The following is a 114669-nucleotide window of genomic DNA, read 5'->3' on the forward strand; positions in this document are numbered from 1 at the left end:
ATCATGTTTTTAACGTAGTCAGCGTGACCCGGGCAATCTACGTGCGCGTAGTGACGGATGGCGGTGTCGTATTCTACGTGGGAGGTGTTGATGGTGATACCACGCTCACGCTCTTCCGGCGCCTTGTCGATCTGGTCGAAGGCGAAAGCTTTACCACCGAAGTGCTTGGCCAGCACGTTGGTGATGGCGGCGGTCAGGGTGGTTTTACCGTGGTCAACGTGGCCGATGGTACCCACGTTAACGTGCGGTTTATTACGCTCAAATTTTTCTTTAGACATGATCGTCCCTCTAAACTAACGCTGAGTACGCGGTGGCAAGCTAACCACAGAACAGTTTATATGATGGATTTGAATCTGGTGGGGAAGAGAGGTTGGTGCTGACAGCCAGGTTCGATTGCCGAACTCACCCGAAGGTGTGACTCTTGGTATCGCCTGAGCCATATCAGCATCTTGGAGCGGGCAGCGGGAATCGAACCCGCATCATCAGCTTGGAAGGCTGAGGTAATAGCCATTATACGATGCCCGCATTTCTCTAACCCAAAGAACTCAAACCGCAGAGAAATATGGTGGAGGGAGAAGGATTCGAACCTTCGAAGGCAGAGCCGTCAGATTTACAGTCTGATCCCTTTGGCCGCTCGGGAACCCCTCCAATGCATAAATGCCACAACGGTAATTCTGCTTGCACCCGTTGTTTCGTCGCTTTTGCCGGGCAAATAGGCGACAGACATCCAAGCGTCGCGCATTTTATTGTAAGGATTTTGGGGATGCAACCATTGCTCCTTGCAAAATGTGCATTATTGCCGGGAAGCATGCAAAAAAGGACTCAGTCTCTGCTCGAATCCGCTGCGTCTCTTGTCGCTCCCCACCCCTTGGTGTATGGTCGCCCTGCCCAAGAAACAGTGATGACACCATGACGACAGAGCATAACCCCTATCTGCAATTCACCCGCGAACAATGGGCGTTATTGCGCGATGCTGTCCCCCTGACCCTGACCGAACACGATTTGCAGACCCTGCGCGGGATCAACGAGAAGGTGTCATTGCAGGAGGTGGAAGAGATCTATCTGCCCCTCTCCCGCCTGCTCAATCTCTACGTCAAGGCCAAGCAGCGCCGCAGCCGGGTACTGGAGCAGTTCCTCGGCCAGTCCCGTGGCAAGGGCACCTACATCATCAGCATCGCCGGCAGCGTGGCGGGGGGAAAGAGCACCACGGCCCGCATCATGCAGGCACTGCTGGAGCGCTGGCCCGAGCACCCAAGGGTGGAGCTGGTCACCACGGATGGCTTCCTCTATCCCAACAAGGTGCTGGAAGAGCGCGGCCTGATGCGTCGCAAGGGCTTTCCGGAATCCTACGATATCCGCCATCTGGTGGAGTTTGTCGCCAATATCCGGGCCGGCCACGAGAAGGTCGAGGCCCCCGTCTACTCCCACCTCATCTACGACATCATCCCCGATGAGAAGAAGGTGGTGGAGCAGCCTGACATATTGATCCTGGAAGGGCTCAATGTGCTGCAAAGCGGCATGGATTACCCGCAGGAACCCCATCGCGTCTTCGTGTCGGATTTTGTCGATTTCTCCATTTATGTAGATGCCGATGCCGAGTTGCTGCGTACCTGGTATGTCGAGCGCTTCCTCAAGTTCCGCAGCGGCGCCTTCTCGGATCCGGACTCCTACTTCCATCACTACGCCAAACTGGCGGAGAGTGAAGCCAGCAAGATTGCCAACACCATATGGCAAGATATCAACTATCTGAATCTGCAAGAAAACATCCTGCCGACCCGGGAACGGGCCAACCTGATCCTGACCAAGGGTCACGAGCATGCCATCGAGCAGATCAAGCTGCGCAAGTGATGACCGAGGCACACAGTACCTGAACGAAGAGGGGGCCCGCAGGCCCCCTCTTTCATTGCATTCGCAGTGACAAGGACTCAGTCGCCCCGGCGCAGGGAGATTTCGCCCCCCAGATAGAACTTTATCCCCTCACTTGTCTCCAGGCGCAGGGCGCCGCGATCATCTATGCCGCGAGCTACCCCACGAATTTCCTGATCCCCCATCAGGAGGCGCACCGGCCGGCCGGCGAAGTGATCGAGCCGGTTCCAGTTGTCGACAAAGCTGGCCAGGCCACTCTGCTCGAAGGTCAGCAGGGCCTGTTGCAGGTGCTCGAGCATGCGGGCGGCCAGCAGATTGCGATCCACCAGTTCAGGCTGTATGTGGCGCAGCTCGGACCAGGCCTGATCGATCCGTTCGCCCTCCCGGGCCGGCATCGCCAGATTGAGGCCCACCCCGATCACCAGGTTGCAGCTGGCGCCGGCGCTACCGCTCATTTCCACCAGAATGCCGGCCAGCTTGCGGCCCTGATAATAGAGATCGTTCGGCCACTTCAGCTCGACCCCCGGATAACCCAGCGACTCCAGCGCCTGCACCACGGCCACACCGACCGCCAGACTCAGACCCATGGCCGCCGCCATACCCTGCTCGAGCCGCCAGTACATGCTCAGGATCAGCTGGCAGCCGAAGGGAGAGACCCAGGGCTTGCCACGGCGACCGCGCCCCGCTGTCTGGCACTCGGCCAGACAGCTCTCGCCGGACTGCAGCTGGTTGACCCGCTCCAGCAGGTACTGGTTGGTGGAGTCGATCACCGGGAAGCAGTGCACCGGCGCCATGGGGGCCAGCGCCTGCAACTGCACCTGATCGTACAGTGCCATGGGCACCGCCAGCCGATAGCCCTTGCCGGTCAGACTGAACAGATCCAGCCCCAGCTCCTTGAGCGCAGCCATGTGCTTGCTCACGGCCGCACGGCTGATGCCGAGCTGCTCACCGAGCTGCTCGCCTGAGTGGAACTGGCCATCGCTGAGCAGGGTGATCAGCGTCTGTCTGGTGGGAGTAAGTGTCATGCCAGTACCTCATCGAGCCAGGTCTCACCGGTCAGGCCCATGAAGCGCACCTCGTGCTCCAGCACCACCCCGAATTTCTGCTCCACACTGTCGCGCACATGGGCCGCCAGGGCGATGAGCTCCATGGCGCTGGCGCCCCCCAGGTTGACCAGCACCAGCGCCTGCTCCTGATGAACCGCGGCGCGGCCGATGGCAAAGCCCTTGAGGCCGCACTGATCTATCAGCCAGCCCGCGGCCAGCTTGGCCTGCCCTTCCCCGGCCGGGTAGCAGGGCATGTGCGGATATTGCTGCTTGAGCGTATCGGCCAGCGCCATCGTCACCACGGGGTTCTTGAAGAAGCTGCCCGCGTTACCGAGCACGGCGGGATCCGGCAGCTTGGCACGGCGGGTGGCACAGACGGTATCGAAAATCGCCTGCGCGGTGGGCGCATCCCCGAGCGCCGCCAGCGGGCCGTAACCCAGCACCGGCGCCCAGGCCTTGGGCAGGCGCAGGCCGACGGCTGTGATGAAATGGGAATCCTGACAGGCGTGCTTGAAGATGCTGTCGCGGTAGCCGAAGTGACAATCGGCGGCATCGATGCGCTCCAGCTGGCCACTCTGCCAGTTGAACGCCTCGACATAGGCACAGAAGCTGGCCAGCTCGACCCCATAGGCACCTATGTTCTGTACAGGCGCGGCGCCGACCGTGCCCGGGATCAGCGCCAGATTCTCCAGGCCGTACCATCCCTGTTGCAGGGCGTGGCACACCAGCTGATGCCACTCTTCCCCGGCCGCCACGTGCAGCAACCAGTGCCCCCCCTCATCCTGCAGCTGAATGCCCTTCAAACGGTTGAGTACCACCAGACCGGAAAAATCATTGCAAAACAGCACATTGCTGCCGCCACCCAGCACCAGGCGAGGCAGGTCGGTCAGTTCAGGGTTAGTCACTAGTTGCTGCAGGTCGTCGACCTGTTCCACCTCCGCCAGCCAGAGGCAATGGGCATCTAGGGCGAGGGTGTTGAGCGTCAACAAGGAGGCGTGAGGGGTGAGTTTCATCTGCGTGTCCCGACAATGGCAAGCGGGCAGTCTACCTTATATTCCCGCAGGACGAAAAATCCGGCCCTCTTTTCGGACTCAATCCGCTGGAGTACAGTATGCGGCTTCGACTGTTGAGGAAGTACTCATGAACAACCAATTTGCCGTCATCGGCCTGGGGCTGTTTGGCAGCGCCCTGTGCGAAGAGCTGCAACGGCAGGATGCCGAGGTGCTGGCGATTGATATCGACGAGAGCAAGACTCGTCAGATCGCCACCCTGTGCAACCATGTCGTCGTCGCCGATGCGACCGATGAGGCCACGGTGGCCGAACTGGGGCTGGCCAATTTTGACATCGTCTTCGTCGCCATAGGTGACAACCTCGAGACCAGCATACTCACCACGCTGGTACTGAAAGAAGCAGGAGTGAAGAAGGTCTGGGTCAAGGCACGCGACAAGTTCCACGCCAAGATCCTGCAAAAGGTCGGCGCAGACAAGGTGATCAACCCCGAGTGGGACATGGGTCGCCGGGTCGCCCAGAGCATGCTGGACAACCGGCTGTTCGACTACCTGGAGCTGGGTCACGACATGGTGCTGACCGAGTTCGTCATAGGTCTGCCGCAAAATGGCCGCACCCTGGCCGAGTTGCACCTGCTGCAACAGACCGAGCTGCAACTGCTGGCCATCAAGCGTGGCCAGGTGCTGCACAACGTGCTGACCGGCAAGATGGAGCTACAACTGGGTGACATCCTGATCCTGGCGGGCAACAAGCATGCCATCGACCACTGGCTGGAAACCTTATGACACGTTGGCGTAGCAGCTACGCCTTCGCCCTGCACCGGGATGATGAGTCCCGCTGGAGCGAAGCCAAGCTGATCCTCGGCAGTTTCCTGATCATACTGCTGGTCGGTACCCTGTTTCTGGTGCAGCCCTCCAGTCACAACGGCGAGGTCACCTTCGTCAACGCCCTGTTCACCGCCACCTCGGCCATCAGCGTGACCGGCCTCGGGGTGGTGGATACCGGCACAGTATTCACCCTGCAGGGGCAGATCTTCCTGATCATGCTGATGGAGATTGGCGGCCTGGGCCAGATGACCATGACGCTGCTGCTGATCGCCATGTTCAGCAAGCGGGTCGGCCTGCGCCAGCAGGTACTGGCCAAGGAGGCGCTGGGCCAGGAGGGATCGGTCAACATCATTCAGCTGGTGAAGCGCATAGTGCTGTTTGCCTTCATCGCCCAGCTGATCGGCACCGGCCTCATGGCGATACGCTGGGTGCCCGAGATGGGCTGGGAGCGTGGCCTCTATGTCAGCTTCTTCCACGCGGTATCGGCCTTCAACAACGCCGGCTTCTCGCTGTTTGCCAACAATCTCATGGACTACAGAGACGACCCCGTCATCATCCTGACCATAGCCGCGCTGATCATCCTGGGGGGGATTGGCTTCACCGTCATCGTCGATCTGGTACGCAACCGCCGCTGGCGCAAGTTGAAGCTGCACAGCAAGCTGATGCTGATCATGACGCCAGCCCTGTTGCTGGCCGGCACCCTGATGTTCTGGCTGCTGGAGCACAACAACCCGGGCACTCTCGGCAAGGCCTCCCTCGGGGGCCAGTGGCTGGCGGCCTTCTTCCAGTCCACCAGTACGCGGACCGCGGGTTTCAACTCCATCGACGTAGGTCAGATGGTACCCGCCTCCCTGCTGTTCATGATGATGCTGATGTTTATCGGTGCCGGTGCCACCTCTACCGGTGGTGGTATCAAGGTAACCACCTTTGCGGTGGTGCTGCTGGCCACCAAGGCATTCCTGACCAAGCGCCCCCACGTCACCGCCTTTGGCCGGACCCTGTCGCCCCAGATAGTGACCCGTTCGCTGGCCATTATCATCGTCAGCACCATGGTGCTGATGTTGGCCATGTTCCTGCTGATGATCACTGAGCAGCAATCCTTCGACAAGATCATGTTCGAGACCATATCGGCGTTTGCCACCGTGGGCCTATCCACCGGCATCACCGCGGGCCTGAGCGACCCGGGCAAGCTCATTCTGGTGCTGGTGATGATCTGCGGCCGTCTCGGCCCGCTGACCCTGGCCTTCATGCTGGCGCGCCCGAGCGAGACCCGCATCAAGTACCCGGAAGAGGGTGTCTATACGGGCTGAGCCCGCATCTATAAGAACAAGGGGCCATCATGGCCCCTTCTCTTTCTCCGCATTAACGCCCGGTTCAACGGCTCAGGCCACCTTGGCCTTGACCGGTCGCTTGCCCGCACTCTTGCGAGCCGTGCCAGCCGTCCCCGCACTGCTCTTGCGGCGGGTGAAGCGCTGCTTGCTGGCCCCCGGTGCGGCCTTGGGCAAGGCGCTGAAGCTGGCGCCGGAATCCTGCCTGGCCCCCTCGATCAAGGTGTTCAACTGCTCCGTCAGCGGCCCCATAAATTGCTGGTAGCTGGCGTGCCGTTCGGCGATCTGGCCCAGGCTCTGCTCCCACAGGGCCGTCATGTCCGGTGTGGTGGCGGTGGCCGGCAGCGCCAGGATCAGTGCCCGTCCAGTGGGCGTGCCCTTGATGCTCTTGCCCTGGCGCACCAGAAAACGGCGCTTGAACAGCAGGTCTATGATGCCGGCCCGGGTCGCCTCTGTGCCCAGGCCATCGGTCTCGCGCAGTGTCTTGCGGATCTCGGGATCCTGCACGTAGCGGGCTATGCCGGTCATGGCGGCCAGCAGGGTGGCGTCGGTGAACGACTTGGGCGCCTGGGTCATCTTCTCCAGCAGCTCGCCGCGCTCGCACAGCAGTTGCTCCCCCTCTTTCAGGGCGGGCAGGGTACCGGCTTTCTCTTCGTCGTCATCTTCTTCGACCCCCAGCAGCGCCTTCCAGCCCGCCTTGAGGATGCGGCGAGCCTTGGCTTGGAACAGGCCACCCGCGATACGCAGCAGCACCTTGCTGTCGTTGTACTCGAACGGGGGATAGAACTGCAGCAGGTACTGGCGCGCCACCAGACCGTAAATTTTGGCCTCATCGCCGCTGAGGCTGGCCTCGTTGCCGCGTTTCTCGGTGGGAATGATGGCGTGGTGGGCATCCACCTTGCTGTCATTCCACGCCTTGCTGCGGATCTTGCCGTCCGCCTCGCTCACCGCCCTGGCCAGCACCGGCGCGGTCGCGGCTATGGCCTCCCGTATCTGGGCAGCCCGGTTGAAATGATCGCTCGGCAGGTGGCGACTGTCGGATCTCGGGTAGGTGATGAGCTTGTGGCGCTCGTAGAGCCCCTGACACACATCCAGCACCCGCTTGGCATCCATGCCAAAACGTTTGGCGGCATCGATCTGCAGGCTGGAGAGGTTGTAGGGCAGCGGCGCCGCCTGTTTGCGGGCCTGCTCCTCCACCCCTTCCACCGATGCGGGTTGACCCTGGATCCGCTCCACCACCTTGGCGGCCAGCGCCCGGTTGAGCACTCGCCCCTCCTCGTCCTGCCAGGGCAGGCAAGCCTCGGAAGGCAGCCACTTGGCGCTGAAGCGCTCGTTGCCCTCGGTCACCACATGGGCCAGCACCTCGTAGAAGGGCTTGGGTACGAAGGCCTCTATTTCCAGATCCCGCCGCACCACCAGCCCCAGCAACGGGGTCTGCACCCGGCCGACCGACAGCAGCTCGCTGCAACCGCCCTTGCGACCGAGCAGGGTGTAGGCCCGGGTCATGTTGATGCCATAGAGCCAATCGGCGCGGCTGCGGGCCAGCGCCGATACCGCCAGCGGCACGAACTCCTTGTTGTCCCTGAGCTTGTCGAGGGCACGGCGCACTGCCGGCGGGTTGAGATCGCTGATGAGACAGCGCTGCACCGGCCTGGTCTTGGGGTAGCCGAGAAAATCGATCACCTCATCCACCAGCAGTTGCCCTTCCCTGTCCGGATCGCCGGCATTCACCACGCAGTCGGCCTGCTTGATCAACCGCTTGATGACGGTGAGCTGGGTTTTGGTCTTGGGCTTGGCCACCAGTTGCCACTGGGCGGGGATGATGGGCAGTTGCTCCATGCGCCACTGCTTGAAGGCGGCGTCGTAGGCATCGGGCTCGGCCTGCTCCAGCAGGTGGCCGATGCACCAGGTCACCACGTCCCCCTCGGCAGTCTCGATGAAGCCCTCCCCCTTCTTGTGGGGCTTGGGCAACACATCGGCAATGGCGCGGCCCAGACTGGGCTTCTCGGCGATAAAGAGTCGCATGGCAAACATACCTGAATACTGTATATGCGAACAGTATATACCGAGCCTTTTGCAAAGCCCAAGCCCGGCCACCCGCGGGTTCGGTGATCACGAGCACACAGTCGGTCAGCGACGCGACTCGGGGTCAAGGATGCAACTACCCTTGAGGATGCTCATGCGAGCCAGATGATGAAACTTGGCCCGAACGAGTGCGAACGGGATGATAAAGGAGCCGAAGTTAAATTAAATTCAATTAAATGATAAAATACGAAATAATAAATGCATTTAAAATAACAATACAAAATAAAAATCATGATGGAGGTCAAGCCCCTACCTCTCCCTAGCTACTACTATATTGGTAATATTTGATCGTAGGAAAACGCCGCCATGCTTGGAAAATTATTGAGAAAGACCTGGTTCTGGCTCCTGCTGCTCGGGGCCCTGCTGGGCGTCGCGGCATTGGGTGTCACAGTGACAGTGATGCATAAAACCAGTTCTACCGAGTTCTGCGTCTCCTGCCACTCCATGCAAACCCCGCTGGCCGAGTATCAGGGCAGCGTCCACTTCCAGAACGTGAAGGGCATCCGGGCCGAGTGTGCAGACTGCCACATCCCCAATGAACCCAGCGCCTATCTGTGGACCAAGATCCGCGCCGTGAAGGATATCTATCATGAGGCTATCGGCACCCTCGATACCCCAGAGAAATACGAATCACACAAGCTGCGCATGGCCCAGTCGGTGTGGGACGAGCTCAAGGCCAATGACTCTGCTACCTGCCGCAGCTGCCACAGCTACGCCGCCATGGACATTCTGGCCCAGCGCCCCAATGCCCGGGCCGAGCACCCGGTCGCCATCAAGGAAGGCCAGACCTGCATCGACTGCCACCGCGGTGTCGCCCACATCATGCCTGACATGAGCGAGCTGGCTGCCGCCGGTGCGAGCGAGCTGGCCCAGGCTGCCGCCCAGACCCCGGCCAACGTCACCACCCGTTACGCCATCGCCACGGCACCGCTGTTCCTCGATGCCGCCGCCAAGACAGACGAAGGCACCCTGATGCCCTCCACCAAGGTGGAAGTGCTGGCCAACGAAAATGGCCGCGCCCAGGTGCAGATCGAAGGCTGGCAGCAGGACGGCGTGAGCGAAGTCTTCTACGCCGCCCCCGGCAAGCGGATCCTCAGCGTACTGGTCGGCGATAACGCCAAAAAATCCCTGGTCACCGGCCAGAGCGAAACCGACAGCGCCACCAACCTCACCTGGCATCAGGTCAAGCTGACCGCCTGGGTGGATCAGAGCCAGCTCATCGGCGATCAGGGCAAGCTGTGGCAATACGCCTCCACCCTGATGTCCAACAACTGTACCGGCTGCCACGGCCTCACGGCGCTGGATCACTTCAATGCCAACCAGTGGATCGGCGTCATCAAGGGGATGGAATCCCGTACCTCCCTGACCCCGGAACAGGCTCGCATGTTGACCCAATACGTCCAGAAACATGCCAGTGACATGAGCGCGGCGCACTAAGGCTGGCACAGAGGAAATCGTCATGACTTTTTTTACCGATAAGAAAACCAATCTGTCCCGCCGCAACCTGCTCAAGGGGCTCGGCGCCTGCGCGGCCTTGCCGCTGCTCGCCGGCATCTTCCCGAAGAGTGCCCTGGCCCAGGCCATCAGCACGGCGCTGGAACAGTTCCCGACCCTGGTCCCGGCCCAGAAAGGCATACTGACCGGCGCCCACTGGGGTGCCTTCGAGGCCATAGTCGAAGAGGGCCGCATGGTGCGCGTCCAGCCGGTGGCCGATGATCCGGCGCCGAACGATCTCATCGACATGGCCCCGTTCCAGGTTCACGCCAAGAACCGCATCAAGTACCCCATGGTGCGCAAGAGCTGGCTGGAGCACGGCCCGGGTGCCAGACCCGAGCTACGCGGCGCCGACGAATGGGTCCGGGTGAGCTGGGACAAGGCCATCGAGCTGGTAGCCGGCGAGATTGGCCGGGTGCAGAGCGACTTCGGCCCGCAGGCGATCCACGCCGGTTCCTACGGCTGGAAGAGCGTCGGCATGTTCCACAACAGCCGTACCCTGCTGCACCGCCTGATGAACCTGGCCGGTGGCTTCACCGGTTATGCCGGTGACTACTCCGCTGGCGCCGCCCAGGTGATCATGTCCCACGTCATGGGCTCCATCGAGGTGTATGAGCAGCAGACCGCCTGGCCGAACGTGATCGAACACGCCGAACTGGTGGTGCTGTGGGGCGTCAACGCCCAGGTGACTCTGAAGAACAGCTGGAACATGCCGGACCACGAAGGTCAGGCCGGCTTCCAGGCGCTCAAGGAGAAGGGCACTCGCATCATCAGCATCGATCCGGTCTACAACGAGACCGCCAAACTGGCCGGGGCCGAGTGGATTGCGCCGAACGCCTATACCGACGTGGCCATGATGCTGGGGGTGGCCCACACCCTTTATACCGAGCAGAAGCACGATCAGGCCTTCCTCGATCGCTACACCAGCGGTTTCGACAAGTTCCTCTCCTACCTGCTGGGCAAGGAAGATGGCCAGTCGAAGAGCGCCGAGTGGGCGAGCACAGTCTGCGGCGTCGATGCCGCCGTGATCCGTCAGCTGGCCCTCGACATGGCGTCCAAGCGCACCATGATCATGGCGGGCTGGGGCATGCAGCGTCAGCATCACGGCGAGCAGCCCAACTGGATGCTGGTGACCCTGGCCGCCATGCTGGGCCAGATCGGCCTGCCCGGTGGCGGTTACGGCTTCAGCTACCACTACTCCTCCGGTGGCAGCCCCACCGCCAAGGGCGGCATCCTGGCGGGTATCTCGGCCGGCAATGCACCCAAGAACAGCCCGGCGCCGATCCCGGTGGCCCGCATCGCCGACTGTCTCGCCAATCCGGGCAAGACCATCGACTTCAACGGCCGTCAGCTCAGCTATCCGGACATCAAGCTGGTCTATGTGGCGGGTGGCAACCCCTTCCACCACCATCAGGACACCAACAACCTGCTCAAGGCGTGGCGCAAGCCGCAGACTGTGATAGTCCACGAGCCCTACTGGACCGCCACCGCCAAGCACGCCGATATAGTGCTGCCGGCCACCACCAGCTATGAGCGCAACGATCTGGAGATGGGGGGCGATTACTCCCAGCGCTACGTGTTCCCCATGCACCAGTGCGTGCCGCCCCAGCACGAGTCACGCAACGACTTCGACATCTTCAGCGCCATCGCCGCCAAGCTGGGCCTGCTGGAGGCTTATACCGAAGGCAAGGACGAGATGCTGTGGCTCAAGCAGATGTATGACGGCATGGCCGCCCAGGCCCGTGGCGCCCGGGTGGCACTGCCGCCGTTCACCATGTTCTGGGAGTCCAACAACTACATCCGCTTCCCTATTCCGGAGGCGAATCGCCAGTGGATCCGTCACGCCGATTTTCGCGAGAACCCCTTGCTCAACCCGCTCGGCACCCCGTCCGGCAAGATCGAGATCTTCTCCAACACCATCGCCGGTATGGGATATGCCGACTGCGCCGGCCATCCCAAGTGGTATGAGCCCAAGGAGTGGGTGAAGAGCGAAACGGCCAGCCGTTATCCGCTGTCGCTCAACACCTCGCACCCGACCCAGCGCCTGCACTCCCAGCTGGACAACACGCCGCTGCGAGACAAGTTCGCCATCGCCGATCGCGAGGCCATCCTGATCCACCCGGATGATGCCAAGGCCCGTGGCATTCAGGATGGGGACCTGGTGCGCGCCTTCAACGATCGCGGCCAGATCCTGGTGGGCGCCCTGGTGTCGAAAGACATTCGTCCGGGCGTGGTGCGCATCTGTGAAGGGGCCTGGTTCGACCCGGCCAAACCGGGCGAGGTGGGGGCCATCTGCAAGAACGGCAACGTCAACTGCCTGACCTTCGACGAGGGCACCTCCAGCCTGGCGCAGGGCAACTGCGGTCACATGGCCCAGCTGCAGATCGAGAAATACAGGGGCCCGGCACTGGCCAATACCGCTCACGCGGTCCCGGCCAACGGCTGAGTCCGCACTCGACCAACAAAAACGGCGCCATCAGGCGCCGTTTTTTATTGCTGTCAATTTACTGTGGCAGTGAAGACTCAGAAGCTCTTTTACTGCATGCGCTCTTCCGCACACGCCACCCGCTCTGCAGCCGGAGCATGGGCAAGGTGACTCAGAAGTCGCCTTCCTGCATGTACTCTTCCGCGCACTCCACCAGCTGGGGCCAGAGCTCTTCCGGCACCCAGGCATCCGGGTCATCTTCATCGCCATCGTACTGGGTCCAGAAATAGCGGCGCAGGCCGGCGGCGAAGTCGTCGCTGACCTCGGCCAGCTCGGAGAGCGGCCCCAGCCAGGCGATGCGGCGCAGGCCGGAGGCGAGATCGTTGAGCGCATCCACCAGACCGCGATCGTCTCTGATCTGCTCCACCAGCAGGGTGAAGCGCTCGCGGGCGCTGGCGATTTCGTCTTCGTCCAGCTCACCCACATCGGCCAGCAGATCGATGAAATCTTCCAGCAGAAATGCGATCAGGCTCTCTCTGTCCTCGAACCACTGGAGCTGAGCCCCCTTGATCCCCAGTACAGAGGAATCGAACGAGTCATCAAGATGACATAGTGCCCATGGATCGTCTGTCATTGCTACCCTTCCTCAGGCTTGAACAAGTGTCTTATCTTATGCTTGGCCCGCTCCCCGTGCCACCTTGAGCGATAGCAGGAAACGGACCACCCCAATTTCATTCGCCCCATAATGGGCTTGATCCCTAGCTCTCTACCCTTGCCACCTTGGGCAGTGACAGAGACGCCGCCAGGCCACCCAATTCCGCCCGGCCCATGATGAGATTGCCTCTGTAGGCCTCGGCCAGATCGGAGACTATGTTGAGGCCGAGCCCGGAGCCCGGCACCTTCTCGTCGAGCCGTACCCCGCGCAGCACCGCCTTGGCAATCTGATCCTCGCTCATGCCGGGGCCGTCATCCTCGATGCGCAGGGTGATCCAGCCCCCCAGCTCGGCGCTGGAGATGCGCAGCTGGCCGGCCGACCACTTGAAGGCGTTCTCCAGCAGGTTGCCCACCATCTCGTCGAAGTCCTGCTCTTCCACCCCGACCGCCAGATTGGCCGGCACCTGCAGATCCACCTCCCTGCCCGGATAGAGCCGGGCAAAGGCGCGGCAGATGTACTCCACCCGTGCCCGCACCGGGGTCGACACCCCGAGGATCTTGGCGGCGCCCGTCACCCGGGCCTTGCCAAGGTGATAGTCGATGTGGCGCTGGATCTGGTCGAGCTGCTCGCCGATGGCGGCCTGATCCTCGGGTGACAACTGAGCCACCTGATTGCGCATTATGCTGAGCGGCGTCTTGAGGGCGTGGGCCAAATTGCCGGTGTGGGAACGGGCCCGTTGCAGCAGCTCGCCGTAGTGGTGGAGCAGGCGGTTGATGTCCTCCACCAGTGGCTGGATCTCCAGTGGATAACGCAGCCGAAACCCCTCCTGATGACCCTGATGGACCCGCCCCAGCTCGCGGCGCAGCAGATGCAGCGGGCGCAGACCATAGACGATCTGGAACATGAAGCCCAGCACCAGACCGGTGGCGGCAAAGCCGAGGCCGAGGAACAGGCTGAGCCGGGTCTTCTTCAGGGTCTGGGTCAGAGCACTGCTGTCCTTGGCCATCACCAGGGTAAACACCCGATCCGAACCCGGCAGCAGCACGGCGCGGGTCATGATCAGCAGCGGCTCCTTGTTGGGCCCCTTGCCGACGAACAGATCGGGATCGCCAAACGCCGACTTCAGGCCGTGCACGTCGAGGTGTACATCCCACAGGGAGCGGGAACGGCTGACCACGGCATCTCCCAGCTCCAGCTGCCAGTAGTAGCCGGAGTAAGGTTGACGGAAACGGGGATCGGCCATGGGCTCGGTGACGATGGGCAGACCATCTGGCTGGATTTCGAGCCGGGAGAGCAGATCATAGAGCTGCAGGCGCAGTCCGTCGGCTTCCGCCTCCTGCCAGTAGTTGCGCATCATGGTCTGCAGGCTGAAACCTGTGGCGAACAGGAAGAGGCCGCACCAGACTAGGGCGATAACCACCAGCCGCCCCCGCAGGGTCCGTACCAGCCTCATTCACCGCCCCCTTGCGGCGATTGCATCAAGGCCTGACTCATTCGTTGATCCGGTATCCGAGGCCACGCACAGTCTCAATCAGATCGGCGTGGGTCTTCTTGCGGATCCGGCCGATGAACACCTCGACGGTATTGGAGTCGCGGTCAAAATCCTGGGCATAGATGTGGTCGATCAGCTCGCTGCGCGACACCACCTTGCCCCTGTGCTGCATCAGGTAACCCAGCACCCGGAACTCGTGGGCGGTGAGCTTGATGGGGGTGCCTTCGTACCACACCTGGGAGGCCGCCATGTCGAGCCGCACTCCGCCTATCTCCAGGATCGAGCTGGCATTGCCCGCCGCCCGCCGCACCAGCGCCTGCACCCGCGCCACCAGCTCGGCCACCTGGAACGGCTTGGTGAGGTAGTCGTCGGCACCGGCATTGAGCCCTTCAATCTTCTCGTGCAGCTGGCCGCGGGCGGTCAGCACCAGCACAGGGGTATCTATCCCCTTGCTGCGCCACTCTTTCAGCACGCTCAGGCCATCGCGACCCGGCAGGCCGAGATCCAGGATGATGGCGTCATAGGGCTCGGTCTCGCCAAGAAAGCCGGCCTCGTTGCCATCATGACAAAGGTCGGTCACGAAACCGGACAGACGCAGCTGTTCCGCCAGCTGGCCCGCCAGTGTCTTCTCATCTTCAACTATCAGAATGCGCATAAATGGGTATCCAAAGCAGGGTTACACTTGCGTCAGCGGAGAGGGGGTCGGGCAGCCATTTCTGCCCGAGCGCCCAGCCGGGTCACTCTTCTTCCGGTGGAGGGCGAGGCTCGAACAGCCGCTCCAGATGATGGCCCTTGAGCCACACCATCTCCAGGTTGTCGGCGCGATAGCCCACCTTGATGACGCTGTTCTCGCTGTCGATGAGCTTGAGCTCATACAACCAGATGCCATCCTCTTCCCCCAGATCGACGCGCAGCACGCGCACCGGCAGGTGAGAGGCCACCTCCATCACCTCATGAAAGGGCCTGATCCGACCCTCGCTGACAGCTTGTTGCAGCAAGGCCTCGTTCGGCGTGGTTGCCTGCGCCATCACGGGCAGCAGCAACCCAAGCAGAGACAGGGCTCTATTCATGGATGATTCATCTCCAAAAACCTAACATAATGCCGTTTATAGTCTGCCAGCCATGAATCCGGAATGAATATGATCCCACGCAGTATCCTGCTGATCCTTTGCCTCTTTTCCACCCTTGGCTGGGCGGCCCAGGCGCGTCTCGACATGCCGGCGCTGGTCAAGTTGCTGTTGGCCCAAGGGTACCACGACATTCGGGAAGTGGAGCTGGAAGGGGATAAATTCGAGGTAGAAACCCTGGATGTCCGGGAGCAACGCGTGCAGCTGCTGGTCGATGCCTACAACGGGGAGATCACCAAAAAAGAGGCCGACTAGGCCTCTTTTGCTATGTGCGCTACGCGCGCCGGATGAACGCGCAACGTGTCACGCCTCTTTCAGTTTTTGTTGCTGACGCTGGCGCCAGGGGCGCAGCAGCTTGTCCCGCCGTGGCCACAGCAGGGCACAGGCCAGCAGCAAATAGATGAGCGGCTCCTGCCAGCCACTCTTCACCGACCACCAGTAGTGCACAGGCACCAGCAGGGCGACGACGTAGATCCAGTTGTGCAGCTTCTGCCAGGCCGGCCCCATGGTCCGCAGCAGGGCCGGGATCGAGGTGATGCTCAGCGCCACCAGCAGCAAGAGCGCCAGCGCCCCCACCAGTATGTAGCTGCGCTTCACCAGCTCGCCGCCAATCAAGCCCCAGTCGAACTGCAAATCCAGTCCCAGCCAGACCATAAAGTGCAAACCGGCCCAGGCCGCGCACCAGAGCCCGAGGGGGCGTCGCAGCTTGATGAGCTGCCCCTGCCGCCAGCGTTTTGCCAGCGGTGACACCAGCAGAGTGAGCAACAGCAGATGCAGCGCCCCCTTGCCGAGATAGTGGGTCAGCCCCTGTACCGGATCTCCCCCCAGCAATCCGGCTGGCAGGGCGTACCCCAGCCAGAGCAGAAAGCCGAGGGAGCCCAGATGCACCAGAGCCCGCAGGCCCTTGATATGCGTCGACGTCAATCTCAGTACCATTTTCTCAGATCCATCCCCTGATAGAGCGAGGCCACCTCGTCGGCATAGCCGTTGAACATCAGGGTCGGCTGACGCTTGGCGCCGAAGATGCCCCCTTCGCCGATGAAGCGCTCGCTGGCCTGGCTCCAGCGCGGATGATCCACCTGTGGATTGACGTTGGCATAGAAGCCATATTCGTTCGATGCCAGCAGATTCCAGGTAGTGGGTGGCATCTCCTCCACCAGCCGGATGGAAACTATGCTCTTGATGCTCTTGAAGCCGTACTTCCAGGGCACCACCAGCCGGATCGGTGCCCCGTTCTGGGCGGGCAGCGTCTTGCCGTAGAGGCCCATCGCCAGGAAGGAGAGCGGATTCATCGCCTCGTCGATGCGCAGCCCCTCCACGTAGGGATAATCGATGCCGCCACCGAGGGAGCGGGACGCCTGTCCCGGCAGCTGCTCGGGGTCATAGAGGGTCTCGAAGGCCACGAACCTGGCGCGACTGTTGGGCTCGGCACGGCGAATGAGGTCTGCCAGCGAGATGCCGCTCCAGGGCAGCACCATGGACCAGGCCTCCACACAGCGCAGCCGGTAGATGCGCTCTTCGAGCGTGCTCTTGTTGATGAGATCCCACACGTCCAGCGTAAACGGCTTGGCCACCTCCCCCTCCACCTTGAGGGTCCAGGGTTCGGGTTTGAGGTAATGGGCATTGCGGGCCGGGTCCCCCTTGTCGGTGCCCAGCTCATAGAAGTTGTTGTGGGTGGTGGCCTTCTCCTCCGGGGTGATGATCACACCCTCGGGCCGGGCGGCGGCATGGATGTTGAGCGGCCTGGTCGCGGCGGCAGGAATCGGCTTGTCGGCGGAGAAGAGATCGAGCACGCCCGCCTGAGCGGGAAACGCCAGGGTCGCGGCCCCCAGCCCCAGCCCCTTCAGGATGAGGCGGCGATCCTGATAGACGGCTTCCGGGGTGACATCCTGCTCGGTGGGATGGTGGGAAGAGCGGCGCTTGATCAACATGAAAAACTCCCGGGGCTATGAGGGTGATAACCATAAGACCCGCCCCGGCCGAGTTTTATTTCACACAAATTTACATGAGTTGGTGCAGGGGCAGGGCCTTGGCCATGGTTCCGACCAGGAACAGCACTACGAACACCAGCAGAGGAACGATCACATTTGGCACCATCAGACTCACTCCATGAGCAGGACAGGGCCTCTAACTATGGTGCAGGGCCAAAGACGCCACCAATGAATTTTTTTCGCGAGCGCAAGCGTATTCCTGAGTTGAAATGAGTGATGAAGATCACACACAATTCCGCCCCTGCTTGCCGCCCCCCCTGCGAGGGGTAGGCTCCCCCTTTTTCCAGATGTCACTACTTTGAAGAGTCACACCATGAGCCCATTGATCGCCATCGCCATCACGACCGGGATCCTCTCCGCCATCTGGGGCTGGGTCGCCGTCGCCCTCGGCCTCATCTCCTGGGTCGGCTTCCTCGGCTGTACCAGCTACTTCGCCTCCAGCGGTGGCTACAAGGCGCTGCTGCAAACCATGTTGTGCAATGTGAGCGGCATGCTGTGGGCCCTGCTGCTGATCCACGGGGATGCCTGGTGGGGAGCCGGTGTGGCGGGTTACATGATGACGGGGGTGGTCGCGACTTTGATGTGCGTGCAGGCCAAGCAGCAGTGGCTCGGCTACATTCCCGGCACCTTCGCCGGTTGCTGCGCCACCTTCGGGGCCGCAGGAGAGTGGCGACTGATACTGCCCTCCCTGGTGATAGGCGCGCTGTTCGGTTACCTGATGAAGGCGAGCGGCCTCTGGCTCTCCCAGAAAACTCAGAAAGCCCAGGCCGCTACCGCCGTGGTCGATCCGGCCTGAATGGCGTTCACCGGCGGATAATGGTCGGAATGCAGGCCTGCCCGGCTTATCCCTTCGACTTGAAGTTTGCAGCCTCTATACCGTGCCGATTCAATAGCTTGTAAAAATCGGTACGGTTTCTTCCCGCCATGTTGGCCGCCAGGGTCACATTGCCCTCTGTGGTACGCAGCAGGCGGATTAGATACTCCTTCTCGAACTCGGCACGCGCTTCGTTGAACGAGGGGATGCCGCCACTGCCACCGCTCAGGGCGGACTCCACCATGGCGGCGCCGATCACCGGGCTGCAGCAGAGGCTGGCCAGCTGCTCCACCACGCTGTAGAGCTGGCGTACGTTGCCGGGCCAGCCCGCCGCGGCCAGCAGTGCCAGCGCCTCCGGGGAGAAGCCGAGGGCGGCGCAGTCACCGTGACGGCTGCGATATTCGTCCAGCGCCTGTCTGGCCAGCAGCGGAATGTCTTCACTGCGGGCACTGAGGGGCGGCAAGGTGATGTTGGCCACGTTTAGGCGGTAGAAGAGATCCTCCCGAAAGCGCCCCTCCTCCATCGCCGCCACCAGATCCTGATGGCTGGAGCTGATGACCCGCACCTCGGGGATGCCCTGACCGTACTCCTGCAGCACCTGCAGCAGCTTGGCCTGCAATGACTCCGACAGATCCCCTATCTCGTCGAGAAACAGGGTCGCCCCCTTGGCCTGCTCGAACAGGCCGGACTGACCGTCCTCGCCAAACAGTTGCAGATCCAGCGCGGCCCACGGCAAGGCGGCGCAGTTGATGGCGTGCAGCGGCTTGTCACGGCGACTGCTGGCCTGATGCAGTGCCTGGGTCATCACCCCTTTACCGGAACCGGACGGTCCCATGATCAGCACGGGCACTTCCATGCCGGCTATGCTGTTGGCCTGGATCAGCAACTGCTCCATCTGTGGGTTGCGGGTCAGGATCAGCGATTGCCAATCCTGCCGCTGCTTTGGGCGAGTCAGGCTCAGCGCATGCTCTATGGTGGCGAACAGCTCATCCTTGTCGATGGGCTTGGTGAGAAAGCTGAATACCCCGGAACGGGTGGCTTGAATGGCGTCCGGTATGGTGCCGTGGGCTGTCATGATAATGACCGGCAGCCCCAGCCACTGGGACTGGATACGCTCGAACAGCGCCAATCCGTCCATGCCGGTCATGCGCAGATCGCTCAGCACCAAATCGGCCCGCTGCTGGCGCAGTCTGTCCAGCGCCCCTTCGGCGCTGTCGGCGGTATCCACCTCGTAGCCTTGGCTGCGCAGGCGCATGCTCATCAGTTTGAGCAGGCTGACATCGTCGTCGACCAGCAGGATGCGACTCATTTTAGCGCCTCGCCATTGCCGTTCAGCTTGCGCTGATTGAGCTGTTCATCGATGGCGGAGAGCTGTTCGATCTGGCGGCGCAGACGCTGCACCTCCTGACTCTGATCGTCGCGCCGGCTGTCACGGGCCAGCAGCTCCTCACCGAGGGCAATCCAGCTGCGCAGGAAGGCCTGGGCATCCAGCCCCAGATCAGGCAGCAGGCTCTTGAGTTTGTCCAGTCCGGCCCGCCGATTTGCCACCGACTCGGACGGATGGGTATTGACCATGGCAAGGCTGACCCGGCTCTCGATATCGGTCGCCCCCTTGAGGCGCTGACGCTCCTGCACCCGCTGCTGGGCATGGCTGGCCAGCAGCCAGTCCGAGTACTGCAGGCGCACCTGCATCTCCTTGTTGGCAAACTCCATCCGCTTGGCGAGGGCGAGATCCGACGACGCCACCGGTTCATGCGCTGGCAACAGGGAACAGCCTGTGAGCAGGCCCATCATCAATACCGGAACAACACATTGTTTCATCTTAGGCTTCACTTCAACGTCAACCGGAAACAGACATCCGCCTGTTCATCTTCAACCAATACCAACTCGCCGCCCAGGCTCATCGCCGACTCGCGAGCGATGGAGAGCCCCATGCCGGAGCCCTTCAACAAACCTTGCCGCACTATGCTGCCCTGCTCGAACGGCTCGAAGATCCGTTCCCGCTCGGCAACCGGAATGGAGGGCCCCTCGTTGGCTACCTCCAACCAGCCACCATCGGCATCCTGCCCGGCGCGGATCCAGATCTGGCCGCCCCTGGCGCCATAACTGACGGCGTTGGAAAACAGATTATCGAGGATCAGCCGCAAGCGATACGGCTCGGCCTGCAGCATGATCGGATCGGTCGGCAAGTGTACACTGATTTGTTTGGATTCCAGCGCCAGCCGGTATTCGGCAGACAATTCTGACAACAGGGGCGCCAGCGCCACCGGGGTCAAGCTGAACACCTCCTGCTGGCTGAGGCGGTTGAAATCGAGCAGGCGTTCGATCAGGGTCTGCAACCTGCGGCTGTTCTCCTCCAGCATCTGGCAGATCTCCTGCTGATCCGGGGTCAAGGGCCCTACAAGCTGCTCTGAGAGCAGATCTGCCCCCTCCCGCAGCACCGCCAGCGGGGTCTTCAACTCGTGGGAAACGTGGCGCAGAAACTGGTATTTCTGCTGCTCCAGCTCCTTCAATTTGTCGTGCAACCAGCCGATCCGCTCCCCCAGCAACACCAGCTCGGCCGGCCCGTCCACCGGGCGCTTGTCCGGTTCCACACCAGCACCCAGGCTCAAGATCCGCGACTCAATCTGACGTACCGGGTGGATGATCAGATAGGTAAACAGCAATACCAGCAGCAGGCTGAGCACGGCCACGAAACCGCTGACCCACCAGATCTCCGTCATCAGGTCGGCGATGGTGGCCCGCACCCGGCTCACATGCTCGTCTACCTGGCTGCGGGTAATAATCTCAAGCTGCTGATTAACATGATTAAATTCATCAAACTTCGGACTGGTCGACTCGGCCTTGGCGCGGGCCAGATCCTGCAGGCTGTCGAGCCAGGTCAGTGCCTGCTCGAGGCCCGTGTAGGCCTCCGCATCCGGTATCGAACTCTGATGGACGGCGAGCAGGCCGCGATAGCTCGCCAGCTGCTGCTGATAGCTGGCCAGGATGCGATCATCCCCCAGCACGGCATAACGACGAAGAGTACGTTCAAGATCAATGGCTTGAGTGGTGAGCAGCGTCGCCCGTCGGGTATCGCGCACCGCCCGTTCCAGCTCGTCGCTGGTCAACTGGCTGAGGTGTTCGAGGGCCTGACTGTCGTGCCAGATCATGCCGCCCAACGGCATCAATACCAGGACGAAGCCCATCAATACCACTTGCAACAGGGAGCGTGGGCGTACCTTGGTCATCTTGGGCTGTCTCGATTCATCATGGGTGGGTCAGCATATCCGCACTCCCCCAAAAAGCAAAACCGGCCAGGAGGCCGGTTCATACTGCAAAATGAGGGATGGGGTTCACGCCAGACCGACGGATGCCACACAGATAATCAGGATCATCGCCAACGCGCCAGACGCGGTCAACAGTGCCCACTTCAGTTCCACACTCATGCAAACCTCCTTTCTTGCCAACATAGAGCCTGATCACAACAGACAAGTTGATGTTAATGCATAGTTAATCCGATTACCGTGAGCCGTGTATACATTTCAGATGAGCCCTACTCAAGGACCGATGAAGATGTTCTATCTGTGCAGCATTGGATCGAATCTGGATCCCCATCAGCATGTCAGCCAGGCGGTCGGCGAACTGCTCGAGCGTTTCGGTCGTCTGCAACTGAGCTCGGTGATCCAGACCAAGCCGGTGGGGATGCACTCCCGCCACGACTTCCTCAACTGCCTGTTCGTCACCGAAAGCACGCTGACACCCCAGCAGCTGAAAACCGTCTTCATCGCCATGGAGCTGGCGCACGGCCGGGATCGCAGCGATCCGAACTGCAAGGTGCTCGACCGGCCGCTGGACATCGACATTCTGGCCAGCAACCCGACCGATGACTTCGCCGCCACCCGGGTCGATGCCTACCTCAACGAACTGCTGGCCGAGCTGTATGGACAGGGGGAGGTGCACGACCGCAAGGTGACGCTGCCACTGCACACCCGGCTGATGGCAGGCAAGGTGATCGAGGAGCAACAGGTCGGCCTCACCCCCCTCGCCCTGCATCAGCCAGCAGAGGCCTCGGTCGCCAGGAGCTGAGCGCGGGTCAGGGCTCAGATGACGGCCAGGCTGCGGCCGCCATCGACCCGGATGCTGGCGCCCGTCATGTAGTCGTTCCCCATCAGCAGCTGCACCGCCTGCCAGATGGGCTCAAGCCCCCCCTCCCGCGCCAGCGGCGTTTTCGCCAGCACCTGCTGGCGCCACGCGTCGCCATGTTCGTCGAGAAACAGTATGGGGCCCGGCTCTATGGTGTTGACCCGGATGGCGGGTGCCAGTTCGCGGGCAAAGCTCATGGCAAGGGAGTGAGCCCCCGCCTTGGTGGCCACATAGCAGGCAAACTGGGGGGCCGGGGCGTGAATGTAGATATCGGTGATGTGAATGATGCTGGCGTTTGGATTGCTTGCCAGCTGGGGTGCCAGCGCCCGATTGAGCTGGAAGGGGGCCGCCATGTGCACCCGGTAGAACTGCTCGAACTGGGCCAGTTGCACCGCCGGATCCGCCGCCTGGGGCTCGAAGGCAGAGGCGTTGTGGATCACCAGCCCCAGATCCTGATGGGCGGCCAGCGCCTCGATCAGCCTGCCGACCTCCTCCTCACGAGCGAAATCCGCCTGCACCAGCTCGACCCCGAGCGCCGCCAGTCTGGCCAGCTCGGGCCGCTCGCTGCGATAACTGCCCGTCACCTGCCAGCCGGCCGCCACCAGTTGCTCGCACAGATAGAAGCCGAGCCGGCGGCCACACCCTGTCACCAATGCACGCATAACCTCTCCTTTTGTCATTGCTTGCCGGCCCGTGGCAGGGCTGTGCCTATCAATCTCCACGGCACAAGCCATTGGCCCCGTCAGCCGCCCAGCGGCCATAGTGACACTACTTTACCCCTTTTGGAGCTACCCACATGCTGCAGATCCGCGATCACATGAGCCGCCTGACCCACTCCCTCACCCCGCAACTCGGCCTGGCCGAGGCGCTGGACAAACTGCACCACTCCGGACTGAGCGGCCTGCCGGTGCTGGACGAGCAGCTGCGGTTGATCGGTTTTCTCTCCGAACAGGATTGCATACCCAGCCTGCTCACCGGCAGCTACCACTGCGACACCCGCACCCGGGTGGAAGATCTGATGAGCCACACGCCGCTCTCGGTCGGCCCGGACGACAGCATACTGGACCTGGCGCGCCAGATGAGCGAGGCCAGACCCAAGATCTATCCGGTGCTGCAAGGGGGCAAGGTGATCGGCATCATCAGCCGCCATCAGGTGATGCAGGCCCTCAACCGGCAGATGAAGGGCTGCCAGCAGACCTAGCTCTGGTAGCGCCCCTTGTCACCGATATCAAAGTGCAGGGGCATGCGCCACTTGGCCAGACTGAGCAGGCAGAGCAGCAAGCCGCACGCCAAGGCAACCAGGGCAGCGGCCCAGCCGAGCTGGGCCCACTCCAGCCCCCATAACAGCGGCAGCAACAGCGGCACCGCCTTGATGCCAGGAATGGCGAAACAGAACTGCTCCTTGAACGCCAGGCCGGAGAGCGTGGCCAGCACAGCTCCCAGCACCAGTACGTCCGGCGCCCCGCAGGCGCTCAGCATCAGGCCGCCCCAGGCCGTTGCCTGCAGGATGAAGCGAATACGCTTGTCGTAGATATGCAGACAGAGCCCGCACACCCCGCTCGCTACCGCCAGCGCAGTCAACCAGACTGAGGGCGCTAAAAAATCCTGCCCAATCAGCAGGCTGGCCCCTCGACACACAAGCAATAAAGCTGCCAGACTCAGGCCAAGGCGATAGAGGCAGACCGACAAGCTGTCGATACCGTCCAGTTCACTTTCGATTTCAGGATTTGCCATCCGGGGTCGCCTCTGTTGAATATCCGGGCCAATATACTTGAATTATGCCTGTGGGCGATTCCCTATTCAGTGCAGGAGATGTGGTTTGCGAAGGTTCATTCTGCTCTGCCTGCTGCTTCCCCTCTGGCTCCAGGCCAAAGAACTGGTCATAGGTGGTACGCTGGAGCCGCCACTGAAATTTCTGGACGACCAGGCCCGCCCCTGCGGGCTGGATGTGGACGTGGTCACCGCCATCTTCGGCAAGCTCAAGGTCCCCGTCAGGATCGAGCTGACCGACTCGGGCGCCCGCCTCACCCGCAATGCCGAAACCGGCGCGTATGACCTGGTGATGACCCACTCCTACAAGCTGGAGCGAGAGCGCTATCTGCTCTACCCGCAGCAGGCCCATCTGCGCCACAGCTGGCACTTCTTCGTGCGCAAGGCCGACATGCTGAGGATCCGCTACGACACCCTGAGCGATCTCAAACCCTGGCGCATCGGCGTCACCAAAGATTTCTCCTACACCCCTGAGCTGACGGCGGCCCTGGCCGATCCGGCCTATCACTTCCAGGAGATCCCCATCAACCAGCTGCAACTGCGCAAGCTGATCGCCGGACGCATCGATGCCGTGCCCATGCCGCTGGTCACCGCCTTCGCCCAGATCAAGGAGGAGGGGCTGGAGGGCAAGCTCGACTACCTGCCCAAACCGCTCAAGGCCAGTCCCTACTACACCGTCTGGACCAAGGCCAGGGCCGATGCCGGCACCCCGGCCCTGATGGCGGCCTACGATGCCGAGCTGTTGCACATGAAGCGCGACGGCAGGCTCAAGGCCATCTACGACAAGTACGGCATCCCCTATATCGAACCCTGATCCCGGCGATCAGGGCTTCACATCTCGCAATATCGGGTTCTGCAGCGAAATCAGGGTTTCACATGTGAAATGGATCTCGCGCTTCACTCCCCACGCAACAGGCCTCGGGGCTTCACGTCTAGCAATATCGGGTTCTGCAGCGAGATCAGGGTTTCGCATGTGAAATGGATCTCGCGCTTCACTCCAAGCTCAACAGGCCTCAGGGCTTCACGTCTCGCAATATCGGGTTCTGCAGCGAGATCAGGGTTTCGCATGTGAAATGGATCTCGCGCTTCACTCCACGCTCAACAGGCCTCAGGGCTTCACATCTCGCAATATCGGGTTCTGCAGCGAGATCAGGGTTTCAGTGGACTGGATCTCGTCTATGGTCTGGATCTTGTGGATCAGCACAGTCTGCAGCTCGTCGATGGAGCGGGTCATCACCTTCATGAAGATGCTGTAGTGGCCCGTGGTGTAGTAGGCCTCCACCACCTCGTCCAGCGCCTGCAGCTTGGCCAGCGCCGAGGGGTAATCTTTCGCACTTTTAAGATTGATGCCGATAAAGCAGCAGACGTCATAGCCCAGCTTCTTCGCGTTCACCTGCACCCGCGTCCCCTCGATGATCCCCGCCTGCTTCATCTTCTCCACCCGCACATGGATGGTGCCCGGGCTGACCGCCAGCTGTTTGGCCAACTCGGCGTAAGGGATCCGCGCATTGTCCATCAGGGCGGTGAGGATGGCCTGATCGAGATTATCGATCCGATAATTTTCCGGCACTTTTTTGCGCTCCCGTTGACGATACCTCATTAATAATGGGTTTATTTTGAAGAAAAAAACACGATAAGCCTATTTCTATTATCGAATATTGAATTTACTTGGCAATTTGTTGAAGAATCGTCACATCCAACGGATTTGAGACAGGTATTCAGCATGAAACAGCACTACATTCGCAGCCAGCAACAGATCAGCTTCGTCAAAGAGATGTTCTCCCGCCAACTCGCCCAGCAACTGGGCCTGATGGAGGTGCAAGCCCCCATTCTGAGCCGGGTCGGTGATGGCACTCAAGACAACCTCTCTGGCCACGAGAATGCGGTGCAGGTCAAGGTGAAGACACTCCCCGAACACAGCTACGAGGTGGTGCACTCCCTGGCCAAGTGGAAGCGCCAAACCCTGGGTCGCTTCGGCTTCGGCCCGGGTGAAGGCATCTACACCCACATGAAGGCACTGCGTCCGGACGAAGACAGGCTGACCCCCATCCACTCCGTCTACGTGGATCAGTGGGACTGGGAGAAGGTGATGCCGAGCGAGCGCCGCGATCTGGCCTATCTGCAGGAGACGGTGCGCGGCATCTGGGCCGCCATCAAGGCCACCGAGCACGCCGTCTGTGCCGAACACGAGCTGACCCCCTTCCTGCCAAGCGAGATCCAGTTCCTGCACAGCGAAGCGCTGCTGACCCGTTACCCGGACCTCGATGCCAAGGGGCGCGAGCGCGCTATCGCCAAGGAGCTGGGGGCCGTGTTCCTCATCGGCATCGGCGGAGCCCTCTCCCACGGCGAGCGCCACGATGTGCGCGCCCCTGACTATGACGACTGGAGCAGCCACAGCGAGCTCGGTCTGGCGGGTCTGAACGGTGACATTCTGGTGTGGAACCCGGTGCTGGAAGACAGTTTCGAGATCTCTTCCATGGGCATCCGGGTCGATGCCGAGGCCCTGCGCCGCCAGCTCGCCATCACAGGTGATGAAGATCGCCTGCAATACGACTGGCACCAGGATCTGCTGGCCGCGCGCATGCCGCAGACCATAGGCGGCGGCATAGGCCAATCCCGTCTGGCCATGCTGTTGCTGCAAAAGGAGCATATCGGTCAGGTCCAGGTCGGCGTCTGGTCCTCCGAGATGAAGGCCGCCGTGCCGGGCATGCTGTAAGCAGGATAATTCAATGGGCCTGGCCTGCGAGCGGTGGCACGCAGGTCAGGCCTGACAGGTGTGTGGCCGCCCGGGATGAAAGAGCGCATCACGGGCATGCTGTAAGGAGAGAGTCACCTTGGCCCTCTGCGAAACCGGGGCTTGCCCCTGCGACCCGCTCAACCCACGTCAGGTCGCGTCACTACATTCCTCTCGGCAATCTTCGGATTGCCGCTTTTTTATGGCGGGAATACATATGCGAACCCCGCACCTATGTTGGTCTGCCGTGGCAGTCCCACTTTCCGCTTGCCGGTGCAATGGCAGGCAAAGAGGCTCTCCACGCCCTCCTGTTGCAGATACATGCCCAGCGCCGCCGCCCGCTGCGGGCCGGAAAACTTCAGGTGCAGACCACCGATGACGGCATGCACTCGCTCATCGCCGCACACCTCCTTGGCCCGTTGCACTATGTTCTCGACCCCGGAGTGGCCGCAGCCGATGAAGACGCTCAGACCCTGCTCGCCCTTGTAGGCCAACGCCGAATCATCGCTGATAAGATCCTTCTCAACTCGACCGCCTCGCAATATGTAGCCAAGCAGGGAAGGGGCTGCCTTGTTGCGTCGCACGATGCTGCCGAGAAACACCAGACGCTCCGAAAGCCATATCGGCTCGACGGAGCAGTGGGGAAGCAAGCCCTTGGCCAGCAACGACTCCCGCTCCAACTCCCCCGAGAGGCGATAAAGGTTACGACGCAAGAAGGGGAGTGGCAGAAAATAACCCCGTTCACAAAACACATCCGGGCAGGCGATCAGTGGGATGGGAGTTGGATAGAGAGGAAGTGAGCCGATGCCACCCACATGGTCGTAATGGCCGTGAGAGAGCACCACATGAGTGAGCGACGCGAGATCGATCCCCATCACAGCAGCATTGTGCTGCAACGCCTGACCACGGCCGCTGTCAAACAGCACCTTGAGGCCATCGCACTCCAGCACCAGCGCCAACCCCCTCTCCGGCAAACAGCCGGGTAGATGCACATCATCATCCACCAAGACGGAAAACTTCAGCATCTCAATCCCCCAGAAAACAAAACGCAGGCACAGAGCCTGCGTTTTTCATCGACAATCCCATTACTGGGTCATGGTCAGGCCGTTGCTGTCGGCCCCCAGCAGCAACTTCTTGCCGGGGACGATGCGACCGGAGAGCAGCGCCTGGGCCAGCGGGTTCTCCACCTTGTGCTGGATCGCCCGCTTGAGGGGCCGTGCGCCGTAGACGGGGTCGAACCCGGCGTGCACCAGCTTCTCGAGCAACGCCTCGCTCACCTCCACCTCGTAACCCTGAGCCTCCAGGCGGCCCATCAGGCTCTTGAGCTGGATGCGGGCGATGGACTTGATGTGAGCCTCGTCGAGGGGGTGGAACACCACTGTCTCGTCGATCCGGTTGATGAACTCGGGCCGGAAGCTGCGGGTCAGCACCTCCATCAACATGGCCTTCATCTCGTCGTAATCCTTCTCGGAGTGGTGCTCCTGGATCAGATCCGACCCCAGATTGGAGGTCATGATGACGACCGAGTTGCGGAAATCGACAGTACGACCCTGACCGTCGGTCAGGCGGCCATCGTCCAGCACCTGCAACAGGATGTTGAACACATCCGGGTGCGCCTTCTCCACTTCATCGAGCAGGATCACCGAGTAGGGGCGACGGCGTACCGCCTCGGTCAGATAACCCCCCTCCTCATAACCCACGTATCCCGGGGGTGCACCCACCAGACGGGCCACGCTGTGTTTCTCCATGAACTCGGACATATCGATCCGCACCATGGCGTCCTGGGTATCGAACAGGAACTCGGCCAGCGCCTTGCACAACTCCGTCTTACCCACCCCGGTAGGACCGAGGAACAGGAAGGAGCCGATGGGGCGATTCGGATCCGAGAGCCCGGCACGGGAGCGGCGAATGGCGTTGGAGACGGCTTCAACCGCTTCCTCCTGACCTATCACCCGGCTGTGCAACTGCTCTTCCATCCGCAGCAGCTTGTCGCGCTCCCCTTCCAGCATGCGTGCCACCGGAATGCCGGTTGCACGGGCCAGCACGTCGGCTATCTCCACGTCTGTGACCCGGTTGCGCAGCAGGCTGGTCTCCTGCATCTCGGCCTGGGTGGCGAGATCCAGCTGTTTCTCCAGCTCGGGAATGCGACCGTATTGCAGCTCTGACATGCGACCGAGATCGCCGGCGCGGCGTGCCACGTCGAGATCCTGACGGGCCTGCTCCAGTGCCGCCTTGATGTGCTGGGTACCGGCGAGGGCGGCCTTCTCGGCCTTCCACACCTCATCCAGCTCGTTGTATTCCCGATCCTTTTCGCCAATCTCCTGATTGATGAGATCCAGCCGCTTGCGGCTGGCGTCGTCATCCTCTTTCATCAGCGCCTGCTGCTCGAGTTTCAGCTGTATGATGCGCCGCTCCAGCCGGTCGAGGGACTCGGGTTTAGAGTCGATCTGCAGCCGGATGCTGGCGGCAGCCTCGTCGATCAGGTCGATGGCCTTGTCCGGCAACTGGCGATCGGCGATGTAACGGTGCGACAGCTGGGCCGCCGCCACGATCGCCGGATCCGTGATCTGCACATGGTGGTGCAGCTCGTAACGCTCCTTCAGGCCGCGCAGGATGGCGATGGTGTCTTCCACGCTCGGCTCCTCCACCAGCACCTTCTGGAAGCGGCGCTCCAGCGCGGCATCCTTCTCTATGTACTGGCGGTACTCGTCCAGGGTGGTGGCACCGACGCAGTGCAGATCGCCACGGGCCAGCGCAGGTTTCAGCATGTTGCCCGCGTCCATGGCCCCTTCGCCCTTGCCGGCGCCGACCATGGTGTGCAGTTCGTCGATGAAGAGGATGACGTTGCCCTCCTCCTTGGCGAGATCGCTCAGCACGGCTTTCAGCCGCTCTTCAAACTCGCCGCGGTACTTGGCACCGGCCACCAGGGCGCCCATGTCCAGGGAGAGCACCCGCTTGTTCTTGAGCCCCTCCGGCACTTCGCCGTTGATGATGCGCTGGGCCAGCCCTTCGACGATGGCGGTCTTGCCGACGCCGGGGGCACCGATCAGCACAGGGTTGTTCTTGGTACGGCGTTGCAGCACCTGGATGGTACGGCGGATCTCTTCATCGCGACCTATCACGGGATCCAGCTTGCCGATCTCGGCCCGCTCGGTGAGGTCTATGGTGTACTTCTCCAGCGCCTGGCGATTCTCCTCGGCGTTGGCATCTTCGATCTTTCTGCCACCGCGCACCTTGTCGATGGCGGCTTCGAGTTTCTCCTTGCTCAAGCCCTGGGCACGCAGCAGCTCGCCCAGGTTGCCCTTCTCGTCGAGAGCGGCCAGCACGAACAGCTCGGACGAGATGAACTGATCCTTGCGCTGCTGAGCCAGCTTGTCGCAGACGTTGAGCAGGCGACCCAGGCCATTGGAGAGCTGCACATCGCCCTCCACGCCGCTCACCTTGGGCAGGCGATCAAGCTCCTCGCCGAGACGGGAGCGCAGGGCATTGATGTCCATCCCGGTCAGAGTAAGCAGTGGACGAATGGAGCCGCCGTCCTGATTGACCAGGGCGGTCATCAGATGGACGGGTTCGATAAATTGGTGGTCACGACCCAGTGCCAAAGACTGGGCATCGGAAATAGCGATTTGGAATTTGCTGGTCAGGCGATCGAGGCGCATTGCACTCCCCCTTTCAAGACGGACGCCGCTTGCGCGGCAAACAACATAACTTTCTGAGATGAAAGATGAGGCCCGTACGGGCTATTTCAAGGGCTGGGTCTGGTTATTTTTTCTGCAAAGCGGGGCGAAGGCAGGATACCCGCTCCTCTCACGCTGATTTGATAGTGAGAGGAGCGAGGTTATTGCGTACCGGGGGCTTAACCGGCGCTTAGCGGGCCAACCAGATGAGGGAGGCCATCCGGCCGGTCTGGCCGTCACGGCGATAAGAGTAGAACCGCTCGCTATCGCCGAAGGTGCAGAACTCGCCACTATAAATGGCGCTCACACCGGCCCGGCCCAGCCGCAGCCTGGCCAGCAAGTAGATATCCGCCAGCCATTTCCCCTCGTTGGATGAAGGTACGAATGCAGCTTCTGCTTCGGCCTGCTGCGCCATAAAGGCGTCGCGCACCTCGCCCCCCACTTCGAACGCCGTGGGGCCTATGGCCGGGCCAAGCCAGGCCAGGATCTCGCCCGGTTCGCAGCCCATGGCCGCGATGCTGGCTTCCAATACACCTCCTTGCAGCCCGCGCCAACCGGCATGGGCGGCAGCCACCACAGTACCTGCCCGATCGCAAAACAGCACGGGCAGGCAGTCGGCGGTCATCACTATGCAGGTCTGCCCCGTCTCATGGGCGCAAGCCGCATCGGCATCCGGCACAACATCATACTGGTTGCTGACCGGATACACTGCGGTGCCATGCACCTGATTGAGCCAGTTGAGTGGGCCGGGAATATCCGCAACCTGCTGCAGGCGGGTACGATTGGCCTCGACCCGTGCCGGTACGTCCCCCACATGGGCGCCCAGATTGAGACCGGCGAAGACCCCTTCACTCTCGCCGCCATCCCGGGTGGTCGACAGGGCTCTGACACGAGCCGGTGCCGGCCAGTCGGGTTCGATCCATTTCATCTGTGGCTCCTTTCATTTATTCATATAAAAACGGGGCTCCTTCGCTGTTGCCAGTCAAGGAGCCCCGTTTCAGGCCTGTTTCAAGGGCAGGGCTACGGCAGGATCCGTCGCAGTCCCACCTTGCACATCAGTTCCAGACCCGCTCGTCCAGATTGACGAGGGTGATCTTGGTGTGCAGCACTTCCATCAGCTCATCAATTCCAGACTAAATCGTCCGGATTGGCCAGGGTATCGGCGCGCAGCACTTCCATCAGATCCACCATGTCCTGCGGCGTCTCTGAGTGCCACTGCATCACTTCACCCGTGATAGGGTGCGCCAGTTGCAGCATGGTCGCATGCAGTGCCTGACGATTGAAGCTGCGCAGCATCTGGGTCAGCTCAGGGGTCGCATTGCGCAGCAGGCGCAGACGGCCACCGTAGGCGGGATCCCCCACCAGCGGATGCTTGATGTGTGCCATGTGCACACGGATCTGGTGGGTACGACCGGTTTCCAGACGCAGACGCAGACGGGTGTGGCCACGGAATTTCTCGTGTACCCGGTAGTGGGTCACGGAAGGACGGCCATTGGGCACCACAGCCATGTGGGTACGCTGGGTCGGGTGACGGCCGATTGGAGCATCCACAGTGCCGCCTGCGGTCATGTGACCGATGGCGATGGCTTCGTACTCACGGGTGATCTGGCGCGCCTGCAACGCTTCCACCAGATGGGTCTGGGCGGGCACGGTTTTGGCAACCACCATCAGGCCTGTGGTGTCTTTATCGAGACGGTGCACGATACCGGCGCGGGGCACCTCGGCGATGCCCGGATAGCGGTGCAGCAGGGCATTGAGTATGGTGCCATCCGGCGTACCTGCACCCGGGTGAACCACCAGACCGGCCGGTTTGTCGATCACCAGAATGTGTTCATCTTCGTAGACGATGTTGAGTGCTATGTCCTGAGCATCCCAGCGGGTGTCATCTTCCAGCTCGACATCTACATGTACCTGTTGCCCGGCCATTACCTTCTCGCGCGGGGTGTTCGCAACCTGACCATCCAGGGTCACTCTGTCCTGTAAAATCCACTCCTTGATGCGTGTTCGGGAGTAGTCTGGAAACAATTCGGCCAGGGCCTGGTCGAGTCGCTGCCCGAATTGGTGATCCTGAAATTCGCCTGTCAGTTCAATATGCTGGCTCATGTATGGTCTCTTGAGCGGGGGGTATCAATTCGAAATAATCCGGGTATTCTAGCTTTTCTTTTAGCCAAGCATAACGGATACTTTGCCAATTTCGTGGAAATGGACCGGATGTTGTTGATGGGAAAGAAGTCTCACCTGCTGATGTCGCTCGCCTTGGTTGCTACCTTGATCACGGGCTGTTCCAGCACCAAACCCAAGGTCCCCGACGAACCGCCGGAGACCCTGTACCAGAAAGCACGCCTCAAGCTTGATGCCGGTAACTACCTGAATGCTATCGAATTATTGGAAGCATTGGACTCGCGCTATCCTTTCGGCGCCTACTCCAACCAGGTTCAGCTTGATCTCATTTACGCCTACTACAAACAGGACGATACCGCCCAGGCGATCGCCAATATCGACCGTTTTATCCGCCTCAATCCGGCGCATAAAAATATCGATTATGTGTTCTACATGCGCGGCCTGACCAACATGGCCGGCGATTACAACTTCTTCCAGGACTTCCTGGGCATCAATCGGGACGATAAAGACCCCTCTTATGCCCGTCAGGCCTTCCAGGACTTCAAGACCCTGTTGCAGAACTATCCCAACAGCGTCTATGCCGCCGATGCCCGTGCTCGCATGATCGGCCTGAAGAACCGTCTTGCCCGCTACGACCTGAGCGTGGCCGAGTACTACGTGAAACGCGATGCACTGATCGCCGCAGCCAACCGGGCCAAGCTGATTGTCGAGACCTATCCCGACACGGCCGAAACCGAGAAGGCGCTGGAGATCATGGTCGAGTCTTACGACACGCTGAAGATGCCGCAGTTGGCCAAGCATGCCCGCGAAGTGCTGGCCAAGAACTACCCGGACAACCGTCTCGGCCGCGGCTGAGTTCAACGGCTAAACCGGTCGCAACAAGAAACCGATGCCCAGGCATCGGTTTTTTTATGTCTGCAATTTACCTGCAGAGTGCAACTGGCATGACGGCGCCGTGTATGCGCCGCCATCTTCAGTCAGCTATTTGGCCACATTGCCCGCCACATTGAGTACATCCCAGGTGCGGGAGAAGGGAGGGGCATAGGCAAAGTCCAGCATGCCGAGCTGCTCGGTAGTCACCCCCATGGTGATGGCGACCGCCAGCGCATCTATGCGGTGGACCGCCCCCTTGCGACCCAGGATCTGGCCACCCAGCAGCCGCTTGCTGCTCGCCTCATAGACCAGCTTGACGTGGATATCGGACTGGCCTGGGCAGTAGTTGGTGTGGCACTTGTCCTTGATGACGACGGTGCGGTAATCGATGCCCAGTGCCTTGGCTTCTTGCTCAGAGAGACCGGTGCGACCCGCCTCCAGCCCCAGCACCTTGAGCGCCGCAGAGCCCAGCGTGCCGGGGAACACCTGTTCGGCTCCGGCCAGGTTTTCGCCCACCATGCGCCCCAGCTTGTTGGCTATGGTGGCGAGCGGCACATAGACCTGCTGCTGCTTGACGCTGTGCCAGACGCTGGCGCAGTCACCGGCAGACCAGACGTTGGCCAGCGAGGTGCGGCCCTGCCTGTCCACCTCGATGGCACCATTGGCCAGCAGTTTGATGCCGGTGTCGGCCAGGAACTCGGTGTTGGGCTTGACCCCGGTGCAGACCACCACGATATCGGCCTCGTACTCGCCCTGGCTGGTTCGCACGCCTGTGACCCTGCCATCCCCTAGCAAAGCCTCGACTCGCTCACCCAGATGGACACAGACCCCCTGCTCGCGCAGTTCGGTTTCTATGTGCTGGGTGATTTCGCTGTCGAAGGCATCCGGAATGACCCGATCCGCCAGCTCGATGAGCCGCACCTCTTTACCCTGATGCACCAGGGCCTCAACCACCTCCAATCCGATAAAGCCGGAGCCGATCACCAGGGCGCGGGTATTGCGCTTGTCCTGCACCGCCTCTTTCAGCGCCAGCCCGTCGGCCATGCGCCGCAGGCCGAACACCCCCTGTTGCTGCAAGCCGGGGATGGGGGGCATCACTTCACGGGCACCGGTGGCTATCATCAGCCGATCGTAGTGATCGGTGAAGGTGTCGCCCTTGTGCTCCACCTGCAGGGTCTGCGCACTCACATCCAGACTCAGCACCCGGTGGCCGGTCTTGACCTCGATCCCCTTGGCGGCGAACTGCTCGGGGGTGAACTCGGCCATGTAGCCCGGCTCCTGAAACTCGTCACCGACGAAGTAGGGCAGGCCACAGGCACCGAAGGAGATCACCTCGGAGGCCTCATACACCACGATGTCGGCATCCTTGGCCAGACGACGGGCCTTGGCCGCCGTACTCATACCGGCGGCTTCGCCACCTATGATCAGGATTCTCATACTCTCTCCTTTCAATGGCAGAGGGAGGGCATGCCCTCCCTCTGGTCTATCAATGGGCAAGGGCTGACCCCTCCCCTGGCAAGCGGGTCAGATGGTGGACTCTTCGCCGTCCAGACACACTTCGTGCTCGCTGTTGAACACCGCCATGTCGGTCTCGCCGAGCAAGCGGCTGGTAACAGTGCCGGCAGTGATGGAGCCGGAGACGTTCAGGGCGGTACGGCCCATGTCGATCAGCGGCTCGATGGAGATGAGCAGGCCCGCCAGTGCCACCGGGAAGTCCAGGGCGGAGAGCACGATCAGCGCGGCGAAGGTGGCGCCGCCACCGATCCCGGCCACCCCGAACGAGCTCACCGTTATGATGGCGATCAGCGTCATGATGAAGCCGGGATCCATGGGGTTGACCCCCACGGTCGGGGCTATCATCACCGCCAGCATGGCAGGATAGATGCCGGCGCAGCCATTCTGGCCGATGGTCGAGCCAAACGAGGCGGCGAAGTTGGCGATCCCCTCCGGGATGCCGAGCGCCTTGGTCTGGGTCTGCACGTTCATCGGAATCGAGCCCGCGCTGGTGCGGGAGGTGAAGGCAAAGGCCAGCACCGGCATGATCTTCTTCAGGTAACGGGCCGGGTTGATCCCTACCAGACTCACCAGCAGCAGATGGACCGCAAACATGATGGCAATGGCACCGTAAGAAGCCATGACGAAGCTGAGCAGGTTGAGGATGTCGGCGTAGTTGGAACCTGACACCACCTTGGTCATCAGCGCCAGCACGCCATAGGGGGTGAGACGCAGCACCAGGGTCACCATCCGCATCACTATGACGTGCGCCACCTGCATGAAGCGGCCGAAGCTTTCGAAGATCTCGGGTTTCTTGCGGGCTATGCCGGTAGCCGACAGGCCGATGAAGATGGAGAAGATCACCACGGCGATGGTGGAGGTCTTGCGCGCGCCAGTCATGTCGAGGAAGGGGTTGGCCGGGATGAACTCCAGCACCATCTTGGCAAAAGACATGCTCTCGACGCTGCCGAGGGTAGTCTGCAGCGCGGCGCCCCTGGCGGTCTCGGCGGCGCCGGCAGTGAGGCCTTCGGCGGTCAGGCCAAACAGGTTGGACATCAGGATGCCCGCCCCGGCGGCGATCATGGTGGTGAAGATCAGCACGCCTATGGTCATGGCGCTGATCTTGCCAAGGGCGGTGCCGCCGTTGAGCTTGAGGATGGCACCTATGATGGAGACCATGATGAGCGGGGTGATGATCATCTGCAGCAGCTTCACATAGCCGCTGCCGACGATATCCAGGTAGTCACCGGTCTGCACCAGCACGCTGGAGCCGGCACCATACAGCAGTTGCAAGGCGGCGCCGAACAAGATGCCCAGCCCCAGCCCCGAGAAGACCCGGCGGGTGAAGCTGACGTGGGTTTGCTGCAACCGATAGAGAAACAGCAGCAACATGACCAGGATGGCCAGATTACCTATAACGCTAAGAGTCATGACGATATTCCCCAAAATAATCGGGCCGGGCCCGAGGTATACGGACGAGTGTCCTGTATGCACACTCCTCCCTGAAACTTGCCGCATCGTGGCGACTTGCCCCCCGGTGCAACCGGGGTGACACAAAACCGGGCCACGCCTGGCTGGCGCAACCCTGACATCAACCGCATCGGACACCCCGTGGCCGAGGCGGCGTCAGCAGACAGAAAAACAGAGGGTGGCTTGCGCCACCCCTTGCATCACTGGGCCTTGCCCTGTTGCTTGGCCCGCATGATGTTGATGATCTCGATATCCGTATCCAGCATCCCCAGTTTGGAGAGGCGGCCCAGGTTGGCTATGGTCTCGTCCACGTCGTCGGAGACTATGCCTTCGCTCTGGGGCACGTGCAGATTGTTGATGGCCATCAGCGACGATTTGACCGCCGCCGAGGTGGAGGTAGAGACCTTCATGGAACAGGCACTGCCTGCGCCGTCGCAAATGATACCGGAAACGTCACCGATCATGTTGTTGATGCAGTGACTAATTTGCTCGAACTGGCCGCCCAGCAGCCAGGTAATGGCGGCTCCCGACCCCATGGCGGCGGTACTGGCGGCGCACAGAGCCGACAGCTTGTTCTGATGGGTCTTGATGTAGATGGCCACCAGATGGCTCATCACCAGCGCCCGGGTCAGCTGCTCGTCGCTCGCCTTGAGGAAGCGGGCGGCGGCGACCACCGGCATGGTGGCGGCTATGCCCTGATTGCCGGAGCCGGAGTTGGACATGGCGGGCAGCATGGCGCCGTCCATCCGTGCATCGGAGGCCGCCGAGGAGAGCCGCATGGCCAGCGTCATCAGATCGTCGGAGAGCAGCTTGCGCTCCACCTGCTCGGTCAGGATCTTGCCGATCTGCAGGCCATAGCCATGCAGCCCTTCATCCGCCAGCGCCTGGTTCATGGTGGCCGCAGCGCGAATGAAGTCGATCTCAGCCAGCGGCACCTCCAGCGCAAATGCGACTATCTCGCGCAGCGTCATGGCGGGCTTGCCGGATTTGGCGGGCTGGATCTGCACGCCGGGGGCGCTGGCCTGCTCCATCAGCACCTGACCGTCCAGCTCCATCAAGACGATGCGGGTGTGGTCGGTACAGATCACCACCCGGGCACTGTGGCCCTCTACCTCGGCCAGCACCTCGGCGTAGAGCACGTCAGGCACATCCTTCACGTCCACCTTGATGATGGGCAGCAGCGCCTTCGCGGCCTCCACCTGGGCCGGGGTCAGGGTATTGAGCACCTCCAGCCCCGCATCCGGGTTGCCCCCCGTGAAACCGACCGCCGCCGCCACCGGCAGCCCTATCATGCCGGTGCCGGGAACACCGACCCCCATGCCATTCTTGAACAGGTTGCCGCTGACCCAGACGCTGACGCGGGTCGGATCCTGCCCCAGCAGCTTGCGGCAGTTGGCCGCCGCCAGCGCCACCGACATGGGCTCGGTGCAGCCCAGGGCGGGCACCACTTCACGCTTGAGCAGGGTAATAAAGTCGGTCCATTGTGCTTTCATTGCGATGTTTCTCATGTTCATGTCGCCCACGGGCGGGCTCTTATTGTTCGGTCAGATCCGCTTTGCGGTTGCGGATATGCAGATAGACGGTATGACGGGAGATGCCGAGCATCTCGGCCACCAGCTGGGCGGCATCCTTGATCTCGAAGATGCCCATGTCGTAGAGCCGGTGCACGATCGCCTTGTTGCGCACACTGCTGCCGAGGCTGGCATCCTGATCCACCTTGTCGATCACCTGGGCCACCAGATCGTCCACCGAGCTGGCGAAGGTCTCATTGTTGAGCGGCGCCGGCGCGGCGGGCAGCGAGAAGGTATCGAGCAGGGCGCCGAGCGGCGTATCCAGGCTGAAGTTTACGCACAACATGCCGACGGGTTTGCCCTCCCGGTTGCTGATAGTGATGGAGGAGGACTTGAGCAGCGCCCCCTCGCGGGTGCGGGAGAAGTAGCTGCTCCACTGGCTGCCCGCCGCACTCTGCAGCTTGTTGAGAGCAAAGTCGGTGACGGGCGCCCCCTCCTCCCGGCCTGTGATGTGGCCGTTGGCGATCTTGATGACGGAGGCGTGCAGGCTGTCAAAGGCGTGCAGTACCACTTCACAACCCGGGCCGAACAGGGCGGATAGCGCCTCCACCGCGGGTTCGAAGCTGGCGATCAGGTGGCGCTCTTCATCGGTCAGCGCACTGGCTTGGCGTAATGGGGTGGCCTGCATCATAGGGGTCATCCGGTCAACTTGGGGTAACTCTAAAGCAAATGGACTCAAATAAAGTTGAGCCGCATCGCTTTTTTGCAGGCATTATGCCCAACTGGCGGCAAAGCGCCACAGATTGTGAACTGGCGCACAACGGAAGGGTCTGAACGGGCCTCATGACTCAATAGACGGAAGCTGGACGCCCCGGTTCAGAGTCCGTAGCGGGTCAACAGGGCCTGGTACTCGGGCGTCTGCTTGAAGGCCTTGAGGGCGAGGGAGAACTGATAGGCCAGCTTCTCGTGGCCGGGTTTGTAGGTGAAGGCGAGGAAGTTGCGGTTGCTGTCGGTCACCGTCTTGTCACTATGGCCGACCTGATCCTGCAGCCCCTGTCCCCTGACCAGGTAGCGACCCACCATCTGATTCATCACAACGGCATCGAGCCGCCCCGCCATCATCAGGTGCAACTGCTTGACCATATTGCTCTCTCCCGTCATGGGAACCCGGGTGAACTCGGTCGTGGTCATGAAGGCTTCGCCATAGGCATAATCGGTCTGGGTGCCGATGCGCAGCCCCTTGAGACTGGCCAGGCTCTGGTAGTCGATGGGCTTGCTGAAGGGGAAGAAGATTACTTCACCGCTCTGGGAGAGAGGTTCATCCGGATAGTGCAGCCACTCCAGTCGCCGCTCCTCAAAGAAGGCATCGACTATGCCATCCCCCCGCTGCAACCTGGCTTCCTGCAACACCCGCTTCCAGGGCAACACCTTGACCGTGGTGCGATAGCCCATCCGCTTGAGCACGGCACGGGCCAGATCCAGATCAGCCCCTCCCAGGCTGCCATCGTCGAGCCGCATCACATAGGGCGGCCACAACTCGGTCAACAGGGTCAGGGTCGGCTGTTCATCTGCCTGTACCGCCCAACCCCACCAGAGGCAGAGCAGGATCCATCCTTTACGCCACACCATTCCGTTTTCTCCATCCATGCATGGGCTGAGAATACCAAAAAGTAAGTAATAAAAAAGGAGGCCTGAGCCTCCTTTTGTCTTTCCCGAACGATGCTTACAGCGCTTTCAGGATCGCCTCGACGCTGGCCTTGGCATCGCCAAACAGCATCTGGGTGTTCTCCTTGAAGAACAGCGGGTTCTGGACACCGGCATAGCCAGTGTTCATGGAGCGCTTGAAGCCGATGACGTTCTGCGCCTTCCACACTTCCAGCACCGGCATGCCGGCGATGGGGCTGCCCGGATCTTCCATGGCAGCCGGGTTGACTGTGTCGTTGGCACCGATCACCAATACCACATCGGTATCGTTGAAGTCCTCGTTGATCTCGTCCATTTCCAGCACGATATCGTAAGGAACCTTGGCTTCCGCCAGCAGCACGTTCATGTGGCCTGGCAGACGACCGGCAACCGGGTGGATACCGAAGCGCACCTTGACGCCGCGATCACGCAGCTTCTGGGTGATTTCAGCCACCGGGTACTGGGCCTGTGCCACCGCCATGCCGTAGCCCGGGGTAATGATGACGGAGCTGGCATTCTTCAGCAGGTCAGCCACTTCCTCGGCGTTGGTCTCGCGGTATTCGCCCATCTCCTGGTCGGCCGTGGAGGCCACACCGTCGGAGCCGAAGCCACCGGCGATGACGGAGATGAAGGAGCGGTTCATCGCTTTACACATGATGTAAGACAGGATGGCACCGGAGGAACCCACCAGGGCACCGACCACGATCAGCAGGTCATTGGAGAGCATGAAGCCCGCCGCCGCCGCCGCCCAACCGGAGTAGGAGTTCAGCATGGAGACCACGACCGGCATGTCGGCGCCACCTATGCTGGCCACCAGGTGCCAGCCGAAGGCGAACGCGATCAGGGTCATCACCAGCAGGGCGAAGGTGGAGCCACCGGCGTTGACGAAGGAGATCATCAGCACCAGCGAGGCCACCACGGCCAGCAGGTTCAGCTTGTGGCGATGGGGCAGTTGCAGCGGCTTGGAAGAGATCAGGCCACGCAGCTTGCCGAAGGCAACCACGGAACCGGTGAAGGTCACGGCACCGATGAAGACGCCCAGGAAGATCTCGACCAGGTGGATGTTCAGCATGGCGCCGGAGAGGTGCTCGACCTGAGCGACGCTGGCCGCCTGTTCGAACGCCGCCCGGGCCGCAGCCAGAGTCGCATCCAGGTTGGAACCGACGGAAACCACCACCTCGGCGGGCGCAGACGGGTGCAGATCGATGAAGCTGTTGAAGCCCACCAGCACCGCCGCCATACCGACGAAGCTGTGCAGCACGGCGACCAGCTCGGGCATCTCGGTCATTTCGACCTTGAGTGCCAGCCGCACACCGATGGCACCACCGATGACCATGGCCAGGATGATCCAGTGCACGCCACTGGTTTCCGGGTTGAAGACGGTGGCGAGCAGGGCGATGGCCATACCCGCGATACCGAACAAGTTGCCATGCTTGGCCGTTTCTTGCTTCGACAGTCCCGCGAGACTGAGGATGAAGAGCACGGCGGCAACGATATAGGATGCTGTTACCAGTCCTTGAGACACGTTAAACCCCCTTAATCCTTACGGAACATCTTCAGCATGCGCTGAGTGACGGTGAAGCCACCGAAGATGTTGATACTGGCAATCAGCACGGCGATAAAGGCCAATGCGGTGACCAAAGTCGACCCTTGCCCGATTTGCAGCAAGGCACCGACCACGATAATGCCGGAGATGGCATTGGTGACCGACATCAGCGGCGTATGCAGGGAGTGGGAGACGTTCCACACCACGTAGTAACCGACCACACAGGCCAGGATAAATACGGTGAAGTGAGAGAGGAACGCGGCAGGTGCCACCGAGGCGATCCAGCCAAAGGCCGCGATGCCGAGGGCGCCAAACACAAACTTCTTGTTGGAAGGTTGCTTCGCTTCGGCCTTCTTGATCGGGGCTGCCACAGGTTTCTGCGGTGCGGCAGAGACAGCGATGGCGGGTGGCGGGAAGGTCACTTCACCGGCCTGGATCACCGTCATGTTGCGCTGAACCACGTCTTCGAAGTCGATGGCAACGTTGCCGTCCTTCTCCTTGCACATCAGCTTCATCAGGTTGACCAGGTTGGTACCGTAGAGCTGGGAGGATTGGGCAGGCAGACGACCCGGCAGATCGGTGTAACCGATCACCTTGACGCCGTTGGGGGTGACGAACAGCTCGGTCGGCTTGGTGTATTCACAGTTGCCGCCGGTTGCTGCAGCCAGATCCACGATCACGGAACCCGGCTTCATGCTGTCGACCATCTCCTTGGTGATAAGCTTCGGAGCCGGACGACCCGGGATCAGGGCGGTAGTGATGATGATGTCCACTTCCTTGGCCTGCTGGGCAAACAGCGCCATCTCGGCCGCGATGAACTCATCGGACATGACCTTGGCATAACCATCGCTGGAGGCACCATCTTCGCTGCCGAAGTCCAGCTTGAGGAATTCACCCCCCATGGATTCGATCTGCTCGGCCACTTCCAGACGGGTATCGAACGCCCGGACGATGGCGCCGAGGGAGCCGGCAGTACCGATGGCGGCCAGTCCGGCCACGCCAGCACCGATCACCAGTACCTTGGCAGGCGGAACCTTGCCGGCGGCGGTGATCTGACCGGTGAAGAAGCGACCGAACTGGTGCGCGGCTTCGACCACGGCGCGATAGCCGCCTATGTTGGCCATGGAGGAGAGGGCGTCGAGGGACTGGGCACGGGAGATCCGCGGCACCATGTCCATCGCCATCACATTGATGTTGCGCTCGGACAGCTTCTTGACCAGCTCAGGGTTCTGGGCAGGCCAGATGAAGCTCACCAGGGTGGCACCATCTTTAATTTGTGCGATCTCGGCATCGGTCGGCGCATTGACCTTGAAGATAAGGTCGGCTTGCCAGACGCTCGGCACCACGCTGGCACCGGCAGCCTCGAAGGCGGCATCATCGAAGCTGGCCAGCTGGCCGGCACCGGCCTCGATGGCGACCTCGAAGCCGAGCTTTTTCAGCTGCTCAACGGTGGCCGGGGTCGCTGCGACCCGGGTCTCACCGGCGAGACTCTCTCTCGGTATTCCAATCTGCATGACTATTCCCTGATGGTTAATAAACAATCGCTGCCCAGTGTCGCATTTCTGGCGAAACAAGACATGACCAAAGTGCAGGTCACGGGCCCTTTGTTATGAAAATCAGTAGGCTTTACCTCAACCTCCTGTCATGGCCAGGCCCCCGCTTTTCAGGCGCGAAGGTGATTAGTATCAAATTTTGGAGTTTTATTACAACCGCAGTCCCGATGGCGCGCGTACAGAATTCAGCCCATCCCGGAGCACGATTTAAAAAAACAAACCAAATTAGCGACTTATACCAGTAAAAAGCGCTGGAAAAAGTGATCCAACCAGTCAAAAAAAATGTTTTACCGGCCCTCTATCTTAGCGCTTTTTGTTCTTACGAAATTCACTCCGATCACAGATATCGGGGTGAAAGCGGAAAAAGTAACTGTTTTGTAACAGACAAGGGGCCGGTCCCCCGCCAAATGGCAGGATCCGGCCCCTTAGGTTCAATCGTTTCGATCCTGATGCCCTGCCGCGACGCCCTTACCAGGCCGCTTCATAAATATGCTGGCTCTGTACCAGGTCGATGTCGCCGTGCTCGCCGATGGCGGTCATGCCGTGCTCCGCCAGCTTGCCGATCAGGGTGTCTATCCCCAGCGAGGCGACACCGTAGTCCCGCAGCCGGGTTTTGACCCCCATCCGCTCGAAGAAGTCGCGGGTGGCGGCAATGGCACCGTCGATGCGATCCGCCTCGCTGCCGGTGCGCAGATCCCATACCCGCTCTGCGTATTGCAGCAGCTTGGCATGCTTTTGCTGGCGCTTGGCCTGCAGCAGGGCGGGCAGCACCACCGCCAGAGTCTGGGCGTGGTCGAGGCCGTGCAGGGCAGTCAGCTCGTGGCCCAGCATGTGGGTCGCCCAATCCTGCGGCACACCAGCACCGATCAGGCCGTTGAGGGCCATGGTAGCGCTCCACATGATGTTGGCGCGCACCTCGTAGTTTTCCGGCTCCAGCAGCGCCTTGGGGCCCTCCTCGGCCAGAGTCAGCAGCAAGCCTTCGGCGAAGCGATCCTGCACCTTGGCGTTGACCGGATAGGTGAGGTACTGCTCCAGAATGTGGATGAAAGCATCCACCACGCCATTCGCCACCTGGCGGGCCGGCAGCGTGTAGGTGAGCACGGGATCCAGCACGGCGAAGCGTGGCATCACGAAGGGCGAGAAGAAGTGCACCTTGTCACCCGTGCTGCGACGGGTCACCACGGCTCCCATGTTCATCTCGGAACCGGTGGCCGGCAGGGTCAGCACGGCGCCGAGCGGAATGGCGGAGCGCACCTCGTTGCCAACGGTCTCGAGTATGTGCCAGGGATCTCTGGCCTCATCATAATGGGCAGCGGCGGCGATAAACTTGGTGCCATCCAGCACTGAGCCACCGCCGACGGCGAGCAGAAAGTCGATGCGCTCGGCACGGGCCAGCGCCACCGCCCCCATCAGGGTTTCATAGGTGGGGTTGGGCTCGATGCCGCCGAACTCGAACAGTGTCATGCCAGCCAGCTCGCTGCGGATCTGCGCCAGCAGACCGCTACGTACCACGCTGCCACCGCCATAGGTGATCAGGATGCGGGCGTCGGGGGGGAGCTGTTCGCGCAGCTGGGCAACCTGGCCCTTGCCGAACAGGATCTTGGTCGGGGTATGCAGGGTAAAATTGTTCATCGATATTGCCTTTTTATGTTCCGAGCGGTCTGGCCGCGAAATGTGATTGCATTTTTCTCCAGACAGCCTCTACCATCAAGGCAACATCCTGCTTGATTCTTGCCTATTTCTACAAAGCGGCCAGAACCACAACAAAAGAGACTCCATGCAGAGCCGCTACGCCGACCTCGCCGCCAAGCTGACCCGTCACGTCACTGCCCCAGGCATCACCCCCTCCCCGGTGGAGCAGGTGAACCTCATCTACACCACCGAGTACCACGGTCGCACCCCTGTGCTCTACCAGCCACGCATGATAGTGATATTGCAGGGGCACAAAGTGGGCTATCTGGCGGATCAGGTGTTTCGCTACGATCCCAACCACTACCTGCTGATGACGCTGCCGCTGCCGTGCGAGTGCGAGTGTTTCGCCTCCCCCGAGCAGCCCCTCATCGGCTTCTCCCTCGAGATCGATCTGGTCACCCTGCAGGCACTCTTGCTGGAGCTGGGCGACGCCCTGCCCGCCCCGGCCCCGCAAAAGAGCGGCGTGCACTCTGTGCCCCTGTCGGAGGCCATGTTCTGCGCCGCCGAGCGGCTGATCGACCTGATGGACAAACCCCACCACGCCCGGGTACTGGGACCGCAGACGGTGCGGGAGATGCTGTTCTACGCCCTGCACGAGGGGGGGGGGCCAGCGCTGCAGGCGCTGGCCAATCGTCACAACCATGTGGGCCAAATCGCCCGGGTGCTGCGTATGATAGAGTCGCGCTTCGCCGACAACCTCACCATGGAGGAGCTGGCGTGGGAGGTGAACATGAGTGTCTCCGCCTTTCATCACCACTTCAAGGCGGTCACGGCCACCTCGCCGCTGCAGTACATCAAGTCGTTTCGCCTGCACAAGGCGCGCATCATGATGCTGCACGACGGCATCAAGGCCGGTGCCGCGGCGGCCAGGGTCGGTTACGAGAGCAACTCCCAGTTCAGCCGGGAGTACAAGCGCTTCTTCGGCAGCACGCCGACGGATCAGGCCTCCCGCTTCCGGGATGGCCAGCTGCGCATCATCGAAGGATAAATACGAGAGAGGGATTACCTATGCGTTCACTGCTTTGCCTGCTCACCACCCTGCTGCTGACGGCCTGTACCGGCGTGGCCGAGGGTATACGCCCCGTCACCGGTTTCCAGCTCGATCGCTACCTCGGCACCTGGTACGAGATAGCACGCCTGGACCACAGCTTCGAGCGGGGACTGGAAGAGGTCAGCGCCAGCTACAGCCTGCGTGACGATGGCGGCGTCAAGGTGATCAATCGCGGCAAACAGAGCGATGGCAGCTGGCTCGAGGCCGAGGGCAAGGCCTGTTTCGTTGACAAGCCGGACGAGGCGCGGCTCAAGGTGAGCTTCTTCGGTCCCTTCTACGGCGGCTACAACGTCATCGATCTGGACCCCGACTACCAGCTATCCCTGGTAACCAGCTACAACCACGACTATCTCTGGATCCTCTCCCGCGCCCCCAATCCGCCAAAAGCCAAGGTGGATGCGCTGATCGCCAAGGCCAAGAAACTGGGTTTTGCCACCGACCAGCTGATTTGGGTCAAACAGCCAGGATAAGCGCCAGAAATGGCAAAGGGCAGCCCGCGGGCTGCCCTTTCTCTTGCCTGATGATCAGAGCCGGAAGCGGCCTATCTCCTGCTCCAGCCGCTCGGTCAGCGCCTTGAGCTCGGCGGCCTGAGCTGCCTCCTGATTGGCCTGCTCGGCCAGCTCCTGGGAGACGTGGCGTATGTTCTCGGTGTTGCGGCTGATCTCGCTGGTGACCGAGGTCTGCTCCTCCGCCGCCGCCGCTATCTGGGTCGCCATGTCGCTGATGGAACCTATGGCCTGGTTGATCCGGCCAAGGCTCAGGTTGGCGGCTTCCGCATCCTCCACGCTGGTGCCCGCCAGCTGACGGCTGGTCTCCATGCCCCCTACGGCGCGACGGGTGGTCTGCTGCAGCGTCTCTATCATCTGCTGGATCTCGTCGGTGGAGTCGTGGGTACGGCGCGACAACACCCGCACCTCGTCCGCCACCACGGCAAAGCCACGTCCCTGCTCACCGGCCCGGGCCGCCTCGATGGCGGCGTTGAGCGCCAGCAGGTTGGTCTGCTCGGCGATACCGCTGATGGTGGCCAGAATGCCGCTGATCTTCTGGGCATGGGCATCCAGCTCCACAATGATCTGGCTGGCATCGGCCACCTCGTCCGCCAGCCCGGTGATGCTGCGCTGGCTCTGGCCGACCTGGGACTGACCGGCGACGGCCAGCTTGACCGCATCGCCGGAGGTGGTAGCGGCAAATTCGGCGTTGCCGGCAATCTCCTGAGTAGCAGAGGCCATCTCGGTCACCGCGGTCGCCACCATGACGATCTCGTCCTGTTGCTGGCGTACCCGCTGGCTGCGAGCCAGGGCGCCGGCCGCCTGAGTACGGGACTGGGCCGCCAGCTCGACGGTCACATCCCGCAAGCGGCTGACGATGCCGTGCAGGCGGGCCACAAACTGGTTGAAGCTCTCGGCCAGCTGGCCCACTTCATCCTTGCTGCGGGTGTTGATGTGGACTGTAAGGTCCCCCTCGCCGTGGGCGATGTCGTGCAAGGCCCCGGCCACCCGGCCCAGATCCTGGAACAGGAACTTGAAGGTGCTGGTCAGCACCAGACCGAATACCAGGATCAGGCCGGCACTGATGAGTGACAGCTCCCACAGCAGGCTCTGCAGCGGCGCCATCAGCACATCCTCATGCATCACCATGGCCAGCAGCCAGTCGGTGTTGGGAATGGGCAGCACCAGCATCTGGGCATCCCGTCCGCCGATCTGCACCAGCTGCAGGCCGCCCTGCTGGCTCATGCTCACCAGCCGGCCGGCATCCAGCTCGGGGGCCAGATCCTGGCTCTTCTTGAGCGCCAGCGCCTTGTCCGGGTGGGCGACTATGAGGCCGCTCTTGTCCAGCAGCATGGCGTAGCCATCCCCCTGTACCCGCATCGCCAGCACATCCTTGATGAGCTGTTCCAGCGCCAGGTTGGCACCGACCACACCGGCCAGCCGGCCCTGCTGCATCACGGGCTCGGCCAGGGTCACCACCAGTTGCTGCATGGTCACGCTGACATAGGGTTCGGTGATGATGAGCTTGCCCGCCTTGACCGCGTCCTGATACCAGGGCCGCTCACGCGGGTCATAGTTGCCCTTGTTGAGGGAGGGATCGTTGCGGGTCATCACCCCCTCCTCCGAGCCGTAGTAGGCCAGCCCGAAGCCGCCGGAGCGCAGGGTCTGCTGCAGATGAGGCACCAGCTCGGAGGTCGGGTGGCTGGCAATGACATCGACCTGGGCGGTCAGGCTCTCGCGCCTGTCCTGCATCCATTTGCCTATCCCCTCCGCGTAGGCGCTGGCATAGTTGCGCGCCTCGCTGTCGATGGCGCTCAGGGTCTGGTTTTTCAAGGTATAGAAGGCGGTCATGCCCAGCAGGCAGACCGTGATCAAGACCACGCCAAGACTGGTGGCCAACAACTTGCCGCGAAGGGAGAGATTCATGGGATATCCTTATGGCTGTCTCAATGGCGTCAAACAAAGCTGCACGCCCTGTGTGGACTATATCGACAGAAAATCCCGATCCATGAATTTCAATCCGTTGATTTTAAATGAATCAGTAAGTGAATCCTGGCAATACCCCTTGCCATCCGGCATGGGAAAATCCCCTCAAAACCCCGGCTGATGCACCCTCAGCAGGTGTAAAAAAGGCCACCTCCAGGAGGTGGCCAGCGTGCATTCGACCCGCAGAAAAACGGGCTGGCGCACCCGGGCTATGGCGGTGTTGAGCCGCATGTTGGTGGCGCTGACGAGCGCAATCTGTAGTAGGTTGGTACATCCATCGTACCTAAGGAGCCCCTCATACCATGCCCCGAAATATCGAGATCAAGGCCAAGATCGCACGGGTCGACACACTCCTCCCCAAGGTAGCCGCCATTGCCAGTCAGGGTCCCGTCGAGATAGCACAGGATGATACTTTCTTTCGCTGCGAGTCAGGCCGCCTCAAACTGCGCACCCTGTCGCCCTCTGCCGGCCAGCTCATCTTCTACCGCCGTGCCGATCGGCAAGGCCCCAAGGAGAGCTTCTATCACGTTACTCCGACGAGCGAGCCGGACAGCCTGCGGGAGACACTCAGCCTGGCCTGTGGCCAGATCGGCAGGGTGCGCAAGACGCGCACCCTGTTTCTAGTCGGCAGAACACGGATCCATCTCGATCGGGTCGAGGGGCTCGGTCACTTTCTCGAGCTGGAGGTAGTGTTGGAGGATGACGAACTGCTCGAGGCAGGGATACAGGAGGCTAATGACATTATGGCGCACCTTGGTGTGGGCCCCTCCCAGTTGATCGAAGGTGCCTATATGGACCTGCTGGCAAAGACGCTGGCCTGACCTTACGATAACAAACAGGCCGCCCGCAGGCGGCCTGTTTCCATCAAATGATCCTTATTTCACCCGGGCTATGGCGGTATTGAGCCGCATGTTGCCGGCATCCAGGCTCGGGGTCTGGCCGTAAAACTCGAACTCCAGCTTGACCCCGGGGCGGAACAGCAGGCAGTGGGTCGAGCCGCCGAAGTGGAACATGCCGAGCTGATCCCCCTTCTTCACCCTGTCCCCCGCCCGCACAGTGATGTCGCAGCTCGACACCTCGGCCATGCCCACAGGCACCACGCACATCAGCCCGATTTTGGGGTTGTCGGCTTCGATGAAGATCAGCGCCCGGGTTGCCACCGAGGTGAGGAAGGGCTGCGAGTTGTTGGGAGCGCTGGGATCTGCCCCCTGCGGGTCGACAAATCCCTCGAACTGGTTCTCCAGATAGTAGGTGCCGTTGACCACACGCACCTTACGAATGGTGCCGCTCACCGGGCTGTGCCAGCGGTGATAGCTGAGGGCGCTGAGGAAGGCCTGATACACGGTGCCACCTTCGAAGCGAGGCGCCAGATCGTCGAAATCGAGCATATTGTCCAACGAATAGGGCTGCCCCTTGAGCCAGAACTGATCGCTGCGGCTCACCCCTTTCTTCACCTGCAACGGCGCCGATTCGCAGGCGTTGACGATGACGTTGTCATCCTCAGGGGCCGAAACGGGTCGCACATCGGGACGGAAGGTGCGGGTGAAAAAGTCATCCCAGCAACTGAAGCCGTGATACTCGGCCGACGGGTCACATTGGAAAATCTGCTCAAAGCTGCCAGGTGTCGGATTTGTCCCTTCACCCAGGGCCCCGCAGGCCACCTTGACCATCTCGCTCTTGGCCGCCGTGCCGAGCCAGGGCACCACCAGAGTCTCTTGATCCAGCCGACTGACCGGCTCGTTCAACACGTAACGCGAAGCCGGGCTTTGCAGAAACAGCGCCCAGTAATCGAGGATCTTCTTGAACTGCTGGTTGATCAGGACGTTGGCGAAGAAGTGATAACCGGACTGGGTCGCCATGGGCCAGTCGAGCAGCGCATTGATGGGAAAACCTATGAGGCCGGAGGGCTCGTGCGTCGGAATGTCCTGATACGCCTCGGGGGCCGTGGTCATGATGCCGTTGAGCAGCCCCAGAAACTCCTCAAAGGATCGCACCTCGACCTGACCGAGTGGGGTCAGGTGCTTGTGGCGCCAGGCCTCCTTGAACATGGCTTCGGCCTGGGCGTGCAGCGAAGGGTCGGCGTTGACCAGATCCCGCAATTCGGCGATGGGAGGCACAAGCGCGGTTGGCTGGTTGGCAACATAGTGCCGGATCCGCCGGATCCAGCGCGCGATATGGGCACAATCCTGTGGCACCCAGCCGCCGGGGCGAGACTTGTTCAGTCGGGTTTCAACTGCCTTGTTCATGAGTCTATCTCCTCAAATGATGTTCACGCCCACAATCCACGGCTTGAGCATTGGCTATCGGTTTGCCATCAACACGAAATGACACCGCCCATGTGGTGTAGCACACGGGCCCATGAAGCACGATTGCCAGAAACGACAGGGCGAATTGGCGCAATAGCGACTAGCGGTCAGTGGCAGTGCGGGATCTGAAGGGAAAGAGGCGCCGGGAATGGGCTGACGCCGCCGAAAAACGGCAACCATAGGAGCAGGCATAACGGGAGGAAAAAGCGGGAACGCAGAAATGCGAAAAGCCAGCTCAATGAGCTGGCTTTTCTTAAAATGGCAGGGGCGGCAGGACTCGAACCCGCAACCATCGGTTTTGGAGACCGCTGTTCTACCAATTGGAACTACGCCCCTGCAACAAACGAGGCGAATTATACAAAGCCGGGTTCAAAGGTAAAGGCTTTTTTCTCACTTTCGATTCGATTGCACAAATGACGAGCAACTCGCGGCAATTTGCGCAGCCTGACGGGGTAACTTGCTGTATTTACAGCCTTGTCAGGGTAGGAAAGCCGCATAAATGGGGGTAGGGTGAAGATTGGTTCCGGGAGGCTGTTCATGCTCAATTACCGATTGCTCCAACAACTGGCGCCGCTCAACTTCAGGGATGAACGCAAAACGGAGTCCCTGCCCGACTATCTCGACCGGGTTGCCCCGCAGGTACCCTTCATTCCCCACAGCGTGCTTTCCCAGTGGATTTATCGCCATTGGCGCGGTTTTGAGTCCAACTGGAGCTTTATCGATCTCGCCCGTCACCAGTTCGAGTGCGAGCAGTGGCCCACCGAGCAGATCATCGCCCAGACCGGCTCCCGTCATATGGAGGTGATCGAGCGCTGGGGCGAGATGCTGCGCCACAACCGCTACGTACGTCGATCCTGGCTCGGCGACTACATGCTGACGCAAGGCACCTGGTCAGAGCCCATCATAGTGCTGGCCACGGCGCCGGATAGCCGTTACCCGGACGGGCAGCAGCTGCCACAACCCTATTGCCTGCTGGAAGGACATCACAGACTCGCCTATCTGCGTTCCATGGCCGAAGATCAACAGCCCCTGCAAACAGAACACAGCGTGTGGGTTTGCCGACCCGTTCACGGCACTTAAACGTTTTCCTGCGTAAATCCTGCCTTTGAAATAAATTTTTGACAATTCAAAAACCAGCCCTATAATCTGTCCGGTTTTGAAAAAGGTCGGGACAAGACGATGCAGTTTTTGATTCGGAAAACAGCCTTGCAGACGGGTGGTGCGCACCAGAGCGGCCCCGTTGTTTCCGGTTCCCGCCCCACAGATCCCCAGTTATTTTTAAAAAAGGCCCCTGTTTCAGGGGCTTTTTTTTGTGCCCGAAAAACCTTCATTGATGTCAAAGGGAATGCAGACGATGACCAATCCACTCTATAAGAAACATGTCATCTCCATTTCGGACCTGACCCGGCCCGATATGGAACTGGTGGTCGCAACCGCACAGCGGTTGAAGGCCGAGCCCGACACCCGCCTGTTGAAAGACAAGCTGGTTGCCAGCTGCTTCTTCGAAGCGTCTACCCGTACCCGCCTCTCTTTCGAGACCGCGGTCCAGCGCCTGGGTGGCAACATCATCGGCTTCGCCGACGGCGGCAACACCAGTGCCAAGAAGGGCGAGACCCTGGCCGACTCCATCAAGATCATCGGCTCCTACTCGGATGCCGTGGTGATGCGTCACCCGAAAGAGGGCGCCGCCCGCCTCGCCTCCGAGTTCTCCCGGGTACCGGTCATCAACGGCGGTGACGGTTCCAACCAGCATCCGACCCAGACCCTGCTCGACCTCTTCTCCATCCATGAGACGCAAGGCAAGCTGGACGGCCTCAACGTGGCCTTCGTCGGCGACCTCAAATATGGCCGCACCGTCCACTCCCTGGCCCAGGCCCTGAGCCTGTTCAACTGCCGCTTCTTCTTCATCTCCCCGGACGCGCTGGCGATGCCGGACTACATCTGCGAGGAGCTGGAAGAGAAGGGCATACGGTTCAGCGTGCACGAGACCATGGAAGAAGTGATGCCGGAGCTCGACATCCTCTACATGACCCGAGTCCAGAAAGAGCGCTTCGACGAGACCGAGTACAAGCACATGGCCGCCAAGTTCGTGCTGGAGCTGGCCACCCTGGAAGGGGCCAAGCCCACCATGAAGATCCTGCACCCCCTGCCCCGCGTCGACGAGATTGATGTGGCGGTCGACAAGACTTCCCACGCCTACTACTTCCAGCAGGCGGAAAACGGGGTCTACGCGCGCCAGGCACTGCTGGCTCTGGTACTGAACGAAACCGTCTAAGGGAAAAGGGAAACATCATGTCCGAGAAGAATCAACTGCAAGTCGAAGCCATCCGTCACGGCTCCGTCATAGACCACGTCCCCGCCGGCCAGGGCATCAAGATCCTCAAGCTGTTCCAGCTGATCGAGACCCAGGAGCGGATCACCGTCGGTTTCAACCTGAAATCCGGCGCGCTGGGCAAGAAGGATCTCATCAAGATAGAGAACACCCGCCTGACCGCGGAGCAGGCCAACCAGCTGGCCCTGTTCGCCCCCAAGGCGACCGTCAACATCATCGAAGACTTCGCCGTGGTGAAGAAGCACCAGTTGGAACTGCCTGAGTTCATTACCGGTGTGTTCCACTGCCCCAACTCCAACTGCATCTCCCACAACGAGCCGGTGGACAGCTACTTCCGGGTGCGCGAGGTGAAAGGCATGGTGCGCATGAAGTGCAAATACTGCGAGAAGTCCTTCACCCAGGACATAGTCAGCGAACGTTACTAATATCCAAGTGGGCCCCAATGGGCCCATTTTTGACCCCTGTCACATCACAGATTCTCCGTTTAGCTATAATTTGCCATCCTATAAAGGCTAAAAATCGCTCATTCCCTGCCTCACTCCTTTCCATCAGAACTTTTAGCTATTAAAAGACATTGATGGCAGATTTCGAGCGATAGCCTTCGGTCACAGTCAAAGGAAATCGCCGTGGTCAAAACCCTCAGTCGTCCCGTTGAACAAGAGCCCGATCTGGCCCAGCTGGATGCCTGTCGCCAGATCATCGGCCAGCACTGCTACAGCACCCAGGAGGAGATCCGCCGCGAGCTGGCGGAGCGTGGCTTTGCCGACATCAGCCAGTCCACCATCTCCCGTCTGTTGCGCCGCCTTGGCGTCGCCAAGGCGCAGAATGCCAACGGCAAAAAGGTCTACACGCTCGTGGACGAGCAGCTGGAGCCCGCCGGCAGCACCCGCTCCATCCACGACATGGTGCGCGAAGTGGTGCACAACCAGCAGATGGTGTTGATCCACACCACCCCGGGTGCCGCCACTGTGGTGGCCCGCCTGCTGGATCGCAACGCCAATCCCGAGATCATGGGCGCTGTCGCCGGCAACGATGTTGTGCTGGTCGCGCCGCGCCACATCAGCCGCACCCGCCTGGCCCACGCGGCCGTGGTACGTACCCTGGAGCAGGCGCGCTGACGTTCCTCCCCTGAATGCAAAAGGTGACCCCGGGGTCGCCTTTTTATTGCCTCACGCTCTGCTTTCCTGCTCTCTATTGCCTGAACCCCCTTGCCCTGCGGAGCTTCCCCCCGGTTGAGCAGGAGAGATCCTGCGGCGCAAGGCGCCTCGCCATAACAAACGGGAGCCACTGGCTCCCGTTTCATGTCGTCTTTCACCTGTTATGCCAGCACTGCACCCAGGCTCAGGCAAACCACGATCAGCACTGTCAGGATACCGAGCAGCGGCGCTACCCACTTCAGCCAGCGCACATAGGGCACCTTGGCGATGGCCAGCCCCCCCATGACCACGGCGGAGGTCGGAGTCACCAGGTTCACCAGGCCGGAGGCGGACTGATAAGCGGTCACCACCAGCTCGCGACCCACGTTGGCGAAGTCGGCAAGGGGCGCCATGATCGGCATGGTCAGCACGGCCAGACCGGAGGAGGACGGCACCAGGAAGGAGAGCACCAGCTCCAGCACGAACATCACGTTGATGAACACTACGGTGGAGAGGCCGGTCACTATCCCTTCTGCGCTGTGCAATATGGTGTGAGTGATCATGCCGTTGTCCATCACCACCACGATACCGCGAGCGATACCTATGATGAGGGCCACACCGAGCAGGTCACGGGCACCGTCGATGAAGTTGGAGGTCAGCTCCTCCTCGCTCATGCGGGAGATGACGCCGACTATGATGGCGGCCGCCAGGAAAACGCCGGAGATCTGCGCCATCCACCAGCCGAGCACGGCCACACCGTAGATCATCACGGCGAAGGCGGCGACGAAGATACCCAGCACTATCTTGCGAGTAAGAGTGAACTCCAGCATCTGGTCGCTCTTGTTGCCGAGGAAGTGGGCACGGTTCTCTTCCCACTTGTCAGCCACCAGGGACTTGCTGGGGTCGTTGCGCACCATCTTGGCATAACGCATGACGTAGGCCACGCACAGCAACCAGCCGGCAATCAGCATGGCGACGCGCAGCCAGATACCGTCGGTGAAGGAGATGCCGGCGGCGTTGGCGGCGATCACGGTCGCAAACGGGTTGATGGTGGAGCCCAGAGTACCGATACCGGCACCGAGCAACACGGTCGCGGCAGCGACTACGGGGTCGAAGCGGGCGGCCATCATCACGGGGACCAGCAGGGTATAGAAAGGCAGAGACTCTTCAGCCATGCCGTAGATGGTACCGCCTGCGGCAAACAGCGCCATCAGGATCGGGATCATCCACTCTTCACGGCCGCGCAGGCGGTCGGTAACGCGCTCGATACCGGCATCGATGGCGCCAGTCTTGGTCACAATGCCAAGAAAACCACCGATGATCAGGATAAACAGGGAGACGTCGATGGCGCCTGCCTGATAGGTGTCATGGTTGTAGAGACCATCGATGGGTGCCAGCAGCACGTCGACTATCCCCTGGGGATTCCCCTCTACCAGCTTGTAGGTTCCGGCCACCGGCACTTCCTTGCCGAGGGCGTCGTTCATGATCATGTCGTATTTGCCGGCTGGCACTACCCAGCTCAGGGCGGCCACCAAGGCGATCAGCACAAACAGTATGGTGTAGGCTGATGGGAACTTGAATTTGGTCATGGTCCAGCTTCCTTCTGTGGTGTGGTATCCATGCAAGCTGCGGGTCGTAGGGTTAGAGGTATTATGCCGCCGTCACATGGTCGAAAAGCCGGGGGTCGCCCCCCGGCACCACTACTGCGACCTTAGTCGCCCAGCGTAGCAACCATCACTGCCTTGATGGTGTGCATCCGGTTTTCGGCCTCGTCAAACACGATGCTGTGCTCGGATTCGAACACGTCCTCGGTCACTTCCAGACCTTTCATCCCATATTTGTCAGCCACTTCCTTGCCCATGGTGGTCTCATCGTTGTGGAACGCCGGCAGGCAGTGCATGAACTTCACATCCGGGTTCTTGGTGGCGTTGATGACATCCATGTTGATCTGGTACGGGGTCATCAGTTTCACCCGTTGATCCCAGGCTTCTTTCGCTTCGCCCATGGAAACCCAGACGTCTGTGTAGAGGAAGTCGGTACCCAGCACGCCCTCTTTCACATCTTCTGTCAGGGTGATGCGAGCTCCGGTTTCTTCGGCGATCAGGCGGCACTTGGCAACCAGCGCTTCTTCCGGCCAGAAGGCTTTCGGTGCGACCAGGCGGATGTCCATGCCCATCTTGGCGGCGCCGACCATCAGGGAGTTGCCCATGTTGTTGCGGGCGTCACCCAGGTAGGCGAACTTGATTTGATCCAGACGCTTGCCCTTGCCGTGCTCCAGCATGGTCATGAAGTCGGCCAGGATCTGGGTCGGGTGGAATTCGTTGGTCAGGCCGTTCCAGACAGGGACACCGGCATAGGCACCCAGCTCTTCCACGATTTCCTGGCCATAGCCACGGTATTCGATGCCGTCATACATGCGACCCAGTACCCGTGCGGTGTCCTTCATGGACTCCTTGTGACCGATCTGGGAACCGCTTGGGCCTAGATAGGAGACTTGAGCACCCTGGTCGAAGGCCGCCACTTCAAACGCACAACGGGTGCGGGTAGAGGTCTTCTCGAAAATCAGGGCGATGTTTTTGCCAGTCAGGTGCTTGCGCTCATAGCCACCGTATTTGGCTTTCTTCAGGTCGATGGCCAGATCGATCATGTATTGGATTTCGCGCGGGGTGAAGTCCAGCAGTTTCAGGAAGTTACGGTTACGCAGATTAAAAGCCATGATGAGTTCTCTCTATATTTGTTCAGACCAATTTGGGCAGTGTTATTGACTACGCATACACAGTACAAAGTTGTTCAGGCCCCATTCGGGCAGTGTTGTTGACTAGGCATTCACGGTGCGGGCGGCAACGATATTGGTGCCGGCTTCACCCTTGAGGATGGCCAGGCCATCTTCCAGAGAACCAATCCCGACCATGCCGCCGGTCGCCTTGACGAATTCGCAGGACGCTTCGACCTTGGGCCCCATGGAGCCTGCATCGAACTTGACGCCAGCCAGTTCGGCCGGGCTGGTGACGCGCAGCGGGTGCTGGGTCGGTTTGCCCCAATCCAGGTAGACGGCATCGGCGTCGGTCAGGATCAGCAGGGCATCGGCCTTGATCTGCTTGGCCAGGTAGGCGGCAGACATGTCCTTGTCGATGACGGCTTCGATACCGGTCAGGCACTGGCCATCCCAGGTCACGGGAATGCCACCACCACCGGTACAGATGATGAGGTGTCCCTGGGCTATCAGGGTTTCGATGGCATCGCCTTCGACGATGCGCTGGGGCAGCGGAGACGGCACCACGCGGCGGAAGAACTTGCCGTCGGCCTTGACCACCCAGTGCTTCTCTTCGGCCAGGATGCGTGCTTCGGCTTCGTCATAGACGGGTCCGATAAATTTGGTCGGATTGGCAAATGCCGGATCCTTGGGATCGACCTGTACCTGGGTCAGCAGCGCGGTGACGTTGCGGCTCGGCATCAGGTTTTTGAGCTCCTGGATCAGCATGTAGCCGATCATGCCCTGGGACTCGGCACCCAGCACATCCAGGGGATAGGGCGCGACCTTGGTATAGGCGCTGTTTTGCAGGGCCAGCAGGCCGACTTGCGGACCGTTGCCATGCACCAGCACCACGTTGTACTCCTGAGCGATCAGGGCGATGGTCTTGGCGGCGGTGGCGATGTTCTTGCGCTGAATGTCAGCTTCCAGCGGCTCACCACGACGGAGCAGGGCATTGCCACCCAGGGCGACGACGACAGTTGGTTTTTTCATGAGTGTTGATCTCGAGTCTTGGTATCTGTGGCGCCAGCCTCTGCCGGCGCCACGCCGTCTTGTTAGATGCCGTCACGTTCCATCGGGCAGCTCATGCAGCGGGCGCCGCCGCGGCCACGACCCAGTTCTTCACCCGGGATGGAGAGAACTGTGATGCCGGCCTTGTCATATTTCTCGTTGGTGTAGGTGTTGCGCTCATAACCCACGACCACGCCAGGACGCACCGTCAGCACGTTGTTGGCATCGTTCCACTGTTCGCGTTCGGCCTCGAAGGTGTCACCACCTGTGGTGATGAGCTTGAGCTGATCCACGCCCAGCGCCTTCTCGATGGCGGTCACGAAGTAACCCTCTTCCTTGATGTTCATGCCGGTGGCACCACCCGGAGTCAGACTCCAGCAGTTCACATCCTTGCGGATGACTTCCGGATAGACGGAGAAGGTGTCTATGTCCATGTGGGTCATGACGGTATCCAGGTGCATGCAGCTGCGGTGTTTCGGCAGTTGCATGGCGATGACCTGTTTGGCCTGACCGTGTTTGAACAGGCTGCGTGCCAGGTGCTCGACCCCTTGCGGCGTGGTGCGCTCGGACATGCCGATGAGCACGGCGCCACGGCCGATGACCAGGACGTCACCCCCTTCGATGGTGGAGTTGTCGTAGTCACGATCCTCGTCACCGAAGTACTTGATGAAGTCCTGACCGGCAAACTGCGGGTGCCAGCGGTAGATGGCCTTCACGTGGTTGGTCTCGCGGCGACGGGCGGCCTTGGCCATGGGGTTGATGGAGACGCCACCATAGACCCAGCAGGAGGTGTCACGGGTAAAGAGGTGGTTGGGCAGCGGCTCTATGATGAAATCGGTCGGAGCGTGCATGCCCACTACCATGTTGACGCCGCTGTAAGGCATCTCTGAGTAGGTCAGGCCACCGGAGAGAATGCGGGCCAGTTCGCGGTGCGGCATGTCAGCCAGGAAGCAGCGCACGTCGTTGGCAAGGGAAGAACCGAGGCGATAATCGGACACCTGATGTTGCAGCAGCCAGGTTTTGGCTTCCGGCACATCCAGAGTCTCGGCCAGCAGGTTGGTCAGCAGGAAAACTTCGACATTCTGATCGCGCAGTACCTGAGCGAATTTGTCGTGCTCCTGACCGGCGCGTTCAACCGACAGGACATCATCAAACAGCAGGTCCTGGCAGTTGGAAGGGGTCAGACGCTTCAGACTGAGGTTGGGGCGGTGCAACATGACACGGCGCAATTGGCCAACTTCAGAACCTACATAAAATTTGCTCATGATTATATTCCGTCTAGCAGTGGTCCCTGCGAGTGATTGAATAGATTCCTTCTATTCATGCTCGTGGCTAAGGCGGGATATTCTTTATGTAGGGTACTCAGCTTGTGTTCTATCCTGCCCTTGCCTTTCGAGACCGAGGTTAGACCTGCCAATCACGATAAACTTAGACATTGATCACATTCACTCTGAACTGAATAAAATCACGGTTTATTCTTTGATGATGGTAACAGAACTGACAATCTCTCATTCAGCCATCATGCATTAACACGCATTAATCCTCGCTTTTATTTCATATTTCATCCTTTTTCATTCACGAGGCGTATCTACCAAGGGATATAACAAAAAACAAAAAACCATTATTTTCAATGCGATACAAAACAAACCTACGTCACCTGAATTTAATATGCATTAAACTGAATTTTTCACTGATTTTTAAGGGGCAGGCACCGAGATAAATAGTCATAAGCGGGATAAGCGCTGAATAATCTGCTTCTTGTCCCAGATCATGGCATTGTGCCAAACCCGCCAGCACAGGCTCGCGGCACAAGTTGTCAGTAACATGTCTGTTATATGGATATGCACAAAGCCCGCATCTTGGTCATGTATTTCTCAGCGAACCCGCCACCCCCTCTTTTCAAACTTTTTTCATTCGTTGAATTTATTTCATAACCTTGCGTCGCAGGCCGGCTCGGCTTAACTCAGAAAGTGATCCAGATCACGCCGTGTTCTGTCACCAAGGAGATAGCCATGAAGATCAAGTCACTGTTCCTGTTCGCCGCCCTGATCCTGCCCATGACCCCATCGCTGGTCAGCGCTGAAGGAGCCCCCGCCATACCCATGGTGGTCTGCCATGTCGACCAGGCTCCCCAGATGCTGGTCCCCGAGTACGTGTGCCTGTGGTACGGCGGCAACCAGCACTACTGAAAGTGAGATCCCAAGAGGAGGTCACCTCCTCTTGGCTTGTCATGCTTCAACCCCCTCCTATACTCAAGGCAGCTATTTTTCATAGGGATAGGAGATAGTCATGATCCTGTTGGTCGGTGGAGAGAAGGGAGGGAGCGGCAAGAGTTGTCTGGCCCAAAATCTGGCGGTCTACCTCAGAACACGGTTTCATGGCGAAGTGCTACTAGTCGATTGTGACCCGCAACGCACCACCTCAGACTGGATCCAGGAGCGCAACGACAACCCGGATCTGCCCCAGATAAACTGCGTTCAGCTCTACGGCAATATTCGCAACGACCTGCTCAGCCTGAAGAACCGCTATGACTACGTCATCGTCGACTGTGGCGGCCAGGACAACCGGGCGCTGCGCTCCACCATGGCGGTGGCCACCCATGGCCTGATCCCGCTGCGGCCCAAACGCCGCGATCTCAAGACCCTGCCACACATGGAAGATCTCATCACCACCTGCAAGATGGTCAATCCCACCCTCAAAGCCGCCGTTGTGCTGACCCAGTGCCCGGCCCTGCCCAACCAGGTAAAACGGATCCTGGAGGCCAAGGAGGTGTGCTCCTCGTTCGGGGTCGATGTACTGAACGCCATCACCTATGGTCGCAACGTCTATGACGACAGCGAGGAAAAGGGCCTTTCCGTCATGGAGATCGAACCCGATGGCAAGTCGGCCGAGGAGATCCGGGCCATCGCCAAGGAGTTTTTGGAACTGGAGGTGTGAGATGGGCCTTGCCGACCTGAAGAAGAAACACAATCTGCATCATCAGAAGAAGTTCACCATAGACGAGTTCATCGAGGATGCAGACTTCTATGCCAAGGGCAAACCCAAGGTGGTCAGTCTTGAGCTGAACCTGCATCGGGAGGAGGCCCTGACGGCACTCGCCTTTATCGAAAGCGGTGAGTATCTGAAGCCAAGCTATAAAAAAGCCACCTTCTCCCTGAGCACAGCCGCCATCGACGAGCTCGGCAGCCTGACCCAGCAGGACGGCATGAACAAATCCCTGTTACTGCGCCTGTTCACCCACTATTTTTCTTCACTGAGCCCGGAAGAGCGTCAAACCATCTATGAACGGCTGCAGGAGCGCAGCTGACACACCATATTGGTAGTCATTCTCACCTTTCCGGCAATCACTCACCTGCCTCTTCCTCCCTTTCTGAACCCGAGTTCAACGGCGTGTGAGATATTCGCCATCCCGTCCGTGAGTAATACGCCGAAAAAGATCCTGAGATAGTCGGAAGATAAGATCCAATAACCTGAACTTTTAATGTTCAACCATATGATTTTAAATGATAAAAATCGCAACAAGTTTCTTGCGTAACGAGATGCGTAAAAACGTTTTTCATGCTGCCGTTGTCGTCCCTCCTGAAATCCTTATAGTTACTCCTGCACGGACGCAATGAAGTCGGTCAGGAAGACTGGCTGCCAAGGTTGGGCAAATGGACTCACCACAGGATGTGGTAAAGGACACCTCCCAGGACGGAGAAAGTGCGACGGGAACGGATGACTCGTCAGGCCATGATGGCTAAAGGACACCCCAAAGGATTGGGAAGGGGAAACCTAAAGGAAGAGGTATAGTCAGGGATTGCAGGGAGCAACTTCGTTCAAGGATATGAGCGTTAAGACTATCGGGGGCGACGCAAGTCGCCCCCATCTTTTTGGCCTTTTTTACCTCGGCCACACAATACCGCTATTACGCCAGTCGGAAGTGCCCCACGATTTCTCTCAGCCGATCATAAGTCTTCTGCATCGACGCCGAGCTTGCCACCGTCTCTTCTCCATTGTGCGTCAGCTGACGGATCACCTCGGCGATGGCGCTCATGTTGCGATTTATCTCTTCCGCTACCGCACTTTGCTGTTCGGCCGCCGTGGCGATATGGCTGATGAGATCGTTAATCTCCACCACTTCTCCTGCCATCAGATCCAGCGATTCGTTGACCTTGGTAGTGTTCTCGGCAGCACCCTGACAGCTCTGCTTGGTGTTGCTCATGGCTTCCACCACTGTGCGGGTGCCTCGCTGAAGACTGGCCAGCATGGTCTGGATCTCGGCGGTGCTCTTCTGGGTGCGAGCAGCCAGCGAGCGAACTTCGTCTGCCACCACAGCGAAGCCACGTCCCTGTTCGCCTGCGCGGGCCGCCTCTATGGCGGCATTGAGCGCCAGCAGATTGGTCTGTTCGGCAATGCTGCCGATCACCCCGAGCACAGAGCCAATCTGCTGCACATCCTGCTGCATGGCTTCGATGGAGCGAGCGGTTTCCTCGACCTCGTCCACCAGCGCCATCACGCTGGCCATGGCCTGATCGACCACCTGGCGGGACTGGCTTGCCAGCTGCTGACTCTGGCCGGTCAGCTGGGCCGTGCTAGCGGCACTCTCCGAGACGGAAACCGCGGTGCGGCTCATCTCATTGATGGCCGTCACCACCTGTTCAGTCTCGCGCACATGATCCGCCAGCAGGGACTGGGCGGCACCGGTCTGGTTGGCCAACCCTTCAATGCCGGTATTGAGCTGGCCACTCGCACCCTGCACCTCTCTCATCATCTCCTGCAGACGCTCGATGAAGCGGTTGATACCGGCCGAGATCTGGCCCAAGTCATCCTTGCTGGTCACAGCCAATCGGCGGGTGAGGTCGCCGCTGCCCTGTGACAGCTCCAGAACCAGATCCCGCAACGAGAGGATGGGACGATAGGCGATATTGAGCGCCAGCATGGCCAGCAGCAATACCAGCACGGCGACAACCAGCAGGGCCATGACGATCTGGCCATTGAGCGCCTGGGTCATGGTGCGGATATAGTCGAGATCTATGTAGCCGGTCAGTACCCAGTTGCTGCCGCGAATATCCAGCTGGTTGGGGCGTGACTCGCTCTCCCCCTGCGGCTTGCTGCTGTAAAGCACATTGCCCTGACCATCGGCAAGGGAGAAATAACGCCCCTCCCCGCTCACCTTCTCCAGCAGGTTCTTGAACTCGCTCATGTTGAGGTAATAAAGGTAGGCAGAGTCGGCACCGCGCGGTACCAGGATGGAGATGACAGGCTTGCCATCCAGCTGCTGTAGCGGACTGACTGTGATCTGGTTGTTGGCGGCGGGGATCAGCTTGCGCAAGGCATCGACCTTGGCCGTGTCGTTGATGACGCCGCTCACGTCGAACGCCATGTCACCGATCACCTTGACGATATTGTGAAAACCGGTCTCTTCCAGGGTCTTCTTGACGTTGGTCACGCCGAAGTTGAGGTTGGCCGCCAGCAGGATTTTCTGATTGATGTCCCCCGCCAGCTTCTCTTTGACCAGGGCTATCTGTTCGTTGATGTTCTGGGTGGCTTGAGTGCGAATGTAGCCACTGATGAAGTGATTCACGCTGAGCCAGGCGGTGCCGATGGTGACCAGAATGGCCAGCAGTAGCAAGACGTAAATCTTGACCTTGAATGGCATGGGTTCCCTCCAGAAGAGAGGGCTGGCAACGCCAACCCTCTCTGCCAATTGTTATTTCTTCTTGGCGTACTTCATGGAGTCCAGGGCCACCGCCAGTATGATGATGCCGCCCTTGATGATGAACTGCCAGTAAGGGCTGACTCCAATATAGGTCAGACCATAGTTGATCAGGGTGAAAATGAGCACGCCCGTGATCACCCCGGCAACCGTCCCCACCCCGCCAGCGAACGAGACACCGCCCACCACGCAGGCCGCGATGGCATCCAGCTCATACATGAAGCCCAGGTTGTTGGTGGCACTGCCGATGCGGCCCGCTTCCAGCATGCCGCCGAAGGCGTAGAAGACACCCGCCAGGGCATAGATCATCACCAGGTTGACCGCCACGTTGACACCGGAGACCTTGGCCGCCTCGGGGTTGCCGCCGATGGCGAAGATGTTTTTGCCAAAGCGGGTCTTGTTCCACAGCACCCAGACAAAGACGCTGGCGATGGCGGCATAGAAGGTGAGATAGGATAGCTTGAACCCTCCCAGCTTGATGAAGCCCTGCGCGAAGCTGGAGAAGCGTGGATCGAAGCCGGCCACCGGTGAGGCGCCCACGGAATCAAAATAGAGGGAGTTGATGCCGTAGACGATGATCATGGTACCCAGCGTGGTAATAAACGGGGTCACATTGAGATAGGCCACGATCAGACCATTGACCAGACCTATCAGGGCACCCACGGCACACACCAGCAGGATCACCACCGGAATGGGCACCTCCCCCAGGCTGGGGAACACCTTGTTGACGTTGGTCAGCGCCTGCAACATGGTGGCCGCAATCAGCGCAGCCAGGCCAACCTGGCGACCGGCCGACAGATCCGTACCCTGGGTAATGATGATGCCCGCCACCCCCAGCGCTATGATGACCCGCACCGATGATTGGGTCAGTATGTTGCTGAAGTTGGTGAGGCTCAGGAAGGATGGCTCCTTGATCACTATGATCATGAGCAGCACCAGCAACACCACATAGATGCCGTTCTCTTTGAGCGCCTGCATCAGATTGAAATTTTTAGCCGACTCCATAAATGTCTTCCTGTCTCTAAAGGTACAGAGATGCCAGGCGCAGTATCTCGCTCTGGTCAGTTTCTTTGGTATTGACGATCCCGGCGACCCGGCCATTGCTCATCACCATGATGCGATCCGTGATCCCCAGCAGCTCGGGCATTTCAGACGAGATGATGATGATGCCTTTGTCCTTCTTGGCCAGCTCCAGGATGAGCTGGTAGATCTCGAACTTGGCACCCACGTCAATCCCGCGAGTCGGTTCATCCAGCATCAGGATCTCCGGCTGGGTCAGCAGCCAGCGGCCGATAATGACCTTCTGCTGGTTGCCACCGGACAGGGAGCCGATCTGCGTCTGCTGGGTCGGGGTCTTGACGCGCATGGAGTCGATGACCCATTGGGTATCGCTCTTCATCTTGTTGTTGCTGAGCAGCCCCATGGAACTCTTGTAGCTGTCCATGTTGGCGATCAGGGAGTTGAAGGCGATGTCGAGGCGGGAGTAGATGCCGGTGGAACGGCGCTCTTCCGTCACCAGCGCGAATCCGTTCTGGATGGCCTCGTGCGCAGTGTGATTCGCCACAACCTTGCCGTGCAGCTTGATGACGCCCTCGCTGCGATCGCGAATGCCGAACAGGGTCTCGACGATATCGGTACGCTTGGCCCCCACCAGCCCGGCGATGCCGAGGATCTCCCCCTTGTGCAGATCGAAGGTGATGTCCTGAATGGAGGGCTGGTTCTTGGCCGTCAGATGCTCCACCTCGAGGATGACCTCTTTCGGCTGGTTGGTTTTTTCCGGGAAGCGCTGGGTCAATTCACGGCCAACCATCATGCCGATGATCTGATCCATGGTCATGCCCTTGAGCGGCTGGGTCGCCACCCACTGGCCATCCCGCAATATGGTGATCTCGTCACACAGCTGGAAGATCTCTTCCATCTTGTGGGAGATATAGACGATACCGCAGCCCTTCTCTTTCAGCTTGTTGATGATCTTGAAGAGATGATTGACCTCTTTCTCGGTCAGGGAGGAGGTCGGCTCATCCATGATGACGATCTTGGCATCGTAGGAGAACGCCTTGGCGATCTCGATCATCTGCATCTGGGACACGGAGAGCGTGCCCACCTTGACCTTGGGATCGATATCGATATCCAGCTCGTCGAAGATGTGCTTGGTGTCGTCATACATCTTGCCGTGGTCGATGAACCAGCCCTTGGTGGGATAGCGACCGAGCCACATGTTGTCCATCACTGTGCGTTGCAACACCAGGTTCAGCTCCTGGTGCACCATGGAGACGCCATTTTCCAGCGCCTCTTTGGAGGAGGTGAAATTGATCTCCTGTCCCTTGAAGAAAATCTTGCCCTCATCCTTCTCATAGATGCCGAACAGGCATTTGAGCAGCGTGGATTTTCCTGCCCCGTTCTCGCCCATCAACGCATGCACAGAATGAGGACGGACCCGTAAATTGACTTTATCGAGTGCCTTGACGCCAGGAAAACTCTTACTGACGTCAATCATCTCCAACAGCCATTCTGATTGTTGCTGTGTTGTCATATCAGCCATCACATCTGGTTGAAAAAAGGGCAAGGGGATCTCCCTTGCCCTGGAGGGGGGAATTACTCGAATTGGGACAGGTTGTCTTTATCCACACCGACGTAGGCAACACGGACGACCTTGTCGACTATGTTCCACTTGGTGCCTTCACCAGCCGGTTTGCCTTCAGCCAGGTTCTTGGTCAGCTCGAAGGTGGCCTTCGCCTGGTTGGCCGCATCGTTCAGCACGGTACCCGCCATGGCACCGCTCTTGACCATGGCCAGGGCTTCCGGCAGCGCATCGACGCCGAACACCGGGATGGCGGTCTTGCCTTGCGCTTTCAGAGATTCAACGGCACCCATCGCCATGCCGTCGTTGTTGGCAATGACCACTTCAATCTTGTTGGCGTTGGGGCCGGAGATCCAGGCGTCCATCTTGTCCTTGGCCATGGCGGTATCCCACATACCTGTATCCATGTGCAGCTGTTCAGTTTTGACGCCGCCATCATTCAGGGTCTTGATGACATAGGTGGTGCGGGCTTCCGCATCCGGGTGGCCCGGCTCGCCCTTGAGCAGCACGAACTGGATGACGCCATCCTTGTTCAGATCCCACTCGGGATGGGCTTTCCAGTGCTTGGCGATCAGCTGACCCTGGATGATGCCTGACTCCTTGGAGTCGGTACCCACGTAGTAAGCCTTCTCATAGCTGGCCAGATCGGCAGCACTCGGCTCCTTGTTGTAGAACACCACGGGCACATCTTCGCCACGGGCCTTCTCAATCACGACAGGGGCCGCCGCCGGGTCAACCAGGTTGATCGCCAGGGCCTTCACCCCTTTGGCCAGCAGCACGTCGATCTGATCGTTCTGCTTGGACTGGTCATTCTGGGAGTCATTCATCAGCAGCTCCACACCCGGGTTTGCCGCTGCTTCCTTCTCGATTGCCTTGCGCACCACAGCCATGAAGTTGTCGTCGTACTTGTAAACGGTCACCCCGATACGAGTTTCGGCATGGGCAGTGGCTCCTGCCATCAGGCTCATCAGCACGGCGGCAATTGTCGTGATTTTTTTCATTGTTATGCTCCGATCTCTCTATCTGTTTTTGTAGGGAATGCTGTACACCAATTGAACTGGTGCCAGCCTAATGTAATCAGTTTGTTGTGTGATGTTCTGTGATCATGACAACAAAATGAAAACGTTTACACTCTGTTACATAGCAACAAAACAATTAAATATCATATAGTTATGAGTAATTATTTTCGACTGAGGCCTTATTGCCGCCTCAATCGACCCAACCATGGCTCAGATTCAGCGTAGAACACAGTTCCAATAGTAGCCGCCCGGCTGCAACCAATATTCCGGTCGCACGCTCTGACTCCAGGAGTCATCGCCCCCAATCCCCATGTGGAAGCCATCGAGGCAGAGATGCAGGCCCCCCTCGGCCACCAGATCTGTCTGGTGACGGGCCAGGGCCAGCTGCTGCTGGCTGTAGCGGCTGACGCTGAAGTGGAACTGCCCCTCGACGGCAATCTCGCCAAGCTGCAGTTGACGGGTATCACAGCGCAGCCCGCTGTCGGTCGGGAACACATAAGGGGTATGCAGAGCAGCCAGCAGCAACTGCCAGCAACCGAGATCGGCGCCGAGCAGGCGATCCGGATAGTTCTCGTGAGGGCCCAGACCCAGCCAGCTCGCCTCTGCCACCTCGTCAACCAACCAGAGCTGGGCGCCGATACGGGGCAACGATGGCATGCCGGCCGCAACCTCAACGGCTATGGTGAGCGCCATGGCGCCGTCCGCACCGAAGCTGTGCTGCCAGCGGGTCGACAGCTTGAGCGTCCCCTGGACGAAGTAACCGTGCCTGACCAGCACACGGCCATGATGGGGATCCACCTCTAACCCAAGACAGCGATGCTCCAGATCGTTGAGTCCGGCGCCTTGCCAGCGGGCAATCCAGGCGTTGGGATCTATGTGATCCGCCTCGCTGGCGCCTATGTCGTTGTCGAGCGGCGCGCGATAGAAGTGGTCGGCAATGGCATCACGCAGCCGTTCGCGGCCATGTTTCTGCCAACTGCGGATACGGCCGCTGCTTTTGTCCAGTTGCCATTCGCTGCCAGCCGCGCAGACAAGCCAATGATCCGGCTGCTCCTTTATCGCGGCGGGGTTAAACGTCGCCGGTATCGCCATAGGCGTTGGCAGCATAAATTGCTGGCGCGCCACCTCATGCTCAGGCTCGGCCCAGGCCGTGGCGGCGGGTTGCACTATGGTCAGATCCAGCCAGGCAAGGGAGCCCGCAGCAAAGGCCGGCAGCGCATCCAGCAGGATCAGCACCACGCTGGCCCGGGGCGCCAGCTTGAGTGGGCATTCACCCTGCTGCAGCACAAGGCCGTTCTCGCACAGTTGCCAGCGCAGCAACTCGTTGTCCGTCACACGGAACAGGTATTCACTGTGGATCTCGACCGTCAGCGGCAGCTGGCTTTGCAGCGTCAGCACAAAAGGTTGCTGGGCCCGTTTCGCCTCGAACAGGGCAGGATGGGAGGTCCTGTCCGGGAACAGCAGACCGTTGCAGCAGAACTGGCGGTCATTGGGCTGGTCACCGAAGTCACCGCCATAGGCCCAGTAGTGACGGCCGTCGTCGGTCTGCTTGTCGAGCCCCTGATCCACCCAATCCCACACGAAGCCGCCCTGCAGCCTGGGGTGATCGCGAAACGCCTGCCAGTAGTGGGCAAAGCCCCCCAGGCTGTTGCCCATGGCGTGGGCGTATTCACAGAGGATGAGCGGCCGGGTCTCGCCCGGCAGGCCGATCCACTTGGCCAGCGCCCACTTGGGCACGGCCGGGAAGGGCTGGTCCTGATGGGTGCGGGCATACATGGGGCAGATGATGTCGGTGGCGGCCGTGTCGGCCCCGCCCCCTTCGTACTGCACCGGGCGACTCGGATCGCTGCGCTTGATCCAGCCATGCATGGCATCGTGAGCCGGGCCGTAGCCGGACTCGTTGCCCAGCGACCAGATGATGATGCAGGCGTGGTTGAAGTCGCGCGCCACCATGCGGGTGACCCGCTCCAGAAATGCCCCGCTCCAGGCCGGATCCCGCGCCAGCCGCCCCATGGGGGTCATGCCGTGGGTCTCCAGATTCGCCTCGTCCACCACATAGAGACCGAGCCGATCGCAGAGGCGGTAAAACTCCGGATGATTGGGGTAATGGGAGCAGCGCACCGCGTTGAAGTTATGCCGCTTCATCAGCAGCAGGTCCTGCTCGATGGCGGCGGGAGTTACCACATGGCCCCTGGCTGCATCGTGTTCGTGGCGATTGGCGCCGCGGATCAGCAGGGGCTGGCCGTTGACCCGCAACAGACCGCCTTTGATCTCCACCGCCCGAAAGCCCACGTCATAGGCCTCGCTCTCGATGGGCTCGCTCTGCTCGTCGAGCAAGGTCAGGGTCAGTCGGTAGAGATGGGGCGTCTCGGCGCTCCACTTGCGAGGGGCCGTGACCGCTAGCCACAACTCGCTGCGATCCTCATAGGCCCCCTTCTCGTCGATGGCTGCCGTGCCGAGCCACTGGCGCAGATTGGCCACCCGCTCTGTGCCGTCGTAGAGGCTGACCTCCACCGACAGGCCCGCTGCGTTGGCAGCCTGCAGCTCGATCTTGAGACGAGCATCCCGATAGCAGGCATCCAGCACGGGCGTCAGCCGTACATCCATCAGATGGCGATCGGGTTTGTGCAGCAGACTGACGGAGCGGAAGATGCCGCTCAGGCGCCACATGTCCTGATCCTCCAGATAGGAGCCATCTGACCAGCGCAACACCAGCACCGCCAGCCGGTTGCTGCCGGTCTGCAGGAAGGGGCTCAGATCGAATTCGGCGGGCAGCCGGCTGTCCTGGGAGTAACCCACCCAGCGGCCGTTGCAGAACAAGTAGAAGGCGCTGTCGACCCCGTCGAAAATGATGCGGGTCTGGCCGCCGGCGAGCCAGTCGGCAGGCAACTCGAATTCGCGAGAGTAGCAGCCGGTCGGATTGGTGGCCGGCACCCTGGGCGGATCGCAGGGGAAGGGATACTTGATGTTGGTGTAGATGGGGCCGTCCGTGAGCGGACGTGACGCCGGGTAGGCAGCATCCAGCTGCCAGTTGCCCGGCACCCTGATGGCGCACGCCTGCGGCAGATCCTGCGTCAGCCAGCCATCGGGCACCCGCTCGGGCGCCTCGAAGAAGGAAAAGCGCCATTCGCCATCCAGCAGCAGGCGGGACGGCGAAGCGAGCTCGGCACGGGCGTCGGCCTCACTGCGCCAGCTAAACAAGGGGGTATGGGCAGCCAGACGATTCACCGATGTAATCGCCTGGGTCTGCCAATCCTGACGGGCCACTATCTCCCTGAGCATTCTTCTCTCTCCCTGCATGAACGCTGAAAACGTATGCAGTGTAGGGGAGTTTTGCCTGGGGATCGGCGATCTCGCTCACACAGATGTAAACGATTACACTAATTTTGTTAAGTAAAACAGGGTAAAAATGAGCTAAATGAAGGTAAAAGACCGAGCCCCCGGATCACAGGCCTGAAAAACGGCGATCCGGGGGAGGAAAGAGGAGTGAATGGAGAGGGTCAGGCCCGTACGGGTGCTACGGAGTGACGATTGATCAGCGTCGGCGTGTAAATGCGGCTCTGCACCGATTCGCACTCACCCGCCGCCAGCTGCAATGCCAGCTTAGCCGCTTGGGCCGCCATCAGCTCGATGGGGTAGCGCATGGTGGAGAGCTTGGGTCTCAGGTATCTGGCGTAGATGATGTCATCGAAGCCCACTACTGAGACCTCCTCCGGCACCTTGAGGCCGTTGTCGGCCAGTACAGAGATGGCGCCGGCCGCCATGGCATCGTTGTAGGCCACCACGGCCGTGATGGGCTGCCCTTTGGCCAGCAGGTTGAGCATGGCGCGCTCCCCCCCCTCCTCGTTGGGCATGCCGCTCTCCACCAGCTCGGGATCGGCGAACAGCCCAGCCTCGGCCAGCGCATCCTGATAACCCTGCAGCCGCAAGGTGGCATCCTCGATGACGTGATCCGAACTGAGGAAGGCGATGTGACGGTGGCCCAGCTCCAGCAGATGACGGGTCGCCGTGGCGGCCCCCTGCCGATTGTTGAGGGCGATACAGCGCCCCTTCAGGGCCGGGATGTCGCGGTTGATCAACACCATGCCGGGCACCCGCTGGGCATAGTCGATCAACTCCTCGTCGCTCAGTGCCTTGCTGTGCACCACCAGCGCCTCGCAGCGCTTGCCGATCAGCAGCTCGATGGATTCCCGCTCTTGCTGCGCCCGGTGAAAACCATTACCCATCAACAGGTGCAACCCCTGCTCCACCGCAATCGCCGCGACCCCCTTGATCAGGGCGCCGAAGAAGGGATCCGCCACGTCACCCACCAGCACCCCCATGGTGTCACAGGTCCTGCTGACCAGCGCACGGGCATTGGCATTGGGGGTGTAGCCCAACTCGGCCATGGCCTTCTGCACCACCTCGCGGGAGGCGGCACTGGCCTTGGGTGAGTTGTTCATCACCCGTGAAACCGTTGCCACAGATACCTTGGCCAAACGGGCGACATCCTTGATGGTGCTCATGCTGTTTTCACTTATTTCACGGTTCAAGACGGCGCCATTATACCGAGCAATGTCACTGATAACAGGGGGAAAAGTCACATGGCTGCATTTATGACCACACCAACAAGTGTAATCGTTTCCACGTATTTGTTAACCAGTTCACAGTTTACCCATCGGAGCCTCGGCTAGACTCCTTCACAGGCTTTTTTAGCGTGGAGAAGAGGATGAAAGTACTGGTCACCGGCGGCTGCGGCTACATCGGCAGCCACACCTGTCTGGCTTTGCAGGCCGCGGGAATGGAACCCGTGGTGGTGGATAACCTCTGCAACAGCAAGGCGGGCGTACTGGCTCGCATCGCCGCCATCAGCGGGCGTGAACCCCTCTTCTATCAGGGTGACATTCGTGATCCGGCCCTGCTGGATCGCATCTTCGGCGAGCAACAGATAGCCGCGGTGATCCACTTCGCCGCTCTCAAGGCAGTCGGTGAATCGACCCGTCTCCCCCTCGAATACTATGAGAACAATCTGGGCGGCACCCTCACCCTGCTACAGGCGATGAAACGTGCGGGGGTCAACAGCCTGGTGTTCAGCTCGTCGGCCACCGTCTATGGCGATCCGGCCAGCACGCCCATCCGGGAGGACTTCCCGCGCAGTGCCACCAATCCCTACGGGCGATCCAAGCTGATCATCGAGGAGATCCTCGAGGATCTGCAGCGGGCCGAGCCTCACTGGAGCATGACGCTGCTGCGCTACTTCAACCCGGTCGGCGCCCACGAATCAGGCACTTTGGGGGAAGATCCCCAGGGCATACCCAACAACCTCATGCCGTTTTTGACCCAGGTCGCCATCGGCCGCCGCGACACGCTCTCCGTCTTTGGAAACGATTACCCCACCGTCGATGGCACAGGGGTGCGCGACTACATCCACGTAATGGATCTCGCCGAGGGGCACGTCAAGGCGCTGCAACATTGCGCCAGGCAGGGGGGCGTACACGTCTACAACCTGGGCACGGGCCAGGGCCAGAGCGTGCTGCAGATGGTCGCGGCGTTTGAAGCCGCCTCCGGTCGGTCGCTGCCCTATCGCATCGAACCCAGGCGCCCAGGCGACATCGCCGAGTGCTGGGCCGATCCCGCCAAGGCCGAGCGCGAGCTGGGCTGGCGTGCCAGCCGTGACCTCGCAACCATGTGCACCGACAGCTGGCGCTGGCAGTCCGCCAATCCACAGGGGTACGAGGCGTGAACAGGCCCAGTGTGACTCGTCCGCCCAGGCGGCCAATCCACCCATTTCATCAGGTAATGAGGAGTGATGATGTTCAACCCGGTTGATCACCCCCACCGTCGTTTCAACCCGCTGACCGGTCAATACGTGCTGGTCTCCCCCCACAGGGCCAAGCGCCCCTGGCAAGGCCAGGTCGAGAAGGTCAGTCAGGCACCGAGCCAGTCCCACGATCCGGATTGCTTCCTCTGCGCGGGCAACCAGCGTGTCACCGGCGACCAGAACCCGGACTATCAGGGCACCTTCGTCTTCACCAACGACTTCGCCGCCCTGATGCAGGACACCCCGGCCGCCCGCGGCGACCAGGATCCCCTGCTGAAACTGGAGGCCGCCCGCGGCACCAGCCGGGTCATCTGCTTCTCGCCGGATCACGGCAAGACACTGCCCGAGCTGCCGCTGCCCGCCATAGAGGCCGTGATCACCACCTGGATGGAACAGGTGGCTGAGCTGTCGAGCCAGTGGCAATGGGTGCAGGTGTTTGAAAACAAGGGCGCCGTCATGGGCTGCTCCAACCCGCACCCTCACGGTCAGCTGTGGGGCAGCGATTTTCTGCCCAACGAGATCGCCCGCGAAGAGCAGCACCAGCGCGACTGGCTGGCCGAGCACGGCCGCCCGTTGCTGGTCGAATATGTGGAGCGGGAGCTGGCGGATCGCACCCGCATCGTGGTGGAAACAGCACACTGGCTGGCAGTCGTTCCTTTCTGGGCAGCCTGGCCGTTCGAAACCCTGCTGCTGCCCAAGACCCATGTGCCCTCCCTGCTCGGCCTCACCCCCGAGCTGCAACAGGATCTGGCGGTGGCGCTCAAGGAGCTCACCAGCCGTTACGACAACCTGTTCGAGTGCAGCTTTCCCTACTCAATGGGCTGGCACTTCGCGCCGCCGCACTCTGACTGCCCGCAGGCCTGGCAACTGCACGCCCACTTCTATCCGCCCTTGCTGCGCTCCGCCACCGTGCGCAAATTTATGGTGGGCTTCGAGATGCTGGCAGAAACCCAGCGCGATCTGACGCCGGAACAAGCCGCAGAACGACTGCGCGCCCTGAGCCCCATTCATTACAACCAGATCAGCCAAGCCAATGAGGAGGCCCTATGACCCCCAGCCAACGCGTCAGCGCCGTTTTTGCAGAGCAGTTTGAGCAGCAACCCGATCTGCTGGTGCGCGCCCCCGGCCGCGTCAACCTCATCGGCGAGCATACCGACTACAACGACGGCTTCGTGCTGCCCTGCGCCATCGACTACGAGACCTGCGTCGCCATCGGCCTGCGCAATGACAGCCTGGTGCACGTGATCGCCGCCGATTACGGCAATCAGCGCGACCTGTTCGATCTGAGCCAGCCCATCACCCACCATGCCGATCAGCGCTGGAGCGACTACATCCGCGGCGTGGTGAAATACCTGCAGGTGCGCGGCCACTCGCTGCGCGGCCTCAATCTGGTGGTCTCGGGCAACGTGCCGCAGGGCACAGGCCTGTCGTCGTCCGCCTCGCTGGAGGTGGCCATAGGCCAGGCCTTCAAGGAGGCGCTGGGGCTCGACATCAGCCAGGCCGAGATTGCCCTCAACGGCCAGCAGGCGGAGAACCAGTTCGTCGGCTGCAACTGCGGCATCATGGATCAGATGATCTCCGCCAGCGGCAAGCAGGATCATGCCCTGCTGCTCGACTGCCGCTCGCTCCAGACCCGCCTCATCCCCATGCCCCCCGATCTGGCGGTGCTGATCGTCAACTCCAACGTGCGCCGCGGTCTGGTGGACAGCGAATACAACACCCGCCGTCAGCAGTGTGAAACCGCCGCCCGCCACTACGGGGTCAAGGCCCTGCGCGACCTCGACATGGCCGCGCTGGAAGCGGGCAAGGCCGGGCTGGATGAGGTCTGCTACCGCCGCGCTCGCCACGTGGTGGGCGACAATACCCGCACCCTGGCCGCCGCCGATGCGCTGGAGTCCGGCGATCTGGTGCGCCTCGGCGAACTGATGGCCGAGTCCCACGCCGCCATGCGCGATGACTTCGAGATTACCGTGCCCCCCATCGACGGTCTGGTGGAGATCATCAAGGCCAGGCTTGGCCGCGAAGGCGGTGTGCGGATGACGGGCGGCGGCTTCGGCGGCTGCGTGGTTGCCCTGCTGCGCCCGGCGCAGGTCGCCGAGGTGATTGCCGCCGTCGACGCCGAGTATCCGGCCCGCTTCGGCCTCAAGGCCGACAGCTATGTCTGCCGCGCCAGCGCCGGGGCAGGCAAGCTATGAGTGCATATGGATGTAATGACAGGATGAAGAGCGGCAGCCCTCTCTGCCGCCCCCACACCACAGGGGCGAACATGCTATGACGCCATTCGAGCTGGAAAACGAAGAGGGGCTGCGCCTGCGCGGCCTCGACTTTGGCGCCACCCTCACCTCCCTCACCCTGCCGGTAGCAGGCAAGCACCGCGAGGTGCTGCTGGGCTGCGCAGATGAGGTCTATCCTGCGCAGCAGGTGTGGCTGGGCGCAGTCGCCGGGCGTTTTGCCAACCGCATCGGTGGCGCCGAACTGGTACGCGATGGCCAGCACTGGGCTCTGGATACCAATCAGGCCCCCCACTGCCTGCACGGCGGACGGGAAGGCTTTCATCGCCAGGGCTGGCAGATCAAGGAGCTGGAGGCAGACAGGGTCAAACTCGTCCTGCTGTCGAAGGCGGGCGATCAGGGCTTTCCCGGCAACTTGCGGGTGACCCTGGAGTACCGGCTGGAACAGTACGATTTGGTGGTCGATTTCAGGGCCAGCACGGATGCGCCGACCCCGGTCAGCCTTACCAGTCACGCCTACTTCAACCTGGATGGGGGCGGCGATGTGCGCGACCACACTATCAGCCTCAACGCCGACCGCTTTCTGCCGACCGATGAGAGCGGTCTGCCGCTGGCCATTGCGCCAGTGGAAGGCCCCTTCGATCTGCGCGCACCCCGCCCCATGGGCCTGGATTGGCTGAGCCATCCACAGCAACGGCAGGCCAGAGGGTACGATCACGCCTTCCTGCTCAATCATCCGCAGCATGACGGCCGGGATCACCCCGCTTTGCCGCTCGACGGCCCGGAGCAGAACTGGGCCGCGCGAGTGATCTCCGGCGATCGGCAGCTGGCGATGGAGGTCTACACCAACCAGCCTTCGCTGCAGTTCTACACCGGCAACTGGCTGGCCAACACGCCGAACCGCAGCGGCCAGCAGCATCAGGATTACGACGGCTTCTGTCTGGAGGCGCAGCAGTTGCCAGACAGCCCCAACCGGCCCGAGCTCGGCAACCCCTGGCTGCTGCCGGGGCACTACTACCACCACCAGACCCGTTACCGTTTCATCCCCGCCGGCTAAAACGGCGGGGCCGCGGCGTCACCTTCCGGCTCCCCCGTTGCCAGGGGAGCCTGCTCGCGCTCTCGGCAAGGGATCAACGCGCTCGCCACCGACGCAGGTCATGACCACACCCGTTATCGCACCGACCCAGGAGTATTTATGGATGAACACTACCTCGCCGCGCCCGACCGCTATCAGCGCCAACCCTATCGACCCGCCGGCCGCCACGGCCTGCGCCTGCCCAGCATAGGTCTCGGGCTCTGGCACAACTTCGGCGAGGGGAGCGATCCCGCCAGGGTGAAGGCCATAGTGCACCAGGCGTTCGATCTGGGTATCACCCACTTCGATCTCGCCAATAACTATGGTCCACCCCCCGGTTCTGCCGAGACCTGCTTCGGCGGCGTGCTCAAAGGCAGTCTGGCCCCCTACAGAGACGAGCTGATCATCGCCAGCAAGGCGGGTTATGTGATGTGGGACGGCCCTTACGGCGATGGCGGCAGTGCCAAATACCTGTTTGCCAGCCTGCACCAGAGCCTGCGCCGGCTCGGCCTCGACTATGTGGACATCTTCTATCACCACAGGCCGGATCCCCGCACTCCGCTGGAGGAGACCTGTCAGGCGCTGGCACTCATGGTACGTCAGGGCAAGGCGCTCTATGTCGGCCTCTCCAACTACCCGGCCGAGCTTGCCGCCAAGGCAGCGACCCGGCTGGCGGAGCTGGGCACCCCCTGTCTGGTCAATCAGCTCAAATACTCGCTGTTCCAGCGCGACATCGAGGCCGAGACGCTGCCGGTCTGTCGCGAGCAGGGGGTGGGGGTGGTCGCCTTCTCACCGCTGGCGGGGGGCCTGCTCAGCAACCGCTATCTGGCTGGCATACCGGCGGACTCTCGCGCCGCCAGTGGCAGCCCCTTCCTCAAGCCGGAGCAGATCACCGCGGACAAGCTGGCCAGGATCCAGACCCTGCACACCCTGGCACAGCAGCGGGGGCAGGAGTTGTCACAACTGGCGTTGCAGTGGGTGCTGCGCGATCCCGTGGTGAGTTGTGCCCTGATCGGCGCCAGCAGCCCCCTGCAGATAGTGAGCGCAGTCGAGGCCCTGGCCCTGCCCCCGCTGGACGAGGCGTTGCAACGACAGATAGAAGCAACCCTGGCCTGACCCGCTCTCAACCTCCCCCATGGCAAGGGGGAGGCCCCAATATTCACTGGTTGCCCGTCTGATTTTCCTCCATCATTGGTCGCCCCGGCTCAGCCCGGGGCCGACTTCATCCGGACCAATCAACCAAGAGATCTGAACCATGACAGAGTCTTACGCCCTGTTTGTCGCCTTCGTGCTGGGCATAGTAGAGGGCCTGACCGAGTTTCTGCCCGTTTCTTCGACCGGCCACATGATCATCGTCGGCCACCTGCTGGGCTTCGAAGGCCCCAAGGCCGCCACCTTCGAGGTGGTGATCCAGATGGGCTCCATTCTCGCTGTCGTGGCCGTGTTCTGGCGCCGCCTGTTCGGCCTGATTGGCATCCACTTTGGCCAGAGGCCGGCGCAGGATCACGCCACCCTGTCGCTGGTGCACATCATCCTCGGCATGCTGCCCGCAGTGATCATAGGCCTAGCCATTCACAGCTGGATCAAAGCCAACCTGTTCGGCCCAGAGACAGTGATGTATGCCCTGGTGGCCGGCGGCATACTGCTGATCATCGCCGAGAAATTTCGCCCGGCGGTACGATCCGAAACTCTGGATGACATCAGCTACAAGCAGGCGTTCGGCATAGGCCTGTTCCAGTGTCTGGCGCTCTGGCCCGGCTTCTCCCGCTCCGGTGCCACCATCAGCGGCGGCATGCTGATGGGGATCAGTCGTCAGGCGGCAGCCGAGTTCTCCTTCATTCTGGCGGTACCCATGATGGTGGCCGCAAGCGGGCTGGATCTCTACAAGAGTCGCGACCTGCTCTCCCTGGCCGACTTCCCCATGTTTGCGGTCGGCTTTGTCACCGCCTTCGTGGTCGCCATGATCGCGATCAAGACTTTCCTGGCGCTGATCCGTCGCCTCGACTTCATCCCGTTCGCCATCTACCGCTTCATCGTAGCCTTCGCCGTCTACCTGGTGTTTGTGGCCTGATCCTGGCCGAACACCCATGAAAAAAGGGACCTTTCGGTCCCTTTTTCTATTGCTGCCCACCCTCAATAGAGGCGATGGGTGATGCCGTTGAGCAGCCGCGACAGTCCCTTGGTGAACTGGACCGGCGCATCCTGCACCGTGTAGCAGAGGCAGCCGTCCGGGGTATGCGGACTGTGGGCGTGGCTGGCATCGCGCCAGATGAAGTCCCCCGCCTGATAGCAGGTGTCACCATCCTGCATGTTGCCCGCCAGCAACAGGGTCAGCTCATAACCCTGATGGGTGTGTTCGGGGATGCGACCACCGGCCTCGATGTGCAGCAGGCTGGCGCGGGCCCCCATCTCGTCCAGCGGCAAGCTGTGCTGACGAATGGTGCCAATGTGACGCCATTTGGGGGCATGGTGACGCGCCAGCACCCTGGGCAACCGGTATGACTGGCCCGCCACCTGCAACTCGGGCACCGGCCGCATCGGTTGGCCGAGCTCGGCCGGGCGGGCCACCGGCTGTTGCAGTATGCCGGCCAGCATGGCATCGAGTTTCACCGGCATGCTCTCGCTCATCGCTGCTGGCTCATCTGCCGGCTCCAGATACTGGCGAGCCAGTTCCTCTTCACAGGCCTGCAAGCGGACGGCACACTCGGGGCAGAGCTCGCAATGGGCAGAAACGCCGACCGCCAGCGGCAGGGGCAGCTCATCGGCGGCGAAGGCGCGCAACATGGCGTGAGTCGGATGGGTTTTAATCATGGCCTTGCTCCACTTGCTCTTTCAATTTCTGTAATGCCAGTCTGAGGCGGGATTTGATGGTGCCAAGCGGCACGCCGAGTCGCTCCGCCAGCTCCTGCTGGGAGAACTCCTGCAGATAGATGCCGCGCACCACCTGCTGTTGCGGCTCCGGCAGGGTGGCGAGGTAGTGCGCCATCTGGCGCGTCAGCACCGCATCCTCACCACCGCTCAGGTGCTCCTCTTCCGCCCTGAACTCCAGCATGGGCCACAGTTCCTCGGCGCAGAGATCCTCCTTGCTGGCGCGGCGGCGGCGCAGCATGTCGAAGCTCTGGTTGCGCATGACGGTGTAGATCCAGGTGGTCGGCGCGCCCTTCTCGGGGTGGTAGAGGCGGGCTTTCTGCCACACCAGCAGCATGGTTTCCTGCACCAGTTCCATGGCATTGGCCTCGCTGCCGAGGTGACGCAGCCCATAGCTGCGGATGCGCGGCGCAAAGTGCTGAAACAGACGGGCGAAGGCGGCCTTGTCGGCCTGCTCGGCGACCCGGATGAGAAGAGACTTCAGATCGCCATCTGGGTTGTCCATGGGGGGCGATATCCTGCGCTGAGTCGATTGGGGTTGGCCAGTATATGCCATTGCGCCATGCCTTGAATGTTGTGGTCATCACCATTACGCCGGGCGTGGCAAAAGGATCACCGGTGGGCCGCAAATAGGCACTCAATGGCTGGCAACCAGCAGGCCGCTCAACAGGGAGAGCGCGGGCTGGTTGTCGTCCGCCGCCAGCAACCACTGCTTCTGTTCCACGGGAATGGGCAGCACCTCCAGCCAGCGCTGAGCCACCCAGCTGGCATCGTTCCAGTCGGGGTCATGGTAGAGGGCCGCATATTCCGGGTAGTCGTTGAACACCTCCTGCAGCGCCTTGGCCAGGGAGTGCTGATCGGCATTGAGCCTGCCCGTCTGCCAGGGCGGCAACAGCGCCACCTCGCCGACCCTCAACCCGTCGGGCTCCTGCCACAGATCGGCGATCCTGACCCGCTCCATGCCGAGCACGGTAATGCCCAGCAGACCGTCCGGCAGTTGATCGAAATCGACTATTCGCACCCGGGTGGCGATGGGGAACATGTTGCGCAGCGCATCGGGTTGGCGGGGGTCGAGCATGCAGAGCACGAAGCCCTGCTCTCCCGCCTCGGCGATCATGCGCTGGTATCTGGGCTCGAAGATGCGCAGCGGCATGACGCCACCGGGCAGCAGGTGAGCCGAGAGGGGAAACAGCGCCAGTTTCATCAGAATATTCCTCTGTGGAAGATACCCGTTGATACGACTGCCGCAGAAGGGCAGATCATTCAGACCGAGTTGGAATAAAAAACCCCTTAACAATCAGGGGAAAATAGCCTGGACAAGCCGCTTCGATATGCAGTAGAAATGGATAAGCACCATTTATTCCATTGAATGTTCTGGATATTGGTGACAAATGCAGTGAAATATCCGCCCGACCAACTCTGGCGGGCCGTCCCTATAGTTTTCTCGGGCCGATGCGGGTAAAATTCACGCCCTTATATATCAGTCATTTTTCGACGCGCAACCTTGGTGGTCAGTTATGAAAGAGCATATTCATCATCTACTTGAACAAACGGTAGCCAATCTCAAGTCAGCAGGCGTGTTGCCGGCGGACCTGGAAGCCCGGGTGCAAGTAGACCGATGCAAGGAGAAGGCTCACGGTGACCTGGCCACCAACCTGGCCATGCTGCTGGCCAAACCGGCCCGCAAGAACCCCCGTGAGCTGGCCGCTGCCATCATAGAGCACCTGCCCGCCTCGGACCTGATCGCCAAGGTCGAGATCGCCGGCCCCGGCTTCATCAACTTCTTCTTCGACCAGCGCTGGCTGGCCGGCCAGGTGGAAGCCATGGTGACCTCTGCCAACGCCAACGTGAAGTTGCCGACGCCGCAAACCGTGGTGGTGGACTACTCAGCGCCGAACGTGGCCAAAGAGATGGCGGTGCACCACATCCGCTCTACCGTGCTCGGTGACGTAGCCGCCCGTGCCCTGGAATTCCTCGGTCACAAGGTGGTACGCGCCAACCACATAGGTGACTGGGGCACCCAGTTCGGCATGCTGATCGCCTATCTGGAGAAGATGGCCAACGAGCACGCCTCCGACATGGCGCTCAAGGATCTCGAAGCCTTCTACACCCAGGCCAAGCGTTGCTACGACGAAGACGAAGTCTTCGCCGAGCGCGCGCGCAACTACGTGGTCAAGCTGCAGGGTGGCGATGAATATTGCCGCACCATGTGGAAGAAGCTGGTCGACATGACCATGGAGCAGAACCAGATCAACTACGACCGCCTGAATGTCTCCCTGACCAACAAGGACATCATGGGCGAGTCCATGTACAACGACATGCTGCCGCAAATCGTGGACGACCTGAAAGCCAAAGGGCTGGCGGTCGAGAGCGAAGGGGCCACCGTTGTCTTCCTGGACGAATTCAAGAACAAGGATGGCGAGCCCATGGGCGTCATCATCCAGAAGAGCGATGGCGGTTTCCTCTACACCACCACTGACATCGCCTGTGCCAAATACCGTTATGAGACCCTGGGCGCCGACCGGGTCATGTATTTCATCGACTCCCGTCAGCACCAGCACCTGATGCAGGCCTGGACCATCACCCGCAAGGCGGGCTATGTGCCGGAATCCGTGCCGCTCGAACACCACGCCTTCGGCATGATGCTGGGCAAGGATGGCCGTCCCTACAAGACCCGCTCCGGCGGCACCGTCAAGCTGGTCGACCTGCTCAACGAAGCCGAGGAGCGCGCGAGCGCCCTGCTGGAGAACCGCAACAGCGATCTCTCAGCCGCAGAGAAGGCCGAAGTGGTTCACGCCATCGCCATGGGTGCGGTCAAGTATGCGGATCTCTCCAAGAACCGCACCACAGACTACATCTTCGACTGGGACATGATGCTGTCGTTCGAAGGCAACACGGCCCCTTACCTGCAGTACGCCTACACCCGGATCCAGTCCATCTTCCGCAAGGCCGGCGTCAATGCCGAGACCTTGACCGGGACTGTGACCCTGAACGAGGAAGCCGAAGAGGTGCTGGCCCAGAAGCTGATCCAGTTCTCCGATGCGGTCAACGGCGTGGCGGACAAGGGCATGCCGCACCTGCTCTGTACCTACCTGTACGAGCTGTCCGGCAACTTCATGACCTTCTACGAAGCCTGCCCGATCAACAAGGATGGCGTCGACGAAGCCACCCGCCAGAGCCGTCTGCTGCTGTGCGCAGCAACCGCCAAGGTCCTGAAACTGGGTCTGGGCGTGCTGGGTATCCATACCCTGGAGCGCATGTAATAGATGGCAACCCGGGATTACGTCGGCAACAGCCCGAGAAGACGGGCCGGTGGTCGTAACACCAAGAAAGCGGCACCTCGCCGCTTTCCTGTTATCCCGGCACTGCTGGCCGGGGTGCTGCTGGCAGGGTTCGGCGGCTTCCTCTACATGATCAGCGGCAAGGGCAGCGATGCCCCCACCATTGAAGAACAGGTCAAGGCCAACAAGCCCAAGGCGCAGAACAACGGCTTGCCGCAGGAGAAGTGGAGCTATATCGAACGGCTGGAGAACAAGCAGGTCGATATCACTGAGCCGCCCCCCCAACCGGGTGTGCTGCCACCGCCTCCTGCCCAGACCCTGACTCTGCAGCCGGAGAAACTGCCGCAACCGGTGCCGACCGACATTCCCCAGCCGGGAACGCCTATCGGCCAGGTTCAGCCCTACAAACCGCAACCGGTTCAACCCGCCAAGCCTGCCCCTGTGGCCAGTGCCCAGGAGCAGGTGATCGACCGCAAGGCCGAGCGGGAACGGATGGAGCGTGAACTGCGGGCCGAGCTGGAACGGGAGCGCGCCGAAGCCGCCAGGGCTCAGGCAGCGACTCAGCCTGCACAAACCGCAGCGGCGGATAGCGGCCGCTATATGATGCAGTGCGCCGCCCTGCGCTCGCAGGATTCTGCCGAGTCGCTCAAGGCGCGCATCGCCTTCGGCGCCGGCCTCTCCTCCAGCCTGCAGGTGGTGAATGGCGCCAACGGCACCGTCTACAAGGTGATGGTGGGTCCCTTCAGCGGCAAGGCGGCCGTCGATGCGGCCAACCGCAAGCTGCAAGGCTCCGGCATCAGCGGCTGCATCCCCAAAAAGGGGTGAGCGCCGCCAGCGGATGAGTGATCAGGGCCGGGTTGAAAACTCGGCCCTTTTCTTTTCTGCGCCACGCGTCTCAACGGAAGTCGACCCTGGCGGATAATCCGCCAGGGTTGAAAAGCGCCAAACCCATCCCCATCTTTCTTGCCATGCACAGTCAGGCCGTTATTCGGCTCAAGCGAGGTAAGTAAAGTGACTACCATAGTTTCTGTCCGCCGCAACGGCCAAGTCGTGATAGGTGGTGATGGCCAGGTATCCCTCGGCAACACCGTCATGAAGGGCAACGCCCGCAAGGTTCATCGTCTCTATAACGGCAAGGTGCTGGCAGGTTTCGCCGGCGGCACCGCCGATGCCTTCACTCTGCTCGAGCGCTTCGAAGCCAAACTGCAGGCCCATCAGGGTAATCTGGAACGCGCCGCCGTGGCGTTGGCCAAAGATTGGCGCACTGATCGCGCCCTGCGCCGTCTCGAGGCCCTGCTGGCGGTCGCCGATGAAAACAAATCCTTCATCATCACCGGCAACGGTGACGTGGTGCAGCCGGAGCATGACCTGATCGCCATCGGCTCGGGCGGCAACTTCGCCCAGTCCGCCGCCATCGCCCTGCTGGAAAACACCGAGCTGGATGCCAGGACCATAGTCGAGAAATCCCTCAAGATTGCGGGCGACATCTGCGTCTTCACCAACGGCAACCACACCATCGAAGTGCTGGACTACGAGCCCAAGTAAGCCCCCCATTTTCAAGGGGTGGGCCCTGCCCGCCCCGGATACAGGAACGCCATCATGTCCGAGATGACCCCGAGAGAAATCGTCCACGAGCTGGACAGACACATCATTGGTCAGGCCGACGCCAAGCGTGCCGTCGCCGTCGCCCTGCGCAATCGCTGGCGCCGGATGCAGCTCGATGAAGAGATGCGCCACGAGGTAACCCCGAAAAACATCCTGATGATAGGCCCGACCGGTGTCGGCAAGACCGAGATCGCCCGCCGTCTGGCCAAGCTGGCCAACGCCCCCTTCATCAAGGTGGAAGCCACCAAGTTCACCGAGGTGGGCTATGTGGGCAAGGAAGTGGACAGCATCATCCGCGATCTGACCGACGTCGCCATCAAGCTGGTGCGCGAGACCGAGATGGAGAAGATGAAATACCGCGCCGAGGAAGCCGCCGAGGAGCGCATCCTCGACGCCCTGCTGCCCAACCCGCGCAACAGCTGGGGCGAGGAAGAGAAGGCCGACAACTCCAATACTCGCCAGATCTTCCGCAAGAAGCTGCGGGAAGGCCAGCTGGATGACAAGGAGATAGAACTCGAGCTGTCAGCCAGCCCCATGGGCGTCGACATCATGACCCCACCGGGCATGGAAGAGATGGCCAGCCAGTTGCAAGGGCTGTTCCAGAACCTGGGTCAGAACCAGAAGAAGAAGCGCAAGATCAAGGTCAAAGAGGCCATGAAGGCGCTGATCGAAGAGGAAGCGGCCCGTCTGGTCAATCCGGAAGAGCTGAAGCAGAAGGCGATCGCGGCGGTCGAGAACAACGGCATCGTCTTCCTCGACGAGATCGACAAGATCTGCAAGCGTGGCGAGAGCTCCGGCCCTGATGTCTCCCGTGAAGGGGTACAGCGCGACCTGCTGCCGCTGGTGGAAGGCTGCACCGTCAACACCAAGCACGGCATGGTCAAGACCGACCACATACTGTTTGTCGCCTCCGGCGCCTTCCAGGTGGCTCGCCCGTCAGATCTCATCCCCGAGCTGCAGGGTCGCCTGCCGATCCGGGTCGAGCTGACCGCGCTCACCACAGATGACTTCGAGCGCATCCTGACCGAACCGAACGCCTCGCTCACCGATCAGTACCAGGCGCTGATGGCCACCGAAGGGGTCAAGATCGAGTTCACCAAGGATGGCATTCGCCGTCTGGCCGAAGCGGCCTGGCAGGTCAACGAGCGCACCGAGAACATAGGTGCCCGCCGCCTGCACACCGTCATGGAGCGGCTGATGGAAGACATCTCCTATGATGCCTCCGAGAAGTCCGGCGAGACCTTCGTCATCGATACCGACTACGTCAACGCCCACCTCGGAGCGCTGATCGAGGACGAGGATCTGAGCCGCTTTATCCTGTAAGCGCAGCGCCATTCCGTATCAAGACGCCTCCCCTGTGGAGGCGTTTTTTTATGCCATCTCAGCCTCACGCCGCTGCCAGCGTCTCCTCCCGACTACGTCCCAGCAGCCAGATCGCGGCGCCAATCAGCAGGCCGCTCAAGGCAAAGCTGGTCTGCATGCCAAACACCAGATCCGCCGGCATGGCCGTGGCCAGGTTGGGCGTTCCCACCAGAGTGACACACAGGCCACCGAGTCCGGCCACCCCCGTCAGCTGGCCCAGATTGCGCGACAGGGTCAGCAAGCCGGCCACGGCCCCCCGCGCCTGTTCGGTTGCCGCCCCCACCACGGCGCTGTTGTTGGCGGTCTGGAACAGGGCATAGCCGGCGGTCAGCAGCAGTATGGGCAGCAGATAACCGAGCGGGCCATATCCGGCGCTCAGGGTGGCCAGCCCGAGGAGCGCGCTCATCATGACCATCAACCCCATCCGAGCGACCCGGCGCGAACCGAACCTGTCCACCAGCCAGCCGGCAGGCATGCCCGTCAAGGCCGCCAGCAGGGGTCCGCCGGAGATCATTAGTCCGACCGTCGCCATGTCGAGCTCGAACACGCCGTGCAGGTAGAAGGGGCCGATCAGCAGGGTCAGCACCATGACGCTGGCCACCAGGGCACTGGCGAGCAGGCCACCCTTGAGCCGGGAGTCGGCCAGCAGTGCCAGCGGCAGCAGGGGGGAGCGGGCGCGGCGCTCACGGCGAACGAACAAGGCAGTGCCAAGCAGCGCTCCCGCCCACCAGCCCAGCGCCAGAGCACCGCCCGAGGTCAGCGCCAGCCCGTAGCAGAGCAGCGCCACCACCAGCATCGACAGGCTCGCCAGCGTCACCCTCTCTCTTTGTGGCAAAGCCCCCTCAGGTGGCAGACCGACCATGCCGGCACCCAGCGCCAGCAGGCTGACGGGTACCAACAGCAGGAAAGGGGCCTGCCAGCCAAACCCGCCGATCAGCAGGCCACCAAACGAGGGACCAAGGGCAGTGCCGCAGGCCGACAGGGTACCGAGCAGCCCCATGCCCCGGCCACGCTGCGCCGCAGGTACAAGCTGCCCCACCATGGCCAGCGCCAGAGAGAGCATGCAGGCCGCACCGACCCCCTGCAGGACACGCGCCGCAATCAGCCAGCCGATGGTCGGCGCCAGGGCGCACAGCAGGGACGCCAATGCAAACAACGCCATACCCCAGAGCAGCAGGCGGCGCCGGCCAAACCTGTCGCCGAGCCGGCCGGCCACTACGGTCAGGCAGGTGATCCCCAGCAGATAGGCCACCAGCACCCACTGCAGGCTGGCGAAGGGGGCGGCAAACGCCTGTCCCAGCGCGGGCAGCGCCATGTTGGCCATGCTCCCCGCCAGCATGGGCAACAGGGTAGCGAGGCCGAGTGCCAGCAAGCCAGTACGGCGAGCCCAGGGAGAGGGAATTATGCTGGGGTATGACATGGATGTGACCTCAAGCGAATCAGGGTGACCACAAGGCTAGCCATGACGCTGATCCGGCGGAAGACGCACGGCTTGCAGCTTATAGCTGCATAGCACGCCATATGAAGCCATGGATTCTCGCGTATGATGAGTCAACACATAGATATGATCGCCATCGGCTGATCACCCCGCATACCAGGCCGGCGAGGGCACGACCATGAGCACCCCCGATTTCAACCTGCTGATCACCCTGGATGCGCTGCTCGATGAGGGCAGCGTGGCCGGGGCGGCAAGGCGGCTGAGACTCAGCCCCTCCGCCATGAGCCGGGCACTGGCCCTACGCGAGCGGGTCAGCCAGCTGGTGCAGGAGGCCGAAGCCGTACTGCGCCCCCAGCAGGAGATAGATCCGGCCCACCTGGTGCGCACCTTTCGTCTCAGATCCAGTGACGGTTTCGTGGAGAGTGTCGGGGCGGCCCTTCTGGCGCGGCTCGCCGCCGAGGCGCCCGGGGTGCGGCTGCATTTCATGGCCAAGCCCGACAAGGAGAGTCACCCCCTGCGCAGCGGTGAGCTGGATTTTGAAACCGGCGTGATCGGCACCAATACGGCGCCCGAGCTGCGCACTCAGGCGCTGTTTCAGGATCGCTTTGTCGCCGTGGTACGACCGGGCCATCTACTGTGCGATGGGCCCCTGACCGCCGCCCGCTATGCCGCCGCCCGCCATGTGCTGGTGTCGCGGCGCGGGCAGGAGCACGGCCCCATCGACGAGGCGCTCGCCGCCCTGAAGCTGGAGCGAGCCATCGCCACCCTGGTGCCGGGGTTTGCCACTGCACTGGCGCTGGTGCGGGGCAGCGATCTGGTGGCGACAGTGCCCGCCCTGCACTGCGCCTCCCTGCACGCCGATCTGGTGACTCTGCCTCTGCCCTTTCCCTTGCCCGGGATCACTCTGGCCCTGCTCTGGCACCCACGGCTGGACGCCGATCCGGCCCACCGCTGGTTGCGCACCCTCATCCGCGAAACCTGCGCCCGCGCCCCCTATCAGGCCACCCCGAAAGAGCGGTGATCTACGCCGCCATAATCCGCAGCACCAACCAGATGCCACACAGTGAAAGCACCTCTACCGAGGTGTTTTCTTTCATTATGCTTGGCCAGACGGGCTACCCCTCTTGCCCCTCCCTACTCCATGACAGCCAAAGCCCAGAATGCACCACTGGTATACCTATTTATGTATAGCTTTGAATTGTATCGAATTACCCCTGAGGAGATATATAAATAGACACTTGATTTGCATCAATCGTCCCGTCCCTGCGACTGGGTAGCCTAGCCTCAGAATGATGTTTTATTACTCCAAACTAGAGGCAATCATGAGCAAAGTCAGGCTGGCCGTCATAGGGAACGGTATGGTGGGGCACCGCTTCATCGAAGAGTTGATCGAGCGGGCCGATCCGGACCGGTTCGAGATCACCGTCTTCGGTGCAGAACCGCGTCCCGCCTACGATCGTGTCCATCTCTCCTCCTACTTTTCCCACCACACCAGCGAAGATCTCTCCCTCGTCAAACCCGGTTTCTACGAGAAGCACGGCATCCGCCTGCTGCTCGGCGAAGCGGTGAAAAAAATCGACAGGGCGGCCCGCGAAGTGCATTCCAACAAGGGCACTGTGGTCGGCTACGACAAGCTGGTGCTGGCCACCGGCTCCTACCCCTGGGTGCCGCCCATTGCGGGCAGTCAGCACCACGAGTGCTTCGTCTATCGCACCATAGAGGATCTGAAAGCCATCCGCAGCGCCGCCAAGAGCGGCAAGAGTGGTGTTGTCATTGGGGGCGGCCTGCTCGGCCTCGAAGCCGCCGGCGCCCTCAAGGCGCTCGGCCTCGAGACCCACGTGGTGGAATTTGCTCCGGTATTGATGGCGGAACAGCTCGACGGCCAGGGTGGCCAGCTGCTGCGCCGCAAGATCGAATCCATGGGGGTGCAGGTTCACACCAGCAAGAGCACCAGCGAGATCCTGATGCACGGCGGTCGTGACGCCCAGCATCGCCTCGCCTTTGCCGACGGCAGACAGCTGGAAGTGGATGTGGTGGTCTTCTCCACCGGCATACGCCCGCAGGACACCCTCGGCCGTTACTGTGAACTCGCCATCGCCGAGCGCGGCGGCGTAGCTGTCGACGATCACTGCCTCACCTCCGACCCCGACATCTATGCCATCGGCGAGTGCGCCGCCTGGCAGGGGCGCTTCTTCGGCCTGGTGGCGCCCGGCTACAAGATGGCCCAGATCACCGTCGACCACCTGCTCGGCGGCGACAGCCGCTTCGAAGGGGCGGACATGAGCGCCAAGCTCAAGCTGCTCGGCGTCTCCGTCGGTTCCATCGGCGATGCCCATGGCCGCACGCCCGGCAGCCACAGCTATGTGTTCCAGGACGATCAGGCCGGCGTCTACAAGCGTATCGTGGTGAGCGAAGACAACAGCCGCCTGCTCGGCGCCGTGCTGGTTGGCGATGTGGATGACTACGGCAACCTGCTGCAGCTGATGCTCAACGCCATGCCGCTGCCTGCCCACCCGGATACCCTGATCCTGCCCGCCTATGCTGGCGCCAAGCCCACCCTAGGGGTGGATGCCCTGCCGTCCACCGCCCAGATCTGCTCCTGCTTCGACGTCTCCAAGGGCGACATAGCCCAGGCGGTCGCCGAGGGCCACACCACTCTCGCCGCCATCAAGCAGCACACCAAGGCCGGTACCGGTTGCGGCGGCTGCGTGCCGCTCATCAGCCAGGTGCTCAACGCCGAGTTGGTGAAGCAGGGCATAGAGGTCAACAACCACCTCTGCGCCCACTTCCCCCACTCCCGCCAGGAGCTGTTCCACCTGGTCAAGGTGGAAGGGATCAAGAGCTTCGACGAGCTGCTGGCCAGACACGGACACGGCTATGGCTGCGAGGTGTGCAAGCCCACGGTCGGCTCCATCCTCGCCTCCTGCTGGAATGGCTATGTGCTGAGCCCGCTCAACACCCAGCTGCAGGACACCAACGACATCTTCCTCGGCAACATGCAAAAAGACGGCAGCTACTCCGTCATCCCGCGCATGGCCGGTGGTGAAGTGACCCCGGAAGGTTTGCTGGCGGTGGCCGAGGTGGCCCGCGACTACCAGCTCTACACCAAGATAACCGGCGCCCAGCGCATCGGCCTGTTCGGTGCCCAGAAGGATGATCTGCCCGCCATCTGGCGCAAACTGCTGGCCGCGGGCTTCGAAACCGGTCAGGCCTACGCCAAGGCGCTGCGCATGGCCAAGACCTGCGTCGGCAGCACCTGGTGCCGCTTCGGCGTGCAGGACAGCGTCGGCCTCGGGGTCTTCCTCGAGAACCGCTACAAGGGCATTCGCACCCCCCACAAGATGAAGTTCGGTGTCTCCGGCTGTACCCGCGAATGTGCGGAAGCCCAGGGCAAGGACGTCGGCATCATAGCCACGGACGCGGGCTGGAACCTCTATGTGGGCGGCAACGGCGGCATGAAACCGCGCCACGCCGACCTGCTGGCCTCCGACCTGGATCGGGAGACCCTCATCAAGCTGATCGACCGCTTCATGATGTTCTACGTCACCAGCGCCGACAAACTGCAGCGCACCTCGGTCTGGCTCGGCAACTTGGAAGGGGGCGTCGACTACCTGCGCGAGGTGATCGTCGACGACAAGCTGGGACTGAATGCCACCCTGGAGCGCGACATCCAGGTGCTGATCGACAGCTACGAGTGCGAGTGGTCCCGCACCCTGAATGAAGAGGAGCAGCTCAAGCGCTTCAGCCACTTCATCAACAGCGGCAAACGTGACCCGGACGTGCAGTTCGTCACCGAGCGCGACCAGCACAGACCCGCCACTCCGGCGGAGCGCATTCCCGTCTACCAGATCGAAGTGGAGGCAAAGTGATGAAATTAGCCTGTCAGCTCAATGATATTTTTCCGGGCACTGGCGTCTGTGCCCTGCTGGAAGGGCGCCAGATCGCCCTGTTCCGCCCAAGCGACGCGGCCGAGGTGTTCGCCATCGACAACCGGGACCCCTTCTTCGCCGCCAACGTGCTGTCGCGCGGCATCGTAGGTGAACACGAGGGTGAACTCTGGGTCGCCAGCCCCCTCAAGAAGCAGCACTTCCGTCTGAGCGACGGCCACTGCCTCGAGAACGCCGCCATGTCGGTACAGAGCTATCCCGTTGAAGTACGCGACCAGCAGGTCTGGGTCGCCGTCTAATTCCATGAATATCGGGGCTGCCCGCGGGCGGTCCCCCTTAAAGAGAACACCTATGTATACCGAGACCATCAACAAGTGCGCCGCCAACGCGGCCCGCATCAACCGCTTCGAGCGCAGCGACAAGCTGGGCTTCTGGCTCAGCTCCGCCATGGCGGGGGCCTATGTGGGCCTGGGCATCATCCTCATCTTCACCCTGGGCAACCTGGTCGACCCCAGCATTCGCCCGCTGGTCATGGGAGCCACCTTCGGCATCGCCCTGACCCTGGTGATCATCGCCGGCTCCGAGCTGTTCACCGGCCATACCATGTTCCTCACCTTCGGGGTGAAGACGGGCAAGATCACCATGGGCGATCTGCTGCGCATCCTGCCCCAGACCTGGGCCGGCAACCTGCTCGGCTCCATCGCGGTGGCGCTGATCTACTCCTACGGCGGCAGCCTGCTGCCGGATGCGGGCAGCCTGGTCCACAAGGTGGCGCTGGCCAAGACCCAGGCACCGGCCCTGACCCTGTTCATGAAAGGGGTGTTGTGCAACTGGCTGGTCTGCCTCGCCATCTGGATGGCACTGCGCACCGAGGGTGCCGCCAAGTTCATCGCCATCTGGTGGTGCCTGCTGGCCTTCATCGCCTCCGGTTATGAGCACTCGGTCGCCAACATGACCCTGTTCGCCCTCTCCTGGTTCGGCGCCCATTCCGAGGCCTACACCCTGGGCGGCATAGGCCACAACCTGCTGTGGGTGACGCTCGGCAATACCGTCTCCGGCGCCCTCTTCATGGGACTGGGCTACTGGTATGCCACCCCGAAAGCGGATCGTCCGGTCGCAGTGACCGACGCCAACGCCGCCGCCAGCCAGACCCAAACCGCCTGATCCGGAGGCCCCATGGACTACTTGCCCATCTTTTGCCGACTCGACAACAAACCCGTGCTGCTGGTTGGCGGCGGCGAAGTCGCAGAGCGCAAGGCGCGCCTGCTGCTGGACGCCGGCGCCCGGCTGACAGTGGTCTCTCCCGCGCTCGACCCCGAGCTGGCAGCGCTGGCCGCCAGCGGGACGATCGACTGGCTGGCGGCCGAATTCGAGCCAGCACTGCTGACGGGCAAGTGGCTGGTGGTGGCCGCCACCGACAGGCGCGAAGTCAATGCGCTGGTCTACCAGAGCGCCAACCAGGCGGGCATCTTCGCCAACGTGGTGGACGACCCCAAGCGCTCCAGTTTCATTATGCCGTCGATCATCGACAGATCGCCGCTGATGGTGGCCATCTCCTCCGGCGGCAAGGCCCCCGTGCTGGCCCGTCTGCTGCGCGAAAAACTGGAAGCCCTGCTGCCCCAGCATCTGGGCGCCGTGGCCGCCTTTGCCGGCGGCCTGCGTGAGCGGGTAAAGGCCCGTTTCGCCAGCATGGGAGAGAGACGCCAGTTCTGGGAGCGGCTGCTTGGGGCAGACCGGCTCGGTCAGGCGCTGGCACGGGGTGACAAGGCCTCGGCCAACCAGCTGGCCGACGCTCTGTTTGCCGAGGATGCCGGTGCCAAGGGGGAAGTGATCCTGGTCGGTGCAGGCCCAGGCGATCCCGGTCTGCTCACCCTGCACGCCCTGCGCCAGATGCAGCAGGCTGACGTGGTGGTCCATGACCGGCTGGTCTCCGACGAGGTGATGGCACTGGTACGGCGTGATGCCAAACGCATCTTCGTCGGCAAGCAGGCGGGCAACCACTGCGTGCCGCAGGAGGGGATCAACCAGCTCTTGCTGGAGGAGGCGAAGAAGGGGCTGCGGGTGGTGCGGCTGAAAGGGGGCGACCCATTCATCTTCGGCCGGGGCGGCGAGGAGCTGGAGACGCTGGTCGGCAGCGGCGTGGGCTTCCAGGTGGTACCGGGGATCACGGCGGCGAGCGGCTGTGCGGCCTATGCGGGCATTCCGCTCACCCACCGGGATCACGCCCAGAGCGTGCGCTTCGTCACCGCCCACGGCAAGGGAGGCGCCCAGGATCTGGACTGGCCCCTGCTGGCCCGGGATCAGCAGACCCTGGTGTTCTATATGGGACTCTCAAGCTGCGCCACCATCCGTGAGCAACTGCTGGCCCACGGCAAGGCTGGCGCCACCCCGGTGGCCCTGATCGAGCGCGGCACCCAACCTAGCCAGCAGGTCATCCGCGGCACGCTCGACCAACTACCGGAGCTGGCCGTCGGGGTCGAGAGCCCGGCTCTCATCATGGTGGGCTCCGTGGTAACCCTGGCCGACAAGCTCGCCTGGTTCGGTCAGACTGGGGCCCCCTCGCAGGCCGCCGCACTGGCCTGAGCCCGCCGTCAGCCTCGCCATTGAGACCGTCACTATCATGGTGGCGGTTTTTTTATCCGCACTTACCGCATTCATGGTCATAACCTCTTGTTTTGATTCTGGTATCCTATGGGGAAGGTCATCCGGCCAACCGAATTCAGGAATTCTGTTTCATGTCTCTCCCCGTCAAGAACAGCGCCAAGCAGCGTGAACAAGACAGATCGCGCATTCTCACCCTGCTGCTGGCCGATGATGCCCTCACCGACAGCCTGCTGGATCCACAGGCGGTACAAGATGCCGAGCTGCGCGATCAGACCAGCGAGATCACCAGCCTGGTCAACCGCCTGCCCGCCGCCGACATCGCCGATGCGCTGGAATCCCTGCCGCCGGACGAACGCCACGTGCTGTGGCAACTGGTGGATGAGGAGAAGCATGGCCAGGTTCTGGTCGAGGCCTCGGAGACGGTGTGGGACAGCCTGATCAGCGGCATGAGCGACAAGGCGCTGCTGCACGCCCTGCGCACCCTGGACATAGACGATCAGATCTATCTGGGCCAATACCTGCCCCGCAATCTGATGGGCCGGCTGCTCACCTCCATGGCCCCTCCCCAGCGCGATCAGGTAAGGGAGGTAATCCGCTACGGCAAGCACACGGTCGGCGCCATGATGGACTTCGAGCTCATCACTGTGCGCGCCGAGGTGAGCCTGGCGACCGTGCAGCGCTACCTGCGCATGCGCGGCAAGATCCCCGTCAACACCGACAAGCTGTTTGTCATCGACAGGCGCAACCGGCTGCAGGGGGAGCTACCGCTCACCACAGTGCTGCTGCACAAGCCGGCGACTCTGGTCGCCGAGGTGATGGAGCGGGATCCGGTCACCTTCGATCCGGAGGACAACGACGAGGCGGCGGCCCGAACCTTCGAGCGGGATGACCTGCTCTCAGCCGCCGTGGTGGACGCGCGCGGCAAGCTGATGGGCCGCCTCACCGTCGCCGAGGTGGTGGATCTGGTGTATGAGGAGAGTGACACCGACCTGCGTCGCATGGGGGGGATCAGCGAGGATGAAGACGTGTTCGCCCCTGTCTCCAAGGCGGTCAAGACCCGCTGGGCCTGGCTCGCCATCAACCTCTGTACCGCCTTCGTGGCTTCCCGGGTCATAGGCCTGTTCGAGCACACCATATCGCAACTGGTGGCGCTGGCGGCCCTGATGCCAATCGTCGCGGGGATCGGCGGCAACACAGGCAACCAGACCATCACCATGATAGTGCGGGCGCTGGCGCTGCAGCACATACAGGCGGGCAACGTCTCCTTCCTGCTGTGGCGCGAGCTGGGGGTGGCACTGATCAATGGTCTGGTATGGGGCGGCACCATGGGGCTGGCCACCTATGCCCTCTATCAGGATGCGGCGCTGGGCGCCGTGATGACGCTGGCCATGATGATCAACCTGCTGGTCGCCGCCCTGATGGGGGTCATCATCCCCATGACGATGTCACGTCTCGGCCGGGATCCGGCGATCGGTGCCAGCGTGATGATCACCGCCATCACGGATACCGGCGGCTTCTTCATCTTCCTCGGGCTGGCGACCCTGTTCCTCATCTAGTCGGGGCCAGTCGTTTCGATGAAAAAGGGAGCCTGCACGGCTCCCTTTTTGCTGTTCCAGGGGGCGGGCCGCTAGACCCGATACTTGGCCACCGCCTGATTGAGCAGTTTGGCCTGCTCGGTCAAGCCCTGGCTGGACTTGGCATTCTCCTCCGCCATCAGGCTCGACTCCTGGGCTATGTCGCGGATGTTGTTGACGTTGCGGTTCACCTCATTGGCCACCAGGCTCTGCTGCTCGATGGCCGCGGCTATCTGGGTGCTCATATCCATGATGTGGGTGACATCCTGGGTGATCTGCCCCAGCAGTTCGCCCGCCGTGCTGGCCTGCTCCGAGCTGCTGTTGCCCTGCTCGCGGCAGGTCGCCATCATGCCCACTATGCTGCCGGTCTGCTTCTGCAGCGAGCTGATGATGCCGGCAATCTCCTGGGTCGACTTCTGGGTACGGATGGCGAGGCTACGAACCTCGTCCGCCACCACCGCAAAACCACGGCCCTGATCCCCCGCCCGCGCCGCCTCGATGGCCGCATTGAGGGCCAGCAGGTTGGTCTGCTCGGCGATGCCGCGGATCACGTCCAGCACAGAGCCTATGGTCTCGCTCTCTTTCTGCAACTGGGCCACCTCCTGGGAGGAGCTCTCCAGATTGCCGGCCAGCGAGCGGATCTGGCGCACAGTGTTCTCTACCGCGGTGCGCCCCTCCATCGCCTTGTCGTTGGTGGCCTGGGCATTATTGGCGGCCTGCTCTGTGTTGCGGGCTATCTCCTCTATGGTGGATCCCATCTCGGTGGAGGCCGTCGCCACCATGTCGGTTTCCTGCAACTGGCGTGACGCCCCCTCACTGGTACGTCTGACGTTGCTGGAGAGGTGATCCGCCGCCTCGGTCAGGGCATGCACACTCTGCTTCACATCGCCGATCAGATGGCGAAAGCCCCCCAGCATCACGTCAAGATTGCCTGCCAGCTGGGCCATCTCGTCGGCCCCTTGCAGCTCTATCTTGAGGCGCAGGTCATTGTCCTGGCGGATACGGTTGACTGTGTCGTTTACCCGCGAGATGGGCCTGTCTATGCTGCGGCCCAGCAAGATGCTCATGATGCCGATGAGCACTATGATCACGCCGCCGCAGACCAGCATCAGGCTGTTGAGGCGCGAGGTCTGCCGTACCAGCTCGTCGGCGATATGCTGGCCGACAGCCGCAAAGCCCTGCTCGGTCTGATGCACCAAGTCCCGCATCTGGTTGCGCAACCCCTCATCCTCTTTCAACCCCAGCACCTGCATGCCCTGCACCAGGGCGACGAAGTCCTGCCGATACTGCTGGCTGGCCTGTTCCAGCTTGCTACGGTCAACCTCCGGCAGCGCCGCCAGGCTCTCCTGGAAGCTTTTGTGCAAGGTCTGGAAACGTTCCAGGTACTGGATGTCAAAGCGCAGCATGAAGTCTTTCTCCGCCCGCCTCAGCTGCAGCATTGTGATGATCAACCCCTGCTGATCCAGCTGCTTGAGCCCCTCCTCGACCTGATGCACTGCCGCCCTCAGACGGCCGTAGAGGCCATCTTCCGGCCCCAGTCCTATGGTCTGCTGCTGTGCCACCAGATCGTTGAAGGCCTTGCCATAGGCCCCCATCTGCTGATCCAGCCGAGCCAGCTCGCCCTGTACGGCCCCCAAGGTGTCATCGGTACTCAGGGTCTGGTCCAGCTTGTGAAAATCGGCCAGCCCCTGATTGAAGCGATCGACGAAGGCCAGATCCTTGCGGATCAGGAAATCCTTCTCGGCCCGCCGCAGGTTCAGCATGGCGATCTCGAGCGCATCCACGTTGCGCTGGGCTTCGGTCAGGTGGCGATTCACTTGGCTGGAGTAGAGAAACAAACCGCTCAACACCAGCATGGCAATGGCCACCAACACTGTGTTCAGGATCAACTTATGACGGATCAGCACGATGGACCTCTCACGAACAGGGAATGGACTGCATTGAGCTTATGCAGAAAACGCTATCCCTGTTGTTGTTCAAGGAATATTCATTGAAATGCCAGTCCCACTCCTTATACTGGATCCCACCTGTTTCCAGCCGTGGATTTGACACTATGGAATACAACACTTCAGAACTGTGCGACATCTATCAGGACATGGTGGATGTGCTCGAACCCATGCTCTGCTCCTTCGGCGGCCGTGCCTCTTTCGGCGGCGTCATCACCACAGTCAAATGCTTCGAATCGAATGGCCTGATCCGTGAACTCGTCAAAGAGAACGGCGTCGGTCGCGTGCTGCTGATCGATGGCGGTGGCTCCATGCGCCGTGCCCTGATCGACAGCGAGATCGCCACTACGGCAGCCGAGAACGAGTGGGAAGGCATCGTCTGCTACGGCTGCGTGCGCGAAGTCGACATCCTGGAAGATCTGGATATCGGCATTCAGGCACTGGCCGCCATTCCGGTGGGCGCCGACAGCAAGGACGTGGGGGAGACGGATCTGCCGGTCAACTTCGGTGGCGTCACCTTCCTGCCGGATGACCATCTCTACGCAGACACCACAGGGGTGATCCTCTCCCCTGAGGCGCTCGATATCGAGTAAGCCGCAACCTGAGTTGTGACGATGGGAGCCTTGGCTCCCATTTTTTATGGCTGCCATGGTCTGAAAAAAAGCAAAAAAAGAGGGCCAGAAGAACTGGCCCTATAACTGGAAGCAATGTGAGCAATGTCGTGCCTTCACAAGAAGTCCATCACGTTGGAACGAATGAAGTCTTTCCCGGAAAACAAGTTAACAATAATCATTCTCATTTAACTAAGCAACTCTTATTTGCCAAATGTGCAAAAAAATTGACCACCGCTGGGGTGGTCAATTGCATCAGGCCTGGCGCGTCGCCGTTTGCAGGCCGGCCAATCCGCCCTCACCCACCAGCTTGCGGCTGAGATAACGCAGCAAGATGCCGTAGAGAGGCACAAACAAACCAAGGCTTATCAGCAACTTGAATACATAGTCCACGGTTGCGATCTCGACCCAGTGCTCGGCCATGAAGGGATCCGTGCTACGCCAGAAGGCGATGCTGAAGAAGGCGATGGTATCCACCAGGTTGCCAAACAGGGTCGAGGCGGCTGGCGCCACCCACCAGGCCCTGAGCAACCGCAGCCGGTTGAATACCACCACGTCCATGAACTGGCCTACCAGATAGGCCATAAAGCTGGCCAGCGCGATGCGCGCCACGAACAGGTTGAACTCCGCCAGATTGCCCATGCCCTGATAGCTGCCCTCGAAGAACAGCACGGAGAGCACATAGGAAACGGCCAGTGCAGGCAGCATCACGGTCTGGATGATCTTGCGGGCCAGACCGGCACCGAAGATCCGTACCGTCAGATCGGTGGCCAGGAAGATGAACGGGAAGCTGAAGGCACCCCAGGTGGTGTGAAAACCAAAGATGGTGATCGGCAGCTGCACCAGGTAGTTGCTGCTGGCAATGATCAGGATGTGGAACAATGAGAGGCGCACCAGCGCCGTCTGGTGCTGAGCAGGGGTCAGATTCATATTGTGACCTTTTTGGTTAATGGGGTTAGGGAACCCATACCGCCACCATTGGCGATAATTGAGGGGCGAGATTATACGCCCCCCAACTGATAGTTCAATCTTTATGCTGTTGATTCGACCAGCGGCCATTGTCATCGAAGGGCAAGGTCATGCACCCCAAACAGCCAGTTCAGCCTTTATGCTGACGACCGAGCCAGAGCAAGACCTCGCGATCGACCGGCTGCACCGCCATCAGCCAGCAACCGCTATGGTGTTCATACTCCAGCCTGAGCTGGCTCCCTTCAAATTCCAGCAACCAGCCGTGGCGATCGGCGCCCCACTCCCTGTCGAGCAGCCTGAGCTCCCAATCCTGCAGCAAGGCGCCAGCCAGCGCCGGGAAGGTATCCCAACAGAGCCCGGGGCAATCCAGCATCAGCACGGCTGACTCAATGTCTGCCCGCGTTACACGCCAATTCATCTCTCATCCCTCAACTGCTGCAAGAAAGCTCGCCACCGCAATACCACTGGGGAACCGGTGTCGCCAGGTCGTCATACTCGGGTTGTTCGTCACAGGGGTGCTGCAAGGCCGCAAACAACCGCTCGAACGGAGTCATATCCCCCGCCTCGGCGGCATCTATCGCCTGCTGGGCCAGGGCATTGCGCAGCACGTACTTGGGATTGATGGCGTCCATCTGCCGCTTGCGGGCGGCATCCTCGCTTCCCTCCCGCACCAGTCGCGCCCGATAGAGCGCGAGCCACTGCTGCCAGAGCGCAGGATCCGGCAGCAGTGCCAGCAGGGAGGCGGGCAAATCCCCCTGCTGAGTAACCTCACCCAGCCGGCGCAGGAAGAGGTGATAGTCCACCCCCTGGCTCGCCAGCAGTTGGAACAGCTGGCGGAACAGGGCGGGATCTTCCTCCTCCCACACCGCCAGCCCGAGCCGGGCGCGCATCAGCTCGGAGTAGTGCAGCATCAGCTGATGTTCATACTGGGCCAGCGCGGCAGCCAGGGCCTCGCCGTCCACATGGGCCGCCAGCGCTTGCGCCAGCTTCTGCAGATTCCAGTAACCCACCGCCGGCTGCTGATCCAGCGCGTAACGGCCACCCGGATCCGAATGATTGCAAACAAAGTCCGGCACATAGGCATCGATGAAACCGTAGGGGCCGTAATCCAGGGTCAGCCCGAGCAGCGACATGTTGTCGGTGTTCATTACGCCGTGGCAGAAACCGGCGGCCTGCCACTTGGCGATGAGCCGCGCGGTGCGCCGTACTACCTCGGCAAACAGTTCGGCGCCATTGTTCAGCTCGGGGAAGTGGTGACGGAGCAGATAGTCGATGAGCAGCGGTATTTTCTCTCCCTGCCCGCTCCAGGCGAAGTATTCGATGTGACCGAAACGCAGGTGGCTCGGAGCTGTGCGCAGCACTGTCGCCCCCGTCTCAACCTGTTCGCGGTAAACGGGCTCACTGCTCCCCACCAGCACCAGCGCACGGGTAGTGGGAATGCCGAGGGCATGCAGCGCCTCGGAGGCGAGATACTCGCGGATGCTGGAGCGCAACACGGCGCGACCATCGCCGAAACGGGAGAAGGGGGTCTTGCCCGCCCCTTTCAGATGCAGATCCCAGCGCTGACCATCCGGTGCAAGCTGCTCCCCCAGCAACAGGGCGCGGCCATCACCGAGCCGCGGGCTGTAACCACCGAACTGATGACCCGCATAGACCTGGGCCACCGGCTGCATGCCGGGCAGCGGCTGCCCCAGCCCACAACAGGCAAGCCAGTCTGTTTCGCCGACATCGCCCAGTCCCAGCTCGTTCAGAAGACAGTGGTTGAGGTGCAGCAAGCTGGGCTCGCGCAGCGGCTGGGGGGCCACGGGCTCACAGGCCCAGGGCAGTTCGGTGGCGAAAGTGTTGATCAGCTTCATGGTAGTGCGACTCGTCCCTGCGTATGCTCGTGTCACTCTTTATACCGCCGTCGGCCGAGTTCGGCTAACAGGCGATCGCGCTATTTCATTTCAAGGAGAAGAAGATGCAAAGATGGTTGGGCGCCCTGCCCCTGCTGATGTTGTTGTGGGGACAGGCCCAGGCGGCCGATATCGAGGCGGGCAAGGCCAAGGCGGCGGTCTGCTCCGCCTGCCATGGGGTCGAGGGCAAGGCGCTGATCCCCAACTATCCCCATCTGGCCGGCCAGAATGCCGCCTATCTGGTGAAGCAGTTGAAAGCCTTCAAGGAGGGCAGTCGCAAGGAACCCCTGATGCTGCCCTTCATGGCGCCGCTCACCGAGGTCGATATGGAGAACCTGGCGGCCTATTACGCCAGCTTGAAATAACCCGCCTTACCCAGGCAACCCCGGCCCTTCCCTTGCAAAGAGGGGGTGTAAAAGTGCCCCTCCATTCTTGAGGAGGGAGGCCGGGGTCACTGCCTACCGCCGGCAGTAGTCGATGATAAGGTCCATAAAGGCTTCACCGAAGCGCTCCAGCTTGCGATGCCCGACACCATTGATGGCCAGCATCTCAACCTCGGTCATCGGCATCAGCTGAGCCATCTCCACCAGGGTAGCGTCGTTGAACACCACGTAGGGCGGCACCTCTTCATCCTCGGCGATCTGCTTGCGCAGGCCGCGCAGCTCCTTGAAGAGCCGCTTGTCATAGTTGGCGTTGTCCAGCAGGCCATTGCGTTTCTCCTTGCGGCTGGAGATGGGCTGCAGCCGTGGCACCGCCAGTTCCAGCGTCATCTCGCCACGCAGCACGGGGCGGGACGCCTCGGTCAGCTGCAGCACCAGATTGCGGGTGATGTTCTGGGTCAGCAGCCCCTTGTGGATCAGCTGGCGGATCACGCTCATCCAGTACTCGTGGCTCTGATCCTTGCCGATGCCGTAGGTCGACAGCTTGTCGTGGCCATGGTCTTTGATGCGCTGGTTGAGAGAGCCGCGCAGCACCTCCACCACGTAACCCACCCCGAAGTTCTGACCCACCCGCCAGACGCAGGAGAGCGCCTTCTGGGCATCTTCGGTGCCATCGTAGCTCTTGGGCGGATCCAGACAGATGTCGCAGTTGCCGCACGGCTTGTCGTTGTACTCGCCGAAGTAATTGAGCAGCACCTGACGGCGGCAGGTCTGCGCCTCGGCAAAGGCCGCCATCACGTTGAGCTTGTACTGCTCCACCTGCAGCTGCTGGGGGTTTTCTATGTTGTCGAGCAGCCGCCGCACCCGGCCTATATCGGCGGGATCGTACAGCAGCAGCGCCTCGGCGGGCGTACCATCGCGACCGGCCCGGCCCGTCTCCTGATAGTAGGATTCGATGTTCTTGGGGATGTCGTAGTGCACCACGAAGCGCACGTTCGGCTTGTCGATCCCCATACCAAACGCCACCGTCGCCACCACTATCTCGATGTCATCCTTGAGGAAGGCATCTTGGGTCTGCTGGCGCTGGGCCAGGGGCAGACCGGCGTGGTAGGGCGCGGCCTTGCTGCCGTGGCGGGAGAGGCGCTCGGCCACCTCCTCCACCCGATTGCGGCTGGAACAGTAGACGATGCCGCAGTTGCCCTTCTGGCTCTGCACATAGCGCAGCAGCTGCTCCGCCGCCTTGAACTTCTCCACCAGGCTGTAACGGATATTGGGCCTGTCGAAGCTGGCGGTATGGATGAAGGGATCATTGAGCTCCAACCGGTGCAGCATGTCGCTGCGGGTCGCCTCGTCGGCGGTGGCGGTGAGCGCCACCACGGGCACCTGGGGGAACCACTGCTTGAGCCGGCCGAGCGCCGCGTATTCCGGCCGAAAATCGTGCCCCCACTGGGAGACACAATGGGCCTCGTCGATGGCGAACAGGCCGAGCGGCAGCTCCGCCAGCCGATCCATGAACTCGTGCTGCAACAAACGCTCGGGGGAGACGTAGAGCAGCTTTATCTCGCCGCGGCGCATGGCGGCAAAGTTCTGGATCATCTCCTCCCGGCTCAGGGCAGAGTTGATGTAGATGGCCGCCACACCGTTGGCGCGCAGGCTGTCGACCTGATCCTTCATCAGCGAGATAAGCGGGGAGACCACTACGCCCAGCCCGGGTCGCAGCAGCGCCGGGATCTGGAAGCAGAGTGACTTGCCGCCACCTGTGGGCTTGAGCACCATGGCATCGCGTCCCGCCACTATCTGCTCGATGATCTCCAGCTGGCCCGGCCGAAATTGCTGATAGCCGAATACCGCCTGCAGCAGGGCAAGAGGGGTATCGGGCAAGGTTTCGGCAATGACGGTCATGGGCTCTCCTTTGGGGTCGCCATTCTAAAGCAGCCGCCGCTCACAATAAACCTGCCATTGCGACTGTTAAGGAAGTGTTGCAGACTGGCTGGAGTTTTTACTCGGCTTTGATGACAGGGATCGGTATCAGAGAATGAAACACATGCTGAAGAAGATGGCGCTCAGTGGCATTGCCAACCTGTTCGCCGAGCGGATGCCGTTCAACAAGCTGATTGGCATGCAGGTGACCCACTACGACTTCGAGAAGGTGGAGCTGCGCATCAAGATGGATGACAAGCTGATCGGCAACCCCTTCCACAACATCTTGCACGGCGGCGTCACCGCCAGCCTGCTGGATGTGGCCGGCGGCATGATAGTCGCCGCCTCCTGCATCGACGAGCTGGAAGACTTCTCCCCCAACTACCTCAAGGAGCGATTCTCCCGCCTCGGCACCATCGATCTGCGGGTGGACTACCTGCGTCCGGGCCGCGGCAACGAGTTCATCGCCACCGCCCACATCATCCGCGCCGGCAGCAAGGTCGCCGTCGCCCGGATGGAACTGCACAACGAAGAGGGCACCCACATCGCCTTCGGTACCGGTACCTATCTGGTGGGCTGACCCCACCTATTGCATAAAAACCACGCTGCTAATCTGATTTTAATCATTAGAATCGTTACCCCCTCTGCCACCCACGGGTCCATACTGAAATTCGGGATTGTGTGCAGAGGGAGGATTGCAGGCGATGAGTGCGAAACTGGCCACCAAACCATCCAGAGCCTTGTTGACACAGCTCGAGTCCATGCTCGACGAGGTGCAGACACCCGAGTGTCGCCACTGGCTGGAACAGGAGCTTGAGGGATACTCTCTCTGTTCGCCCCTGCCCTGGTATCGCATCGTAGCCTGTCGGCAACGCGGTCACTTCTTGGATCTGAAGACGGGAAAATATTTGACCTGTCATATCAACAGTCAAACGCTATGCCAACGCGATCTGGCCCAGATTCAGTTCATCTATGCCCGTGAACCCGCCGCCCATTATCTACTGCAACGCAATTCCGGTATTGAACCTTGGCCAGAGCAGCTGCTGGAAGATTATCAGGAGCAGTTGATCCCCGGCCATTTATGCCTGCAAGCTTGGCATGAGCCCGTGTCTTCATTACGTTCACAACTGATGGAGGGAATCGAACATTTCATTAGTGAGTACCCCAAGCACGCGGCCTTGCAACCTCAACACAGCTTCAAGGCATTGCGGCATCAGCACTGGCATATCTGAGTAAGCGCCTGGCGCGCAAGGAGGGCACCATAGACAAGACCCATAGCGAGATTGCCAAAATCTAGAGTGCCGGAGTCAGGATCAGACTCCACCCTGGGCCACCGAGCGGTGGCCCTTTTAATGTCTGCGCACCACGACGGCAACCGGATAGATGAGCAAGAAAGCCGCAGCGGCATAGAGATGCCACCACCAGCAACCAGCAACCAGCAACCAGCAACCAGCAACCAGCAACCAGCAACCAGCAACCAGCAAGATATTCCGTAACGGGATCGGCAAAATCCAGATGCGAAAAGGCCGCTCATTGAGCGGCCTTTTCTAATATGGTCGGTGTGAGAGGATTCGAACCTCCGACCCCTTCGTCCCGAACGAAGTGCGCTACCAAGCTGCGCTACACACCGATGTCTGCGGGGCGAGAATTTACCTAATGCCCCGACATGACACAAGCCTTTTTTGTGTTTTAAGGGAAAAAAATGGCCGTTCGTTCAACTATTCAGCGCTTTGGCGCCGGGTTCACAGAAAGGGCGCAAGGGCGTGACATTTTTCCAACCCATCCTAGGGAAGCTGAAATTCGGCCGGCCCCAGCAAGCGGCGACGCCAGTCGGCCACCACTCCATGCTCCAGCCAGTGGGCCGCATGCTGGCGCCAATTGGGTGAGAGCGCCGGATTCTCCAGCAGCAACAGCAGATCCGTTTCGTCCCGTAGTTGGTTGAACAGGATATCGGCGGTGCGTTTCACCGTCAGGGCGGGATAGGGCCTGTCGACCAGAGCCATCGTCTCCTGCGGTGCGACCCTCCCCTCTTCCAGCACCCGCAACAGCCAGCCACAACGGCCATTGAGCTGCATCACCTGTGACATCTGGCCATAACCGAAACGCTGGTTGAGTTTGAAACAGGGGGATCTCGGCTGGCTTATCTGGATCAACGCCTCACCGAGTCGATAGACATCGCCGATACAGGCCTCAACCTCGGTCAGCCCGAGACCGGAGAGATTCTCGCCAAAGGCGGCGGGTTGCCAGGGCGTGCGAGGTGCGGCAAGGCCCAGCGCCGTTTGCCAGTTGTGCCACCAGGGGTAGTGATCGGCGGGATAGTAGTGCAGTGCGCGATCCGGGCCGCCATGATGGCGCAGGTCGCTCTGTTCATCTCCCTCCAGGCCAGAAAAACTGCACCACAGGGGATTGCCTGCCACATGCTTGTCGATGGCACTGACGAGCGCGGGAGCCAGTTCGGCATTCATCTCGGCGCTCTGGCCGATAAAGAGGGAGATCCGCATTTCATTCTCCTGGCGGATGAGAGAATGCGGATCTTAGGGGCTGTTGACGCTGCGGCGCAAGCCGTGTTGCGGCGTCAACAGCCCAGAGATCAGGCGACGGCCTGCATCTGGGTGGTCATGGCGATCTCGGCACGACGGCGTTTCTCTGCCTTGGCCATCAGATACCAGCTGCCAAAGGTGAACAGTGACACCGACAGCAGGATCAGGCTGGCTACCGCGTTGATCTCGGGTTTCACGCCAAGCCGCACCGCCGAGAAGACTTCCATCGGCAAGGTAGTGGCACCCGGGCCAGAGACAAAGCTCGCCAGCACCAGATCATCCAGCGACAGGGCGAACGACATCATGCCGCCCGCCGCCAGCGAGGGGGCTATCATCGGGATGGTGATCAGGAAGAACACCTTCCATGGCTTGGCGCCAAGGTCCATCGCAGCCTCCTCGATGGAGAGATCCAGCTCCCGCAACCGCGCCGACACCACGATCGCCACGTAGGCGGTACAGAAGGTGGTGTGGGCGATCCAGATGGTCACCATGCCACGCTCGGCAGGCCAACCCACCAGCTGGGCCATGGCCACAAACAGCAGCAGCAGCGACAGACCCGTGATCACCTCGGGCATCACCAGGGGTGCCGTCACCAGCCCACCGAACAGGGTGCGGCCACGGAAGTGCGGGATCCGGGTCAGCACGAAGGCCGCCACAGTCCCCAGCGCCACGGCGGCAACCGCCGTGTAGAGCGCAATCTCCAGCGAGCGCAGCACGGAGCCTATCAGCTGCTTGTTGTCGAGCAGGCCGAAATACCACTTGAGCGACCAGCCCCCCCACACAGTCACCAGCTTGGAGGCGTTGAAGGAGTAGATCACCATGATGACCATGGGCAGGTAGATAAACAGCAGCCCCAGCCACAACATCAGCTTGGCAAAACCGAAACGCTTCATACCTTGCCCTCCAATTCCTTCGCCTGGTTGCGGTTGAACAGAATGATGGGGACTATCAGCACCGCCAGCATCACCACCGCCAGGGCAGACGCCACTGGCCAGTCGCGGTTGTTGAAGAACTCCTGCCACAGCACTTTGCCGATCATCAGGGTCTCGGGGCCGCCAAGCAGTTCCGGGATCACGAACTCGCCCACCACGGGAATGAACACCAGCATGCAGCCGGCTATGATGCCGTTCTTGGAGAGCGGCACAGTGATCCGCCAGAAGCGGGTCAGGTTGCGGGCACCGAGATCGGAGGCCGCCTCCAGCAGGCTCTGGTCATGCTTGACCAGGTTGGCGTAGAGCGGCAGCACCATGAACGGCAGGTAGGAGTAAACAATGCCGATATAGACCGCCAGGTTGGTGTTGAGTATGGTCAGCGGCTCGTCAATCAGGCCAATGCCCATCAGCAGGCTGTTGAGCAGGCCGTTGTTGCTGAGGATCCCCATCCAGGCGTAGACCCGGATCAGAATCGCGGTCCAGGTTGGCATCATGATGAGCAGCAGCAGAACGGTCTGGGTCTCCTTGTTGGCCCGCGCGATGGAGTAGGCCATGGGATAGCCGATCAGCAGACAGAGAATGGTGCTGATGAAGGCCATCTTGAGGGAGCCCAGATAGGCCGCTATGTAGAGCTCATCCTCCTGCAGCAGCAGGTAGTTGCCCATGTTGAGCAAGATGGTGAGCTGATTGTCGGCCCAGCTCACCACGTCCGTGTAGGGCGGGATGGCCACGTCCGCTTCGGCGAAGCTGATCTTCACCACTATGATGAAGGGCAGCAAGAAGAAGAGGAACAGCCAGAAGAAGGGCACGCCGATCACCAGCTGGCGCCCGCCCAGTCGCTTCAGTCGTCTCAATGCCTTCATGATTGCAACACCACGCCGCTGTCATCTTCCCAATAGAGGAACACCTGGTCATCCCAGGTTGGCCGCTTGCCGTGGCGTTCGGCGTTGGCGATGAAGGCCTGCACGATTTTGCCCGAAGGCAGCTGGATGTGATAAACCGAGTGACCGCCCAGATAGGCGATGTCATAGACCTCACCCTTGGTCCAGTTGAAGTCAGGGTGCTCGATCTCGGTCGGTTTCTGGGTGCTCATCAAGAGTTTTTCCGGCCGCAGGGCGTAGGTGACCTTCTTGTTTTCGGCGCGGGAGCTGATGCCGTGACCCACGTAGATGGGCTGCTCCAGGTCGGCGCAGGCGATGGTGGCGTGGTCCTGTTCATCCTCCACCAGCAGGCCGTCAAACAGGTTGACGTTGCCGATGAACTCGCACACCAGCCGGCTGGCCGGGGTCTCGTAGATGTCCATGGGGCTGCCGATCTGCTCGATACAGCCCAGGTGCATGATGGCAATCCGCTCGGCCATGGTCATGGCCTCTTCCTGATCGTGGGTCACCATGACGCAGGTCACGCCGACCCGCTCTATGATCTCCACCAGCTCGAGCTGCATCCTGGAACGCAGCTTTTTGTCCAGCGCCCCCATGGGTTCGTCCAGCAGCAACAGCTTGGGACGCTTGGCCAGCGAGCGGGCCAGTGCCACCCGCTGGCGCTGGCCACCGGAGAGCTGGTGCGGTTTGCGGCGCGCATACTGGGTCATCTGCACCAGCTTGAGCATCTCCTCGACCTGCGCATCGATCTCGGCCTTGGGCAGGCCATCCTGCTTGAGGCCGAAGGCAATGTTCTGCGCCACCGTCATGTGGGGGAACAGGGCGTAGGACTGGAACATCATGTTGATGGGACGTTCATAGGGCGGCATGTCGGTGATGTCGACGCCATCAAGGAACAGGCGTCCCTCGGTGGGACGCTCGAATCCCGCCAGCATCCGCAGCAGAGTCGACTTGCCGGAACCCGAGCCCCCCAGCAGGGCGAAGATTTCACCCTTGTGGATGTTGAGTGACACGTTGTCGACCGCCAGCGTTTCATCGAACTGCTTGCTTACCCTGTCAATCTTCACCAGCACTTCTTTGCGCTGCTGGTTGCCCTCGAGGGCTTTCTTGTAGGCACTGGAGGCTATCGCCATTACCAAACTCCCAAACGTGATACCGGCCTGGGCCGATCCATAAAACAGTCTGGCGCCCCAGGACGGGCGCCAAGGTTAGGTTCCGGACTTGATCTTGGTCCAACTCCGGGTGATCAGACGCTGCACCGCACGGGGATGTGCCTGCTGCACATACAGCCGTTCCAGCACCGCCTGGGGTGGATAGACGGACTCATCATCACGCACGTTCTCGTCCATGTACTCTCCCGCCTTGGCATTGGGATTCGCATAGCCCACATGGTTGCTGACCTTGGCGATCACCTCGGGCTGGAGTACGTAGTTGATCAGGGCGTGCGCCTCTTTCACATTGGTGGCATCCGCCGGGATCGCCATCATGTCGAACCAGAGGTTGCCTCCCTCTTTCGGGATGTTGTAGGCAATCTTGATCCCCTTGCCCGCCTCGTCGGCACGGGCCGCCGCCTGCAATATGTCACCGGAGAAGCCGGCCGCGACGCAGATATCGCCATTGGCCAGATCGCCTATGTACTTTGAAGAGTGAAAGTAGGCCACATAGGGTCGCACCTTGAGCAACTGGCTCTCGGCACGCTTGAGATCGGCCGGATCCTGGCTGTTGGGGTCGAGCCCCAGGTAGTTGAGCGCCGCCGGGATCATCTCGTCGGCCGAGTCGAGGAAGGCGACGCCACAACGGGCCAGCTTCTGCATGTTTTCCGGTTCGAAGATCATGGCCCAGGAGTCAATCTTGTCGACTCCCAGCACGGCCTTGACCTTGTCGACGTTGTAACCGATGCCGTTGGTGCCCCACAGGTAGGGCACGGCGTACTGGTGACCCGGATCCACCTTGTCGAGCTGCTTGAGCAGCACGGGATCCAGATTGGCCAGATTGGGCAGCAGGGCAGGATCCAGCTTCTGGAACGCGCCGGCCTTGATCTGCTTGGCCAGGAAATTGTTGGAAGGCACCACCAGATCGTAACCGGTGCGTCCGGTCAGCAGCTTGCCTTCCAGGGTCTCATTGGAATCAAACACATCGTAGACGGTCTGGATCCCGGTTGCCTGCTGGAAGTCACTTAGGGTGGTCTCGCCGATATAATCGGACCAGTTGTAAAAATGAACCACAGGGGCTGCCTGGGCCATGTTTGCCAACCCCAGCGCCAGGGCCATAGTCACTATCTTGGTTGTGTGCACGTATCTCAGTCCTCATGTTTTTGGTATGCCAGCTACGCATCCATACGCGCCGTTCAACCTGTCGGGTTGTCACCACCCTCCCGGCCGAACTGCGGACCGGGAGGGGTACTCATCACTTACTTGCCTGACTTGATCTTGGTCCAGCTGCGGGTCATCAGACGCTGCACCTTGGCCGGCAGGTCCGGGAAGGTGTAGATCTTCTTGAGCGTCTCAGCGTTCGGGTAGATACCCGGATCGGTACGGATAGGCTCATCCACCAGCGGAGTCGCCGCTTTGTTGCCATTCGGGAACTGCACCACGTTGGTGATGTTGGCGATCACTTCCGGCTTCATCAGGTAGTTGATGAAGATGTGGGCGGATTCGACGTTCTTGGCATCGGCCGGAATGGCCAGCATGTCAAAGAAGCTGCCAGCCCCCTCTTTCGGAATGGTGTAGGTCAGGGTCACGCCGTTTTTGGCCTCCGCCGCCCGCGCCTTGGACTGCTGCAAGTCACCTGAGTAACCAACCGCGACGCACAGGTTGCCGTTGGCCAGATCCGAGATGTACTTGGAAGAGTGGAAATAGGCGGTATAGGGGCGGATGGAGAGGAACAATGCCTCTGCCTTCTTCAACTCGTCCGGCTTCTGGCTATCCGGCTTGAAACCCAGATATTGCAGGGCAGCCGGCAGCATTTCGGTCGGTGAGTCGAGGAAAGAGACACCACACTCCTTCAGCTTGGCCATGTTCTCCGGTTTGAACACCAGATCCCAGGAGTCCACAGGCGCGTCCTTGCCCAGCACGGCTTTCACCTTCTCGGCGTTGTAGGCGTAGCCAATGGTGCCCCACATGTAAGGAATGGAGTACTGGTTACCCGGGTCGCTCGGCTCGAGCGCCTTCAACAGGTCGACATCCATATTTTGCCAATTGGAGAGTTTGGACTTGTCCAGCTTCTGGAACACGCCCGCCTTGATCTGCTTGGCCAGGAAAGGGTTGGATGGCACGACTATGTCGTAACCCGAACTGCCCGCCAGCAACTTGGCTTCCAGCACCTCGTTGCTGTCGAACACGTCGTATACCACCTTGATGCCCGTCTCTTTCTGGAAGTTTTCCAGGGTATCCGGCGCGATATAGTCGCTCCAGTTGTAGACGTGCAACACCTTGTCCTCGGCCATCGCCCCGGTACTCATCATGACCAGCGCCACAGAAGCGGCAATCATTCCCGTTTTGAAAGACATCGTCCTTGTCTCCTAAGCAAATTGTATGCGTAAGTCAACCTGCCCGGCACTCGCCTACCCTTTCAGCTTTGCAGCCGTCAGATCCAGACTGAGCCTGGCCAGATTGACCAATTCATCCACCTGTTCCTCGGTGATCACCAAGGGGGGCGATATGATCATGGTATCGCCGACAGCCCTCATCACCAAGCCATTGTTAAAGCAGAACTCCCGACAGGTCATACCGGCCTGCAGCCCAGCTGGGAAGCGGCTGTTGGTCTGTTTGTCCTGCACTATTTCCAGCGCGGCCACCAAGCCTTTGCCACGGGTTTCGCCCACTAGCGGATGGTCCGCCAGCTCCGCCCAGCGGCGCTGCAAATAGGGGCCGATGTTATCATGAATTCGCTTAACTATGCTTTCGTTTTGCATAAGAGTAATGTTGGCGATAGCGACGGCGCAGGCCACCGGATGGCCGGAATAGGTAAAGCCGTGGTTGAATTCCCCCCCCTCCTCTACCAGCACCCTGGCGACCCTGTCGCCCACCATCACGGCCCCCATCGGCAGATAGCCGGAGGTGATCCCCTTGGCCAGACACATGAGGTCCGGCTTGATGCCAAACCCTTCGCTGGCGAACCAGTGACCGGTACGGCCGAAACCGCAGATCACCTCGTCGGCGATAAGCAGGATGCCGTAGTGATCGCAGATGCGCTGGATCTCGGGCCAGTAGCTGTCGGGCGGAATGATGACACCGCCGGCGCCCTGGATGGGCTCGCCGATGAAGGCGGCGACCTTGTCCACTCCCAGCTCCAGTATCTTCTGCTCCAGCTGGCGGGCGCGCTCCAGACCGAACTCGTGGGCACTCATCCCCTGGCCCTCACCGAAGTGGTAGGGCTGATCAATGTGCACTATGCCGGGAATGGGCAGGCCACCCTGGGCATGCATGCCCTTCATGCCGCCCAGGCTGGCACCCGCCACCGTCGAGCCGTGGTAGGCGTTGTGGCGACTGATGATCACCTGCTTGTCCGGCTGCCCCTTGCTGGCCCAGTAGTGGCGCACCATGCGCAGCACTGTATCGTTGCACTCTGAGCCCGAGCCGGTGAAGAAGACGTGATTGAGATGGGAGGGGGTGATCTCGGCCAGCAGGGTCGCCAGCTCGGCCGCAGGCGGATGGCTGGTCTGGAAGAAGAGGTTGTAGTAGGGCAGTTGCTGCATCTGTTTGGTGGCGGCATCCACCAGCTCTTGTCGGCCGTAGCCCATGTTGACGCACCAGAGGCCCGCCATCCCGTCCAGGATGCGCTTGCCTTCGGAGTCTTCCAGATAGATGCCTTCGGCCTTGGTGATGATGCGGCTGCCCTTCTTGTTGAGCGCCTGAAAATCGGTAAAGGGGTGCAGGTGGTGGCTGGCATCCAGCTGTTGCCACTCACGTGTGGTCTGCTTCATTGCTTGCTCCTCGGTTCCTTCGATTTAAGCGAGAGTCTGTCGTCAATCGGTGAGGGCGGCTGGCGCACTCACGGTCACTGCCACTCATGGGCCGTGTGTTGATTCGATATGAGCAGGAGAGGCCGTCATTGGCCTCCCCGTATCTGGGCGGCGCGTGGCAAGCACGCAGCCGGATCACACGTTCAGCAGCAGGAACTCCCGCTCCCAGCGGCTGATCACCCCGAAGTAGGTCTCGTACTCCTTGCGCTTGACCGCCACGAAGGCACGAATGAAGCGCTCGCCCAGCATCTCCTTGATGGGCTCGCACTGTTCCAGGTGGCTCAGAGCCTCCTCCAGCGAGCGGGGCAGGCTGTAGGGCAGGTCGTAGGCACTCGACTTCATCTCCTGCAGCGGCTCCAGCTTCTCCATCATGCCGAGGTAGCCGCAGGCCAGGGTGGCGGCCAGGGCCAGATACGGATTGGCATCGGCCCCGGCGAAGCGGTTTTCGACGCGGCGCGCACCGGCCTCGGAGAAGGGCACGCGCAGGCCGCAGGTGCGGTTTTCCACCCCCCACTGCACGTTGCGCGGCGCGCTCTCGCCGAAAGTGAGACGACGGTAGGAGTTGACGTTCGGTGCCAGCAGGGCGGTCACCGCCGGGGTGTACTTCTGCAGCCCCGCGATGAAGTGCATGAACTGCTCGGTATTGCCGCCATTTTCCGTGCCGAACAGATTGCGACCGTTCACATCTTCCAGGCTCTGGTGGATGTGCATGGCGGAGCCCGGCTCGTCGCTCATCGGCTTGGCCATGAAGGTGGCATAGATGCCGTGCTTGTGGGCTGCCTCACGCATGGTGCGCTTGAACAGGAACACCTGATCCGCCAGATCGATGGCATCGCCGTGCAGGAAGTTGATCTCCATCTGGGCGGCGCCGGATTCGTGGATCAGAGTGTCCACTTCCAGCTCCTGCGCCTCGCAGTAGTCGTACATGTCCTCGAAGATGGGATCGAATTCGTTGACCGCATCGATACTGAACGACTGGCGGGCCGTTTCGGGACGGCCATTGCGGCCAACGGGCGGCACCAGCGGATAGTCGGGGTCTTCGTTGCGCTTGACCAGGTAGAATTCGAGCTCGGGGGCTACCACCGGCTTCCAGCCCTGTTTCTCATAAAATGACAGGACCCGACGCAGCACGGAGCGCGGCGCTATGTCGATCAGCTTGCCATTGATGTCGAAACAGTCGTGGATCACCTGAGCGGTCGGCTCCAGCGCCCAGGGCACGAAACGAATGGTGTTGGGGTCCGGGTAGAGCTGCATGTCCCGCTCCAGCGGGTCTATCATGCTGTCGTCATCCGGGTACTCGCCGGTCACCGTCTGGGTGAAGATGACCTCGGGCAGCCGCATGCCCCCTTCGCGCAAAAATTTGTTGGCTGGAATGATCTTGCCTCGGGCATTACCGGTGAAATCCGGAAACAGGCACTCCACTTCCGTGATGCGATTGCTCTCCATCCAGCCCTTGATACTGTCCATGTTAAACCCCGACTTTACGATTGCCATTGGCAAGGGTGTCTAATATATGGAACACCCTTGTTATCAAATTGTAATCAACACCACCATAAAAGCCCGCCGTTATGGCCAATGTCAAGCGGTGGTGTTTAAAAAACTATAAATAACGGTGCATATAATGACCATGGCGGCACCAAATACTAAACACCCTAGTGCCCTCAAAGCTCACTGCAATCCCGGTGCCAACGAGGGGGCCTGATCCCCCATGTTCTCAGTCAGACCCTGTCCGAATCGGGTCATTTTTTTGCAAGGGCGCACAATCCTTGCCCTATTTGCTTTGCATGCCTGCATTTTTTTGGTACAAGGCCCGCCCTGATTTGCACTCTCCTGCTTGGATTTGGTGCAAATGCAGGACACAGGGCTTGGTCTGCAGGCAGACAGCCCCCATAAACAGGGATAATTGGGTTAGTAACTGACTGGTAGTAAACCGTATGTGTGATTTCATGACTAAAGACCAACTGGCCTTTTACAAGGGGCAGATCGAGCGCCAGATCCTCGAACTCGAGGATCGCCTCAACTCCCAGGCCAGCCAGGCCATCGCCACCGATACCAACGAGATGGCAGATGAAATTGACCGTGCCAGTATCGAGGAAGCCCGTCGTCTGGAGCTGAACCGCATCGAGCATGACAAGCTGCATCTGCGCAAGCTGAGAGGGGCGTTGAAGCGTATCGGCGAAGGAGAGTTCGGTTACTGCGAATCCTGCGGTGACGAGATCTCCCTCAAGCGACTGCAGGCTCGACCTGAGTCCCGCTTCTGCGTCGAATGCCAGAGTACCAAGGAGTTCAACGATACCCACGTGTATCGTCGCGTTGCCTGATCCTGCGAAGAGCCGTCACTGGCCGTCGCGATAAGTCGTCGGCAAAGTGCAGCGCAGGAACCGGCGTTTATGTTGATAAATGCGGACCAAAAGCTGCACGTGAGCCCTGATCACGGCGTCGCACAAGAGAGTGACAACTTCTGTTAGACTCCGGGCAAGCCCGGAATCTACAGGAGAGCAGAGAGTGAAATGGTTCCTCAAACTGTGCTTGTGTCTGCCGTTGCTGGCACAAGCACAGACCCTCACGGTCAAGGTCCCCAGCCGACCGATCAACGATCTCGACAAGGAATACCAACTCAAGCTGCTGGAACTGGCGCTGACCCATTCCGAACAGCCATTTCGCATCCAGCAGGTGGAGCTCAACCTCAACCAATACAGCCTGCAGCAACAGCTGAGCAAGGGCCAAACCATCAATGTGTTCTGGATGGGCACCTCCAGCGCACTCGAGTCCTCCCTCATCGCCGTGCCAATCCCGCTATTTCGCGGTCTGGAAGGGCTGCGCCTCTCCTTCATCCACAGCGACGCCCAGGAGAAGTTCAATCAGGTCAACTCGCTGGCCGATCTCAAGCGACTGAAGGCGGCCCAGGGGGTCGGCTGGGCCGACAACAAGATCCTGGAAAATGCCGGCATTCCCACCTATTCCGGGCGCTACAGCAACCTGTTTCGCCTGATCAACGACGGCGACAAACTCGACTTTTTCCCGCGCAATCTGGTGGAGATCTTCGCCGAACGCAGCGAACTGGTGGCACAATATCCCAATCTGGTGATAGATCAGCACCTGCTGATCCGCTATCCCTTTGCCGAGTTCTTCTTCGTCA

103 protein-coding genes and 4 tRNA genes (1 of these 107 only partly in view) are annotated in these 114669 nt (G+C 61.0%); 45 read left to right on the forward strand and 62 right to left on the reverse strand.

Going from position 1 to position 114669, the window contains the following annotated elements; translation table 11 throughout:
• The 3 genes from BN1128_RS24145 to BN1128_RS14945 all read right to left on the reverse strand — a co-directional run.
• Window positions 1–278, reverse strand: a 278-nt coding sequence (locus BN1128_RS24145; RefSeq protein ID WP_042867337.1) for a GTP-binding protein, incomplete at its 3' end; no start/stop codon positions are given.
• A 172-nt stretch (window positions 279–450) separates the two neighbouring features.
• Window positions 451–525 (reverse strand) — tRNA-Gly (locus tag BN1128_RS14940).
• A 38-nt stretch (window positions 526–563) separates the two neighbouring features.
• A tRNA-Tyr gene (locus tag BN1128_RS14945) sits at window positions 564–648 on the reverse strand.
• 261 nt (window positions 649–909) lie between these two features.
• On the opposite strand from BN1128_RS14945, the gene coaA reads away from it, so the two are divergent.
• The gene (coaA, locus tag BN1128_RS14950; RefSeq protein ID WP_042870151.1) at window positions 910–1848 is read left to right on the forward strand and encodes a type I pantothenate kinase; all 939 of its coding nucleotides are present in this window, start codon (window positions 910–912) and stop codon (window positions 1846–1848) included.
• Between the two features lie 77 nt (window positions 1849–1925).
• Here the strand turns inward: coaA and birA are convergent, their stop codons facing one another.
• Both birA and murB read right to left on the reverse strand, forming a co-directional pair.
• A complete protein-coding gene (gene birA, locus BN1128_RS14955) occupies window positions 1926–2891 on the reverse strand; it encodes a bifunctional biotin--[acetyl-CoA-carboxylase] ligase/biotin operon repressor BirA (protein WP_042870153.1) in 966 nt (321 codons plus the stop codon).
• The gene (gene murB, locus BN1128_RS14960) at window positions 2888–3925 is read right to left on the reverse strand and encodes a UDP-N-acetylmuramate dehydrogenase (RefSeq protein ID WP_042870155.1); all 1038 of its coding nucleotides are present in this window, start codon (window positions 3923–3925) and stop codon (window positions 2888–2890) included. The genes birA and murB overlap by 4 nt, the downstream gene beginning before the upstream one ends.
• Before the next feature lie 127 nt (window positions 3926–4052).
• On the opposite strand from murB, the gene BN1128_RS14965 reads away from it, so the two are divergent.
• Both BN1128_RS14965 and BN1128_RS14970 read left to right on the forward strand, forming a co-directional pair.
• Complete coding sequence (locus tag BN1128_RS14965; RefSeq protein WP_042870157.1) at window positions 4053–4706, forward strand: potassium channel family protein; 654 nt, start codon at window positions 4053–4055, stop codon at window positions 4704–4706.
• Window positions 4703–6058: a TrkH family potassium uptake protein gene (locus BN1128_RS14970; protein WP_042870159.1), complete on the forward strand. Its 1356-nt coding sequence runs from the start codon at window positions 4703–4705 to the stop codon at window positions 6056–6058. Before BN1128_RS14965 ends, BN1128_RS14970 begins: the two co-directional genes overlap by 4 nt.
• Before the next feature lie 72 nt (window positions 6059–6130).
• Here BN1128_RS14970 and BN1128_RS14975 read toward each other — a convergent pair whose 3' ends face one another.
• Window positions 6131–8101 carry a DNA topoisomerase III gene (locus tag BN1128_RS14975; protein WP_042870441.1) on the reverse strand — a complete coding sequence of 657 codons (1971 nt, stop codon included), beginning with the start codon at window positions 8099–8101 and terminating at the stop codon, window positions 6131–6133.
• Window positions 8102–8467: 366 nt separating this feature from the next.
• Between BN1128_RS14975 and BN1128_RS14980 the strand changes: the two genes are divergently transcribed.
• Together BN1128_RS14980 and torA are read left to right on the forward strand one after the other, a co-directional pair.
• Window positions 8468–9598 carry a NapC/NirT family cytochrome c gene (locus BN1128_RS14980; protein WP_042870161.1) on the forward strand — a complete coding sequence of 377 codons (1131 nt, stop codon included), beginning with the start codon at window positions 8468–8470 and terminating at the stop codon, window positions 9596–9598.
• A gap of 22 nt (window positions 9599–9620) precedes the next feature.
• Window positions 9621–12101 carry a trimethylamine-N-oxide reductase TorA gene (torA, locus tag BN1128_RS14985; protein ID WP_042870163.1) on the forward strand — a complete coding sequence of 827 codons (2481 nt, stop codon included), beginning with the start codon at window positions 9621–9623 and terminating at the stop codon, window positions 12099–12101.
• A gap of 151 nt (window positions 12102–12252) precedes the next feature.
• On the opposite strand, the gene BN1128_RS14990 is transcribed toward torA, so the two are convergent.
• The 4 genes from BN1128_RS14990 to BN1128_RS15005 form a co-directional block, all read right to left on the reverse strand.
• Window positions 12253–12714 carry a hypothetical protein gene (locus BN1128_RS14990; RefSeq protein WP_042870166.1) on the reverse strand — a complete coding sequence of 154 codons (462 nt, stop codon included), beginning with the start codon at window positions 12712–12714 and terminating at the stop codon, window positions 12253–12255.
• A 124-nt stretch (window positions 12715–12838) separates the two neighbouring features.
• Entirely contained in the window at window positions 12839–14188 is a 1350-nt protein-coding gene (locus BN1128_RS14995) for a sensor histidine kinase (RefSeq protein WP_042870168.1), read from the reverse strand.
• A gap of 37 nt (window positions 14189–14225) precedes the next feature.
• Complete coding sequence (locus tag BN1128_RS15000; RefSeq protein ID WP_005318517.1) at window positions 14226–14882, reverse strand: AHA_4052 family stress response regulator transcription factor; 657 nt, start codon at window positions 14880–14882, stop codon at window positions 14226–14228.
• Between the two features lie 82 nt (window positions 14883–14964).
• Window positions 14965–15297, reverse strand: coding sequence for a PepSY domain-containing protein (locus BN1128_RS15005; protein ID WP_042870170.1), 333 nt, complete (start codon window positions 15295–15297; stop codon window positions 14965–14967).
• A 63-nt stretch (window positions 15298–15360) separates the two neighbouring features.
• Here BN1128_RS15005 and BN1128_RS15010 point away from each other — a divergent pair, with 63 nt between their 5' ends.
• The gene (locus tag BN1128_RS15010) at window positions 15361–15609 is read left to right on the forward strand and encodes a PepSY domain-containing protein (RefSeq protein ID WP_042870172.1); all 249 of its coding nucleotides are present in this window, start codon (window positions 15361–15363) and stop codon (window positions 15607–15609) included.
• 48 nt (window positions 15610–15657) lie between these two features.
• Here BN1128_RS15010 and msrQ read toward each other — a convergent pair whose 3' ends face one another.
• Together msrQ and msrP are read right to left on the reverse strand one after the other, a co-directional pair.
• The gene (gene msrQ / locus BN1128_RS15015; protein WP_042870174.1) at window positions 15658–16290 is read right to left on the reverse strand and encodes a protein-methionine-sulfoxide reductase heme-binding subunit MsrQ; all 633 of its coding nucleotides are present in this window, start codon (window positions 16288–16290) and stop codon (window positions 15658–15660) included.
• On the reverse strand, window positions 16281–17285 hold the full coding sequence (gene msrP / locus BN1128_RS15020; RefSeq protein WP_042870176.1) for a protein-methionine-sulfoxide reductase catalytic subunit MsrP: 1005 nt from the start codon (window positions 17283–17285) through the stop codon (window positions 16281–16283). The genes msrQ and msrP overlap by 10 nt, the downstream gene beginning before the upstream one ends.
• Window positions 17286–17658: 373 nt before the next feature.
• Here msrP and BN1128_RS15025 point away from each other — a divergent pair, with 373 nt between their 5' ends.
• Window positions 17659–18141 carry a DUF1097 domain-containing protein gene (locus BN1128_RS15025; RefSeq protein ID WP_042870177.1) on the forward strand — a complete coding sequence of 161 codons (483 nt, stop codon included), beginning with the start codon at window positions 17659–17661 and terminating at the stop codon, window positions 18139–18141.
• Between the two features lie 46 nt (window positions 18142–18187).
• Here the strand turns inward: BN1128_RS15025 and BN1128_RS15030 are convergent, their stop codons facing one another.
• The 4 genes from BN1128_RS15030 to cydH form a co-directional block, all read right to left on the reverse strand.
• Window positions 18188–19468, reverse strand: a complete 1281-nt coding sequence (locus tag BN1128_RS15030; RefSeq protein ID WP_042870179.1) for a sigma 54-interacting transcriptional regulator — start codon at window positions 19466–19468, stop codon at window positions 18188–18190.
• Window positions 19465–19980 (reverse strand): hypothetical protein, encoded by a 516-nt coding sequence (locus tag BN1128_RS15035; protein WP_042870181.1) that lies wholly within the window; start codon window positions 19978–19980, stop codon window positions 19465–19467. The genes BN1128_RS15030 and BN1128_RS15035 overlap by 4 nt, the downstream gene beginning before the upstream one ends.
• A gap of 8 nt (window positions 19981–19988) precedes the next feature.
• Window positions 19989–21389, reverse strand: coding sequence for a sensor histidine kinase (locus BN1128_RS15040; protein WP_042870183.1), 1401 nt, complete (start codon window positions 21387–21389; stop codon window positions 19989–19991).
• A 105-nt stretch (window positions 21390–21494) separates the two neighbouring features.
• Window positions 21495–21587, reverse strand: a complete 93-nt coding sequence (gene cydH, locus BN1128_RS25460) for a cytochrome bd-I oxidase subunit CydH (protein ID WP_017409791.1) — start codon at window positions 21585–21587, stop codon at window positions 21495–21497.
• A gap of 127 nt (window positions 21588–21714) precedes the next feature.
• Between cydH and BN1128_RS15045 the strand changes: the two genes are divergently transcribed.
• Window positions 21715–22227 carry a 2-amino-4-hydroxy-6-hydroxymethyldihydropteridine diphosphokinase gene (locus BN1128_RS15045; RefSeq protein ID WP_042870443.1) on the forward strand — a complete coding sequence of 171 codons (513 nt, stop codon included), beginning with the start codon at window positions 21715–21717 and terminating at the stop codon, window positions 22225–22227.
• A 14-nt stretch (window positions 22228–22241) separates the two neighbouring features.
• Here the strand turns inward: BN1128_RS15045 and BN1128_RS15050 are convergent, their stop codons facing one another.
• Window positions 22242–22946 carry an SDR family oxidoreductase gene (locus BN1128_RS15050; protein ID WP_042870185.1) on the reverse strand — a complete coding sequence of 235 codons (705 nt, stop codon included), beginning with the start codon at window positions 22944–22946 and terminating at the stop codon, window positions 22242–22244.
• Window positions 22947–23080: 134 nt separating this feature from the next.
• On the opposite strand from BN1128_RS15050, the gene BN1128_RS15055 reads away from it, so the two are divergent.
• A complete protein-coding gene (locus tag BN1128_RS15055) occupies window positions 23081–23485 on the forward strand; it encodes a CBS domain-containing protein (protein ID WP_042870187.1) in 405 nt (134 codons plus the stop codon).
• Here BN1128_RS15055 and BN1128_RS15060 read toward each other — a convergent pair.
• The gene (locus BN1128_RS15060) at window positions 23482–24018 is read right to left on the reverse strand and encodes a DUF2301 domain-containing membrane protein (RefSeq protein WP_042870189.1); all 537 of its coding nucleotides are present in this window, start codon (window positions 24016–24018) and stop codon (window positions 23482–23484) included. The two genes, BN1128_RS15055 and BN1128_RS15060, sit on opposite strands and share 4 nt — an antisense overlap.
• 85 nt (window positions 24019–24103) lie before the next feature.
• Between BN1128_RS15060 and BN1128_RS15065 the strand changes: the two genes are divergently transcribed.
• The gene (locus BN1128_RS15065) at window positions 24104–24868 is read left to right on the forward strand and encodes a substrate-binding periplasmic protein (RefSeq protein ID WP_042870192.1); all 765 of its coding nucleotides are present in this window, start codon (window positions 24104–24106) and stop codon (window positions 24866–24868) included.
• Window positions 24869–25162: 294 nt separating this feature from the next.
• Here BN1128_RS15065 and asnC read toward each other — a convergent pair whose 3' ends face one another.
• Complete coding sequence (gene asnC, locus BN1128_RS15070) at window positions 25163–25624, reverse strand: transcriptional regulator AsnC (RefSeq protein WP_042870194.1); 462 nt, start codon at window positions 25622–25624, stop codon at window positions 25163–25165.
• A gap of 153 nt (window positions 25625–25777) precedes the next feature.
• Between asnC and asnA the strand changes: the two genes are divergently transcribed.
• Window positions 25778–26770, forward strand: coding sequence for an aspartate--ammonia ligase (gene asnA / locus BN1128_RS15075; protein ID WP_042870196.1), 993 nt, complete (start codon window positions 25778–25780; stop codon window positions 26768–26770).
• A gap of 218 nt (window positions 26771–26988) precedes the next feature.
• Here asnA and BN1128_RS15080 read toward each other — a convergent pair whose 3' ends face one another.
• The 4 genes from BN1128_RS15080 to rluD all read right to left on the reverse strand — a co-directional run bounded on the left by BN1128_RS15080 (window position 26989) and on the right by rluD (window position 32568).
• A complete protein-coding gene (locus BN1128_RS15080; protein WP_042870197.1) occupies window positions 26989–27813 on the reverse strand; it encodes an MBL fold metallo-hydrolase in 825 nt (274 codons plus the stop codon).
• Window positions 27814–27873: 60 nt separating this feature from the next.
• Window positions 27874–30447 carry an ATP-dependent chaperone ClpB gene (clpB, locus tag BN1128_RS15085; protein WP_042870199.1) on the reverse strand — a complete coding sequence of 858 codons (2574 nt, stop codon included), beginning with the start codon at window positions 30445–30447 and terminating at the stop codon, window positions 27874–27876.
• Window positions 30448–30655: 208 nt separating this feature from the next.
• Complete coding sequence (gene pgeF / locus BN1128_RS15090; protein WP_042870201.1) at window positions 30656–31393, reverse strand: peptidoglycan editing factor PgeF; 738 nt, start codon at window positions 31391–31393, stop codon at window positions 30656–30658.
• A gap of 194 nt (window positions 31394–31587) precedes the next feature.
• Window positions 31588–32568, reverse strand: a complete 981-nt coding sequence (rluD, locus tag BN1128_RS15095; RefSeq protein ID WP_042870204.1) for a 23S rRNA pseudouridine(1911/1915/1917) synthase RluD — start codon at window positions 32566–32568, stop codon at window positions 31588–31590.
• A gap of 117 nt (window positions 32569–32685) precedes the next feature.
• Here rluD and BN1128_RS15100 point away from each other — a divergent pair, with 117 nt between their 5' ends.
• Entirely contained in the window at window positions 32686–33441 is a 756-nt protein-coding gene (locus BN1128_RS15100) for an outer membrane protein assembly factor BamD (RefSeq protein ID WP_042870444.1), read from the forward strand.
• Window positions 33442–33567: 126 nt separating this feature from the next.
• Here the strand turns inward: BN1128_RS15100 and BN1128_RS15105 are convergent, their stop codons facing one another.
• The 8 genes from BN1128_RS15105 to yqhD form a co-directional block, all read right to left on the reverse strand.
• Window positions 33568–34896, reverse strand: a complete 1329-nt coding sequence (locus BN1128_RS15105; protein ID WP_042870205.1) for a CoA-disulfide reductase — start codon at window positions 34894–34896, stop codon at window positions 33568–33570.
• Window positions 34897–34983: 87 nt separating this feature from the next.
• The gene (locus BN1128_RS15110; protein ID WP_042870207.1) at window positions 34984–36384 is read right to left on the reverse strand and encodes an L-cystine transporter; all 1401 of its coding nucleotides are present in this window, start codon (window positions 36382–36384) and stop codon (window positions 34984–34986) included.
• A gap of 239 nt (window positions 36385–36623) precedes the next feature.
• Entirely contained in the window at window positions 36624–37931 is a 1308-nt protein-coding gene (locus BN1128_RS15115; protein ID WP_042870446.1) for an L-cysteine desulfidase family protein, read from the reverse strand.
• Between the two features lie 25 nt (window positions 37932–37956).
• The gene (locus BN1128_RS15120; RefSeq protein WP_209428576.1) at window positions 37957–38625 is read right to left on the reverse strand and encodes a helix-turn-helix transcriptional regulator; all 669 of its coding nucleotides are present in this window, start codon (window positions 38623–38625) and stop codon (window positions 37957–37959) included.
• 185 nt (window positions 38626–38810) lie between these two features.
• Complete coding sequence (locus tag BN1128_RS15125; protein WP_042870211.1) at window positions 38811–39563, reverse strand: substrate-binding periplasmic protein; 753 nt, start codon at window positions 39561–39563, stop codon at window positions 38811–38813.
• A 94-nt stretch (window positions 39564–39657) separates the two neighbouring features.
• Window positions 39658–41142 carry a Re/Si-specific NAD(P)(+) transhydrogenase subunit beta gene (pntB, locus tag BN1128_RS15130; RefSeq protein ID WP_042870213.1) on the reverse strand — a complete coding sequence of 495 codons (1485 nt, stop codon included), beginning with the start codon at window positions 41140–41142 and terminating at the stop codon, window positions 39658–39660.
• Window positions 41143–41153: 11 nt separating this feature from the next.
• Window positions 41154–42677: a Re/Si-specific NAD(P)(+) transhydrogenase subunit alpha gene (pntA, locus tag BN1128_RS15135; RefSeq protein ID WP_042870215.1), complete on the reverse strand. Its 1524-nt coding sequence runs from the start codon at window positions 42675–42677 to the stop codon at window positions 41154–41156.
• Between the two features lie 507 nt (window positions 42678–43184).
• A complete protein-coding gene (yqhD, locus tag BN1128_RS15140; protein WP_042870217.1) occupies window positions 43185–44348 on the reverse strand; it encodes an alcohol dehydrogenase in 1164 nt (387 codons plus the stop codon).
• Window positions 44349–44493: 145 nt separating this feature from the next.
• Here yqhD and BN1128_RS15145 point away from each other — a divergent pair, with 145 nt between their 5' ends.
• Entirely contained in the window at window positions 44494–45396 is a 903-nt protein-coding gene (locus tag BN1128_RS15145) for an AraC family transcriptional regulator (RefSeq protein ID WP_042870220.1), read from the forward strand.
• A gap of 20 nt (window positions 45397–45416) precedes the next feature.
• Window positions 45417–45929: a lipocalin family protein gene (locus BN1128_RS15150; protein ID WP_042870222.1), complete on the forward strand. Its 513-nt coding sequence runs from the start codon at window positions 45417–45419 to the stop codon at window positions 45927–45929.
• A 54-nt stretch (window positions 45930–45983) separates the two neighbouring features.
• On the opposite strand, the gene BN1128_RS15155 is transcribed toward BN1128_RS15150, so the two are convergent.
• The gene (locus tag BN1128_RS15155) at window positions 45984–47873 is read right to left on the reverse strand and encodes a methyl-accepting chemotaxis protein (RefSeq protein ID WP_042870225.1); all 1890 of its coding nucleotides are present in this window, start codon (window positions 47871–47873) and stop codon (window positions 45984–45986) included.
• A gap of 362 nt (window positions 47874–48235) precedes the next feature.
• Here BN1128_RS15155 and BN1128_RS15160 point away from each other — a divergent pair, with 362 nt between their 5' ends.
• Window positions 48236–48754 carry a class IV adenylate cyclase gene (locus BN1128_RS15160; protein WP_042870228.1) on the forward strand — a complete coding sequence of 173 codons (519 nt, stop codon included), beginning with the start codon at window positions 48236–48238 and terminating at the stop codon, window positions 48752–48754.
• Between the two features lie 54 nt (window positions 48755–48808).
• On the opposite strand, the gene BN1128_RS15165 is transcribed toward BN1128_RS15160, so the two are convergent.
• Window positions 48809–50179 carry a phosphatidylserine decarboxylase family protein gene (locus tag BN1128_RS15165; RefSeq protein WP_042870230.1) on the reverse strand — a complete coding sequence of 457 codons (1371 nt, stop codon included), beginning with the start codon at window positions 50177–50179 and terminating at the stop codon, window positions 48809–48811.
• 319 nt (window positions 50180–50498) lie between these two features.
• Window positions 50499–50575 (reverse strand) — tRNA-Trp (locus BN1128_RS15170).
• A gap of 201 nt (window positions 50576–50776) precedes the next feature.
• Here BN1128_RS15170 and BN1128_RS15175 point away from each other — a divergent pair.
• The 4 genes from BN1128_RS15175 to BN1128_RS15190 all read left to right on the forward strand — a co-directional run bounded on the left by BN1128_RS15175 (window position 50777) and on the right by BN1128_RS15190 (window position 53689).
• Window positions 50777–51319 carry a hypothetical protein gene (locus BN1128_RS15175; RefSeq protein ID WP_042870232.1) on the forward strand — a complete coding sequence of 181 codons (543 nt, stop codon included), beginning with the start codon at window positions 50777–50779 and terminating at the stop codon, window positions 51317–51319.
• Between the two features lie 274 nt (window positions 51320–51593).
• On the forward strand, window positions 51594–52514 hold the full coding sequence (gene pyrB / locus BN1128_RS15180) for an aspartate carbamoyltransferase (RefSeq protein WP_042870234.1): 921 nt from the start codon (window positions 51594–51596) through the stop codon (window positions 52512–52514).
• Between the two features lie 17 nt (window positions 52515–52531).
• On the forward strand, window positions 52532–52996 hold the full coding sequence (pyrI, locus tag BN1128_RS15185; RefSeq protein WP_042870236.1) for an aspartate carbamoyltransferase regulatory subunit: 465 nt from the start codon (window positions 52532–52534) through the stop codon (window positions 52994–52996).
• A gap of 201 nt (window positions 52997–53197) precedes the next feature.
• Window positions 53198–53689, forward strand: a complete 492-nt coding sequence (locus BN1128_RS15190) for an arginine repressor (protein WP_042870238.1) — start codon at window positions 53198–53200, stop codon at window positions 53687–53689.
• 200 nt (window positions 53690–53889) lie between these two features.
• On the opposite strand, the gene BN1128_RS15195 is transcribed toward BN1128_RS15190, so the two are convergent.
• The 4 genes from BN1128_RS15195 to arcA all read right to left on the reverse strand — a co-directional run bounded on the left by BN1128_RS15195 (window position 53890) and on the right by arcA (window position 58735).
• Entirely contained in the window at window positions 53890–55296 is a 1407-nt protein-coding gene (locus BN1128_RS15195; RefSeq protein WP_042870240.1) for a YfcC family protein, read from the reverse strand.
• Between the two features lie 122 nt (window positions 55297–55418).
• Window positions 55419–56423, reverse strand: coding sequence for an ornithine carbamoyltransferase (argF, locus tag BN1128_RS15200; protein ID WP_042870242.1), 1005 nt, complete (start codon window positions 56421–56423; stop codon window positions 55419–55421).
• Window positions 56424–56525: 102 nt separating this feature from the next.
• Window positions 56526–57452, reverse strand: a complete 927-nt coding sequence (gene arcC / locus BN1128_RS15205) for a carbamate kinase (protein ID WP_042870244.1) — start codon at window positions 57450–57452, stop codon at window positions 56526–56528.
• A gap of 62 nt (window positions 57453–57514) precedes the next feature.
• Entirely contained in the window at window positions 57515–58735 is a 1221-nt protein-coding gene (arcA, locus tag BN1128_RS15210) for an arginine deiminase (RefSeq protein ID WP_042870246.1), read from the reverse strand.
• A gap of 747 nt (window positions 58736–59482) precedes the next feature.
• Here arcA and BN1128_RS25465 point away from each other — a divergent pair.
• The 3 genes from BN1128_RS25465 (at window position 59483) to BN1128_RS15220 (ending at window position 60777) form a co-directional block, all read left to right on the forward strand.
• The gene (locus tag BN1128_RS25465; protein WP_156140378.1) at window positions 59483–59659 is read left to right on the forward strand and encodes a hypothetical protein; all 177 of its coding nucleotides are present in this window, start codon (window positions 59483–59485) and stop codon (window positions 59657–59659) included.
• Between the two features lie 100 nt (window positions 59660–59759).
• On the forward strand, window positions 59760–60407 hold the full coding sequence (locus tag BN1128_RS15215; protein WP_042870248.1) for a nucleotide-binding protein: 648 nt from the start codon (window positions 59760–59762) through the stop codon (window positions 60405–60407).
• Between the two features lies 1 nt (window position 60408).
• The gene (locus tag BN1128_RS15220) at window positions 60409–60777 is read left to right on the forward strand and encodes a CopG family transcriptional regulator (protein WP_042870250.1); all 369 of its coding nucleotides are present in this window, start codon (window positions 60409–60411) and stop codon (window positions 60775–60777) included.
• Between the two features lie 600 nt (window positions 60778–61377).
• Here BN1128_RS15220 and BN1128_RS15225 read toward each other — a convergent pair.
• The 6 genes from BN1128_RS15225 to BN1128_RS15250 form a co-directional block, all read right to left on the reverse strand.
• On the reverse strand, window positions 61378–63111 hold the full coding sequence (locus BN1128_RS15225) for a methyl-accepting chemotaxis protein (protein ID WP_042870251.1): 1734 nt from the start codon (window positions 63109–63111) through the stop codon (window positions 61378–61380).
• Between the two features lie 51 nt (window positions 63112–63162).
• On the reverse strand, window positions 63163–64173 hold the full coding sequence (gene mglC, locus BN1128_RS15230) for a galactose/methyl galactoside ABC transporter permease MglC (RefSeq protein WP_042870254.1): 1011 nt from the start codon (window positions 64171–64173) through the stop codon (window positions 63163–63165).
• A gap of 16 nt (window positions 64174–64189) precedes the next feature.
• Window positions 64190–65710: a galactose/methyl galactoside ABC transporter ATP-binding protein MglA gene (gene mglA / locus BN1128_RS15235; RefSeq protein WP_042870447.1), complete on the reverse strand. Its 1521-nt coding sequence runs from the start codon at window positions 65708–65710 to the stop codon at window positions 64190–64192.
• Between the two features lie 53 nt (window positions 65711–65763).
• Entirely contained in the window at window positions 65764–66750 is a 987-nt protein-coding gene (gene mglB, locus BN1128_RS15240) for a galactose/glucose ABC transporter substrate-binding protein MglB (RefSeq protein ID WP_042870256.1), read from the reverse strand.
• A 234-nt stretch (window positions 66751–66984) separates the two neighbouring features.
• Entirely contained in the window at window positions 66985–70050 is a 3066-nt protein-coding gene (locus BN1128_RS15245) for a beta-galactosidase (protein ID WP_042870258.1), read from the reverse strand.
• Between the two features lie 218 nt (window positions 70051–70268).
• On the reverse strand, window positions 70269–71273 hold the full coding sequence (locus tag BN1128_RS15250) for a substrate-binding domain-containing protein (RefSeq protein ID WP_042870263.1): 1005 nt from the start codon (window positions 71271–71273) through the stop codon (window positions 70269–70271).
• 203 nt (window positions 71274–71476) lie between these two features.
• Here BN1128_RS15250 and galE point away from each other — a divergent pair, with 203 nt between their 5' ends.
• The 6 genes from galE (at window position 71477) to bacA (ending at window position 77945) form a co-directional block, all read left to right on the forward strand.
• The gene (gene galE / locus BN1128_RS15255; RefSeq protein ID WP_042870264.1) at window positions 71477–72490 is read left to right on the forward strand and encodes a UDP-glucose 4-epimerase GalE; all 1014 of its coding nucleotides are present in this window, start codon (window positions 71477–71479) and stop codon (window positions 72488–72490) included.
• 69 nt (window positions 72491–72559) lie between these two features.
• Complete coding sequence (locus tag BN1128_RS15260) at window positions 72560–73618, forward strand: UDP-glucose--hexose-1-phosphate uridylyltransferase (RefSeq protein WP_042870449.1); 1059 nt, start codon at window positions 72560–72562, stop codon at window positions 73616–73618.
• The gene (gene galK, locus BN1128_RS15265; RefSeq protein WP_042870265.1) at window positions 73615–74763 is read left to right on the forward strand and encodes a galactokinase; all 1149 of its coding nucleotides are present in this window, start codon (window positions 73615–73617) and stop codon (window positions 74761–74763) included. Before BN1128_RS15260 ends, galK begins: the two co-directional genes overlap by 4 nt.
• Before the next feature lie 76 nt (window positions 74764–74839).
• Window positions 74840–75856, forward strand: a complete 1017-nt coding sequence (locus BN1128_RS15270; RefSeq protein ID WP_042870266.1) for a galactose-1-epimerase — start codon at window positions 74840–74842, stop codon at window positions 75854–75856.
• 138 nt (window positions 75857–75994) lie between these two features.
• Complete coding sequence (locus BN1128_RS15275; RefSeq protein WP_042870267.1) at window positions 75995–76990, forward strand: aldo/keto reductase; 996 nt, start codon at window positions 75995–75997, stop codon at window positions 76988–76990.
• Window positions 76991–77129: 139 nt separating this feature from the next.
• Window positions 77130–77945, forward strand: a complete 816-nt coding sequence (bacA, locus tag BN1128_RS15280) for an undecaprenyl-diphosphate phosphatase (protein WP_042870268.1) — start codon at window positions 77130–77132, stop codon at window positions 77943–77945.
• Window positions 77946–78007: 62 nt separating this feature from the next.
• On the opposite strand, the gene BN1128_RS15285 is transcribed toward bacA, so the two are convergent.
• From BN1128_RS15285 to BN1128_RS15295, 3 genes are all read right to left on the reverse strand, one after another.
• Window positions 78008–78685, reverse strand: coding sequence for a ChrR family anti-sigma-E factor (locus BN1128_RS15285; RefSeq protein ID WP_042870270.1), 678 nt, complete (start codon window positions 78683–78685; stop codon window positions 78008–78010).
• Window positions 78678–79247, reverse strand: coding sequence for a sigma-70 family RNA polymerase sigma factor (locus BN1128_RS15290; RefSeq protein WP_042870271.1), 570 nt, complete (start codon window positions 79245–79247; stop codon window positions 78678–78680). Before BN1128_RS15290 ends, BN1128_RS15285 begins: the two co-directional genes overlap by 8 nt.
• Window positions 79248–79379: 132 nt before the next feature.
• Complete coding sequence (locus BN1128_RS15295; protein ID WP_042870272.1) at window positions 79380–79946, reverse strand: LON peptidase substrate-binding domain-containing protein; 567 nt, start codon at window positions 79944–79946, stop codon at window positions 79380–79382.
• A 313-nt stretch (window positions 79947–80259) separates the two neighbouring features.
• On the opposite strand from BN1128_RS15295, the gene argS reads away from it, so the two are divergent.
• The 4 genes from argS to hslU all read left to right on the forward strand — a co-directional run bounded on the left by argS (window position 80260) and on the right by hslU (window position 84951).
• Entirely contained in the window at window positions 80260–82005 is a 1746-nt protein-coding gene (gene argS / locus BN1128_RS15300) for an arginine--tRNA ligase (protein ID WP_042870273.1), read from the forward strand.
• A gap of 3 nt (window positions 82006–82008) precedes the next feature.
• A complete protein-coding gene (locus BN1128_RS15305) occupies window positions 82009–82848 on the forward strand; it encodes an SPOR domain-containing protein (RefSeq protein ID WP_042870274.1) in 840 nt (279 codons plus the stop codon).
• A gap of 186 nt (window positions 82849–83034) precedes the next feature.
• Complete coding sequence (gene hslV, locus BN1128_RS15310) at window positions 83035–83568, forward strand: ATP-dependent protease subunit HslV (RefSeq protein WP_042870279.1); 534 nt, start codon at window positions 83035–83037, stop codon at window positions 83566–83568.
• Between the two features lie 54 nt (window positions 83569–83622).
• The gene (gene hslU, locus BN1128_RS15315; RefSeq protein WP_042870281.1) at window positions 83623–84951 is read left to right on the forward strand and encodes an HslU--HslV peptidase ATPase subunit; all 1329 of its coding nucleotides are present in this window, start codon (window positions 83623–83625) and stop codon (window positions 84949–84951) included.
• A gap of 64 nt (window positions 84952–85015) precedes the next feature.
• On the opposite strand, the gene BN1128_RS15320 is transcribed toward hslU, so the two are convergent.
• Complete coding sequence (locus BN1128_RS15320; protein ID WP_042870283.1) at window positions 85016–86410, reverse strand: MFS transporter; 1395 nt, start codon at window positions 86408–86410, stop codon at window positions 85016–85018.
• Between the two features lie 196 nt (window positions 86411–86606).
• On the opposite strand from BN1128_RS15320, the gene BN1128_RS15325 reads away from it, so the two are divergent.
• The 6 genes from BN1128_RS15325 to mgtE all read left to right on the forward strand — a co-directional run bounded on the left by BN1128_RS15325 (window position 86607) and on the right by mgtE (window position 94475).
• Complete coding sequence (locus BN1128_RS15325) at window positions 86607–87449, forward strand: LysR family transcriptional regulator (RefSeq protein WP_042870285.1); 843 nt, start codon at window positions 86607–86609, stop codon at window positions 87447–87449.
• 301 nt (window positions 87450–87750) lie between these two features.
• Window positions 87751–90297 carry a nitrite reductase large subunit NirB gene (gene nirB / locus BN1128_RS15330; RefSeq protein ID WP_042870286.1) on the forward strand — a complete coding sequence of 849 codons (2547 nt, stop codon included), beginning with the start codon at window positions 87751–87753 and terminating at the stop codon, window positions 90295–90297.
• The gene (gene nirD / locus BN1128_RS15335) at window positions 90297–90614 is read left to right on the forward strand and encodes a nitrite reductase small subunit NirD (protein ID WP_042870288.1); all 318 of its coding nucleotides are present in this window, start codon (window positions 90297–90299) and stop codon (window positions 90612–90614) included. Before nirB ends, nirD begins: the two co-directional genes overlap by 1 nt.
• A 52-nt stretch (window positions 90615–90666) precedes the next feature.
• Window positions 90667–91479, forward strand: a complete 813-nt coding sequence (gene nirC, locus BN1128_RS15340) for a nitrite transporter NirC (RefSeq protein WP_042870290.1) — start codon at window positions 90667–90669, stop codon at window positions 91477–91479.
• 12 nt (window positions 91480–91491) lie between these two features.
• Window positions 91492–92898, forward strand: a complete 1407-nt coding sequence (gene cysG, locus BN1128_RS15345; RefSeq protein ID WP_042870291.1) for a siroheme synthase CysG — start codon at window positions 91492–91494, stop codon at window positions 92896–92898.
• 152 nt (window positions 92899–93050) lie between these two features.
• On the forward strand, window positions 93051–94475 hold the full coding sequence (gene mgtE / locus BN1128_RS15350) for a magnesium transporter (RefSeq protein WP_042870293.1): 1425 nt from the start codon (window positions 93051–93053) through the stop codon (window positions 94473–94475).
• Between the two features lie 71 nt (window positions 94476–94546).
• Here the strand turns inward: mgtE and BN1128_RS15355 are convergent, their stop codons facing one another.
• Window positions 94547–96400: a methyl-accepting chemotaxis protein gene (locus BN1128_RS15355; protein WP_042870295.1), complete on the reverse strand. Its 1854-nt coding sequence runs from the start codon at window positions 96398–96400 to the stop codon at window positions 94547–94549.
• A 146-nt stretch (window positions 96401–96546) separates the two neighbouring features.
• Here BN1128_RS15355 and rraA point away from each other — a divergent pair, with 146 nt between their 5' ends.
• Window positions 96547–97032, forward strand: a complete 486-nt coding sequence (gene rraA / locus BN1128_RS15360) for a ribonuclease E activity regulator RraA (protein WP_021138460.1) — start codon at window positions 96547–96549, stop codon at window positions 97030–97032.
• Window positions 97033–97305: 273 nt separating this feature from the next.
• Here the strand turns inward: rraA and BN1128_RS15365 are convergent, their stop codons facing one another.
• The 3 genes from BN1128_RS15365 to BN1128_RS15375 form a co-directional block, all read right to left on the reverse strand.
• The gene (locus tag BN1128_RS15365) at window positions 97306–97980 is read right to left on the reverse strand and encodes a 7-cyano-7-deazaguanine/7-aminomethyl-7-deazaguanine transporter (protein ID WP_042870297.1); all 675 of its coding nucleotides are present in this window, start codon (window positions 97978–97980) and stop codon (window positions 97306–97308) included.
• 169 nt (window positions 97981–98149) lie between these two features.
• Window positions 98150–98437 carry a DUF3630 family protein gene (locus BN1128_RS15370; protein ID WP_042870299.1) on the reverse strand — a complete coding sequence of 96 codons (288 nt, stop codon included), beginning with the start codon at window positions 98435–98437 and terminating at the stop codon, window positions 98150–98152.
• 10 nt (window positions 98438–98447) lie between these two features.
• Window positions 98448–99875 (reverse strand): protein adenylyltransferase SelO, encoded by a 1428-nt coding sequence (locus BN1128_RS15375; protein ID WP_042870302.1) that lies wholly within the window; start codon window positions 99873–99875, stop codon window positions 98448–98450.
• Window positions 99876–99979: 104 nt separating this feature from the next.
• On the opposite strand from BN1128_RS15375, the gene BN1128_RS15380 reads away from it, so the two are divergent.
• On the forward strand, window positions 99980–100279 hold the full coding sequence (locus tag BN1128_RS15380) for a c-type cytochrome (RefSeq protein ID WP_042870304.1): 300 nt from the start codon (window positions 99980–99982) through the stop codon (window positions 100277–100279).
• 93 nt (window positions 100280–100372) lie between these two features.
• Here the strand turns inward: BN1128_RS15380 and recQ are convergent, their stop codons facing one another.
• Window positions 100373–102196, reverse strand: a complete 1824-nt coding sequence (gene recQ / locus BN1128_RS15385; protein ID WP_042870306.1) for an ATP-dependent DNA helicase RecQ — start codon at window positions 102194–102196, stop codon at window positions 100373–100375.
• A 133-nt stretch (window positions 102197–102329) separates the two neighbouring features.
• On the opposite strand from recQ, the gene BN1128_RS15390 reads away from it, so the two are divergent.
• The 3 genes from BN1128_RS15390 (at window position 102330) to BN1128_RS25470 (ending at window position 103710) form a co-directional block, all read left to right on the forward strand.
• On the forward strand, window positions 102330–102794 hold the full coding sequence (locus BN1128_RS15390; RefSeq protein ID WP_021138466.1) for a thioesterase family protein: 465 nt from the start codon (window positions 102330–102332) through the stop codon (window positions 102792–102794).
• A gap of 124 nt (window positions 102795–102918) precedes the next feature.
• Window positions 102919–103446: an AbiTii domain-containing protein gene (locus tag BN1128_RS15395; protein WP_042870309.1), complete on the forward strand. Its 528-nt coding sequence runs from the start codon at window positions 102919–102921 to the stop codon at window positions 103444–103446.
• Window positions 103447–103566: 120 nt separating this feature from the next.
• Window positions 103567–103710, forward strand: coding sequence for a hypothetical protein (locus BN1128_RS25470; protein ID WP_156140388.1), 144 nt, complete (start codon window positions 103567–103569; stop codon window positions 103708–103710).
• Between the two features lie 57 nt (window positions 103711–103767).
• On the opposite strand, the gene BN1128_RS15400 is transcribed toward BN1128_RS25470, so the two are convergent.
• The 9 genes from BN1128_RS15400 to BN1128_RS15440 form a co-directional block, all read right to left on the reverse strand.
• Window positions 103768–103844 (reverse strand) — tRNA-Pro (locus BN1128_RS15400).
• Window positions 103845–103998: 154 nt separating this feature from the next.
• Window positions 103999–104715 (reverse strand): MOSC domain-containing protein, encoded by a 717-nt coding sequence (locus BN1128_RS15405; protein WP_042870311.1) that lies wholly within the window; start codon window positions 104713–104715, stop codon window positions 103999–104001.
• An 89-nt stretch (window positions 104716–104804) separates the two neighbouring features.
• Window positions 104805–105647 carry an ABC transporter permease subunit gene (locus tag BN1128_RS15410; RefSeq protein WP_042870313.1) on the reverse strand — a complete coding sequence of 281 codons (843 nt, stop codon included), beginning with the start codon at window positions 105645–105647 and terminating at the stop codon, window positions 104805–104807.
• Window positions 105644–106549 carry an ABC transporter permease subunit gene (locus BN1128_RS15415; RefSeq protein WP_042870315.1) on the reverse strand — a complete coding sequence of 302 codons (906 nt, stop codon included), beginning with the start codon at window positions 106547–106549 and terminating at the stop codon, window positions 105644–105646. Before BN1128_RS15415 ends, BN1128_RS15410 begins: the two co-directional genes overlap by 4 nt.
• On the reverse strand, window positions 106546–107700 hold the full coding sequence (gene potA / locus BN1128_RS15420) for a polyamine ABC transporter ATP-binding protein (RefSeq protein ID WP_042870317.1): 1155 nt from the start codon (window positions 107698–107700) through the stop codon (window positions 106546–106548). Before potA ends, BN1128_RS15415 begins: the two co-directional genes overlap by 4 nt.
• 75 nt (window positions 107701–107775) lie before the next feature.
• Window positions 107776–108837, reverse strand: a complete 1062-nt coding sequence (locus BN1128_RS15425) for a polyamine ABC transporter substrate-binding protein (RefSeq protein WP_244464599.1) — start codon at window positions 108835–108837, stop codon at window positions 107776–107778.
• Between the two features lie 140 nt (window positions 108838–108977).
• A complete protein-coding gene (locus BN1128_RS15430; RefSeq protein ID WP_042870320.1) occupies window positions 108978–110075 on the reverse strand; it encodes a polyamine ABC transporter substrate-binding protein in 1098 nt (365 codons plus the stop codon).
• A 54-nt stretch (window positions 110076–110129) separates the two neighbouring features.
• Window positions 110130–111491, reverse strand: a complete 1362-nt coding sequence (locus BN1128_RS15435; RefSeq protein ID WP_042870323.1) for an aspartate aminotransferase family protein — start codon at window positions 111489–111491, stop codon at window positions 110130–110132.
• Window positions 111492–111665: 174 nt separating this feature from the next.
• Window positions 111666–112997, reverse strand: coding sequence for a glutamine synthetase family protein (locus BN1128_RS15440; protein WP_042870325.1), 1332 nt, complete (start codon window positions 112995–112997; stop codon window positions 111666–111668).
• Between the two features lie 467 nt (window positions 112998–113464).
• Between BN1128_RS15440 and BN1128_RS15445 the strand changes: the two genes are divergently transcribed.
• Complete coding sequence (locus tag BN1128_RS15445) at window positions 113465–113851, forward strand: TraR/DksA family transcriptional regulator (protein WP_042870327.1); 387 nt, start codon at window positions 113465–113467, stop codon at window positions 113849–113851.
• Window positions 113852–114035: 184 nt separating this feature from the next.
• Window positions 114036–114669, forward strand: partial view of a type 2 periplasmic-binding domain-containing protein gene (locus BN1128_RS15450; protein ID WP_042870329.1) — the 5' portion only. 221 nt of this gene lie beyond the right edge of the window; only the first 634 of its 855 coding nucleotides appear in the window; its start codon is at window positions 114036–114038; its stop codon lies beyond the right edge, outside the window.

This window comes from Aeromonas piscicola (genome assembly GCF_000820005.1).
Lineage (GTDB): Bacteria > Pseudomonadota > Gammaproteobacteria > Enterobacterales > Aeromonadaceae > Aeromonas > Aeromonas piscicola.

Bases quoted from the DNA above. Each gene is read 5' to 3' on its own strand.
- BN1128_RS15000 (WP_005318517.1), bottom strand. From the start codon at position 14,882: ATGCGCATTCTGATAGTTGAAGATGAGAAGACACTGGCGGGCCAGCTG.
- BN1128_RS15120 (WP_209428576.1), bottom strand. From the start codon at position 38,625: ATGATGCAGGCCACCCCATTACGCCAAGCCAGTGCGCTGACCGATGAA.
- BN1128_RS15040 (WP_042870183.1), bottom strand. From the start codon at position 21,389: ATGACCAAGGTACGCCCACGCTCCCTGTTGCAAGTGGTATTGATGGGC.
- BN1128_RS15250 (WP_042870263.1), bottom strand. From the start codon at position 71,273: ATGAGCACCATCAAGGATGTCGCCCGTTTGGCCAAGGTATCTGTGGCA.
- BN1128_RS25470 (WP_156140388.1), top strand. From the start codon at position 103,567: ATGTCTGCGCACCACGACGGCAACCGGATAGATGAGCAAGAAAGCCGC.
- arcC (WP_042870244.1), bottom strand. From the start codon at position 57,452: ATGAAAAAACCAACTGTCGTCGTCGCCCTGGGTGGCAATGCCCTGCTC.
- BN1128_RS15295 (WP_042870272.1), bottom strand. From the start codon at position 79,946: ATGAAACTGGCGCTGTTTCCCCTCTCGGCTCACCTGCTGCCCGGTGGC.
- recQ (WP_042870306.1), bottom strand. From the start codon at position 102,196: ATGACCGTCATTGCCGAAACCTTGCCCGATACCCCTCTTGCCCTGCTG.
- nirB (WP_042870286.1), top strand. From the start codon at position 87,751: ATGAGCAAAGTCAGGCTGGCCGTCATAGGGAACGGTATGGTGGGGCAC.
- mglC (WP_042870254.1), bottom strand. From the start codon at position 64,173: ATGGAGTCGGCTAAAAATTTCAATCTGATGCAGGCGCTCAAAGAGAAC.
- BN1128_RS15175 (WP_042870232.1), top strand. From the start codon at position 50,777: ATGCTCAATTACCGATTGCTCCAACAACTGGCGCCGCTCAACTTCAGG.
- BN1128_RS14965 (WP_042870157.1), top strand. From the start codon at position 4,053: ATGAACAACCAATTTGCCGTCATCGGCCTGGGGCTGTTTGGCAGCGCC.
- cydH (WP_017409791.1), bottom strand. From the start codon at position 21,587: ATGAGTGTGGAACTGAAGTGGGCACTGTTGACCGCGTCTGGCGCGTTG.
- BN1128_RS15435 (WP_042870323.1), bottom strand. From the start codon at position 111,491: ATGAAGCAGACCACACGTGAGTGGCAACAGCTGGATGCCAGCCACCAC.
- potA (WP_042870317.1), bottom strand. From the start codon at position 107,700: ATGGCGATAGCCTCCAGTGCCTACAAGAAAGCCCTCGAGGGCAACCAG.
- BN1128_RS15220 (WP_042870250.1), top strand. From the start codon at position 60,409: ATGGGCCTTGCCGACCTGAAGAAGAAACACAATCTGCATCATCAGAAG.
- rluD (WP_042870204.1), bottom strand. From the start codon at position 32,568: ATGAGCCAGCATATTGAACTGACAGGCGAATTTCAGGATCACCAATTC.
- BN1128_RS15145 (WP_042870220.1), top strand. From the start codon at position 44,494: ATGCAGAGCCGCTACGCCGACCTCGCCGCCAAGCTGACCCGTCACGTC.
- BN1128_RS15430 (WP_042870320.1), bottom strand. From the start codon at position 110,075: ATGTCTTTCAAAACGGGAATGATTGCCGCTTCTGTGGCGCTGGTCATG.
- BN1128_RS15410 (WP_042870313.1), bottom strand. From the start codon at position 105,647: ATGAAGCGTTTCGGTTTTGCCAAGCTGATGTTGTGGCTGGGGCTGCTG.
- BN1128_RS15035 (WP_042870181.1), bottom strand. From the start codon at position 19,980: ATGAAACAATGTGTTGTTCCGGTATTGATGATGGGCCTGCTCACAGGC.
- BN1128_RS15405 (WP_042870311.1), bottom strand. From the start codon at position 104,715: ATGCGGATCTCCCTCTTTATCGGCCAGAGCGCCGAGATGAATGCCGAA.
- clpB (WP_042870199.1), bottom strand. From the start codon at position 30,447: ATGCGCCTCGATCGCCTGACCAGCAAATTCCAAATCGCTATTTCCGAT.
- BN1128_RS15160 (WP_042870228.1), top strand. From the start codon at position 48,236: ATGCCCCGAAATATCGAGATCAAGGCCAAGATCGCACGGGTCGACACA.
- coaA (WP_042870151.1), top strand. From the start codon at position 910: ATGACGACAGAGCATAACCCCTATCTGCAATTCACCCGCGAACAATGG.
- BN1128_RS15025 (WP_042870177.1), top strand. From the start codon at position 17,659: ATGAGCCCATTGATCGCCATCGCCATCACGACCGGGATCCTCTCCGCC.
- BN1128_RS15445 (WP_042870327.1), top strand. From the start codon at position 113,465: ATGTGTGATTTCATGACTAAAGACCAACTGGCCTTTTACAAGGGGCAG.
- torA (WP_042870163.1), top strand. From the start codon at position 9,621: ATGACTTTTTTTACCGATAAGAAAACCAATCTGTCCCGCCGCAACCTG.
- cysG (WP_042870291.1), top strand. From the start codon at position 91,492: ATGGACTACTTGCCCATCTTTTGCCGACTCGACAACAAACCCGTGCTG.
- BN1128_RS15195 (WP_042870240.1), bottom strand. From the start codon at position 55,296: ATGACCAAATTCAAGTTCCCATCAGCCTACACCATACTGTTTGTGCTG.
- argF (WP_042870242.1), bottom strand. From the start codon at position 56,423: ATGGCTTTTAATCTGCGTAACCGTAACTTCCTGAAACTGCTGGACTTC.
- mglA (WP_042870447.1), bottom strand. From the start codon at position 65,710: ATGGCTGATATGACAACACAGCAACAATCAGAATGGCTGTTGGAGATG.
- BN1128_RS15050 (WP_042870185.1), bottom strand. From the start codon at position 22,946: ATGCGTGCATTGGTGACAGGGTGTGGCCGCCGGCTCGGCTTCTATCTG.
- BN1128_RS15100 (WP_042870444.1), top strand. From the start codon at position 32,686: ATGGGAAAGAAGTCTCACCTGCTGATGTCGCTCGCCTTGGTTGCTACC.
- pntA (WP_042870215.1), bottom strand. From the start codon at position 42,677: ATGCAGATTGGAATACCGAGAGAGAGTCTCGCCGGTGAGACCCGGGTC.
- BN1128_RS15110 (WP_042870207.1), bottom strand. From the start codon at position 36,384: ATGACTCTTAGCGTTATAGGTAATCTGGCCATCCTGGTCATGTTGCTG.
- asnA (WP_042870196.1), top strand. From the start codon at position 25,778: ATGAAACAGCACTACATTCGCAGCCAGCAACAGATCAGCTTCGTCAAA.
- BN1128_RS15150 (WP_042870222.1), top strand. From the start codon at position 45,417: ATGCGTTCACTGCTTTGCCTGCTCACCACCCTGCTGCTGACGGCCTGT.
- pyrI (WP_042870236.1), top strand. From the start codon at position 52,532: ATGTCCGAGAAGAATCAACTGCAAGTCGAAGCCATCCGTCACGGCTCC.
- BN1128_RS15380 (WP_042870304.1), top strand. From the start codon at position 99,980: ATGCAAAGATGGTTGGGCGCCCTGCCCCTGCTGATGTTGTTGTGGGGA.
- BN1128_RS15215 (WP_042870248.1), top strand. From the start codon at position 59,760: ATGATCCTGTTGGTCGGTGGAGAGAAGGGAGGGAGCGGCAAGAGTTGT.
- murB (WP_042870155.1), bottom strand. From the start codon at position 3,925: ATGAAACTCACCCCTCACGCCTCCTTGTTGACGCTCAACACCCTCGCC.
- mgtE (WP_042870293.1), top strand. From the start codon at position 93,051: ATGTCTCTCCCCGTCAAGAACAGCGCCAAGCAGCGTGAACAAGACAGA.
- BN1128_RS15440 (WP_042870325.1), bottom strand. From the start codon at position 112,997: ATGGACAGTATCAAGGGCTGGATGGAGAGCAATCGCATCACGGAAGTG.
- BN1128_RS14990 (WP_042870166.1), bottom strand. From the start codon at position 12,714: ATGACAGACGATCCATGGGCACTATGTCATCTTGATGACTCGTTCGAT.
- BN1128_RS14970 (WP_042870159.1), top strand. From the start codon at position 4,703: ATGACACGTTGGCGTAGCAGCTACGCCTTCGCCCTGCACCGGGATGAT.
- pyrB (WP_042870234.1), top strand. From the start codon at position 51,594: ATGACCAATCCACTCTATAAGAAACATGTCATCTCCATTTCGGACCTG.
- BN1128_RS15165 (WP_042870230.1), bottom strand. From the start codon at position 50,179: ATGAACAAGGCAGTTGAAACCCGACTGAACAAGTCTCGCCCCGGCGGC.
- BN1128_RS15045 (WP_042870443.1), top strand. From the start codon at position 21,715: ATGTTCTATCTGTGCAGCATTGGATCGAATCTGGATCCCCATCAGCAT.
- BN1128_RS15260 (WP_042870449.1), top strand. From the start codon at position 72,560: ATGTTCAACCCGGTTGATCACCCCCACCGTCGTTTCAACCCGCTGACC.
- BN1128_RS15155 (WP_042870225.1), bottom strand. From the start codon at position 47,873: ATGAATCTCTCCCTTCGCGGCAAGTTGTTGGCCACCAGTCTTGGCGTG.
- BN1128_RS15290 (WP_042870271.1), bottom strand. From the start codon at position 79,247: ATGGACAACCCAGATGGCGATCTGAAGTCTCTTCTCATCCGGGTCGCC.
- msrP (WP_042870176.1), bottom strand. From the start codon at position 17,285: ATGTTGATCAAGCGCCGCTCTTCCCACCATCCCACCGAGCAGGATGTC.
- BN1128_RS15055 (WP_042870187.1), top strand. From the start codon at position 23,081: ATGCTGCAGATCCGCGATCACATGAGCCGCCTGACCCACTCCCTCACC.
- galE (WP_042870264.1), top strand. From the start codon at position 71,477: ATGAAAGTACTGGTCACCGGCGGCTGCGGCTACATCGGCAGCCACACC.
- rraA (WP_021138460.1), top strand. From the start codon at position 96,547: ATGGAATACAACACTTCAGAACTGTGCGACATCTATCAGGACATGGTG.
- BN1128_RS25465 (WP_156140378.1), top strand. From the start codon at position 59,483: ATGAAGATCAAGTCACTGTTCCTGTTCGCCGCCCTGATCCTGCCCATG.
- argS (WP_042870273.1), top strand. From the start codon at position 80,260: ATGAAAGAGCATATTCATCATCTACTTGAACAAACGGTAGCCAATCTC.
- BN1128_RS15005 (WP_042870170.1), bottom strand. From the start codon at position 15,297: ATGAATAGAGCCCTGTCTCTGCTTGGGTTGCTGCTGCCCGTGATGGCG.
- BN1128_RS15105 (WP_042870205.1), bottom strand. From the start codon at position 34,896: ATGAGAATCCTGATCATAGGTGGCGAAGCCGCCGGTATGAGTACGGCG.
- arcA (WP_042870246.1), bottom strand. From the start codon at position 58,735: ATGAGCAAATTTTATGTAGGTTCTGAAGTTGGCCAATTGCGCCGTGTC.
- BN1128_RS15390 (WP_021138466.1), top strand. From the start codon at position 102,330: ATGAAACACATGCTGAAGAAGATGGCGCTCAGTGGCATTGCCAACCTG.
- BN1128_RS15395 (WP_042870309.1), top strand. From the start codon at position 102,919: ATGAGTGCGAAACTGGCCACCAAACCATCCAGAGCCTTGTTGACACAG.
- BN1128_RS15030 (WP_042870179.1), bottom strand. From the start codon at position 19,468: ATGAGTCGCATCCTGCTGGTCGACGACGATGTCAGCCTGCTCAAACTG.
- BN1128_RS15425 (WP_244464599.1), bottom strand. From the start codon at position 108,837: ATGGCCCTGGCGCTGGGGTTGGCAAACATGGCCCAGGCAGCCCCTGTG.
- BN1128_RS15125 (WP_042870211.1), bottom strand. From the start codon at position 39,563: ATGGTGTGGCGTAAAGGATGGATCCTGCTCTGCCTCTGGTGGGGTTGG.
- BN1128_RS15365 (WP_042870297.1), bottom strand. From the start codon at position 97,980: ATGAATCTGACCCCTGCTCAGCACCAGACGGCGCTGGTGCGCCTCTCA.
- mglB (WP_042870256.1), bottom strand. From the start codon at position 66,750: ATGAAAAAAATCACGACAATTGCCGCCGTGCTGATGAGCCTGATGGCA.
- birA (WP_042870153.1), bottom strand. From the start codon at position 2,891: ATGACACTTACTCCCACCAGACAGACGCTGATCACCCTGCTCAGCGAT.
- galK (WP_042870265.1), top strand. From the start codon at position 73,615: ATGACCCCCAGCCAACGCGTCAGCGCCGTTTTTGCAGAGCAGTTTGAG.
- BN1128_RS15370 (WP_042870299.1), bottom strand. From the start codon at position 98,437: ATGAATTGGCGTGTAACGCGGGCAGACATTGAGTCAGCCGTGCTGATG.
- BN1128_RS15375 (WP_042870302.1), bottom strand. From the start codon at position 99,875: ATGAAGCTGATCAACACTTTCGCCACCGAACTGCCCTGGGCCTGTGAG.
- pgeF (WP_042870201.1), bottom strand. From the start codon at position 31,393: ATGAAATGGATCGAACCCGACTGGCCGGCACCGGCTCGTGTCAGAGCC.
- BN1128_RS15270 (WP_042870266.1), top strand. From the start codon at position 74,840: ATGACGCCATTCGAGCTGGAAAACGAAGAGGGGCTGCGCCTGCGCGGC.
- BN1128_RS15305 (WP_042870274.1), top strand. From the start codon at position 82,009: ATGGCAACCCGGGATTACGTCGGCAACAGCCCGAGAAGACGGGCCGGT.
- BN1128_RS15225 (WP_042870251.1), bottom strand. From the start codon at position 63,111: ATGCCATTCAAGGTCAAGATTTACGTCTTGCTACTGCTGGCCATTCTG.
- BN1128_RS15245 (WP_042870258.1), bottom strand. From the start codon at position 70,050: ATGCTCAGGGAGATAGTGGCCCGTCAGGATTGGCAGACCCAGGCGATT.
- BN1128_RS14975 (WP_042870441.1), bottom strand. From the start codon at position 8,101: ATGCGACTCTTTATCGCCGAGAAGCCCAGTCTGGGCCGCGCCATTGCC.
- nirC (WP_042870290.1), top strand. From the start codon at position 90,667: ATGTATACCGAGACCATCAACAAGTGCGCCGCCAACGCGGCCCGCATC.
- bacA (WP_042870268.1), top strand. From the start codon at position 77,130: ATGACAGAGTCTTACGCCCTGTTTGTCGCCTTCGTGCTGGGCATAGTA.
- yqhD (WP_042870217.1), bottom strand. From the start codon at position 44,348: ATGAACAATTTTACCCTGCATACCCCGACCAAGATCCTGTTCGGCAAG.
- BN1128_RS15275 (WP_042870267.1), top strand. From the start codon at position 75,995: ATGGATGAACACTACCTCGCCGCGCCCGACCGCTATCAGCGCCAACCC.
- msrQ (WP_042870174.1), bottom strand. From the start codon at position 16,290: ATGGTACTGAGATTGACGTCGACGCATATCAAGGGCCTGCGGGCTCTG.
- BN1128_RS15080 (WP_042870197.1), bottom strand. From the start codon at position 27,813: ATGCTGAAGTTTTCCGTCTTGGTGGATGATGATGTGCATCTACCCGGC.
- hslU (WP_042870281.1), top strand. From the start codon at position 83,623: ATGTCCGAGATGACCCCGAGAGAAATCGTCCACGAGCTGGACAGACAC.
- nirD (WP_042870288.1), top strand. From the start codon at position 90,297: ATGAAATTAGCCTGTCAGCTCAATGATATTTTTCCGGGCACTGGCGTC.
- BN1128_RS15060 (WP_042870189.1), bottom strand. From the start codon at position 24,018: ATGGCAAATCCTGAAATCGAAAGTGAACTGGACGGTATCGACAGCTTG.
- BN1128_RS15415 (WP_042870315.1), bottom strand. From the start codon at position 106,549: ATGAAGGCATTGAGACGACTGAAGCGACTGGGCGGGCGCCAGCTGGTG.
- BN1128_RS15010 (WP_042870172.1), top strand. From the start codon at position 15,361: ATGAATATGATCCCACGCAGTATCCTGCTGATCCTTTGCCTCTTTTCC.
- BN1128_RS15115 (WP_042870446.1), bottom strand. From the start codon at position 37,931: ATGAGAAACATCGCAATGAAAGCACAATGGACCGACTTTATTACCCTG.
- BN1128_RS14995 (WP_042870168.1), bottom strand. From the start codon at position 14,188: ATGAGGCTGGTACGGACCCTGCGGGGGCGGCTGGTGGTTATCGCCCTA.
- BN1128_RS15320 (WP_042870283.1), bottom strand. From the start codon at position 86,410: ATGTCATACCCCAGCATAATTCCCTCTCCCTGGGCTCGCCGTACTGGC.
- BN1128_RS15285 (WP_042870270.1), bottom strand. From the start codon at position 78,685: ATGATTAAAACCCATCCGACTCACGCCATGTTGCGCGCCTTCGCCGCC.
- BN1128_RS14980 (WP_042870161.1), top strand. From the start codon at position 8,468: ATGCTTGGAAAATTATTGAGAAAGACCTGGTTCTGGCTCCTGCTGCTC.
- BN1128_RS15325 (WP_042870285.1), top strand. From the start codon at position 86,607: ATGAGCACCCCCGATTTCAACCTGCTGATCACCCTGGATGCGCTGCTC.